The sequence below is a fragment of the Dysgonomonas hofstadii genome (assembly GCF_014196915.1).
GTDB classification, from domain to species: domain Bacteria; phylum Bacteroidota; class Bacteroidia; order Bacteroidales; family Dysgonomonadaceae; genus Dysgonomonas; species Dysgonomonas hofstadii.
Map to the genome: position 1 here is coordinate 57,672 of NZ_JACIEP010000004.1, position 115,343 is coordinate 173,014.

75 protein-coding genes, 1 other RNA gene and 2 pseudogenes (2 of these 78 cut by a window edge) are annotated in these 115,343 nt (G+C 38.1%); 65 read left to right on the forward strand and 13 right to left on the reverse strand.

Going from position 1 to position 115,343, the window contains the following annotated elements; genetic code table 11:
* The 5 genes from GGR21_RS06340 to GGR21_RS06360 all read left to right on the forward strand — a co-directional run.
* Positions 1-1,863, forward strand: partial view of a glycoside hydrolase family 2 protein gene (locus tag GGR21_RS06340; protein WP_183306361.1) — the 3' portion only. It extends 1,257 nt beyond the left edge of the window; 1,863 of the gene's 3,120 nt are visible here — the last part of the coding sequence; the start codon falls outside the window, past its left edge; it ends in the stop codon at positions 1,861-1,863.
* A 3-nt stretch (positions 1,864-1,866) separates the two neighbouring features.
* Positions 1,867-3,381, forward strand: a complete 1,515-nt coding sequence (locus GGR21_RS06345) for a sulfatase family protein (protein ID WP_183306362.1) — start codon at positions 1,867-1,869, stop codon at positions 3,379-3,381.
* A gap of 6 nt (positions 3,382-3,387) precedes the next feature.
* Positions 3,388-4,950, forward strand: a complete 1,563-nt coding sequence (locus GGR21_RS06350; protein WP_183306363.1) for an arylsulfatase — start codon at positions 3,388-3,390, stop codon at positions 4,948-4,950.
* A gap of 22 nt (positions 4,951-4,972) precedes the next feature.
* On the forward strand, positions 4,973-8,803 hold the full coding sequence (locus tag GGR21_RS06355; RefSeq protein ID WP_221232949.1) for a glycosyl hydrolase family 28 protein: 3,831 nt from the start codon (positions 4,973-4,975) through the stop codon (positions 8,801-8,803).
* A gap of 82 nt (positions 8,804-8,885) precedes the next feature.
* On the forward strand, positions 8,886-11,885 hold the full coding sequence (locus GGR21_RS06360) for a TonB-dependent receptor (protein WP_183306364.1): 3,000 nt from the start codon (positions 8,886-8,888) through the stop codon (positions 11,883-11,885).
* Positions 11,886-12,103: 218 nt separating this feature from the next.
* Here GGR21_RS06360 and GGR21_RS06365 read toward each other — a convergent pair whose 3' ends face one another.
* Entirely contained in the window at positions 12,104-13,192 is a 1,089-nt protein-coding gene (locus GGR21_RS06365) for a glycoside hydrolase family 88/105 protein (RefSeq protein WP_183306365.1), read from the reverse strand.
* Positions 13,193-13,437: 245 nt separating this feature from the next.
* On the reverse strand, positions 13,438-13,635 hold the full coding sequence (locus GGR21_RS06370) for a hypothetical protein (RefSeq protein ID WP_183306366.1): 198 nt from the start codon (positions 13,633-13,635) through the stop codon (positions 13,438-13,440).
* 403 nt (positions 13,636-14,038) lie between these two features.
* Here GGR21_RS06370 and GGR21_RS06375 point away from each other — a divergent pair, with 403 nt between their 5' ends.
* The 23 genes from GGR21_RS06375 (at position 14,039) to GGR21_RS06485 (ending at position 40,901) form a co-directional block, all read left to right on the forward strand.
* A complete protein-coding gene (locus tag GGR21_RS06375) occupies positions 14,039-14,368 on the forward strand; it encodes a hypothetical protein (RefSeq protein ID WP_183306367.1) in 330 nt (109 codons plus the stop codon).
* A 20-nt stretch (positions 14,369-14,388) separates the two neighbouring features.
* A complete protein-coding gene (locus tag GGR21_RS06380) occupies positions 14,389-14,568 on the forward strand; it encodes a hypothetical protein (protein WP_183306368.1) in 180 nt (59 codons plus the stop codon).
* 49 nt (positions 14,569-14,617) lie between these two features.
* The gene (locus GGR21_RS06385) at positions 14,618-15,139 is read left to right on the forward strand and encodes a fimbrillin family protein (RefSeq protein ID WP_183306369.1); all 522 of its coding nucleotides are present in this window, start codon (positions 14,618-14,620) and stop codon (positions 15,137-15,139) included.
* A 69-nt stretch (positions 15,140-15,208) separates the two neighbouring features.
* Complete coding sequence (locus GGR21_RS06390) at positions 15,209-16,147, forward strand: fimbrillin family protein (RefSeq protein WP_183306370.1); 939 nt, start codon at positions 15,209-15,211, stop codon at positions 16,145-16,147.
* An 82-nt stretch (positions 16,148-16,229) separates the two neighbouring features.
* Positions 16,230-17,942 carry a fimbrillin family protein gene (locus GGR21_RS06395; RefSeq protein ID WP_183306371.1) on the forward strand — a complete coding sequence of 571 codons (1,713 nt, stop codon included), beginning with the start codon at positions 16,230-16,232 and terminating at the stop codon, positions 17,940-17,942.
* A gap of 40 nt (positions 17,943-17,982) precedes the next feature.
* A complete protein-coding gene (locus GGR21_RS06400) occupies positions 17,983-18,612 on the forward strand; it encodes a DUF4141 domain-containing protein (RefSeq protein WP_183306372.1) in 630 nt (209 codons plus the stop codon).
* 118 nt (positions 18,613-18,730) lie between these two features.
* Positions 18,731-19,723: a conjugative transposon protein TraJ gene (gene traJ / locus GGR21_RS06405; RefSeq protein WP_183306373.1), complete on the forward strand. Its 993-nt coding sequence runs from the start codon at positions 18,731-18,733 to the stop codon at positions 19,721-19,723.
* A gap of 132 nt (positions 19,724-19,855) precedes the next feature.
* Positions 19,856-20,479 carry a conjugative transposon protein TraK gene (gene traK, locus GGR21_RS06410; RefSeq protein WP_183306374.1) on the forward strand — a complete coding sequence of 208 codons (624 nt, stop codon included), beginning with the start codon at positions 19,856-19,858 and terminating at the stop codon, positions 20,477-20,479.
* An 11-nt stretch (positions 20,480-20,490) separates the two neighbouring features.
* Positions 20,491-20,775 carry a TraL conjugative transposon family protein gene (locus GGR21_RS06415; protein WP_183306375.1) on the forward strand — a complete coding sequence of 95 codons (285 nt, stop codon included), beginning with the start codon at positions 20,491-20,493 and terminating at the stop codon, positions 20,773-20,775.
* Positions 20,756-21,010 carry a hypothetical protein gene (locus GGR21_RS06420; protein ID WP_183306376.1) on the forward strand — a complete coding sequence of 85 codons (255 nt, stop codon included), beginning with the start codon at positions 20,756-20,758 and terminating at the stop codon, positions 21,008-21,010. Before GGR21_RS06415 ends, GGR21_RS06420 begins: the two co-directional genes overlap by 20 nt.
* Complete coding sequence (gene traM, locus GGR21_RS06425; protein ID WP_246348012.1) at positions 20,994-22,289, forward strand: conjugative transposon protein TraM; 1,296 nt, start codon at positions 20,994-20,996, stop codon at positions 22,287-22,289. Before GGR21_RS06420 ends, traM begins: the two co-directional genes overlap by 17 nt.
* 27 nt (positions 22,290-22,316) lie before the next feature.
* A complete protein-coding gene (traN, locus tag GGR21_RS06430; protein ID WP_183306378.1) occupies positions 22,317-23,285 on the forward strand; it encodes a conjugative transposon protein TraN in 969 nt (322 codons plus the stop codon).
* Positions 23,286-23,327: 42 nt separating this feature from the next.
* The gene (locus tag GGR21_RS06435) at positions 23,328-23,915 is read left to right on the forward strand and encodes a conjugal transfer protein TraO (RefSeq protein WP_183306379.1); all 588 of its coding nucleotides are present in this window, start codon (positions 23,328-23,330) and stop codon (positions 23,913-23,915) included.
* A gap of 19 nt (positions 23,916-23,934) precedes the next feature.
* Positions 23,935-24,345: a DUF3872 domain-containing protein gene (locus tag GGR21_RS06440; protein WP_183306380.1), complete on the forward strand. Its 411-nt coding sequence runs from the start codon at positions 23,935-23,937 to the stop codon at positions 24,343-24,345.
* Between the two features lie 483 nt (positions 24,346-24,828).
* Positions 24,829-26,346, forward strand: a complete 1,518-nt coding sequence (locus GGR21_RS21030; RefSeq protein WP_183306381.1) for a DUF6377 domain-containing protein — start codon at positions 24,829-24,831, stop codon at positions 26,344-26,346.
* A 267-nt stretch (positions 26,347-26,613) separates the two neighbouring features.
* A complete protein-coding gene (locus tag GGR21_RS06450; protein ID WP_183306382.1) occupies positions 26,614-28,719 on the forward strand; it encodes an alpha-amylase family glycosyl hydrolase in 2,106 nt (701 codons plus the stop codon).
* Positions 28,720-28,733: 14 nt separating this feature from the next.
* The gene (locus tag GGR21_RS06455; RefSeq protein ID WP_183306383.1) at positions 28,734-30,257 is read left to right on the forward strand and encodes a sulfatase family protein; all 1,524 of its coding nucleotides are present in this window, start codon (positions 28,734-28,736) and stop codon (positions 30,255-30,257) included.
* An 18-nt stretch (positions 30,258-30,275) separates the two neighbouring features.
* Positions 30,276-31,643 (forward strand): sulfatase family protein, encoded by a 1,368-nt coding sequence (locus GGR21_RS06460; RefSeq protein WP_183306384.1) that lies wholly within the window; start codon positions 30,276-30,278, stop codon positions 31,641-31,643.
* A gap of 38 nt (positions 31,644-31,681) precedes the next feature.
* Positions 31,682-32,659, forward strand: coding sequence for an Ig-like domain-containing protein (locus tag GGR21_RS06465; RefSeq protein WP_183306385.1), 978 nt, complete (start codon positions 31,682-31,684; stop codon positions 32,657-32,659).
* 12 nt (positions 32,660-32,671) lie between these two features.
* Positions 32,672-34,522, forward strand: a complete 1,851-nt coding sequence (locus GGR21_RS06470; protein ID WP_183306386.1) for a glycoside hydrolase family 13 protein — start codon at positions 32,672-32,674, stop codon at positions 34,520-34,522.
* A 22-nt stretch (positions 34,523-34,544) separates the two neighbouring features.
* Positions 34,545-37,715, forward strand: a complete 3,171-nt coding sequence (locus tag GGR21_RS06475) for a SusC/RagA family TonB-linked outer membrane protein (protein ID WP_183306387.1) — start codon at positions 34,545-34,547, stop codon at positions 37,713-37,715.
* Between the two features lie 10 nt (positions 37,716-37,725).
* Positions 37,726-39,279, forward strand: coding sequence for a RagB/SusD family nutrient uptake outer membrane protein (locus GGR21_RS06480; RefSeq protein WP_183306388.1), 1,554 nt, complete (start codon positions 37,726-37,728; stop codon positions 39,277-39,279).
* Positions 39,280-39,290: 11 nt separating this feature from the next.
* Positions 39,291-40,901, forward strand: coding sequence for a sulfatase family protein (locus GGR21_RS06485; RefSeq protein ID WP_183306389.1), 1,611 nt, complete (start codon positions 39,291-39,293; stop codon positions 40,899-40,901).
* 95 nt (positions 40,902-40,996) lie between these two features.
* On the opposite strand, the gene GGR21_RS06490 is transcribed toward GGR21_RS06485, so the two are convergent.
* Positions 40,997-41,368, reverse strand: coding sequence for a GTP pyrophosphokinase (locus GGR21_RS06490; RefSeq protein WP_183306390.1), 372 nt, complete (start codon positions 41,366-41,368; stop codon positions 40,997-40,999).
* Between the two features lie 341 nt (positions 41,369-41,709).
* Here GGR21_RS06490 and GGR21_RS06495 point away from each other — a divergent pair, with 341 nt between their 5' ends.
* The 8 genes from GGR21_RS06495 to GGR21_RS06530 all read left to right on the forward strand — a co-directional run bounded on the left by GGR21_RS06495 (position 41,710) and on the right by GGR21_RS06530 (position 57,790).
* Positions 41,710-43,416 (forward strand): BACON domain-containing protein, encoded by a 1,707-nt coding sequence (locus tag GGR21_RS06495; protein WP_183306391.1) that lies wholly within the window; start codon positions 41,710-41,712, stop codon positions 43,414-43,416.
* Positions 43,417-43,472: 56 nt separating this feature from the next.
* Positions 43,473-44,501: a FecR family protein gene (locus GGR21_RS06500; protein ID WP_183306392.1), complete on the forward strand. Its 1,029-nt coding sequence runs from the start codon at positions 43,473-43,475 to the stop codon at positions 44,499-44,501.
* A 28-nt stretch (positions 44,502-44,529) separates the two neighbouring features.
* Positions 44,530-47,877, forward strand: a complete 3,348-nt coding sequence (locus tag GGR21_RS06505; protein WP_183306393.1) for a SusC/RagA family TonB-linked outer membrane protein — start codon at positions 44,530-44,532, stop codon at positions 47,875-47,877.
* Positions 47,878-47,891: 14 nt separating this feature from the next.
* On the forward strand, positions 47,892-49,715 hold the full coding sequence (locus tag GGR21_RS06510) for a RagB/SusD family nutrient uptake outer membrane protein (protein WP_183306394.1): 1,824 nt from the start codon (positions 47,892-47,894) through the stop codon (positions 49,713-49,715).
* A 114-nt stretch (positions 49,716-49,829) separates the two neighbouring features.
* On the forward strand, positions 49,830-51,194 hold the full coding sequence (locus tag GGR21_RS06515) for a glucoamylase family protein (RefSeq protein WP_183306395.1): 1,365 nt from the start codon (positions 49,830-49,832) through the stop codon (positions 51,192-51,194).
* Between the two features lie 5 nt (positions 51,195-51,199).
* Positions 51,200-53,443 (forward strand): glycoside hydrolase family 3 N-terminal domain-containing protein, encoded by a 2,244-nt coding sequence (locus GGR21_RS06520; protein ID WP_183306396.1) that lies wholly within the window; start codon positions 51,200-51,202, stop codon positions 53,441-53,443.
* Positions 53,444-53,460: 17 nt separating this feature from the next.
* Complete coding sequence (locus GGR21_RS06525) at positions 53,461-55,113, forward strand: DNRLRE domain-containing protein (RefSeq protein ID WP_183306397.1); 1,653 nt, start codon at positions 53,461-53,463, stop codon at positions 55,111-55,113.
* 10 nt (positions 55,114-55,123) lie between these two features.
* The gene (locus GGR21_RS06530) at positions 55,124-57,790 is read left to right on the forward strand and encodes a glycoside hydrolase family 2 TIM barrel-domain containing protein (RefSeq protein ID WP_183306398.1); all 2,667 of its coding nucleotides are present in this window, start codon (positions 55,124-55,126) and stop codon (positions 57,788-57,790) included.
* 34 nt (positions 57,791-57,824) lie between these two features.
* On the opposite strand, the gene GGR21_RS06535 is transcribed toward GGR21_RS06530, so the two are convergent.
* The 5 genes from GGR21_RS06535 to GGR21_RS06555 all read right to left on the reverse strand — a co-directional run bounded on the left by GGR21_RS06535 (position 57,825) and on the right by GGR21_RS06555 (position 61,727).
* Positions 57,825-58,421: an RNA polymerase sigma-70 factor gene (locus GGR21_RS06535; RefSeq protein WP_183306399.1), complete on the reverse strand. Its 597-nt coding sequence runs from the start codon at positions 58,419-58,421 to the stop codon at positions 57,825-57,827.
* Between the two features lie 373 nt (positions 58,422-58,794).
* Positions 58,795-59,220 carry a hypothetical protein gene (locus GGR21_RS06540; protein WP_183306400.1) on the reverse strand — a complete coding sequence of 142 codons (426 nt, stop codon included), beginning with the start codon at positions 59,218-59,220 and terminating at the stop codon, positions 58,795-58,797.
* Positions 59,221-59,230: 10 nt separating this feature from the next.
* Positions 59,231-59,920, reverse strand: a complete 690-nt coding sequence (locus GGR21_RS06545; RefSeq protein ID WP_183306401.1) for a phosphatase PAP2 family protein — start codon at positions 59,918-59,920, stop codon at positions 59,231-59,233.
* Between the two features lie 83 nt (positions 59,921-60,003).
* Positions 60,004-60,810 carry a DUF3108 domain-containing protein gene (locus GGR21_RS06550; RefSeq protein WP_183306402.1) on the reverse strand — a complete coding sequence of 269 codons (807 nt, stop codon included), beginning with the start codon at positions 60,808-60,810 and terminating at the stop codon, positions 60,004-60,006.
* Positions 60,811-60,815: 5 nt separating this feature from the next.
* Positions 60,816-61,727 carry a phosphatase PAP2 family protein gene (locus tag GGR21_RS06555; protein WP_183306403.1) on the reverse strand — a complete coding sequence of 304 codons (912 nt, stop codon included), beginning with the start codon at positions 61,725-61,727 and terminating at the stop codon, positions 60,816-60,818.
* 151 nt (positions 61,728-61,878) lie between these two features.
* Here GGR21_RS06555 and GGR21_RS06560 point away from each other — a divergent pair, with 151 nt between their 5' ends.
* The 3 genes from GGR21_RS06560 to GGR21_RS06570 are packed head-to-tail and all read left to right on the forward strand — an operon-like array spanning position 61,879 to position 64,253.
* Positions 61,879-62,301, forward strand: a complete 423-nt coding sequence (locus tag GGR21_RS06560; RefSeq protein ID WP_183306404.1) for an EamA family transporter — start codon at positions 61,879-61,881, stop codon at positions 62,299-62,301.
* Positions 62,302-62,313: 12 nt separating this feature from the next.
* Positions 62,314-62,988: a response regulator transcription factor gene (locus GGR21_RS06565; RefSeq protein ID WP_183306405.1), complete on the forward strand. Its 675-nt coding sequence runs from the start codon at positions 62,314-62,316 to the stop codon at positions 62,986-62,988.
* Positions 62,985-64,253, forward strand: coding sequence for a sensor histidine kinase (locus tag GGR21_RS06570; RefSeq protein ID WP_221232950.1), 1,269 nt, complete (start codon positions 62,985-62,987; stop codon positions 64,251-64,253). Before GGR21_RS06565 ends, GGR21_RS06570 begins: the two co-directional genes overlap by 4 nt.
* Positions 64,254-64,388: 135 nt before the next feature.
* Here the strand turns inward: GGR21_RS06570 and GGR21_RS20895 are convergent.
* Positions 64,389-64,681: pseudogene (locus GGR21_RS20895) on the reverse strand (integrase); the annotation flags it as partial.
* 58 nt (positions 64,682-64,739) lie between these two features.
* Entirely contained in the window at positions 64,740-65,648 is a 909-nt protein-coding gene (locus tag GGR21_RS06575) for a DUF3078 domain-containing protein (RefSeq protein ID WP_183306406.1), read from the reverse strand.
* A gap of 529 nt (positions 65,649-66,177) precedes the next feature.
* On the opposite strand from GGR21_RS06575, the gene GGR21_RS06580 reads away from it, so the two are divergent.
* The 4 genes and pseudogenes from GGR21_RS06580 (at position 66,178) to GGR21_RS06595 (ending at position 74,442) form a co-directional block, all read left to right on the forward strand.
* Complete coding sequence (locus GGR21_RS06580) at positions 66,178-67,710, forward strand: hypothetical protein (protein ID WP_183306407.1); 1,533 nt, start codon at positions 66,178-66,180, stop codon at positions 67,708-67,710.
* Between the two features lie 2 nt (positions 67,711-67,712).
* A complete protein-coding gene (locus GGR21_RS06585) occupies positions 67,713-73,265 on the forward strand; it encodes a tetratricopeptide repeat protein (RefSeq protein WP_183306408.1) in 5,553 nt (1,850 codons plus the stop codon).
* Positions 73,266-73,408: 143 nt separating this feature from the next.
* Positions 73,409-73,795, forward strand: a pseudogene (locus GGR21_RS21125) (GNAT family N-acetyltransferase); the annotation flags it as partial.
* A 341-nt stretch (positions 73,796-74,136) separates the two neighbouring features.
* Positions 74,137-74,442: a helix-turn-helix domain-containing protein gene (locus GGR21_RS06595; RefSeq protein WP_183306410.1), complete on the forward strand. Its 306-nt coding sequence runs from the start codon at positions 74,137-74,139 to the stop codon at positions 74,440-74,442.
* Positions 74,443-74,667: 225 nt separating this feature from the next.
* Here the strand turns inward: GGR21_RS06595 and GGR21_RS06600 are convergent, their stop codons facing one another.
* Positions 74,668-74,958: a helix-turn-helix transcriptional regulator gene (locus GGR21_RS06600; RefSeq protein ID WP_183306411.1), complete on the reverse strand. Its 291-nt coding sequence runs from the start codon at positions 74,956-74,958 to the stop codon at positions 74,668-74,670.
* Between the two features lie 325 nt (positions 74,959-75,283).
* Positions 75,284-75,556, reverse strand: a complete 273-nt coding sequence (locus GGR21_RS06605; RefSeq protein ID WP_183306412.1) for an HU family DNA-binding protein — start codon at positions 75,554-75,556, stop codon at positions 75,284-75,286.
* A 628-nt stretch (positions 75,557-76,184) separates the two neighbouring features.
* Here GGR21_RS06605 and ssrA point away from each other — a divergent pair.
* The 21 genes from ssrA to GGR21_RS06710 all read left to right on the forward strand — a co-directional run bounded on the left by ssrA (position 76,185) and on the right by GGR21_RS06710 (position 112,240).
* Positions 76,185-76,582: a transfer-messenger RNA gene (gene ssrA / locus GGR21_RS06610) on the forward strand.
* 646 nt (positions 76,583-77,228) lie between these two features.
* The gene (locus GGR21_RS06615; protein ID WP_183306413.1) at positions 77,229-78,227 is read left to right on the forward strand and encodes an alpha/beta fold hydrolase; all 999 of its coding nucleotides are present in this window, start codon (positions 77,229-77,231) and stop codon (positions 78,225-78,227) included.
* 625 nt (positions 78,228-78,852) lie between these two features.
* Entirely contained in the window at positions 78,853-79,716 is an 864-nt protein-coding gene (locus GGR21_RS06620) for a nitroreductase family protein (protein ID WP_183306579.1), read from the forward strand.
* 5 nt (positions 79,717-79,721) lie between these two features.
* Entirely contained in the window at positions 79,722-80,117 is a 396-nt protein-coding gene (locus GGR21_RS06625) for a DUF6713 family protein (RefSeq protein WP_183306414.1), read from the forward strand.
* Between the two features lie 2 nt (positions 80,118-80,119).
* A complete protein-coding gene (locus GGR21_RS06630) occupies positions 80,120-81,139 on the forward strand; it encodes a helix-turn-helix transcriptional regulator (RefSeq protein WP_183306415.1) in 1,020 nt (339 codons plus the stop codon).
* 310 nt (positions 81,140-81,449) lie between these two features.
* Complete coding sequence (locus GGR21_RS06635) at positions 81,450-82,025, forward strand: RNA polymerase sigma factor (RefSeq protein WP_317169865.1); 576 nt, start codon at positions 81,450-81,452, stop codon at positions 82,023-82,025.
* Positions 82,026-82,106: 81 nt separating this feature from the next.
* Positions 82,107-83,312 (forward strand): FecR domain-containing protein, encoded by a 1,206-nt coding sequence (locus GGR21_RS06640; protein ID WP_183306417.1) that lies wholly within the window; start codon positions 82,107-82,109, stop codon positions 83,310-83,312.
* Between the two features lie 183 nt (positions 83,313-83,495).
* Positions 83,496-86,831 carry a TonB-dependent receptor gene (locus GGR21_RS06645; RefSeq protein WP_183306418.1) on the forward strand — a complete coding sequence of 1,112 codons (3,336 nt, stop codon included), beginning with the start codon at positions 83,496-83,498 and terminating at the stop codon, positions 86,829-86,831.
* A 15-nt stretch (positions 86,832-86,846) separates the two neighbouring features.
* Positions 86,847-88,667, forward strand: coding sequence for a RagB/SusD family nutrient uptake outer membrane protein (locus GGR21_RS06650; protein ID WP_183306419.1), 1,821 nt, complete (start codon positions 86,847-86,849; stop codon positions 88,665-88,667).
* Between the two features lie 15 nt (positions 88,668-88,682).
* Positions 88,683-90,344 (forward strand): DUF3472 domain-containing protein, encoded by a 1,662-nt coding sequence (locus GGR21_RS06655; protein WP_183306420.1) that lies wholly within the window; start codon positions 88,683-88,685, stop codon positions 90,342-90,344.
* 40 nt (positions 90,345-90,384) lie between these two features.
* Positions 90,385-91,845, forward strand: a complete 1,461-nt coding sequence (locus GGR21_RS06660; protein ID WP_183306421.1) for an FISUMP domain-containing protein — start codon at positions 90,385-90,387, stop codon at positions 91,843-91,845.
* Between the two features lie 385 nt (positions 91,846-92,230).
* Positions 92,231-94,504: a GH92 family glycosyl hydrolase gene (locus tag GGR21_RS06665; RefSeq protein ID WP_183306422.1), complete on the forward strand. Its 2,274-nt coding sequence runs from the start codon at positions 92,231-92,233 to the stop codon at positions 94,502-94,504.
* A gap of 61 nt (positions 94,505-94,565) precedes the next feature.
* Entirely contained in the window at positions 94,566-96,641 is a 2,076-nt protein-coding gene (locus tag GGR21_RS06670) for an MSCRAMM family protein (protein ID WP_183306423.1), read from the forward strand.
* Between the two features lie 84 nt (positions 96,642-96,725).
* Positions 96,726-98,216 carry a glycoside hydrolase family 76 protein gene (locus GGR21_RS06675; protein WP_183306424.1) on the forward strand — a complete coding sequence of 497 codons (1,491 nt, stop codon included), beginning with the start codon at positions 96,726-96,728 and terminating at the stop codon, positions 98,214-98,216.
* A 360-nt stretch (positions 98,217-98,576) separates the two neighbouring features.
* Positions 98,577-99,977, forward strand: a complete 1,401-nt coding sequence (locus tag GGR21_RS06680; protein WP_183306425.1) for an IPT/TIG domain-containing protein — start codon at positions 98,577-98,579, stop codon at positions 99,975-99,977.
* 29 nt (positions 99,978-100,006) lie between these two features.
* Positions 100,007-103,120 carry a SusC/RagA family TonB-linked outer membrane protein gene (locus tag GGR21_RS06685; RefSeq protein ID WP_183306426.1) on the forward strand — a complete coding sequence of 1,038 codons (3,114 nt, stop codon included), beginning with the start codon at positions 100,007-100,009 and terminating at the stop codon, positions 103,118-103,120.
* Between the two features lie 7 nt (positions 103,121-103,127).
* Complete coding sequence (locus GGR21_RS06690) at positions 103,128-105,200, forward strand: RagB/SusD family nutrient uptake outer membrane protein (protein ID WP_183306427.1); 2,073 nt, start codon at positions 103,128-103,130, stop codon at positions 105,198-105,200.
* A gap of 17 nt (positions 105,201-105,217) precedes the next feature.
* Positions 105,218-106,204: a DUF4973 domain-containing protein gene (locus tag GGR21_RS06695; protein WP_183306428.1), complete on the forward strand. Its 987-nt coding sequence runs from the start codon at positions 105,218-105,220 to the stop codon at positions 106,202-106,204.
* 128 nt (positions 106,205-106,332) lie between these two features.
* Positions 106,333-108,519, forward strand: a complete 2,187-nt coding sequence (locus GGR21_RS06700) for a hypothetical protein (RefSeq protein ID WP_183306429.1) — start codon at positions 106,333-106,335, stop codon at positions 108,517-108,519.
* Positions 108,520-108,528: 9 nt separating this feature from the next.
* Entirely contained in the window at positions 108,529-109,671 is a 1,143-nt protein-coding gene (locus GGR21_RS06705; RefSeq protein WP_183306430.1) for a glycoside hydrolase family 76 protein, read from the forward strand.
* Between the two features lie 46 nt (positions 109,672-109,717).
* A complete protein-coding gene (locus tag GGR21_RS06710; protein WP_183306431.1) occupies positions 109,718-112,240 on the forward strand; it encodes a glutaminase family protein in 2,523 nt (840 codons plus the stop codon).
* 205 nt (positions 112,241-112,445) lie between these two features.
* Here GGR21_RS06710 and GGR21_RS06715 read toward each other — a convergent pair whose 3' ends face one another.
* Complete coding sequence (locus GGR21_RS06715; RefSeq protein WP_183306432.1) at positions 112,446-114,974, reverse strand: Kelch repeat-containing protein; 2,529 nt, start codon at positions 114,972-114,974, stop codon at positions 112,446-112,448.
* Positions 114,975-115,330: 356 nt separating this feature from the next.
* Between GGR21_RS06715 and GGR21_RS06720 the strand changes: the two genes are divergently transcribed.
* A protein-coding gene (locus GGR21_RS06720) for a glycoside hydrolase family 125 protein (RefSeq protein ID WP_183306433.1) crosses the window boundary here: on the forward strand, positions 115,331-115,343 show its 5' portion. The gene runs 1,469 nt beyond the window's last position; only the first 13 of its 1,482 coding nucleotides appear in the window; it begins with the start codon at positions 115,331-115,333; its stop codon lies off the right edge, out of view.

Sequence of the window (115,343 nt, forward strand, 5' to 3'; positions counted from 1 at the left end):
CAGGAGAAAAATATGCGGGAGATGGTGCGCAGTTTCCGCAATCATCCATCCGTCTTTTTCTGGAGTGTGGGTAATGAAACCAGTAATGCCGGTGATTCAAAATGGGTACACGAGGAAGATACAACACGAATTATACACGAACGTAAAACGGAGAATTATGGCGATTACGTAACTCATCACGCGTCTAATCTCGATATGGAAAATTTGCTTAGGGTTACTATCCGGGGCTGGTATAATAAAGATGTCAAAGACCTGGAGCCGTCTAACAGTCACGGAGTTGACAAAAGTGGGCAGCATGCGGGAACTGAAGAATGGCAACATAAAATGGCAAGGGTTGATAATGGGAATATTAGAGGACGCATCGACTGGGATGTCATAGGCTGGCTTTATGAAGACCATGGTTGTGACAGGCTATATAAAGATTCGCCGCTTCAGAATATAAATTATAAAGGCTGGGTAGACCTGTACCGGATACCTAAATATATGTATTATTTGTGGCAGGCAAATTACTTGCCGGAAGCAATGGTACACATCCAGCCTCACTATTGGAGGGAAAATTATCTGGGACAGAAAAAAAATATTCAGGTTGACAGCAATTGTGATAAGGTAGAATTGTTTGTGAATGGGAAAAAATTAGGAGAACAATATCCATCCAAAGAAAATTTCTTTACAGTGGAATTTAAAGATGTGCCGATTATCAGTGGATCTTTGAAAGCTGTAGCTATACGGGGTAAAGAGAAGGTTGAAAACACTCTGAATCTGGCAGGAAAGCCTGCTCAAATAGTATTGACAGCCGAACAAGGTACCATTCCGGCAGACAGAAGTGGTATAGATATAATTACAGCAGATGTAGTCGATGCAAAGGGTAACCGTGTAATAGGCTTCAGTGAACCACTCACATGGGAAGTATTTGGAGAAGGTAAACTGGTAGGACATAATGTGTACTATTCAGACATTGATAAAACCCTTTCGACAGAAGGGAGTGGCTATGTAGTAACCCCTATACCGAATGTTATACGTTCGACCAACAGGCCCGGTACAATAACCGTACGGGTATCTTCTCCGGGATTAAAAAGCGGTGAAATTGAAATAAAGAGTATTGCCGTTGACAGAAGGCAAACCGGCGGAATAAAAGAGCCGGTTTTGACGGATACCGGACGTATGACCTCTATCCCGAAAAATGAAGAATTCAGGGAGACTGTCGAATATATCCAGGAAATGAAGTACATATTCAACCCTACACGTATCGACGGATCATCGTTGGAAGAATACGAAAACATTATGGGACGGTATGTTATAGAAAGAAACCCGCAGATCGATACATTGTCTACCGAATTCAATGTTTTGGTTAAAAGGCTTGGCTCGTACCTACTGGGGACATACGGCGAATTGACAGAAGACGATTATAATTTTATTGCTCAGTCGTATAATGACCTTAGATTAATTTCGAGGACAATAGAAGGCCGGAATTTTCATCCCAATTATACAGATGAACTTATCAGGGATTATTCGCACAGGCTTCTGACCGATAATAAGATTATTGACGTAACAACAGAGCAAAATATGATTAATGCTATTCCGCGCGAGATAGATATCTTATTTATACGGAATCCACAGAAATCCAAACAGATACTACCAATCCAATACGGAAACACTACCTATCGTTATTCGGCAGTAGCAGGCTCGATAGAAGAAGCAATGGATTTACTACATCCCGATGAGTACAAAAAACTATCGGCAGAAGAAAAGACCCGGATCCTTGACTATCTGGCTAAAATAAATCCGGCAATAACAAAGACTAAAGACGGATATAAAATTAAATTCGATAAACCGGTTGCTATACCCAGAGACATTAAAATGTAACATATGAAAACCATGATTAAACATGCTGTTTTATTATTGCCGCTGGTAGCCGTCAGTGCATGTGCTAAGCAGGATCAGAGACGTCCTAACATACTTTTTGTCATAGCCGACGATCAGTCTTATCCTGATGCATCTATATACGGCAGCAGTATGGTAAGTACACCGGGATTCGACTTGGTAGCGTCACGGGGAGCACTTTTCAACAATGCTTATGTTACTTCACCAGGAAGCAGTCCCTCAAGGGCAAGTATGCTGACGGGAATGTATCCGTGGCAGATAGAAGAAGCAGGAACCCATGCCAGCTCGTTTCCTGCAAAATTTGTTAGCTATCCGGACATGTTAGCAGAATCGGGCTATCATATAGGATTTACTGGTAAAGGATGGGGACCCGGCGACTGGGCGGCATCCGGAAGACAGCATAATCCTGCCGGTCCAGATTACAATTCGCATAAACTGGATCCTCCATATAGCGGAATATCGAAAGTTGATTATACAGCAAACTTTAAGCAGTTTCTGTCCGAGAGGGATAAAGATCAGCCATTTTGCTTTTGGATCGGCACACACGAACCACACCGCCCATACGAGAACATGTCGTGGTTAAAAGAGGGGGATAGCCTTTCAATGGCTGTGGTACCTGATTTCTTACCATCTTCGGACGAAATTAAAGGCGATCTTCTTGATTATACCATAGAGATAGAATGGTTCGATAAACATCTGATGAATTGTATCGAAGAACTAAAGCGAATAGGCGAATTTGATAATACAATTATAATTGTTACCGCAGATAACGGGATGTCATTTCCACATGCAAAAGCGAATTGTTATGATGCGGGATTACATGTACCATTGGCTATTTGCTGGGGCAACAAGGTAAAACCTTCCCAGGTAGTAGATAATCTGGTTAGCCTTGTGGATCTGGCTCCGACTATATTGCAGGTTGCAGGTCTCGAACCCTATACAATGCATGCCGGTGAAAGTCTGTTGCCACTCATTACCGGAAACGGACAGGCGTATTCGAGAAATACAGTTTTTGCCGGGCGTGAGCGTCACTCAAGCTCAAGATTCGATAATCTGGGGTATCCTATGCGCAGCGTGCGTTGGAAAGATTATCTGTTGGTACATAATTTCCATCCGGAACGATGGCCTGCAGGCGATCCACAGGAGTTAGGAAAAAATGGCGGACCGAAAGAAATGCATAAGGCTTACTTTGATATCGATGCTGCACCTTCAAAGGATTATCTGGTCTCTCACCGCAGCGATTCGTCCGTTACCCCGTTTTTTAATGCATCGGTTGCCAAACGTCCCGAATATGAGCTATACAACCTGAAAGATGACGCGGCTTGTATGAAAAATATAGTTTCAGATGCTGAGTTCAAAGATATTATTGCAGAAATGAAACAAATACTCCGGTCAAAACTGGAAGAAACAAATGATTCACGTATAGGCAACAATCCCGAAATATGGGAAAGCTACCCGCGTATTGAAGGTAAAATGAGAAGGTTTCCAGATAAAAAATGAAATGGTATGAAAAAATATTACAATTTGATAACACTGACATTAGCTCCCATATGCGGGATTATAGCGCAGAATGAAAAAATATCAGAACGCCCGAATGTTTTGTTGATTTTGGCCGATGATCTGGGTTGGTCGGATGTAGGATGCTATGGTAGCGAAGTACGTACTCCGAATATTGATGCGTTGGCTGAATCCGGCGTAAGGTTTACTCAATTTCATAATACGTCCAAAAGTTATCCTTCCCGTGCGTGCTTGCTGACCGGACTTTATGCCCAGCAGAATGGATATTTTAAATACTTCGGTGGTCCTCTCGAAAATAGTATTACCCTGGGTGAATATATGAAAAGTGCAGGATACCGGACTTTGTGGTCAGGAAAGCATCATGGCGAAGAAAATCCGCGAACCCGTGGTTTCGATCATTATATCGGTCTGAAAGATGGTGCTTGCAATTATTTTAATCCTGGCCTTCAGCGTTATGGAGAAGAACGTCCTGCCCAAAAATCACATCGGAGAAAATGGTGTATCGAGAATAAAGAATATGCTCCCTATACACCAACAGACAAGGACTTTTATACGACAGACCACTTCACCGATAATGCATTGATGTGGCTCGACCAGTATAAAGGGGATGACCGTCCGTTTTTTCTCTATTTGGCCTATAACGCGCCGCATGATCCATTGATGGCATGGCCCGAAGATATCGCTAAATACAAGGGAAAATATGACACAGGCTATGAATCAATCCGTAAAGCCAGATATGAAAAACAGCGCAGGCTGGGGATAACAGATAAACAATATGAACTTTCGGCACCTATATATGAAGCATGGGAAAGCCTGACTCCGGAACGGCAGGCAGAAGAAGCTGAAAAAATGGAAGTGTATGCGGCAATGATCGACCGTATGGACCAGAATATAGGCCGTGTGATATCTAAACTGAAAGAATTAGGTAAATATGAGAATACAATTATAATATTTATGTCCGATAACGGAGCATCGGCTGAAGTTATAGAACTAACTGACAGCTATGGGTCTATCGGGTCGCTATCGAACTGGAAATCGCTGGGAGAAAATTGGGCAAATGTTGCCAATACGCCTTTACGCTATTATAAGAATATTAGTTATCAGGGCGGGATTAGTTCTCCGCTTATTGTTACGTGGCTTAAAGGAGGCGTCAGCGCAGGGACTAAGTCCGGATTTGTAGGGCACATGATTGATATAATGCCAACCTTTGTCGAAATTGCCGCAACGGACTACCCGTCTCAATATCGTGGACGTACAGTTCTTCCTTACGAGGGTGTTTCATTATTACCTGCCATATTAGGAGAAAAAGAAGAAAGAGAGAAACCCATATTCTGGGAGTGGCAGCACGGACGGGCTGTGCGTGATGGAAAGTGGAAACTGGTAAAACAAGGGCTAGACTCTCCTTGGTCATTATTTGACATGGAAAAAGACCCTTGCGAAACTGCCGATCTCGCTGCTAAGAATCCTGAAATAGTAGGAGGTATGAATAAAATGTTCGAAGATTGGAAGAAAAGAGTCTCGATAACAAAAGGTGTAAAAGCGATCAAATAAAAAATAAAAAAATAAATATACTATGATGAAAACTGGAAATTACATTTTGTGTCTTTTGTTAGCGTTGGCAATTCCCGGCCTTTCATTTTCCCAAAAAGGATGGGACTATGTTAAGGAAATAGAGAAAAACATTAAACCTCCGGTATTTGCAGACAAAAATTATAATATCGTTCATTTTGGAGCTGAAAAAGGTGGTGTAAAGGATGCCCGTACAGCTATAAATGCAGCTATAACTCAATGTAGCAACGATGGAGGTGGACGGGTTACTGTACCTGCAGGCAAATATTATATAAAAGGTCCGGTAATATTAAAGAGCAATGTCAATTTACATTTATCGGAAGGTGCGGAATTGGTATTCAGTAGCGATGAAAAAGATTATCTTCCGGCGGTGCTTACCAGATGGGAAGGTACCGAGGTATTTAATTATTCACCTCTTATATATGCCTATCAGGTTGAAAATATTGCCATAACCGGAAAAGGACTGTTAAACGGACAGGGCTCTAAAAATATTGCCACATGGAAACCTAATCAGAAAGAAGACCAGAAGCTTATACGCAAGATGGGGCGTGATGGTGTGCCTGTATACGAACGTTTGTTCGGGGAAGGTCATTGGCTTCGTCAGGCATTTGTGGAGCCCGTAGGATGCCGGAATATACTTATAGAAGGGGTTAAAATAACGGATGCTACTTTTTGGGTAATACATCCTGTTGCTTGTGACAATGTAACTGTGCGCGATGTGGTTATAGACAGTTTTAATCCTAACAGCGATGGTTTCGACCCCGAATCAACAACAAATGCATTGATCGAAAAATGCCATTTCCGGACTGGAGATGACGGTGTGGCTATTAAATCGGGACGCGATCAGGATGGTTGGAGAATAGGACAACCGACCGAAAACATAATTGTACGTGATTGTACCTTCGAAAGCCATGCAAACGGAGTATGTATCGGCAGCGAAATTTCGGGAGGAGTCCGCAATGTTTTTATTGAAAATGTTACCATTCCTAAAGCCAGCAATGGTATATATTTTAAATCGAATCTTGACCGTGGCGGATATATTGAAAATGTTTGGGCACGTAACATTAAAATAGATTCTGTTAAAACGGCGGTGAAATTCGATCCTGATTATAAATCGGAAAGTAAAGAAAACTATCCTACTCGTTATAGAGGCTTTGTCATCGAAAATGTAGACTGCCACTATGCTTCACATAATGCACTTGAAATTAATGGTTTCGAGAATATGCCGGTGACTGATGTAACACTGAAAAATGTCAGGGTCAAAAACACACGGGCTGCCTATGAGATACAGAACGCACGTAAAGTTTCGTTACAGAATGTTGTTGTTAACGGAAAGCCGGTGACACATATAGAACCGGAGAAAACAATATCCCTGAATGGCCTATGGGATGTCCGTCTGACAGACGAAAAGCCGGACAGTTATGCTTCCAAAGTTCCTGTTCCCGGAATACTTACAATGTCCAGCCCCCTAGTGGCAGAAGGATTACACGGTAATGATCTGAAAGATGATGTGGGTTATAATTATGTATGGTATCATTTAGATTTTGATGTGAACGAAGAACATTACAAGTCGGCGATCCTGAAAATCAGGGCAAAATATAACGCATTAGTATTCCTTAATGGAAAAGAAATAGGGTATGATCATCATTGTACGTACTCTCATGCTGAATTTGATATCAGTAATGCAATTAATTACCAGGGGAGTAACGAGTTGGTTGTCCGTGTGGGCAGCTGGAATACAGCGTCCTCCCCATCGAAGGAGAATAGCTCGGAATGGTGGCGTAATTCAAGAGCTCCGGGTCTGTGGGATGATGTATCTATCGAACTGGGAAATTCAGTTGGGATTAAGCATATTAAGGTTTTACCCGAAATTAATAACAGGCTGACTCTCTGTGATGTGGAAATAGCAAACAAAGATAACACTAATGCGGACCTGACTGTAACGGCATCGATCTTTGACGGTGATTTCCTTGTCAGCAATGTGACAAGCAAGGTTAAGATTGGAAAAAACAACAACCAGGTCGTTTCAATGAAAGTACCTTCAGAGATGCTGCAATATTGGACTGCCGGAAAGGAAGGAACCCCGAAGCAATATTGTATGAATGTCTGTGTAGCTGATGCTCAGGGGAATATTGTCTCCGACAAAAGTACAATGTTTGGATACCGCAACATCGAAGTTCAGGGTAAAGATGTGTTATTGAACGGAGAAAAAATAATGTTCCGGGCCGAAAATATAGCATTTGTGAGGGCTCTGAACCGTTGGCAGAATGTAATGTTCGATGAAACCTGGATACGCAATTTTTTACGTACGGCTGTTCAGGATTATAATTTTAATTATCTGCGCATTCATCTGGGACATGCTTACAGCAAGTGGTATGAAATTGCCGATCAGGAAGGTATAATGCTTCAGGACGAATGGCGGTATATGCATGATGACGAACCTGTCGGGAAGGATCTTGAAGAAGTGGGAATAGAATTTCGCCGTTGGATAAAACAAAACGTAAATCATCCGTCGATTGTTACATGGGATCAGGAAAATGAAGGGCATGTAAGGCTCGAAGACCTGAAAGCCGAACTTAGAAAATACGACCCTACCCGCCTGTGGGGAGAAGATGACTTCTACGCTAAACATGTGTATGACTATTCGGAACAAGTTATATCTGCTCCTTTTTTCCAACAGGCAACGGATTGCCCTTCGACAATACTGGAATCATGCCGCTTATGGACCAATGAGTTTGGATTGCTGGAACCACGTGAAGATTATAAAACAAGCCGGACATCAACAGGTTGGGGAGTATTTTATTACGATAGCAATATAATAGGCCAGTTACTAGCCGATTTACACGCAGATATAGGCACCTATTACCGTAAAACCCGGCTTCAGGCTTGGGCTCCGTTTGCATTACTCAGTGGGTGGGTTAACGGACAGAATTTCCTGCTGGGAAATATTGCGGATTCTTTGACAGTGCAGCAAAATCTGCAACTATCATTAACCAGGTTGAATGAACCGGTAGGAGTATCGGTAGATATGCTTCAGTGCCAGGAATGGTATAACCAAAAAACAATCTATAAGCCGGGAGCCAGCTATACGAAAGATGTGGTAGCATGGAACGATTTTGGAACAGATGCAAAAGTTAATGTTGTATTAAAGATTAAATCTATTGACGGAGAAGAGGTTAGTAGTCAGCAGTCGGCATTATTAATACCAAAATATGAATCTTCCGGTGTTCAGATGAAGTTTATAGCACCTAACGGTAACGGCTGTTACATATTAGAGCCAACACTCATTCTTGAAGATGGTTCGGTCATAACAGGGCCTCAGCGTAGAATACTCGTTGCTAAAAACATGGATAAAGAACTGGAAGGTTATATGGCATTTGGAGGCAGACGTACTCCGATAGAGGGAGGTGAGTCATGTATCAGGAATTTCCTCAAGTTCGACCCTCCGGCTAAAGTAGTTGAGACAATCATAAAAGTTGCCGAAGGTAATTTACTCGACAGATTATCATTAACTGATAATATATATACTATGCAATCGACTTCTTATAAAAATATAAATGAATTCACAATAACAACAACTAAAATTGACAACACTGGCAAAATACTTTTTACAGAAAAAGCGAATGCTATGAATTATGTCGATTTGCCAAAGGGAACCCGCGATATTATCGCAGAACTGATAGGGGCAGTACCTGTAGACGAATCCAGAATAATTGTAAGGAAAAATGAAGGCTACACAAACTATGATGTACGCTTAAATGAAAGCGCAATACGTTGCAAACTCTCTATAAATGATGACGGAACTGTCAGGGATAAAAAAGTAATCAAACAATAGTTCTTGAACAGGGCAAAAATTAATGATCATTTTTATTAAAAAAAGTATCAACGAAACCTATATTAATCTAATTTTAAAGCACATGAAAATTCTATTAAAAACTAGTGTAATTATTGTAATATTATTACTTTGCACAACAACTTTCGGATATTCACAGGGTAAAGGCATCCTTACTGGGAAAGTTATTGATAATAACGGCGAAGCACTTCCCGGAGCCAGCGTGGTGGTTAAAGGAACTACCATCGGAACAGCATCTGACCTTAACGGCCACTATATGCTCAATGGGCTTGAAAGCGGAAAAATTACGATTGTTGTAAAATATCTGGGCTTTGACAATGTTGAGGAAGCAATCGATGTAAAAGCAGGAGGAACCTTAACTAAAGACTTTGTAATGATGGAAAATGCAAAGGCTTTAGGAGAAGTTGTCGTTTCGGGAATGGTGGCAGGCCAGCAACGGGCACTCAATCAGCAAAAAGCAGCAGACAATATGATGCAGGTAGTGTCAGCAGACGAAATGGGTCGTTTCCCCGATCTGAATGTTGCGGAAGCCCTGCAACGCCTGAGCGGGGTAACTATCAGCCGTTCAAGAGGGGAAGGATCGGCCGTACAGTTACGAGGAACACCAGCCAACTTTGTTAATATTCAGGTAAATGGTGAACAGATGATGGGATCTACGGAAGATGGCAGCAGGAATACAACTCTCGATGTTATTCCATCCGATATTTTATCTTCTATGGAAGTCCAAAAAACTTTGCTGCCTTCAAATGACGGGGATGCTATTGCCGGAGTTATCAATATGCGTACGGGAACAGCCCGTAGCCTGAAACCAAGGATATCCATCGATATTAGTTCCGGTTTTAATGTTTTGCGCGAAAAGTTGCCAGTAAATGTAAAGGCAGGTTTTCAGAAAAGATTCTTTCCTTCGGATAAAAATCCGGACGGTCTTTTTGGTATCGCAGCTAATGCAAGTTATTACAAAACGAATAACGGATATGACCGCTTAGAGGCTGATCGCTGGAGAGCCAATACTCTGCTGGATGCAAAAGGCAATAAGATTGAGGGTACAGAAGGAACATATGTGCCTACCGATTTTCGCTACCGTTATCAGGAAGGATCAAGAACCCGTACAGGCGGTACCATTACTTTAGACTATGCTCCGGATGTGAAATCCAAAATTGTATTGAGTTTTATGTATAACAGGCGTGATGACGATGATACACGTTATCGCCGCCGTATACGTTATCGTGGTGGCTTTTTCGATATGGGAGATGGAAAGATCGGTACAGACCGTGTAACTACTGTAATGCAGGTGACTGATCAGCGAATCAAGCTTGACAACTATAATTTTAACCTTGATGGAGAAACAACTCAGGGAAATTGGAAATTAGACGCAGGTGCATTCCTGAATATATCCAGAAGAAAAGGAATAAATCCTCAATTCAATTTCGAAACACCGGATTGGCGAGCAAATGGAAAAGATATAAAAGGAACGGATGACGGGAATGGTAAGCCTATACAGATCAAGAAAAATACAGTATTGGCACAACTGCCTTCTTTTGCAACAAAATATTTAGCTTCCGAAAACTTATATACTCCGGCTGTTGGCGGAGCTATGGACGATCCGTCACGTTTTTCACTGAAGAATATTGAAAATAATGATAATCAGTTGAACGGACGTAATATAACAGTACGTGGAAACGCCGCTTTAAATTATCTTATTAATGATGAATTTGCTTCAAATTTTTCTTTTGGGGTAAAAGGTAAATTCATGTTTAATGAGAGGTACAGGTTAACTTCATCTACCGAGTTGATACCTAATGGAGACCCATTATACTTTAGTGACTTTTTATACAGAGATGAAGTTAGTTCAAACTTCCTGAATGGCAATTTGAATTTTGGACCGGCGCCAAGCCTGAGCAAGGTAAAAGATTTTCTGAATCAAAATCCTGATAGATTTGATCTGAATGAACATAAGACCAATTACAGAAGGGATGCCCATTTTTATGAAGGAATCGAAAATGTTGTAGCCGGTTATATAATGAATAAGAGCCAGTTTAACAAGCTTATGGTTATTGTTGGTGTCCGTCTCGAAAACACAAATGTGGACTATAAAGCAAACAGGGTGTTTCAGTATGATGCGAATGCAGATCCAAACGTGAACGGAGGACAGCTGCCGGGAGCTAATCCGGAAGATTACAAATACACTGCGTATACCTCCACTCCGGCCGATTCATCTATGAATTATACAATGATTTTACCAAATCTCCAATTCAAGTATGACGTGGCTAAGAATACAATCTTACGTTTGGCATGGACAACGGGATATTCTCGTCCCAATCTTCCGGACATTGTTCCTTCTATAGATATCAATGATGAAACAAGAAAATTGTTAATGGGTAATCCTTCTTTAAAGCCCGCATATGCTCACAATTTAGATTTGCTATTTGAACATTACTTGCAAAAAGTAGGCTTATTGTCGGGAGGTGTGTTTTATAAACATATAGATAAATTCCTGTATCGTAGTGAAGGTCTATTGACTGATACGTCCAATCCGTATTACAAACACGGAGCTGAAGCTGATGACCAATATATCCTGACTCAACCTCAAAACGGGAAAAATGCTTACGTATATGGAGCGGAATTAACCTTCAATTCAACGCTTTATTTCTTACCGGGCTTCCTTAAGAATCTAGTTTTCACAAGTAACTATACATTTACGAACTCGAAAGCTACAACAGATGCCAGCCGTGGAAAACTAAGACTTCCCGGACAGGCAAAACATACAGGAAACATTGCATTAAGTTATTCTACTGAAAAACTGACACTGCAAGCATCCGCAAACTACAATGGCGAGTTTACATATGCTTTGGGAAGCAATAACGAAGAAGATCTTTGGGTTGACAAGCGCTGGCAATTAGACCTTAATGGTTCGTACAGGATTACAAAAGGTTTGACAGTATATGCAGAAGCAACAAATGTGCTGAATGCTCCCGCATTCATATATATGGGCAACAAGTCGCGTGTATACGATCTGGAGTATACCGGTGTATTCCTGAGAACAGGATTTTCATATAGATTCTAAGATTTGTATAATATAGGGTACGCTATTTAGTGCCATTTTAAAAGGACGGGGTTATTCGTGAAAGAATAGTCCCGTTTTTGTATCTTATTCCCGTTAAATGTCTGATTTGGCTCATGTAAGGTGCACAGTATTTAGTCATTTTGTGAAGGCAGATATAAAAACTCCCGGTAATCTCAGGAATGAAGAATACCGGGAGTAGAAGTATTAATTAAACACGACTATCGGTTAAGTTTCATAACTTCAGTTGCTGCCAGCAGGAATGCACCTACTCCATAAGGAGCAGTCATTTCTCCATCTACCGTTCGGGGAGCATGCCCGATAGGTTGCACATAGCCCAGTTTACCATCTTCATTGACATAGCTTTTTAATGCACTCCATCCTTTTTCTACGACAGGCATATATTTATCCTTGTCCAATATGCCTTTATTAATTCCCCATGCAAGGCCATGTACAAAAAAGCCGGATGCACTGTTTTCGGGATGCGGATATGCTTCCAAATCAGACATGCTGGTGTGCCATGAACCATTCTTATCCTGACATGCAATAATTGCATCTGTCATTTCCTTATAAAGATTAAGGTAATAATTATAACTTACATGCCATACAGGTACATCGTTCAGCATAAATGTCAGACCCGAATAAACCCATCCGTTTCCTCTACTCCAAAATACTTTTTCACCATTAGTTTCTTTTGCATCCGTAAAACGCAGGTCCCGTATAAATAAACGTTTCTGCTTATCGTACAATGAATCACATGTCACCTGAAATTCGGAAAAACAAAAATCCAGATATTTTTCATTTGTCTTCAGTTTATATAACTGGGCATAAACCGGCGGCGCCATAAATAAGGCATCACACCATCCCCATCGGTCCCGGTTCGGCTTATTTTTAACAGTTCTGAGTGATCCATCCATCGGATTGTCTATTATGTAGTTAACCCTTTCAACTACTTTATTTATCATTTCCGGCCTGTTATATCTTTTATATAGCCTGATATATGTTTGCCCTATACACAGATCATCGGCATCATATACACGATCCAGCATTCCCCAGTCGAGGTCTTCACCTACCTGAATTAAAAAATTGTCTATTTTCTTGGACTCCTGATATTCACCCCATTCGATAAGTCCCCGGTATAAGGCAGCATGTACCCATCCGGCTTCAGGTGCCATCGTGTCGGGAAAATTGATCATCTGCCATTCAGCTACCTTATTAATTAAATCAATTTCCTTACTTCTTGCAGTATCTTCACTGCATGAGACGATTACAATAAGGCAAAAAACCGCCCAGATAATATGTTTTTTCATTACTTAAATAATTAAAGTTTAGTTCTATCCCGAAGTTACTTTTCTTTGTGAAATGATATATAACTTAAATCTTTACTATATGTATAATCGTTAATATGTTTCCTTGCTTGGATGTTTGAAAATGATGCAACAATGTTTGTATTTCATTATTAATTCACAATAATGTATTAATAGTCAGTATATAAAATGTTTTATAACTATATTAATAACCTTGATATAAATATATGATAGGTAAATCAACATTCCTATTTTACAAATTGCACTTTATCTACCCAATAGATATTTCCATCAGAATCAACATCCTCTTCATTGTGAAAATTTTCTTTTTTATATATTGACATAGATGCTAAGCTATAGCTTCTATTATCAAAATGCACATATATCATATTATCATCTGCATTTCCAAAAGAAAAGACAGGGAACTTCAATTCAAATTTCGCCATAAAGTAATTTTGCTATGCCTTCAAAGGAATTTGCTTTTTCGATTAATATGATTAACTCTTCTACTGTTCCAAAAGATTCCTCCCAAATATTAGGCATCTGTTTTACGTCCGGATTATCGATTCTCTGAAGTCAGATAGGCTTATTTCTTCAACTTTATCTGTATATTCAATATCTACTAAAACATGCTGTTTTCAGCTATTAAAAGGTAGATATTTAGTTAATAAAATATGCATCTTTAGCTAAATAAATATTTCCATTTGAGTCGATTATTTTTTTATTGTTATAATAGCCTTCTAAAAAAAAGATCTAGAACATATTGGTACTAATAACTATAAATCACATAAAAAATTATATAGATCAGGTAATGATTTAATGGTACGTTCTCTCCAAGAAGTGCACTTTATGAATCGTTTACTATCTCAAAAATATTTTGAAGTATGCTACGTAAAGATTTTTATTGTTCGAGAAAAAATGCTTTATCCCGATTTTACGGTTCATAATACAAAAACTAACATTATTTTTTATTGGGAGCATTTTGGGCTTTCAGAAGATGCACGTTATATGGAGAAAATGGCAGAAAAAATTAAATTATATAAAGAATTTGGATTAACGAATATCGAAGAGGGCGGGTGTTTCATTGGTACAATTTTTAAAGAAGAGTCTCATTTTACTAAACTCGTAGATGACTTTATTGAAAAAATCAAAGCAATAGTTCCTGCAGGAGTAGTATAGCATTATTTTAATAACTGGAAGTGCATTTACAACTTTCCAATGGCAGTTCATATTCTTCGCAAATTGACCTTACCGGCCAGTTTGATAGTTTTCTTTCCCCTGTCATATACATCGCTATGGAGATACGTCTGGGATTAATGGGTATGGAAACAATTGTGACTGGCTGGGAAACCGGAGAGGAAGGTGATATTGAAATCTAAACCAAGGGGAGGCTGCTCCCATAATAATTATCATAATAATTTAATCAATATGAAAAAGTATTTTTCATTGACAGCATTGGCTGTACTTGTATTATTAACTGTATCATGTAATAATGAGGATTCTAAAGATCCGGATATCAATGATGACAAATTGAAAATCCAAACTGTAATTCAGGAACAGCTGACCTATGCACCCGTATCGGATTTCAGTGAAGGATCGGCTCTGAGCCTGTTTGTTACGACCGGTGAATTGGGAGCCAATTACCCTACGGACCCTTTCAATAATTTAAAAACGGTATTAAATACTACGGGATGGCAAATTCAGACATCTGTCCGTCTATCCGGTACTGAGGCTACTGTCTTTGCATTTTACCCTTATACCACAACCCTCGGTAATGGAACTTCCATTGAATTGGACCATACCAAACAGATAGGCTATATGTTTGGATCAAACAGTGAAGGAGAAGATCCGGTAACAGCTATAAATCCGAAAGTCAGGCTTACGATGAGGCATGCCCAGGCTATGATACAGTTTATACTCAATAAAAAATTACACAGGGTGACTGGATAGAGGGACCGAACAATCCTGTCGATATATTCTAAGTAAACATTTTTTTATAAACAATTAAATTTTATTCAAATGAAAAAGATTCTTTTTATGGCGGTTATGTCCGCAATGTTATTCTCATTTCCCAGCTGTAACAATGATGATTCCCAGGAAAATATTTCAAAGACAGCAGATCTGCGTGTTGAAACGGAAATCGCCGGTATGGCATCGACTTATGCTCCTGTTTTTGCTTTTGTTGAAAATTCAAAGTTAAGCCTGTGGGTTACGCCCGGCACATTGGGAACAAATTATAATCTTGGGCCATATAACAACGTTTTGGCAGAATTTAAAAGTGGAAAATGGCAACTGACACCACAGGTAAAACTCAGTGATACCCCAGCTACGATCTATGCTTTCTATCCATATGGGACCAGCTATACCAATGGTAAGGATAATATGGCTATATATCATACGAATCAGATAGATTATATGTTTGGCTCCAATGCAGAGGGGCAAGAGCCTGTGAACCGCAATAATCCGCATGTCAAATTACGGATGAAACATGCCCTGTCATTACATCAGTTTAAAATCAATAAAATGAATTATCCGGGTGAAGCCAAGTTGACGCGAGTTGAAGCGTATAATTCTTCGGGCAAGAATGATATGTGGAGTGCTGCTTATCTTAATATTGCTACCGGGGAACTCACACAGAACAATAATAACTATAATCCTGCATTTGTAGAGAACCCAAATGGCCTGATCACGATTCCTGATCAAAAACCGACCGAAGAGAAAGATTATGTGAACCTACTCGTTATGCCGGTAAATAAAACTACTGCACAGAGCAGTATCGTATTTAAGTTTATAGTCGACGGAACTTCATATACCTATGGAGTACCAGTTAATACAACATGGAAACAAGGCACAAAGTATACATATAATGTAACCCTGAACGGCACCGAATTGACAATCGATGATATAGTTATTACCGATTGGCTGACAGGTCCGGAAAACTCTCTGAATCTTTATTAATTGTATTTGAACATATTGAGTGCGGGAAGTAAAGTCTTTATTATCTTCCCGTACTTACTAAACCAATAAAAATCCAATCATTATGAGATTTTATATTTTGGGCATTCTATCAATTTTAACCATGCTGTATGGTTGCGACAGGGATGAGGAGCACCAGGAGTCCGGTACAAAAGGTATTCAGCAGGTAAGATTTGTGGTAAATCCTGAAACGTATGCTACCGATACCCGTTTTGAGGAGGGTGACCTGATTGGTATTTATGCAGTAAAACAAGGAACGGACCTGAAAGCTACTGGAAATTTTGCTGATAACAAACAATACCGTTTTGACGGAAAGTCTCTATTACCGTTTTCGGAAAATGATAAGATATTATATATGCATGCCGATAAGCTGGAGTTTTATGCCTATTATCCGTATCAGGAAAATGTGGAGGATGCTACACAACTACATTTGAATGCTGCAGAAGGGCAAGCGGATAATCCTTCACAAAGTGACCTGCTATGGGCCAGTAATATTACCGGGATAATGAACAACGCCATCTCCCTTAATTTTACCCATATGTTGGCACTGGTGGAGGTGAAATTTAACTCAGTATCAGGTAAGAAACCTGCATTTGCCCAACTATACAGCAAGTCACCATCGGTTTTGTTGAACCTTAAGACTGGTAATATTACAGAAAAGAGTGCTGAAAAGCAGCTCAATAATATGAATTTATATCATTCTAGTGGTAATTTTTATACATACCGTTATATTGTACCCCATCAGGATATCATTAAAGGAGATACATTATTTATTTTTAATGTTGAGGGTTGTAAACGGATTTTCAAGGCTGTTGAAGACCTTAGCTTGAAATCATCGGTAAAAAATCAATTTGAATGTGCCCTGCAATACCGGATTGATACGAATACTGAAGGCGAAGGCAATGTATTTGGCAATGGAATTTATAATTATGGCGAACCAGTGAAGGTTCTTGGCATAGCAAATTCGGGATATAAATTCGTAGGATGGTACGAAAACGGAGAACTTGTATGCGATCAACTTGTATTCGAATTTACCGCAGAAAAAGATAGAAGCTTGATTTGTAAATTTGAGTTTGATAATATCAGGGAAATAATAGTAAGCAGTTCAGGGGGAGGTTCTACTGATGGCGGTGGTGTATATATCATAGACGAAGAATGTACTGTTAAGGCAACAGCTTATCCTTCCTATTATTTCCAGGGGTGGTATGAAAAAGGGAGCCTGGTATCCCAAGAAAAAGAATATAGCTTCGGTGTTTTAAGTAACAGGGTGCTGGAAGCGCTTTTCTTACCCTATAATGTATTTGTTGAAGTCAAATTTTACGGTTTGGGATTTGGAGTTAATGGTAGCGGCCCTATTGCCTATGGCTCAGCCAAAGTAGATGCCTATTATATACAGGATGGGGTGAAGAAGTCGTATTCTCCCGGTAATGAATTCAGTCTATATATTTCGTTCGGGTATACGGCTGCTCATGCAACTACTGGAAGCGATATGGGATATATGATCTGTTCAAATCTACAATTAAAAGTCAATGCTTTCAGTGAGGATAATATCTTTCGGTTATTTTATTGGGATAAGGCACTTGTATCTCCCCACAAGATGTCTGACCTGAATACAATCCTGAATATGCGCCTTGATAGATCTTCTGATCAGAGTACCAGAGTATATACCTTTATCGATACTACCGTTGGTTTCTATAGGGAGGATCCATGGTCAGGCCTAGAAGAAAACTATTCGTTAATCAAATTACTGGCTAATCAACGCGACAGTAATTACTAACGCTAATTCAATCTTTTATTTTAATTAAACCAATTACAATATGAAAACGAGATTATTCATGTTGTGGGGGCTCTTTGTCCTCTTCACAACACATGTTAATGCACAATGGACAGTTTGGGATCCGAGTAATTTTACCCAGAGTATAGTAAATACTACCAAACAGATTGTACAGACATCCACAACTGCACAAAATATGATCCGGAATTTCGAGGAAACCGTAAAAATATATAATCAGGGCAAGGAATATTATGATAAGTTAAGATCGGTGAATAACCTGGTAAAAGATGCGCGGAAAGTTCAGAAGACCATCCTGATGGTAGGTGATATTTCGGATATCTATGTGGTCAACTTCCAGAAGATGATGACAGATGAGAATTTCAGTGTCGAGGAACTGAATGCTATCGCTACAGGTTATGCTAAGTTGTTGGAGGAAAGTAGCGGGGTTCTCAATGACCTGAAAGATGTCGTTAATGTCACTACTCTGTCGATGACTGACAAGGAACGTATTGATGTCGTTGACAGGGCATATAATTCTATGCTGAACTACCGGAATCTGGTACAGTATTTCACCAATAAGAATATCGGGGTATCCTATCTCAGGGCTAAGAAAAAAGGCGAGACAGCAAGGACTAATGCCTTGTATGGTAATCCTTCAGACAGATACTGGTGATTTCAGTTAACAGTTATCAGTCAACAGTTAACAACGCAAAAGTCAATAGGTATGAATAGATATACTCTGCTATTTCATTGGCATATTGGCACATTGTCTAATTTTCAAATTGGTATTTATGGATTTCGATCAATTTCACCAAACTCTCCGCCTGCTATACGACCAGATGATACCTCTGTGCAGTAATATGATAGGTATTGCCAAGGGTATAGCCGGTCTGGGTGCTTTGTTCTATATCGCTTACCGGGTCTGGCAAAGCCTTGCCCGTGCAGAGCCCATTGATGTATATCCTCTGTTACGTCCCTTTGCGATTGGGATTTGTATTATGTTCTTTCCATCTATTGTATTAGGTACACTCAATAGTGTTATGAGTCCTGTGGTTAAGGGAACAAACCAGATGATGCAGTCTGAAACATTCGATATGAAAAAATTTGCCGAACAAAAGGATAAACTGGAGTACGAGATTAAAAGAAAGAATCCGGAGACAGCTTATTTGGTCGATGACGAAATTTTTGAGACTGAGCTTAAAAAACTGGGAATTACAGATGTCGGCGAAAAGGCAGGAATGTATATTGACCGTGCGGCTTATAAATTTAAAAAATGGTTTCGGGAGTTATTCCGTAATTTCCTGGAGCTGGTCTTTCAGTCCGCGGCATTGGTCATTGATGTGATACGTACCTTTTTCCTGATCGTACTGGCAATTCTCGGTCCGCTGGCGTTTGCCATATCTGTCTGGGATGGGTTCGGCTCAACACTTACCCAATGGATATCCAGGTATCTGACCGTATACCTGTGGCTTCCCGTTTCCGACCTTTTTAGTTCTATTCTTGCTCGGCTTCAGTCTCTGATGCTGCAGGCTGATATCGAACGCATGACTGCCGATTCTAATTATTCATTGGATTCATCCGATGCTATTTATGTGATTTTTCTGATAATCGGCATAGTCGGGTATTTTACTATACCAACGGTTGCAGGGTGGATCATACAGGCCGGAGGAATGGGTAATTACGGTAAGAGTGTTAATGCGACTGCCGTCAAAGCCGGTTCTATAGCGGCCGGAGCAGCTGGAGCAACATCAGGTAATATCGGAGGCAGGCTGATGGGGCGGTGAGCCGAAGGCTCAATAAGCTAATTAATTTATAAGCCAATTTGCCAATGAAAATCAATTATAAACCAACAATAATCAAGCATCAACAAGATACATTGGTATATTGGCACATTGTCAAATTTTCAAATTGATTTTATGGAATTCAAATCATTAACAAATATAGAAACAAGTTTCAAGCAGTTGAGGATATTCAGTATTGCTTTTCTGGTTCTGTGTGCGGTCATTACTTCCATATCGGTTTATTGGGCGTATGATTTCGCAGAAAAGCAACGCCAAAGAATCTATGTACTCGATGGCGGTAAATCGTTGATGCTTGCCCTATCACAGGACTTGTCACAGAATCGGCCTGTTGAAGCGCGCGAACATGTCAGGCGTTTCCACGAACTGTTCTTTACCCTGTCTCCTGATAAAAGTGCTATCGAGAGTAATATACAGCGTGCGTTGATGCTATCCGACAAAAGTACTTTCAATTATTATAAAGATCTGTCCGAGAAAGGATACTATAACCGGGTTATTTCAGGGAATATCAACCAAAACCTTGTTGTAGACAGCATTTCCTGCAATTTTGACATGTACCCTTACCGTATAGCCACCTATGCAAGGCAGATGATTATCCGTGAAAGTAATATTACAGAACGTAGCCTTATTACTTCCTGCCGTCTGTTGAACTCGGTACGCTCCGATAATAATCCCCACGGATTTATCATTGAAGCTTTTGATATACGAGAGAACAAGGATTTAAGGGTATTGGACAGATAAAACAATAAATTATGAAAAAGAAAATAAACACCCTTTGTATGTCCCTGAAAGACAATATAGATGATAAACTCCGCTATTTGTGCGGTCTTATTTCGCCAGACATCAGACTGGCAATCATTATTCTGCTTTTACTGGCAGGCCTGGTATTGAATTTCTATTTTATGTTTTCAACCATTAACAACTGGTCGAATAGAAAAAATAAAATGAAAATAGAACATATGAATAAGTCTGAAATAAGAAAGCAGGGAGAGGTTGAACAGATAAAAAACGATGGATATGATAAAGATGAAGAATAAGATATTATCGGAGTTAATCGCCTTATCAGTACTTCTTTGTCTGCTGGGTACTTCTTGTAAAAAACAGCAGCCAGAGCCATTACCTGAAATAAAGGAGTATTACGATCCCTATGCACCTGTTCCTAAAAGTAAGTTTGACAGCGTAAAAGTAGCACAGGCACTATCCGGTGCTACAGATAATGACAGTCTGCTATTATTAACTGAAAAAATGAATGATAATGAGCGCGACTACTAAAAATGATAAAAAGCAACAGCTGAAGAAATATGTTGTTTTCGCTTTGATGTTCATCGCCTTTGCCGGCTGTATGTGGTTGATCTTCGCTCCATCCGAAGCTGAAAAGGAAAAACAAAAAGAAGGAACGGGTTTCAATGCCGATATTCCCGATCCTAAAAAGGATGAGATCATTGCCGACAAACGGGATGCTTATGAACAGGAACAACTCAAGCAGAAACAAAAAGACAGGATGCGTTCTTTAGATACTTTTATGATGGATACCGCAGGCGATACATCCAAGATAACAGATGAAGAACCTGAGGTTCATACTGCTGTTCAACCTTCTTTGCGACAAACCAACCGCAATGCGATCCAGACTTCCCATGCCGTTTACAATGATATCAACAGGACATTGGGTAATTTCTACGAACAGCCAAAAGAAGATCCCGAAAAGGAGGTGATGAAAAAGAGGCTGGAAGACCTCGAAGCAAAGCTGGAAGAAAAGGAAACCCGTAAATCACAGATGGATGAACAGTTGGTATTGATGGAAAAATCGTACCAGCTTGCGGCCAAATATATGCCGCAGAGCCAGAGTGAAGGTTCTCCATATTCACAGGAATATGGAATGTCTGCCGAACAGATGAAAAATAAAATAGTCAAATCATCATCCAAAAAGCCGAAAGCTGTGCCTGTCCATCAACTCATGAAAACGGTTGTCTCTTCATTGTCCCAGCGGCTGAGTGACGAAGAGCTGATGGAACGTTATGATAGGGAACGCAATTACGGTTTTAACTCGATGGATAAACTACAGGTGAACAGTCAGAAAAATACAATCTCAGCCTGTATACATGACGAGCAGAAAGTAACCGACGGACAATCACTGCGTATGCGCCTGACTGAGCCGCTCATTGCCGGAAATACATATATTCCTGTAAATACCATGCTGACCGGGCATGCCAAAATGCAGGGTGAAAGACTTGAAGTATCGGTCTCTACAATTGAACATGAAGGTAAGATCATTCATGTGGAGATGACAGTCTACGATTCGGACGGACAGAAAGGGATCAATATTCCTGGCTCGATGGAACTTAATGCGGCTAAAGAGATTGCCGCCAATATGGGCAGCAACCTAGGCTCTACCATCAATATCTCACAACAAAGTGCAGGACAGCAACTCATAAGCGATGCCGGAAGAGGACTTATCCAGGGAACATCGCAATATCTGGGTAAGAAATTCAGGACAGTTACCGTAACCCTGAAAGCGGGATATAAAATCATGCTATTACCTAAAGAAGATTAAATATAAATCACTAAAAATAAAGAAACAATGAAACAATTTATAGTATTGATATCACTACTGATTTCTTTTTCTGCCGTATATGCACAACAGGAAACAGAACAGTCTGATAATAGACCTGTTATAGGACGGTTACAGGAGCAGCCATCCGAGGGGGACCTGTACCAGGGCTTAACCCGTAAAATCATGTTCGACCGCATGATACCTCCTTACGGAGTAGAGGTTACATTTGATAAAACGACTACTCTAATTTTCCCTTCTTCTATCAAGGACGTTGATCTGGGTTCTTCCAATATTGTGGCAGCAAGGGCGCAAAGTTCGGATAATGTCCTGCGGGTAAAGGCAGCCATAAGGGGATTTGAAAAGGAAACCAATATGTCGGTCATTACCGAAGAAGGAAGTTTTTACACCTTCAATATCCGTTACGCGGATGAACCTGTCAAGCTTAATATCGAGATGAAGGATTTTATGCATGACGGTGAAGCAGTCAACCATCCCAATAATTCGATGGAGATTTATCTGAAAGACCTTGGTAGCGAATCCCCAAAGGTGGTGCATCTGATCATGCGCTCTATCTATCATGGGGATAAACGCATTATCAAACATATCGGCAGTAAACGTTTCGGTTTGCAATACTTACTGAAAGGTATTTATACGCACAATAATTTACTGTACCTGCATACCCAGATAAAGAATGAATCCAATGTTACTTTCGATATTGACTTTATCCGTATTAAGATTGTCGATAAAAAACTGACGAAGCGTACGGCTATTCAGGAAATGATTATCATACCCCTGCGTGCATTTAACTATGTAACGGAAATACCCGGTAATTCTACCCGGCAAACAGTCTTTACCATTGAGAAGATCACCATACCGGACAATAAGAAACTGATAGTTGAACTTTACGAAAAGCAGGGAGGACGTAACCAGAGCTTTACCATTGAGAATGCCGACCTGGTAAGGGCGGAAAAGATCAATGAACTCAAAGTAAAATAAGGGCTCAGACTCTTTTGTCAAATCTAAAATAGAACATATAATATGTATAGAATCACATTGATTATAACATTGGTATTCTCCCTGAGCCTGTTTATTACCGAAAAAGCGTTTGCACAACGTTACCTGCCCGGACAAAAAGGCATTCAGATAACTGCTTCGGCGGTGGATGGATTTAAGCTGTCCAAGGGAGACGGACAGGCATTCGCACTAGGTATCGGCACGGCTACCTATAACAAAAGCGGCAGCAGGTGGATATTCGCAGCTGAATACCTGCAAAAACAGTATGATTACAGCAGTCGGTATGTTCCCCTGTCACAGTTTACAGGTGAAATAGGTTATTATAAGAAATTCCTCTCCGATTACTCAAAGACCTTTTTCTTTTCTATTGGGGCTTCTGCTATGAGCGGGTATGAAACGGTCAACTGGGGCAAAAAAGAGCTAAAGGACGGAGCCACCCTGACCAATAAAGACAAATTCCTTTACGGCGGGGCTATCGGTCTGGAGATTGAAATTTTCTTTACCGACAGGATGATACTGCTAATTTATGCCAGGGAAAGGTTTTTACCTTCTTCCACGATAGGTAAATTCCATTTTCAGGCTGGTGTAGGAATAAAATTCATTATTAATTAATCGGTAAAAAAACAATATAATGAGAAAATTTGCATCATATCTTATATATACGCTATTGCTTGCTGCAATAGCATGTGCCTGTAGTGACGATATTGACGTTAAGCAGGATTATGAATTCAAGGTTATTAACCTACCCGTGCCCAAAAAACTAAAGAACGGGCAGACAGCCGAAATACGCTGCCAGCTTGTAAAAAGCGGAGACTATCAAAAGGTAAAGTTCTATCTGCGTTATTTCCAGCCCGATGGTAAAGGTATGCTTGCGATGGATGACGGAACCATCTTTGAACCCAATGACAGTTATGAGTTATCAAATGAGACTTTTCGCCTGTATTATACCTCTATGTCTGAGGAACGCCAGACGATTGATATTGTCTTTTTCGACAGTTTTGGAAAAGAGTTCCCGCTTTCATTCGATTTTTATGGAGAGTAGATCGTTATATAAAGTAATAACATAATGATTGAACTAAATTCCTTATAACAATATAATTATTCATTTTTTCTTTTTACAATCTCTTTCCATAAGTATAAGGTCTTAATGCTAAGTTAAATTGTTAGGCTTTAATAAATATGCTTATGGGAAGAGAAATAAACCGACTTAATAAAAACTATGTGCAGTTTTTATCACTTAGATGGAAGTTAAAAGCATCTGATGTTGATAATTTATCCTATTGATCTAACATTCTGAAAACCTATCCGAAACAGTTAAATTTGTTAATCTCTTTGCGTCTGAGTAATTTTTTTACTAAAATTATTCTATAATTGTATTTAAGCTAAAAATCCCAGTGGAATTACTCTCACAATCTATCTCCTTAATACTATTGAAATGAAGACTTATATTATATGTATTTTTTTAATCATTATACCGCTAAATTTATTATTTGCGCAAAAAAATGAAATTGATTCTCTTCTGAAAGTGCTTGATAGAACAATTGAGCAGCGGGAGTCTTATGTCGAGACTAGAAGGAATAAAATTGACAGCCTTACCAAAATCATTAGTAAAAAGAATCTTACTGAATCCGAAAAATATAATATAACACGGGCTTTAACCAAAGAATACCAGCCATATATCTATGATTCGGCTATGATGTATGTAAACCGTAACATCGAATTTGCTCAAAAATGTAATAATAAAGAATGGGTTAATGATTCTAAGATAATACTCTCTCATATTTTAATATCCGGAGGACTTTACAGGGAAGCTATAGATAACCTGATATCGATGAATCGGAAAACATTATCGGGAAATATGCTTAAACGGTATTTTTATTCAATGGAACAGGTTTATCATCATATGAGTATGTATTCGAATGATAATATATATGCTCCTAAGTATGAAAAAATGAGTGGCCAATATCTCGACTCCGCAAAAGTTTTTGTCGATCCCAATTCAAATGAATATAAGCGGCTAACAGCCAGGATACATATAAGAGACGGTCAGATTGATTCTGCAAAATATATACTGAAAGATATGTTGCCTAATTATAAATTTGGGACGCACGATTATGCAATGATATCTTCTACGTTAGCAAATGCTTATGCTATTGAACCGGAAAGCAATGAAAGGAAGAAATACCTTATATTATCTGCAACATCGGATATCATGTCTGCAGTGAAAGAGAACGAATCACTCCGAAATCTTTCTGTTATCTTATTTGAAGAAGGAGTCTTGGATATGGCTTATAATTATTGTACGGTATCAATGGAAGATGCTAATGTTTATAATGCACGATTAAGACGTATAGAAATTGCTAAAACGCAGCCTATCATTGACAAAGCATATACAAGTAAAATAAATGCACAACATAAAGAATTACGTGTTTATTTTATTCTGATTAGTATAATGTGCTGCTTAATGATAGCTTTTCTCGCCGCTCTGTACAAACAAAATAAGACAATCAGAAAATCACGGCGAGCCCTGATCGAAATTAATAAAGAACTGAAAAACCTAAATAACTCATTGTTGGACTCTAATCATATCAAGGAAGAATATATAGGCCATTTCCTCTCTATGTGCTCTGCATATATCGAAAAGATGGAACGATTCCGTTCTACTATCTTTTCAAGAATTACAGCCAATAAGTTTGACGAGTTGAGGGCAATGACCCGTTCCACCGATATGATAGACTATGACATAAAAGAATTGTACAGCAATTTTGACCAGTCATTTATAAAGCTTTATCCCGATTTTATAGAAAAGTTTAATGAACTATTACGTGACGATGAAAAAATATATCCCGATAAAGACGAATTGCTCACGCCCGAGCACCGTATTTTTGCCCTGATCAGATTAGGCATTCAGGATAGTTCCAAGATTGCAAAATTTTTAAGGTACTCTGCAAACACAGTCTATACGTATAAAACAAAAGTGAAGAACAAAGCGAAAGACAGGGCTAATTTTGATGACAAAATAATGAAAATAGGCCTGTATTAATCCATATAATGTCCATATATTTCACAAAACAAACTATATATAATGCATTCATTATAAATAATATAGAATAAAAACAAGAAAAATAAATCCATATTTCATCCTTAGCCCCAAAATCTGAGATTACTTTTTATATACTTTTGATCATAACCGGAAAGATAGTAGCCATTTAAAATCTTTTAGGAGGAAGAACACATTTCAATATCTATCTTTTCTACATCGAACTACAGGTTAAAAAAACGAAGATCACTGATCGAAATACATCAATACATGAAAAAGATTTCCGTCATATTATTATTTATCTTATTATATGGTTGTTCCAATAATAGAATAATATCTACCTTTGATATTCTTACAGAATTTAATCAGGAGGTAGCATCTGTTCTTTATCTGAAGAGTGATTGTGATACAATATACCTGACAGATCATTTCCCTTTATTGGATTCTCCAGACTCTATCACTTCTCCCAATGTAAAGACAACATTGATAGATAAGGATAAATTCGTAATATTCTCAAACCGTGAAGATGTTTTGAGCTATATAAATATATGGAAAGATAAAAAGAAAGTTTCACTATTTACAATCAGGGATACGGATCAAAAATGGGACACTATACGGCCCTGGATTATTACACAAGGACATCTGGATTATAAAATTGAACTCCTGTTTTCGGAGATACCCGGGAAAGTTATAGTTATGTGGCAAAACACTATTCTGCCTGATAATTTCTACTCGTTTTCCGAAACTAAAATGTCTGTAACTATACCTGCTTTAGCTGACTCAATGTTTCGCTCTTCTATACGTATAATAGCTGTTACCCCTGACGGAAGAACTACGAACGATGTATTAGTAAAACTGCAATATGGAAAAGTATTAGATAATACAGCAAATTTAACCCGGAAAGATAAACAAGGATTTATTCTTTACTCACTGATGATCGACCGTTTCAATAACGGAAATAAAACGAACGATAAACCATTAAACGAGTCGGATGTACTGCCTACAGTTGATTATCATGGGGGTGATATCAAAGGAATAACAGAAAAGATAAAGAGTGGTTTTTTCAATAATCTGGGAATAAATACAATCTGGATTTCGCCCATCGCTCAAAATGTAGAAGGTGCATGGGGACTCGATAAAGATCCGTTTACACGTTTCTCGGCTTATCATGGATACTGGCCGGTTAATCCCACAGTTATCGATTATCACTTCGGAACGGATGCTGAATTACGGGGAATGCTTGACGAAGCGCATAAGAATAATCTAAACGTCATATTAGATTATGTTGCCAATCATTTACATCAGGAGAGTCATGTATTGAAAAATAATCCGGATTGGAATACTCCGATGTCTCTACCCGACGGGCGCCCAAATATACGATTATTTGACGAACAAAGGCTTACAACATGGTTCGACACGTTTTTGCCTACTCTTGATCTGGAAAGGAACGATGTTTGTGAAGCCATGACCGATTCTGCTCTATATTGGCTACAGACATACGATTTTGACGGATTCCGTCACGATGCGGCAAAGCATATTCCTGAGAAATACTGGAGAATGCTGACAAAAAAAATCAAACAACGGATTGACAATCCTGATATATTCCAAATTGGAGAAACTTATGGGAAACCTCAGCTGTTAAGAAGTTATGTAAAAAGCGGAATGCTTGACAGTCAGTTCGATTTTGGGATCTACCACAGTGCGGTAAATACATTTGGTACACCTGATAATACTATGAAAGACTTATTTAAAGACCTGACACGAAGTCTTAACTGCTATGGTTACCATAACCTGATGGGGAACATATCAGGCAATCATGACAAACCCCGTTTTATATCTGTTGCCGGAGGTACTGTGAGCCTGAAAGAGAATACTAAAGCGGCAGGACGAAAACGGAAAATAGAAGTGGGAGATACTGTCGCATACCGGAAGCTGGCTCTTCTCGAATCATTTATGTTTACCATTCCGGGTATACCTTGCATTTATCAGGGTGATGAATACGGTGTGCCGGGAGCAAATGATCCGGACAACAGGCGAATGATGCAATTTGACGAGTATGATCACAATGAATCGAAGCTTTTGGAAACAGTAAAAAAACTGACAAAAATACGTTCGTCCAGTCTTCCTCTTATATATGGAGATCTTATACCATTGTATTGTGATGATGATCTATTTGCATTTGTAAGGGTGTACATGGGAAAGAAAGTGATAGCTGCGTTCAACCGTAGCGGAGAATCGAAAGAACTGAATATACAGCTACCTTTCAATGCGTCTTTTACTAATCTCAAAACGAACTTTGGTCAGATAATTGAAAATAACAATGATACCCTGACCATACTATTAGAACCTTATGCTTTTGAAATATTAACCGAATAAAATAATACCATACTATGTCTAAAATCATAAAAATAGGAGGTGTTGTATTAGCCTCAGGCTTGTCCTTAAGTGTCGCAGCACAACACAAACAGGTAAAAGAGGAAAACACAAAACGACCGAATTTGTTGTTGTTCATCGCCGACGACTGGTCATATCCGCATGCCGGTGTATATGGAGATAAGACTGTGAAAACTCCAGCGTTCGACTTTGTCGCAAATAACGGGATGCTTTTCTCTACGGCTTTGTGTGCAGCTCCTACATCCACAGCATCGAGAGCCGCAATTCTTACAGGAAAATATTCGCATGCTTTGGGGGGAACAGGTAATCTGTGGAGCCTTTTTCCTAAAGATATGCCAACTTATGCAAAAACACTGGATCAGAATGGATACAGTGTAGGATACACCAAAAAAGGATGGGGACCCGGTAAATTTGAAGACGGGGCATGGGCAGATAATCCGGCCGGGCATTATAGCGATAACCTGAAGAAATTCATACAGGATGCCCAATCTGAGAATAAACCGTTTTGCTTCTGGTATGGAAGTAAATATCCGCATCGCCCTTATGAAAAAGGCAAAGGACGCGATAATGGCATTGATCCCGACAAGCTTATAATGCCTGAATATTTACCGGATACACCTCAGGCACGCATCGATATGGCCGACTATTACTACTATGTGGAGAGGCTGGATTATGAACTTGAAGAAACGATTCGCATACTTAGAGAAACAGGAGAATTTGACAATACACTGATCATAGTTACAGGGGATAACGGGATGCCATTCCCAAGAGCCAAGGCATCACTATACGATGCTGGAACTTTAGAGCCTTTTGCTGTTATGTGGGGGAATAAAATCGGACCAGGTATAGTATGTAATCAGGCTGTCAGCTTAACCGATATATGCCCGACCTTCCTTACGGCAGCAGGACTTCCTGTTCCGAAAGATGTTCAGGGAACGGATCTTCTCCCGTTATTACTTGAAAATAAGCCTTTAAAAAGAGAATTTGTAAATAGTGGCAGAGAACGCCATGGTTATAATGCAAGGGTAAATCATGTAGGCTACCCGAGCCGTTCGTTACGTAGTGATGACTTCCTTTTGATACACAATTACTACCCTGAAAGATATCCGGGAGGTGATCCGAAAAATGAGTTTAACGAACTCGGTGGACATAGCGATGTGGATAGCTCCCCGACTAAAACAGAGATTATTGCCCGGAAAGATGAAAGCTACTTCACTCCGTATTATGACCGTGCTTTCACATTCCGTCCGGAATGGGAGTTATATGACGTGAAGAAAGATCCGAGCCAGTTCTTTAATCTTGCTAATGATCCTCAATATACCAAAAAGCTTAATGACCTGAAAGCGAAAATGAAGAAATGGCAGGAACAAACGGTCGATCCTCGTGTAAAAGGCCCTACTGACTTATGGGATCATACGCCATATTTTGGAAAAGCCAATACCGATGCTGCTGGCGGTGGTCAGAAAGGCAAAGGAAAGGGTAAAGGAAAAAGACATCAGGTGGAACAAACAGAAGAATAAAACTAAAACGATTATATCATGAAAAAACATTCAATATTGGCCTTAAGTTTGGCGGTTCCGACAGCCTTTGCTGCTCAGGAAAACCGGCAACAAGAAGCTAAACCTAATGTGCTGTTCGTTGTTTTCGACGACATTGGCTGGGGCGATATGGGTTATAATGGAAGTACCCTTGTTCCTACTCCCAACTTTGATCGCCTGGCATCTATGGGGGTATCCTTTTCGGACGGATATGTCACAGCTCCGATAAGCGGCCCAAGCCGGAGTGGAATGGTATCGGGCATGTATCAGCAGCGGTTTGGTATGCAGATCAATGCCGATTATCGTACCTCACAAATACCCGAAGAGCAAAAAACGCTACCAGAAACAATGAAAACAGCTGGATATAATACAGCTTTGGTTGGTAAATGGCATGTATGCCGTAAACCCGAAATAGTATTCGACGAAGTATATGAGCCGATAGAAATAAGCAGTAATTATTTTCCGAATTCAGAAGGACAGTATGATAAGGCACGTTTGCCTATACTCTGTGAAAAGCCTGTAACGGGTGATGATGAATATATGACAGACAGGTTAACCAACCGTGCTATAAGCTTCATCGACAAGAATAAGAACACACCATTCTTTCTCTATCTGGGATATAATGCTGCACATAACCCATGGCAAGCGGCACAGAAATATTATGATAAACTTTCTGATATCAAAGAAGAATATATGAGAGTATATGCGGCTATACTCGCTTCAGCCGATGATAATCTGGGGCGTTTGCTTGATTACCTTGACGAGAATAAGCTCACAGATAACACAATAATTGTAATGGTTTGTGATAACGGCCCGGCAAAAGGTGGTCCCGAACTGAAAACATGGGATGGTTACGACCCTTTACGAACATATATCTTCGGACAGACAGGCGGGCTTCGCGGACATAAAGTAGATTTATATGAGGGAGGTATCCGTACGCCGATGGTAATGGCATACAAACCTCGCCTCAGAGAAGGAAAAATATTTAAAGACATGATTTCAAGCCTTGATTTTTACCCTACAATATGTGAACTTGCGAATATCGATGTACCTGAAAAAACTCATCTGGATGGGGTTAGTCTTGTAAAATATCTTAGAGAAGAGACTAAGCAGCAACCACATGATATCCTTTTCTGGAAACGTGCGAAAAATGGCGCTGCACGGATGGGAACATGGAAACTTTGTATTGATGGCGATAAATCGGAACTGTATAGCCTAAGGGATGATATCGGGGAAACTAAAGACCTCTCCGAAGAATATGCTAATATCAAAAAACGAATGCTCAGGGCATGGGAGAAATGGAAAGACGAAATGCCGGAAAACACTTCGAAATTACAAACCCGGGATAATGACGGGCAAGGTGAATAAAATTGAGTTATAGAATTGTAACCTAACTAAATATACTTATGAAAACAAATGGCATAATTTTCTTTATGTTGGCACTCCTATTGTGTCTGGTTTCCTGCGATGACGACGAAAAAAGTTATCAGGGAGAGGTGAAAGTAAATAAGATACTGTTTCAGGACGGAGATAATCTGACTATACCTTTCAACGAGGAATTTATCTTACAATGCGAAGTCGATATAACTCCCAAGAATGGAATTACTCCCGACCTGGAATGGACTAGCAGTAACAACGAAATTGAAATACTGGATACTAAAGGTGGAGCGTGTAAACTTATGGGAGCAGTAGAAGAAGCGGTTTCCACTATTACAGCTAAAAGTCCTGATGGAACTATTGTCGCAGAGTGTAAAGTGACTGTGGCTAAGATTTATATCAGGCTGAAAAGCGAAGAAGGCTACATGATAGTAAAACCGGGCGAAACTCTGAATATGTTGTATGATATCCTGGATAATAATTTAACGGTAACTGCTGTGGAATGGGCTTCCGCGAACAGTAACGTTATCACAGTAGATGCAACTTCCGGATTGGTTACAGCTAAAGCTGTCGGCAACACCGAGATCATCCTCACGGCACAGACATCTATGGGAGAGATGATTATTAAAGAAGTAGTGACCGTAGCAAATGATATACCTCTTACAGGCGTTTATTTGCGGATTATATCAGGTAGTAATCAGACAGAATATACTTCGGATAATTCTGATAATTGTACGACAATAGATGCCAAACTCAATGGAAATAAATATGTCTACATAGAAGTAATGTATCTGCCTGCCAATACTACATATGCTTTACCTACTGATGGGTCACTAAATCCATGGAGCGATGACGGACAAGGCAAGTACAATACAAATTCTGCTTCTGGAGGCACAGGCCGTAGCGACAGAAAAGTTGTCCGTGTGCTACCGAAAGTTGTAGGAACAGGTGTGTTGACTGCAAATATCAATGGTAATTCGGCATCTGTAGCTATTACTGTCTACTAATATCTGATACTGATGAAAAAACTGATAATAATAACCCTCTTGTTTTATGTCGTTACTGTTGGCGTTTTTGCTCAGATGGTTAATAAAGTTGAGCCTCAATGCTGGTGGACGGGAATGCGGACAAATACAATAGAGCTACTGGTCTATGGTAACGACATCAAAGGGATGCATGTAGCTGTTTCTCCCGGACAAACTAAAATTGTCCGGGTAGAAAATGGTGACAGCCCCAATTACTTGTTTGTAACCATCGAGATAGGAGAACGGCAAAAGCCGGGTGATATCGACCTGATATTTACAAAGGGAGATAATAAAGAGATTATAAAATATCCGTTATTAGCCCGCGAAAAAAGTGACGAATTACATAACGGCTTTGACGGATCGGATGTTATCTATCTTCTTATGCCGGATCGTTTCGCCAACGGAGATGTGTCCAATGATGCCATATCTAAAATGAAAGAAAAAGCTGACCGGAAAAACCCGAACGGACGTCATGGCGGCGATATTGCCGGAATAATAAGCAAACTGGACTATCTCTCAGAACTGGGAATAACAGCTATCTGGCCTACTCCCTTATGGGAATCCAATCATGAGAAAAACAGCTATCATGGTTATGCCTGTACCGATTTCTATAATATAGATCCTCGGTATGGTAATAATGGGATGTATAAACAACTGGTAGAAGAATGTCACAGACGAGGCTTGAAAATGATTATGGATATGGTTCCCAATCATTGTAGCATATCCCATCCGTGGATGTCTGATCTTCCGGTCAATGACTGGATTCATCCGATGCCTGACAATTATGTGCGGTCACTCGCCATATCGTCATGGACAGACCCTTATGTTTCCGGGATCGATTATAAATGGAACAAGGATGGATGGTTTTCTCCGCTCATGCCTGACTTGAACCAGAATAACGACAAACTTCTCCGTTACTTGACTCAGAACGCTATCTGGTGGATCGAATATGCCGGGCTTGACGGTGTAAGGGTAGATACATATCCATATTGTGAAAAAGATAAAATAGCACTTTGGACAAAGGCTATTATGGATGAATATCCTCATCTCAATATTGTTGGCGAAGTATGGCAATCACAACCTTCAGCTGTTGCATACTGGCAAAAAGATGCCTATAACAAAGACGGATATAATTCAAATTTACCTTGCGTAATGGATTTTCCTCTCATGGATGCAATAAAAGAAGCTTTCAATTCGGGGAATAACAATGTTCGTAGAAGCACAAATAAATTGTTTGGAATTTTGGCGCAGGATTATCTCTATACCGACAGGAATAATATCATGACCTTTGCCGATAATCACGATACCGAACGTATTGCGACACTGATAGGCGGAGATAAGGATTTATATAAAGCCGTATTTGCTTTCCTGCTTACTACAAGGGGAATACCACAATTCTATTACGGTTCGGAAATAATGATGAACAGTGAGATTGAAGGTATTTATACCTCAAATGCTAATCGTAAAGAGATGGAAGGCGGATGGCTTGGTGATAACCGCAATGTTTTCACGCAGGCAGGAAGGTCTCCGGTCGAAAATGAAGTATTCAACTATATAAGCAAATTACTGAATTGGAGAAAAAGTAAACCTGTGATTCATTCAGGTAATCTCAAACATTTCAAACCGAATAACGGTACATATATCTATTTCAGATATGATAATTCCGATTGTATAATGGTAATTTTAAATATTACTGATGAAGCTGAAGCTATTGATACGGCACGCTATGCGGAAATGCTCCAATATTACAAAACAGGGGTAGATGTAATGACGGGAGAAAATATTAATGACCTTAGAACTATAAATATAGCACCTAAAAGTGCAAAAATCATAGAATTAAAATAATAACCTCTTAAACCTAATTAATATGAAACATATTTGGCAATATAAGATGTGTACAGCGAAGACTATTTGTCTGGCAATCTGTTGCTTCGTCTTCTTCCTGATTGGAGGTGAGGCATATGCACAAACCAATACGGTTATTCAGGGAAAAGTTATAGATGAAACCGGTTCTCCGATGATAGGGGTTACTGTTGCGGTGGAAGGTACTACAACAGGTACAATGACTGATGATAATGGTAATTACTCGTTACAATCGGCTCAAGGTTTTACACCTGCCCAGATAATAACCTTTTCATTCATCGGATACGAAAAAGTAACTGAAAAAACAAACGGGCGTCAACATATTAACATAACTATGAACCCGGTTTCTGTAGAATTTGACGATGTAGTTGTCATCGGATATGGAACTGTGAAGAGAGGCGCCGTTACCAGTGCCGTATCTGCTCTCAAAACCAGCGAAATGCCTAAATCATCGACGGCCTCACTTGGTAGTATGCTGGCAGGACGTGCTTCGGGTTTGATCGTGCAACAAACATCCGCAGCTCCCGGTGGCGCTTTGAATTTCAGTATTCGAGGAGGAGGTACTCCACTCATCGTTATAGACGGTGTGCCGATGTCCCCATTGGGCGATCAGTACTTATCGGAAAATAAGAAAGAGACCGGAAATAAACTGGCTTCTGTACCAACGGATAATAACTTTATCAATCTCAACCCGGAAGATATAAAATCGATAGATATCCTAAAAGATGCCAGTGCGACAGCCATTTATGGTTCTAGGGCTGCGAATGGGGTTGTGTTGATAACCACAAAACGGGGAACCGAGTCGAAGGTGCAGGTATCTTTCTCTGCATCAGCATCGTTACAGAAGATGTATGGTATGCCCGAAATGTTGCAGGGACAAGACTATATGAGGGAGAGAAATAAAATCGCACGTGAAATATGGATGAATAATAATAATGTTTATCCTTACGGAACACGTCAGTGGACTGATTTTATGAATAATGATGTGGCATATCCATATACGGAGGCAGAAATAGCTGCATTCACAGGAGGTACAAACTGGATAGATGAGGTAACCAGAGACGGATTCTTACACAATGAATCGCTGAATGTTACAGGAGGAAGTGAGAAGACACAATATTTATTCTCTATGAGCAATCTGGATAACAAAGCGGTGATAAAAGGGAATGATTTCAACCGTTTCACCATGCGTCTGAATCTCGATCAGAAATTCAACAACTGGATTAAGGGTAATGTCAGCCTCTCCTTCAGCCGCAATAAGCTGGATAACATTTATGGAGAAGGCGGCAGAAGCGGGGGCGCGCAATTTGCAGGCGTCATTGCCAGTTCATTGGAGTTTAACCCGGTATTGCCTATCAGGGATGAAGATGGCAAATATGTATTGAATCCAGATCGTACAAACCGTCCTAATCCGGTTTCTTTCCTTGATGCGCAGGACAAAAGTAAACGAGACGACATATTTGGTACGGCTTCAATCGAGCTTACCCCAATTAAGAATTTGATGATAAAAGGTACAGTGGGAGCAAATCTGAGAAATAATGAACGTAAGTCATATCTTCCTTCTACAATATCGATAGGGAATCAGGCTTCAATGTATGCCTATATCGGAGAGAATAAGAACGAAAATTATCTTGTTAACCTGCTTGCCGACTATAAATTCAATCTGGGAGAGAAGCACAGCTTCGGTATAATGGGAGCTTTCGAATATGAAAATAAAGAACAATTCGGGAAAACAATGGTAAACTCCGATTTCCCTTCTGATGATTTCTTATGGAATAATATGGGAGCAGGAGCAATGACACGTCCGGAAGTGACCTCATATCTGATAGGAGAAGAAAGAGCATCATATATAGCCCGTTTCAATTATGCCTTTAATAATAAGTATCTCTTAACGGCTAATCTACGTGTAGACGGTTCATCTAACTTTGCCGAAAATAAACAATGGGGCGTATTCCCCGGAGTGTCTGCCGCATGGAGAATAACAGAGGAGCCATTTTTACAAAACAATAAAGTAATCAACGATCTGAAGCTAAGAGCCGGATACGGTAGAGTCGGTAACGATGGAAACCTTACCGGAACCTACTCCTACCTCGGAACGAAATACTATGCTTTCAATAAGATACCAACAGCCGGATTGGGAATGGAAAAGATAGGAAATCCGGATTTAAGCTGGGAAACAAAAGACAATTACAATGTTGGGTTAGACTGGGGGTTATTTAAAGGACGGCTTTCGGGATCGGTAGATTTCTACTATTCACGCATAACAAACCTTATCGGACAACGGCAATTACCGATCAATATGGAAGTGAATACAATGGATTATAATCTGAGCCAGGTGGATGGAAACAAAGGGGTTGATTTGAATATCAGTTCTGTAAATTTTCATAATAAAGACTTCAAATGGTCTACCGATATTGTATTTTCATATTACCGGAATTTCTATATCCGCAGAGATGCCAATTATGTACTTGGGATAAACGAGAAACAACGTCAGGACAAAGGAGAAATATGGCAATATGAGATAGACGGTCTGGTACCTGCCGGAGAAACGAATGCCGGAGCTATCAAGGTAAAAGATGTAAATGGTTACCTGCGCGATGAAAACGGGAATATAGTAATGGTAAATGGAAAACCTGCATATTCGGGTTCACCGGATGGAAAAATAGATGAGGCCGATTTGCAGCATTTTGGCAACAGTACCCCGATCCCTTTCAGTATCAACAATAGTTTCGAGTATAAAAACTTTGACCTGAATATCTATCTGTACGGTATGTTGAACAATTGGCAGAGCAATGCTACCTACCGTCTATTTAGCGGGAATATGGAGAATGTATATACTTACGGTGAAAATACACTGGCAAAATTAAAAAACAGATGGTCTTATGATAATATGAATTCAACGACTCCGTCTATATTTGCCACAGCAGTATCTTCCGGACAGGTGCAGCGTTTTTATTACGAGAAGGCATCGTTCCTGCGCTGTGAGAACATAACATTAGGCTATACGCTACCTAAAAAATTAACAAGTAAAGTATTCTCCAGTGTGAGGTTATATGCCACAGCCAGAAACCTTTTCGTTATTACTCCTTATTCCGGATCTGATCCTGAAACTGATTCACAGGCAGCTTATCCCAATCAAAGGACATATACATTTGGAATCGATATTAAATTTTAAACCGATAGCCATGAAAAAATATATTATATCACTTATAGCCGTATTATCCGTACTGTCATTCAACTCATGTATGGATTTAGAAAGAACGGATTCGTCAACCATTCAACTTGAGAATTTTCTCAAAAACGAAAATGACCTTAAACTGTACGTATATTCTCTTTATAAACCCTTCGGCTCTTCTAATGGGGATGCTAATGTTTGGGGATTTTATGCAACCCTGGACGCAGGATACTACTCTATAACGGAAAATACAACAGACATTTTAACCACCGATAAGTCTAATACAAATGCAACTTCTACGTTGTGCAACAGGCATAGCTGGCAGCTAAACAGCAATAATATTATGAATCCGCTCACCAGTAAATATTTTCCTAAGGTTAATCATCTGTCACAGGCACGAATGGCTTACATAAGGATTATGGAAACGGATTTGCCGAACAAAGAAAAGTATGCGGCAGAAGCACAGGCTGTTATTGGGTGGACAGGAATGATACTATATGATATGTTTGGTCCGGTACCGTTTGCCAGTGATGAACAACTTATAAAATGGGATGCTGATCCCCAGAGCGGCGAATGGTTGCCAAAACCAACCGGCGAAGTATTCTTAAATTACCTGATCTCCAATCTGGAAGAAGCGATACCGTTATTGCCTGAGACGCAGAGTGACTGGGGACGGATTACTAAAGGTGCGGCCAGAATGATGCTTCTTCGCATATATCTTATGAAAGGGGATTACCAAAGTGCTAAACCTATTGCTAAGGATTTGTACGAAATGGGAATTGAATCGGGTGTCGGAAACATCTATCGTCTTGAACCGTCCTATCAGAATGTTTTTAGTATAAGCAATGAAAAGAATAAGGAACTGATATTAGCCATCCCTTGCGACGGTACAAAAGATTATAGCCCGAACCAATGGTATTGCGCCGCTATGCCTTCCGATTATGTGCATATTTCACCCTATGCAACAGGTAGCAGTACGCACCGTATGAGATGGGATTTTTATGATACTTATGAACCGCATGACGAAAGGTTGAATACGATTGTCGCATCCTATGTCAACAACAAAGGCGTAACAAAAGACCGTAATAATGGTCTTGCAAGTGGAGCCATCCCTTTCAAATATGACCAAGACCCAAGCGCAAACGGAAACTTTTCCCGTAACGATATTCCTGTATTCCGCTATGCAGAAGCCATATTGATTTATGCCGAAACGATATTCGAAACAGAAGGCGTTACACCGCAGGCTATCAAGTTGGTCAATCAGGTTCGTTCCCGAGCAGGTGTGTCCGGTATAGAAACGATAGATGGCGGAATCCATGTGGCATCGCCGGATGCTTTTCGCGAAGCCATTCTGTTAGAAAGAGGGCATGAACTTTATTGTGAGGGTGTAAGGCATATGGATCTTATCCGTCATGGTAAATGGGCTGAATATGGCAAAAGAGGGCTTTCAACAGCCGATGCCAGCGCTTATAATAATGACCCTAACCGTTATGTATTCCCTATTGATCCACAAGTGGTTATCGATTCGAAAGGCATTATCGAACAAAATGTTGCATATAGATAATTCTGAAAACTATGAAAAGATATAACAGCTACATAATGGCGGCAACTGCCGGAGTTGCCACTATTGTATCTCTGAATTCGTGTAAAACGGAAAAAGAAACGGAAAAACAGTACAACATTATCCATATAATGACTGACGATCATTCGTGGCAAACAATAAGTGCATACCCGCATCCGGTTTCCAAGATGGTACCAACTCCCAATATTGATCGTATTGCCCAGAAGGGGATGCTGTTTACACAGGGTTGTGTAGAGAATTCAATTTCAGCTCCCAGCAGGGCAACGCTTCTCACAGGTTTATACAGTCATAAACATGGTCAGAAAACACTGACTAAAGGATTTAAAGAAGATAACACTGTTTTTCCTGAATTATTACAGCAAGCCGGCTATCAAACTGCTATTGTCGGCAAATGGCATCTGAAAACCGAGCCGAAAGGTTTTGATTATTATAAAATACTTGAAGATCAGGGCGAATACTACAATCCGGAGTTCAGGACGAAGGAAACAAACGGAGAGTATATCAGGGAAGAAGGGTACGCGACAACTCTTATTACGAATCATGCTATCGAGTGGCTCGATCACAGGGACTCAACGAAGCCTTTCTGCCTGTTGGTTCATCACAAAGCGCCACACCGTAACTGGATGCCGGAAGAAAAATATCTGAAACTGTATGAAGATATGGAATTCCCTTATCCCGAAACGTTCTTTGATGATTATTCCACTCGCGGCGAAGCGGCAAAATCCCAGGAAATGAAGATTGCCGACTTTATGACTTTACGTTATGATCTCAAAGTGAATGAAATTGTAAAAGAACCTAATAGCGAGCAGGAAAAATGGTCATTGAATGGTTGGGAAAAGTCTCGATCGAGAATGACGCCCTCGCAAGTTGCCGCATGGGATGCTGCTTATAAGCCGAAGAATGAAGCATTCCTGAAAGCAAACCTGAAAGGAGAAGAACTGGCTAAGTGGAAATACCAGCGTTATATGAAAGATTATATGCGTACCATAAAGTCGGTTGATGAACAAATAGGAAGACTACTTGATTATCTGGAAGCAAACGGAATGATGGAAAATACACTTATTGTCTACACGTCCGATCAGGGATTCTATATGGGGGAACATGGATGGTTTGACAAACGTTTCATGTATTCCGAGTCGATGCGGACGCCTATCCTGGCTATGTGTCCGGGTAAGATACCGGCAGGAGTTGTTTGTGACGCATTGGTGCAGAATATTGATTTCGCTCCTACTTACCTTGACTTTGCCGGTATTACTCCTCCGGCTGAAATGGATGGCTTATCCATAAAGGAGATTATGGCGAACAATAAGACACCACAGGACTGGCGAACATCTTTATACTATCATTATTATGATTATCCCGCAATTCACTCGGTAAGGCGCCACGATGGAGTATATGACGGAAGATATAAATTGATTCATTTCTACGGAAAAGGCGAAGGTAAAGATGCAGGGCATGATTTGGATTACTACGAATTCTTTGATCTGAAAACTGATCCGAATGAAGTTAAAAATATATATGGTAAGCCGGAATATGAAGCTGAAATAAAAAGGCTTACTAATGAATTAAATTCCTATCGAAAAGATCTCGATGTCCCAGAATAGCGATTCGGGACTGTGATTAACATTAATATTGATTGATTTCGAACCTGTGAGGCTCATGTTTCTTTTTTTCCGGGAGCCTTGCAGGTTTGATTTCTTTATGTGGTTATTTGAAATTTATTTCCTGAAGCTGATTTTAGGAATTTAAGACTTACTGAATATTTCTGCAGTCTTGCCAAATCTTCTTCAGTTATATTCGGCAGGCGCGAAATATCCATATCTTTTGTCCGTGTGAGGACTCTTAAAATAAGTATAAGATGTTTGGGTATTCCTGCGTCAATAAGATTTTCAAAAGTAACGTCGGTGTCTTCTACAACATCATGCAAAACGGCTACAATCCATTCTTCGCTAGTTGATACGTAACTCATCCCCCTTAAAGGATGAAAGATGTAAGGTGCCCCGGCTTTATCGGTTTGACCGAAATGGGCGTTCACTGCTATTTGTATGGCTTTTTCTAATATTTTGCTCATAGGCGTAAAGGTAATAAATAAAAAACTACAAGTTATATTGCTTGTCGTTTCTATAGAACGTTTTTTTATATCAGATCTAAATGTATGTTTCCAGTTTTTTCACTTCTTCCAGTGACAGATGACCTTTTATATCTCTAAAATAGTATCTACAACATTTTGTAAACGAATAGGATAATTTTTATTTCTTTTCCTTTATCCCAACTTGTCTCATTTGGAGTTGATTACAATGAAACTTATATCAATTTGAAATATTTTTTTTGCAGGAGTACGTAGTTTTTATTTTCAATACGTATTTATTAATAGCGGAATTAATTTATTGTTAACCTGTAAATTTATAGTATATGAATGAACTTTCCTGTAAATGCAACCTTAAAGCGAATAAGCCCCTTATTCTGAATTACATGAATTTGCTGTTTTTTTTAGCCCTGATTGTTTTTTGTGTGAGTTGTAGTGACGAAGATTCCGATCCAGCCTTACACTACAATATTGAAACTAGTGTCGACACTCTTGTCTTTGACCCAGAAGGCGGAGAAATGTCTTTTACATTAAATACGAATGCAAAATGGCAAATTCATACAAATGCGAATTGGCTTACATACACCCCAACAGCTGATTCGAAGAATGCTTCGGAACAGAAAATTACTGTTTCTGTTCCTGAATTTGTAGATTATACAACTCGGACAGCCATTATATCTATCAAGTCGGGCGATATTGATAATGATGTAGTAAAACGGAAATTTATCTTGATTACGCAAGTCGGTCCCGAAAAGCCTGAACGAGGTCCGGGTATTTGGTCCAAACAAGACCTTGTCGAGTTTGGCGAAGCAATATCCGGTAATCAGGATTATAGTCAATGGTCAGACGAGAATGGTATTGTTAACCTGATGGATAATATTGATTTCGGCGCAGATAAGATACCATGTATGGGTGGTATGAGTACCAATAACAACCTTATGGAAGGTAGCGATGCTGCTTTCAACGGAACATTCAATGGCAATGGACATACAATAAAAGGACAGCTGGATGGCGGTGATAAAATGATTGTGGCTCTCTTTACCCGTATCGGCCCTAAAGCCATCATAGAAAACTTGATTGTAGATATAACAGGTATATCATCATTCAATCAATCTAATGGGCATTTAGCTACTATTGTCGGGTTCTCGCTTTCGGCTGATGATGGATACATAAAAAACTGTATTGCAAAAGGTAGTCTAACCCAAACAGGCACTAACTCTACACGCGTAGGAGGAATAGTGGCATACGGAAGAACAAAAATAGTTGATTGCCAAAGCAATGTGGATATTCAGGCCGTGTCTAATCGCGTAGGCGGTATAGCCGGTGCAGGTGGAGGCTCATATACTTTTGAGAACTGTATCAACAACGGGAATATATCAGTCACTTGTGATGTAACACAGACAGGAGGCATTGTCGGCCAGCTAAATGGTCAGACACTTCTTGGCTGTATCAATAACGGCAAAATCAGCGTGACCGCAATTGGAGCCGTAGCTGTGGGTGGAATTGCCGGACAGGCTCAGGGTACAAGTAATATCGGAAATGACGGTGATGGATATGGTTGTGAAAATAATGGTGAAATAACCTTAGTTGCTACCGACCTTTCCTCCTCAGATAATGCAACTGTAGGCGGCATTGCCGGAAATGTTACAACTGCCACCGCAGTAATCAAAAATAGTTTAAATAACGCATTAGTCAAAAGTAACTGCAATAAAGAACTTGTAAGTGCAGGCGGCATTGCCGGAAAAGTCACGGCAGCGACATCTATCACTTTAAGTACAAATAGTATAAACGGGACGGTAATTGCTGCTCAGAATGCAGGAGGAATAGTCGGGAAAGCAACAGCGGCGCTATCTATTTCAGCTTGTACAAATCTTGGAAACATTGATGTACTCACCAATGCGACACTTCCTACTGCCGGAAGGTATATCGGTGGTATTATAGGACAGAAGGGTAGCGCAACATATACCGACTGCAACTATGGTGGTTTTGTCATGAGTATAGCGGGAACAAGTGCAAACGCAGAGGGTCATTAAGTTGTAAATCCCAATAGATAAAGAAACAGAGGATACAAGTCAATAAATATATGAATATGCAAAAAATGAATAATGAGCAATTGAAAAACTATTTTCTAGGAAACTGTACCGAAGAAGAGGAAGGAAAAGTGAAACAGTGGATTATTCAAAATAGTGATAGTCCTGCATTTTTGGATGCGATGACCCTACTGTGGGACGAAGTGCCGGAAATAAGAGATATTGAAAAAGCTCAGGATGCATACGCCAGGTTCGTATATAGTTTAGATAATAAATATGAATCTCTTGTTGTATCCTCTGAAATGAAATCGAACAAACAGAAATTAAAAAGAAGCATTCTATGGCTTCAGAGAATAGCAGCTGTTGCAGTTATTCCGTTGATAATGTTTGCCGCATATTATTACAACGAAAGTCGTCAGCCTAAAAACTGGGTTGAAGAATATGTTCACTATGCTGATAAAAAGCATATCAGACTATCTGATAATTCTTCAGTATGGCTTAACGCCGGCAGTAAGATTATATATCCGGAAAAATTTGATAGTAAGAAAAGGCAAATATTCGTCTCAGGAGAAGTGTATGTTGACATTGCTAAAGACCCTTCCAAACCATTTTATTTATCGGTTAAAGATATTGATATAAAAGTATTGGGTACGAAATTTAACGTAAAGTCATATCCCGAAGAAACCAGAACCGAAGTATCGTTGGTAGAAGGTAGTATTGATTTGGACTTTAAGTATAATGGAGCCAATCATAGCTATTCTTTAACTCCCGGAACCAGTTTGATATTCAATCATGCATCAGGAAAAGTAGAGTCATACAGTTTTTCTTCCGACGATTATATTTCGTGGAGTGATGAGAATGCAGGTATCTACTTCCGAAATATAACACTCGAAGAGATAGCATTAGAATTGCAGCGAAAATTCGATGTATTAATTGTAATACGAGATGAAAACCTGAAAAAGGAACTCTACTACGCTTCATTTGTAAATAACGAATCACTCAACGAAATACTGGAAATGCTAAATATTAACAAAACCTTGAAATTTATCCGAAAAAATAATGTAATCGACATTTTTCCTTCAAAATAATGAAAAACAATATTAACTGATTATTAATATGAAACAACTTATTAACCTTAAATACTGTTGTGTAATCTTTATTACACTGGGTCTCAGCCTTGTTTCTTTGTCTATGCAAGCTCAAAACATAACATTGAAACTGAATCAGGTAACGGTGCAGCAAGCTATTGAGATGCTGCAAAAAAATTATAATTATTCGGTAGTTATAAAAACAAAAGATATTGACTTGAAACAAAAGATATCCATCAATGCCGAAAATAAAGATATATCCAATATAGTAAACGAAATATTTACAGGGCAAAACATTGCAGTTAATATTATCGGGCGTAATATTTCGATTTCTAAAAAAGAGATAAGTCCAGTATCTCTTTCACAACAACCCGGTTCGGGAAATAAAATAGAGATACAAGGTCGTGTTGTAGACCGCACTGGAGAACCGGTAATCGGAGCTGTGGTAAGAGAGAAAAATACTCAAAATGCTCAAATGACCGATGAGAATGGATATTATAAGATACAGGTAGCTGATGATTCACTTCTTGAGTTCTCTTTTTTAGGATTTCAACCGGAAACTGTATCTTCTAAAAATCGCTCTACAATAAACGTTGAATTGTCCGAAGCCGTATCTGAATTAAATGAAGTGGTGGTCGTTGGATACGGGGTGCAGAAGAAAAGCGATTTGACAGGGTCTGTAACTCAAATCAAAATGTCTGACTACGAATCGAAACAAGCCTTATCTTTAGGGGATTATTTGAGAGGTGCAGTTGCCGGACTGAACATTGCCCGTAGCTCTTCGGTAAAAGGACAACAGACTTTATCCGTAAGAGACCAGACTTCCCTTAGCGGGAAAGGTTCGCCTTTAGTTGTCATAGATGGAATGATATATCCGGGAGACCTGAATGACATCAACCCAAATGATATAGAATCAGTCTCAGTAATGAAGGATGCCAGTTCTACTGCTGTTTACGGGGCAAATGGTGCTAATGGAGTTGTTCTGATAACCACTAAGAATGGGAATAATGAAAAACCTACCATCCGTTTTGATTTGAAAACAAGTTTTGCTAAACAATTTAATCTGCAAGAAACTTATGGTGTAAACGAATATCTGAAAATGCGGGGAAATAAACTGTTAACAGATAAAGCTCCTAATTCAGATAAAGAAGAATTCTTCTCTAGTCCATATGAACTAAAAAACGTTGATTTGGCTACATGGATGGGCTACGACGGAGTGAATCCTAATAGTGACCCAACTGAAGTCTGGTTAAACCGTTTAAAGTTATATCCGGGGGAAATAACAAATTATTATAACCGTAATTCAGTAGATTGGCTCGATGAAGTATTGCAAACGGGATATTCAATAGACTATAACGTCAGTGTTTCGGGAAAATCTAAAAACTTAAGTTATTATTGGTCTTTGGGAATGCTTGATAACACAGGTGTCGTTGTAGGCAGTAAATATAAAAACATCAGATCGCATGTTAATATAGTAAACGATATCACTAACTTCCTGCAAGTAGGAATAAGAGCAAATCTTTCTTCATCCGATTCGGGCGGACAACAGGCCGATTTAGCATACGCATTCGACAATAGTCCTTTAGGCGATATTAAAAACGAAGACGGAACATATATGCGCTATCCGAATACGGACAATATGGCGAAAAATCCGCTTGATAAAACTCAATGGGATAATTACGATAAAGGGCTGAATATACTGGGTATCGTTTTTGCAAAGTTGACACTTCCATACGGATTTCAATTCGAAACGAACTTCAACAATATGTGGAAAAGTAGGCGTAACTACCTATACAAGCCATCATGGACTATCGACGGAATGAGAGATTTGGGTATGGCGGAAAGGAATGAATATAACGAACATGTCTGGTCGATAGACAATATACTACGTTGGAATAAAACATTTAATACCATACATAAGTTCGATGTGACTTTATTGCAGAGTGCAAACCAATATAAGAGCAATGAAACCATAGCCGGATCAACAGGATTTACAACCACTGAGCAGCTTGGACACCATAATATCGGATTAGGTGATATCAAATCGTCTGCATCTAATGATGAAGAGGATAGAAAAGCCTCATATATGGGCCGACTTAATTACTCCTTAATGGATCGTTATCTTTTGACTTTATCGATACGAAGAGATGGGGACAGTCGATTTGGTCAGGACAAGCCTTGGGCAAATTTTCCGGGATTGGCATTAGCATGGAGATTAAGTGAAGAATCGTTTATGCAGAAAGCAGATTTCATAAGTAATCTGAAACTTCGCTTCTCGTATGGAAAAAATGGGAACAGCAATATTGGCCGTTATGATGCTATCTCCCAATTAGATAACGGATATACTATAATCGACGGGCAAAGTGTAGTAACTATGTATCCGATAAAAATGGGGAACAGGCTACTACAATGGGAAAGCACCTTGTCTACGAATGTTGGATTTGATCTGGGTTTGTTCAATAATCGCATCAATATAACCACAGACCTATATCAAAGAACAACTACAAATATGCTGACCAGTAGAGCATTACCTACAATTACAGGTTATACTACAGTAAGATCTAATCTTGGTGAAGTTGAGGGGAAAGGATTGGAGTTAACTGTCAATTCTCTGAATATCAATACCTCAGCTTTCAGGTGGACATCTGATTTTACTATGTCGATGAACCGTAATAAAATTAAGCACCTATATGGGAAGACGGTAGATGTATTAGACGAAAACGGAAACGTAGTGGGACAGCGTGAAGCTGATGATCCTACAAATGGCTATTACATAGGACATGCCATCGATGAAATATATGGCTATCAAATTATAGGAGTATGGCAAAAGGGCGAAGAGGAAGAAGCTGCTAAACAGGGCCGTATTCCTGGGGATTATAAGACATACATGAATAGTGAAAGTACAAGCCTGTCCAGTGCTGATTATCGTTGGCAGGGATATACAACGCCACGAAGCCGTATATCGTTACGAAATACAATGACATTCTTTCGCTCCTTAACCCTTTCATTCATGCTTCGTGCAGAGTTAGGACATAAAAAAGCAAGTAATGAGATTGCTGTAGGAGGTTATGCCGATCGTATTTCACAAATAAAATACCCGTATTGGACTGAAGAAAATCCTTCCACTTACTGGGGACGACTCGGTGCACAAAAGACTGGAACACTTTACAGAAATGCATCTTTCCTACGCATTGAAGATGTATCATTGTCATACGAGCTTCCTAAAAAACTTGTAAATAAACTTTCCATTCAAAATACACGATTGTTTTTCAATGTTGATAACGTTTATTGTTTTGACTCATGGAAGTATTGGGATGTGGAAACAAAAGCCCCGATCCCTACTACGTTTACATTTGGAATTAGTTTAACATTATAATATGATTATTTAATATGAAAACACTATATAAGATCAGTATTCTACTATTAATTACATTTTTAGTAACAAATTGTACATCAGATTGGCTTGAACCTAAGATGCCTTCCAAATCTGTACCGGAAAATATATATACAACAGTTTCTGGTATGCAGTCGCTCATTAATAAACTATGTGAAGGACTTCGTCCCGAAGTAATGGGTAGGGGAACGAATATGCGCCGTGCATATGAAGGTTCCGATTTAGCTGTATTAGTAAATGGATCGCCCCGGGATTACGACTCAGAAATGAATCCTACATATTCTGTCCCAAAAGACTTCTGGGATCAGGCGTATAAACAAATTAGCTATGCTAATGTTATTATTTCCCGTATAGAAGATGTACAAGCGTCTGAAAGTCAGAAAAATGAATTGCTTGCAAATGGATATTTTTTCTTAGGTTATTGGTATTACAGGCTTATAACTACTTATGGAGATGTACCGTTGGTTACGGAAGAAGTTTTATATCCCAAGCTGGACTTCAAGACTGCAACCCAGCGGAAAATCATATCTACTATAATACCATACCTTGAATTCGCCACTAAAAACCTTCCTGTTTCAGTGTCGCCCGGACAAGTTAACCGAGCAGCCGGAAATATGTTGCTTACGAAATATTATCTGATGGACGGACAGTTCGATAAGGCTGTATCGTCGTCGAGCGAAGTAATAAACACACCTTCCCTCAAGCTTATGAGTGCGCGTTTTGGAGCATTGCTTACAAATCCGAGCGTAAAAATACCAAACCCCAATATTATGACTGATTTATTTTATAAATACAACGCCTCAGATGTAGCGAACACCGAAAAAATATTGGTTGTTCAGGATCGGCCAGGCATATTAGGGGGAACAACGGGTAGCGAACGTATGCGTGAACATCTGGTAGAATGGTATAGAGGTAATATGGATAATGATAAAGGCACTTCTTCTTTAGGAACAGGTAGTGGGAATGTAAGTTGTGTAGACGGAAACACCGGAGGGCCAGGGCCATTGGGTGAAAGTGCTGGCCCTCAGATTTTATGGACAGGACGTGGTATAGGTACTCAGAAAAAAACATGGTACTTTCATCATACAATATGGGCAGATAAGGCATTTGCTAACGATATGCGCCATAGTGCACCTAATTGGTATCCAATGGAAGCTCTGGTATATAACCGTCCCGGATCGAATGTGTATGGCCAACATTTGAAAATAGAGTTCTGTCAGGATACATTACGTAATTGGGATTGTATTGTATACAATAAGGTTGTAGTAGATGATGAAACCCGTTTATCTGATAATTTCAATTTGATGGGAGGTTGTATGGACTGGTACATATATCGTTTGGCAGAAGCTTATCTGATGCGTGCCGAAGCTTTGGTTTGGCTGAATAGAGGAGGCGATGCTGTTGCCGACATAAACGAAGTGCGTACCCGTGCAGGTGCTTTACCTATGAGTGGGACAGCCACATTAGACGATGTCTTAGATGAAAGAGCTCGTGAATTGTTTTTAGAAGAAATGCGAAGACAAGAATTGGTAAGGATAGCTTACACCATGGCTAAACTGAACAAAAATGGATATACTCAGGAAAACATCGGTATCAAGAATTGGTTTTATGATAGGCTGACTTCTAAAAACAATATTTACTTTGATACAACAACCGGTACTCCCCGCGACTTCGAATACAATGGAAGAAAGTACAAAATAAGTCCTTATCACATCTATTGGCCTATACCAGAAAGTGCTATTAATGACAATACAATGGCACGTATAAACCAAAATTTCGGGTATGTAGGGTACGAAAATAATGTGGAACCAGAAGATTAATAATCGATAAAAATTCATGTTGTAACAAGTTTATTTATCAACGAGCCAAATTATATCAATAAATTACTGTTATACATAATCTCAAATTTTTGTAAAATAAATTATATATTGAATATGAAAAAAACGATTTTAATTATGTTCCTGTTTCTATATTCTGTTTCATCGGTTTTAGCTGATAATATAGGAAAGAATCGAAAAATGGACTTTAAAAACGATGATGAATTCTTAACATATATCCAAAAGCAATATTTTAAATATATCTGGGATGCTGCCTTGCCTAACTCAGGATTATCCCGTGTAAGGATCATAACAAATAATCCGGAAAGAGACAAAAATACTATCACGGTAGGTAGCTCGGGTTTTGCTTTGGCTGGTATTTTGGTAGGAATAGAGCGTGGGTTCATATCAAGAACAAAAGGACTCGAAAGAATAGAGCGCATAGCGGATTTTCTAGAACGTTCTGACCGATATCATGGTATGTGGTCACACTGGATTGACGATACTAATGCAAAAACGATACCTTTTGCTAATCCCGCAAGTAAAGATAATGGCGGGGACATTGCTGAGAGTGCTTTTATGGCAGAAGGAATTTTATGTGCCCGTCAGTATTTTGCAAAAGGTAATAAAAGGGAGAAAGCCTTAGCCGCAAAATTGGACAAACTGTGGAAGGAAATGGAGTGGAGCTGGTACCTGAATGACGAGAACGCGTTGATGTGGCATTGGTCTCCAAATTATGGATGGGAAAAGAATTTCCCACTTAAAGGGTATAACGAATGCCTTGCTCCTTATATACTCGGAGTATCCTCACCTACACATCCGCTACCGGTGGCAGCATACTATGAAGGATGGGCTCGAAAAGGAGCCATCCTGAGCGATACCACACTGTATGGAATACCCACTATTGTGATGCACAACACGGGAAAGCAGTATGTAGGCCCTCTGTTTTGGACAGCATTTTCTTATGTGGGCTTCGATCCGTATGGAATAAAAGATAAGTTGGGCATCAATTATTGGGATGTGAATGTGAATCAGGTGAAAATCCAACGCGCATATTGTATCGAAAATCCGAAAGGTTTTCCCGGCTATGGGGCAGACTGTTGGGGTTTCTCTGCCGGTTACTCGGTGAAAGGGTATAAGGCGCATAACACTAAGACAGACTATGGCGCGATAACTCCATCCGGGACGATTGCTGCAATGCCATATGCACCGAAGGAAATAATGGTGGCACTGAAACATTTTTATTTCGACCTCGGTGATAACCTATGGGGCCCTTATGGATTTTACGATGCATATATTCCGGCTTCCAATTCTGTAGTAAACGATTATTTGGGCAACAATCAATGTGCGGTGGTACCGATGATTGAAAACCATCGTTCAGGAATGCTCTGGAAATTGTTTATGAGCGCACCGGAAATAAAGAACGGTTTGGAGAAATTGGGATTTACAAAAGATATTAGTAAAGATAATTTGCCAGATTAAAAGAAATGAAGAAACAATTATATTTTTTGATTTGTGCTTTCTTGATACCTGTCCTCTTGACGGCATCTAAACCTAAGCTACCACCAAGAGGAGCAGCTGCAAAGTATTACACTGACAAAGAAACAGAGCTAAAAGTGAAAAATCTGATGAAAAAGATGACGCTGGAAGAAAAAATCGGTCAGACAGTTCTGTTTGCGGCACGTGGAATGGTGACAGGACCAAGGTCATCAGAAAAGATGGACGATTATGTAAAATCCGGAGCCTGCGGTAATGTGTTTGGCGTCAAAACTTCTGAAGAAACGCGCAGGATACAGAAGATGGCAATAGAAAACACACGCCTCAAGATACCTATGCTTTTCGGGATGGATGTAATACATGGTTATAAAACTATATTCCCTGTTAATATAGGTATCTCTGCAAGTTGGGATATTGATGAAATAGAACGTTTTGCCCGTGTTTCGGCCGAAGAAGCTTCTGCAGCCGGTATTACATGGACTTATTCCCCAATGTGCGATATTAGTGTCGATCCTCGTTGGGGCAGGGTTTCGGAAGGTTCTGGAGAAGATCCTTATCTGGGTAGTCATATTTCGGCTGCTATGGTCAGAGGATATCAGGGCGACGATTTGTCGAGGGCAAACACTATTATGGCATGTGTAAAACATTTTGCTGCATATGGTGCGGCACAGGCAGGCCGTGACTATCATACTGTGGATATGTCTGAACGGATGCTTCGCGAAATCTATTTACCTCCTTATCAGGCTGCATTAGATGCGGGTGCTGCCACGGTTATGACTTCTTTTAACGAATATGACGGAATACCGGCATCAGGAAATAAATTCCTTATTACTGATCTATTACGGAATGAGCTAGGATTTAATGGATTTGTTGTGAGTGATTACAGCTCTATTAACGAAATGGTAAATCATGGAGTGGCGGAGAATTTTAAAGAAGCTTCTCTACTAGCGGCAAAAGCCGGAGTTAATATGGATATGGTTGGCAATGGATATCTTAAATATATGAAAGAACTGGTATTAGAAGGGAAACTGGATGTAAAAAATATAGACTATCTATGCTCACAAGTTTTAGCTATGAAGTTCAGACTAGGATTGTTTGACGATCCATACAGGTATTGTACAAAAAATGAAACGGCATACTACTCTCCCGAAGCATTAGATGCATCCTGTGCACTGGCCTGTAAGTCTATGGTATTATTGCAAAACAAGAGAAACGTGTTGCCTGTGAGCGATGGAACTAAAATAGCATTGGTAGGCCCGTTTGCCAACGATAAGCGGGAGATGCTCGGATCGTGGGTCGTAGCAGCCGATGGAAACAGGGCTGTTACTTTCGAAGAAGGCCTGAAAGAAAGATTTGGAGATAAGAATATAAAAGTTGTTGCAGGAAATGTAATGACAGATTATCAGGATGCAATAGATGCAGCAAATAGATCGGATGTTGTATTCGTAACTTTAGGACTATCGCAGACATGGAGCGGTGAAGCTACAAGCTTAACATCTATACGTCTGCCTGAGACCCAAACAATATTACTGGAGAAACTTAAAGCTACAGGTAAACCAATAGTCGCTCTACTAGTGACAGCCAGACCTCTTGATCTTACCTACGAAACACAACTTGTGGATGCTATACTTCTAACATGGCATCCAGGCACTATGGCAGGGAAAGCTTTAGCAGAAGTCGTTTCCGGAGATTATAATCCTTCCGGAAAAATAACAATGACATTCCCAAGAACACTAGGCCAGGTACCAATTCATTATAACATGAAGAATACAGGACGTCCGGTTGACGCACTTACATCTCAGTCGAGTGATAAATATACTTCCAGGTATATGTTTACTTCGAATGAACCTTTATTCCCGTTTGGTTATGGACTAAGCTATACAACATTTGAATATTCAAATTTGAGTGTAGAGAACGTAAACATAAAAATGGGCGATTCGGTAAATATAAGTGTAACTATAAAAAATACAGGACCCTGTGATGGCGAAGAAGTTGCTCAACTCTATATACGCGATTTGATAGGAAGTGTTACACGTCCCATAAAGGAGTTGAAAGGCTTTGAAAAAGTAATGCTAAAAGCTGACGAAAGTAAAACAGTAACATTTACTCTGTCTGCGGAAGATTTATCTTTCTGGCGGGCTAATATGACTTTCGGACAAGAAAAAGGAAAATATAATGTCTGGATAGGTGGAAGCTCAGATGCAACATTGATGTCTGAGTTTATAATAAATTAGAATGTTAAATAGATAGGATGAGAAAAATAAAGCTGTTTTTATTGCTGAATTTAATTGCATTAAATATTTCTGCTGTAGAATTCAAGATTTCATCGCCCTCACAGGTCGAAGATGTTATTCTTAGACAGAGCGATCTTGTTTATGAAGATGATAATTATTGGACTGGATGGAACTTTGGGGCTTCCCAGGTATTAGATATTGGTTATGCTATTGCCATGTGGAATCAATGGCGGGGGAATGTCCTCATCCGTTTCGATCTGAGGGGCGTAGATTGTGGAACAGTAGATAAGGCAATTTTAAGAATTTATAAACCACGGAATATAACTCAAATGTCAGCTACCGTGCCTGTCGGGTTATTTAAGGTCAAGGAAGCCAATAAGGAATGGCAGCAAGGTAATATGGAATCATTGCCACAATACACAGCAGCCAGTTGGCAAAGTAAGGGCAATGGTGAGCAATGGGCTGGTGGAGAAAGTGGATGTGGTATTCCCGGTATAGATTACTATCAGACTCCATTAGGTACAGCGCTGGCATCAAAATATGATGGTGAATGGCTTGAGTTTGCATTACCAGCCGAACTGGTTCAGGACTGGTTGGATAAGCCTGGAGATAACGCAGGACTGTTGTTGAAAGTAATTTCCGATAAAGAGATTCTGGGAGATCATGTTTTGTTTTATTCTACGGAACACGCTTCGGGGAAAGGGCCGCAATTGATTATCGAAGGTAGTAAGTTGAAGTCAAAAACCAATGCCGATAAGAATAAAAACTATAATAACCGTTATGTTATGCCTCCACAGGGAAAAGCCTTTAAGCAATATCTGGAACAAAAAGATTTCCGTTATACCTATTGGACGACCGATTCTGTTGTGAATTTAAAAGGTGACCAAAAAATATACCCTTATTATTGGGATATTGTTGTTGACGGAGAATATGTTTTACCATATGCTTACTACCCGTTTTCTCAGTCTATTTTAGAGATTGACAATCTTATAGATCGGAAAGATATTGCCGGATTGAAGAAATTTCAAAAAGACAGGTTGAAATATTTACATCTGTGGGAATATGTGAGAGAACAGCGGTGGTATGACTGTGGAGACATTATTGAGGTAATGTCTCCTTTGCAGGCAGCTTACATTTGGCTGGGATCTAAAAAATACAATAGATTGAGCTTCGACGGAATATTGTACAAAATACATCCCAGAGGAAACAAAAATCTGACACAGGAGGAGATACAGCTCAGGCGGGTAAAAGAAATAATGGAATGTATCGACAACCTCAATCTGTCGGAGGAACAGTACAATGATGTTGAAACATTTATTAGTATGCAGGAAAATCTTAGATGCATATATTACAATAAATGTAACGATGCTGCACAGCTTGTTCATCGGCTAATAGATGAAAAAAATGATAAAAAAGAAATGATTGATGCACTTGGTGCTTTCATGAATTATCATGACATATATCTTTTTTACGATTCATATTGGCAAATGTTGAGGTGGAGTTTTCTTATGGATCATACAAATCAGGTCGATTTCAATAAATTTTGGAAGAAACAGAAATATAATGAATATGCCCCTGCCCGTATTCAGAAACGATTTGATGAATGTGCAAAATACTGGCCCGAATCGGGGCAACGCTTGGAAGTAAAAAATAAAAACACATTTTGGTAAAATATAAAATATGAATAAGTTATTGCTATTATTATTTGCTTTTATGCTATTATTTGGAAGTGTAAAAGCAACAAAAAGAGTCAATATGACGATAAACAGCGGATGGTATTTTCACAAGGGAGATATAGCTGTTAGCGACAACAATTTCGATTCGAAAGAATGGAAAAGTTTGAATTTGCCTCATACCTGGAATCAATATGATGCATTTGATGAAGAACCCGGTTATTGGAGAGGAACTTGTTGGTATGCGTATCAGTTGAGACTTCCTAATGATTGGGAAGGAAAGAATATTATAATTCATTTCGAAGGAGCTAATCAGGTTGCCGAAGTCTTTGTCAACGAGGAATCTGTCGGTAAGCATATCGGAGGATATACAGCTTTCAATTTTGATATTACCAGATATTTAATTTCCGGGGGAAAAAATATAATTAAAGTAAAACTAGATAATAGCCACAATAAAGATATACCGCCACTGAATGCTGACTTTACATTCTATGGAGGAATATATCGTAATGTGAGATTAATAGTTGTAGATCCGGTACATTTTAATCTGACAGACTATGCATCAGAGGGAGTTTTTGTTTCCACACCTGATGTGAATGAGAAGAATGCGAAATTGAAAGTAGATGGAAATATAGTAAATAATACAGGACAGAATAAAAATGTTTTGGTTGAAAATACCCTTTTTGACAAAAATGGCAACAAGATTCTTACTAAGACGATAAATCTAAAGCTTGGACCGAATGCCATAACTTCGTTTTCGATTGAAGGTATGAATATTGCAGTGCCGGATCTTTGGAGTCCGGAATCACCTGCTTTGTACAAAAACGTGATAAGAATTATAGACCAAAGTAAAAATACATGGTTGGATGTAGTTGAGGTTCCTGTTGGTTTCAAGTGGTTTAGTTTTAACGGTGAAGGATTCTTCCTGAATGGGAAAAAATATAAACTTAAGGGGGCAAACAGGCATCAGGATTTTTCTGGCAAAGGAAATGCTTTGACTGACGATTATCATATAAATGATTATATGCATATAAAGTCGCTCGGATTTAACTTTGTCCGATTGGCACATTACCCACAGTCTCCGGAAGTATATAGGATATGCAATGAATTAGGGCTTTTGGTTTGGACCGAAATTCCGATTGTGAATGAAGTTACGCCAACACAAGATTTTACAGATAATTCTCTGAATATGATGAGAGAGCAAATACGCCAGACGAAAAATCATCCATCTGTGATATTATACGGATATATGAATGAAATTCTTATTCGTATGTTATCAAATAGTAAAATGCCTGAAGAAAAAAGAGCACAAATAGCTCAGGACACAAGAGACTTAGCCCACAAACTTGAAAAATTGACAAAAGAAGAAGTGCCTGACCGGAATACAGTTATGGCTATCCATTACCATGAGGGGTATAACCATTATGATGTATCCACGATTACTGATGTTCTGGGATATAATTTATATTTCGGCTGGTATTATGAAGAGCTGGAAGATTTAACCCGCTTTTTGAATAGCGAGCATCAAAGATTTCCTAATCGTTCGATCATTGTTTCGGAATACGGAGCTGATGGAGATATTCATAATCATTCATTAAATCCTCGTCCTTGGGATTTTTCAGAGGAATATGAGGCCGTTCTGCATTCTTCTTATATCAGGCAGATGGCTGCTTTGCCTTATCTGGCAGGGTATGCTCTTTGGAATTTTGCTGATTTCGGAGCCGAAAACCGTGCTGATGCGATTCCATTTATAAATCAGAAAGGATTGGTAAATTACGATCGTACTGAAAAAGATGTTGCATCATTGTACAGAGCTGCCCAACTGCAAATACCAATCTTATATATTGCATCGCGAAACTATACTTTGCGTAAAGGAATTGAAACTGTCGCAGAATCCGCAATATGTTCCTATCCGGTAAAAGTATTTTCAAATAGCAAGTATGTGGAGTTATTTCAGAATAATAAATCTCTTGGACGCAAATCTGTCAGTGATTATACTTCCGAGTTTGATGTACCGTTTACTGATGGTGAAAATGTTATTGAAGCCAGGGATGACCAAGGTTCCTATGATCGCTTATCTATAGACTTTTCTATTATTCCTCAGGATATAAGTAAGTGGAATGAAAATTTAGACATTGCGGTAAACGTAGGGGCTGACTACTATTATGTTGATGCCGAGACAAAAACAGTATGGTTACCTGATCAGGTATATAAGCCACTTGCATTTGGCCGTATCGGAGGTACAATTTTTGAGAAAAGAGATAGACAGCATAAGGTGGGGATTGCAAATAATATTTTAGGAACAAGCACTAACCCTCTGTTCCAGACTTTTGTTGAAGGTCTGGACGGCTTCAAATTTGATGTTCCGGACGGCAAATATAGCGTCACACTTTACTTTGTGGAAAATAATCCAAAAAGTCCGACAAAAGATATTATTTACAACCTATCAGGATCGGATAATGATGCAATTCCGGCCGGAGTAAGAGAATTCTCTATTTCTGTAAATAGTATTCCTGTAATAAACAATTTGAATTTGGCTCGTGATTATGGGAATCTGCGTGCTGTACAATTCGATATAGTTACAAAAGCTACTAATGGAGGCGGAGTATCTGTCAATTTTAAGTCATTGATCGGTAAATCTACTCTGAGTGGAATACGTGTAAGAAAGTTGTAATATTAAATTGTTGAAAAATATAGGGCATCGTTTACTACATCGATGCCCTTATTGCTTCAAGGAGTATTATTAAGCCAATACTCATTTTGGAAATATGTTTGCGTATTTGCTTCGATGCAATTTCCAGATGCTTCTCTACAGTACGGACGGATATACCTAGTTTCTCAGCTATTTCTTTGTTCGATAATTCATCTATCTTGCTGAGTTTAAATACTTCCCTTCTCTTTTCACTAAGCTTCTCCATAGCCTGGCTAATCATATAATTTATATCATCATTCTCTATGTTTTCGAGAAGTGGATTTTCGGATATTTCAATATTCATGTCCCTTACAGTCTGAAGTTTATACTTTTCAGTATAAGATAATACGCGGAAATAATCTTTTATTTCGTTTCGGGTGACAGTAAATATAAAGTTATTCAGATTGTCACCATATAGGTTATTGCGGTGTATCCAGAGTTTCATGAAAACATTTTGAGCAATATCTTCAGATACAAATTTATCTTTGGTAGTCATTGAGATAAATGTCAGTACCTTCATATAATATTTGATAAATAGCAGCTTGAAGCCGACCTGCTCCTCCTCCTGTATTTTCTGGATTATTTCTTTATCGGAGTATAAATAGAAATTCATTTTCGAATGTTTAAAATAAGCAGGTTTAACATGTTCATTTAAAATGTCATTATCAACAAACTTACATAAAAATATTATCTTTATAAATATCTAAACAACATACTTTTTCATAAGTTCATTCTTTGATTTTCTATATGCAGAAAATGTATAATTATTCTGCTTTATTATATAGAATAGTGTGAAGATGAACACAAGAAAGTTGCGTATAACAACCATTACGGTGAGCTATAATAATTGAATTCTGTAGAATTCCTGATATTGAGCTATGGGGTGAGGAAGTGGAATGATATAGTGACAGAGGAGTAATTAATTCCAGGAGAAGTTATATTCTTATCTGATATTAAAGTAAAACCTTTGTAATAAATCGAAAACATTATTCGAATTTGAATGTCTTATGAAATCCTGCTCCGTTTTTAGTCGAAGAAAAGCAAGTCGAGGCAATTTGCCCTTCATAATATTTACTTTCTATCACAATTGTCGCGCTGCCATTCATATATTCCGGAATAAAAGAAACACTCCCGTTTTCTCCAATCCGATATTCTTCATCTGGTTTAATATCAGGAAGATTATCTTTTATAAATACTCCATCCTTTTCATAGATATACCCGGAAAAATCGTCCGGATATATTTTGTAATAGTAAAAAACTTTTGCGTCTATGTCAGGCTTTTTAATGCCGGGATTATCTGTTGTTTCATAAAATGCAAAGGCCTTAATATCCGCTACAGGCTTGTCACCATCATCATAACAACTTGTACATATTAATAAAGAGAGGATTAAGGCTGATATTAACTTTTTCATAAGGTATGCGTTATTTTAAATATATAATCAGATATTCACTTAGTAAACAGAATGATAGTATATATAAAACTATAACTAAAGACATGATATTAATCTGTCTGGCAGGATATGCTGTGTTAAATTGAGTCTTAGATTTTTGCTGGATCTCTTGTATAACATAACTATATATTTTATAGATACAGAAACCTATTATTAAGCCAACTATTATTCCACCAACGATATCAGATATAAAATGTACTCCAAGGTAGACTCGGGAATAAGCCATAATTGTAGCCCAGGAGAAAATAACAAAACTGAAAAATCTGTTCTTGAATAACAGAGCCATAAATACTGCAAATCCAAAACAATTAGTCGCATGACCGGAGATAAAGCCATACTTTCCGCCTGTGTAATTATACAAAATCTTTACATGCTCCATGACACCCGGGAAATGGGTTGGGCGAGAGCGTGCAACAAGAGGCTTGATGATATGGGAAGATATCTGATCGCAAAGGATAAACAGTAATATAATAGCCAGTAATACTATAAGCCATTGCCTCCAGTTTCTCTTGTAAATAATATTTATAATTACCAGCACTGCTAAAGGCATCCATATTTTGAGACCTGAATACAGCCACATCACATTATCCAGGAAGTGTGTATGCGCACCGTTTATCAGGAAAAACAGATTTTCTTCGTATGGTATTGTCTGATCAAACATTACTTATTCCGATTATATAATCAAGTCAAAACTAAGTAGAGATTTTGCAGAAATTTTGAATTTCTGTTTTTACCGCTAAAATTTCAGGATGCCTTTACAGAATGTTTGTTCCCTTTTATACTTTTTAAAATAACCCGGGTAGAACCGATTTTAAGCTTCGAGTCGATACGAACAGGAATGCGGTTATTATCATTTGTTATGTATACCTTCATCGCTTCCTTTTTGTCTTCGAACGCCTTATCATTTATTACTAAGACCAGTTTGATACAATTATATTTATTTCCATCATTGGCTTCTATATTCTCTGTTCCATGATATTCTATATCCATATTCACCTTATTCTTTCCTGATAAAAATAAGGTCGTGGTTTTATCACCTTTTTTCATAGATGAATAATCAAGGGTTCGGGCATAATAGACAATGCTCATCATATCATAGATACAACTTTCAGATGTTATCGCTTCATCGAAACGAAGCTTGCCATTCCGTATTAACTTTGCTTTAATATTTACTGGAAAGGAAGAGTAATCATATGATACATTTTCTATTGAATGCTCATCGCCTTCATGAGCATTCTTTATATATGCCAAAGGGATTAAATCATTTGTCATATAACAGATAAGTGTATCCGATAGAGTAAATACTTTGTTAGCCATACCGACAGATTTAGCGGTCATCGTCATTTTTAAGGCAGCTTTATTATTGTATTTTTCTGATTGCGTTTTCAGCGTAGATACCCCTGCCTTCATATTAATAAGTCCGTATTTAAAATAGAGGTCATATGTCAATTCCTCTCCGGATTGAAAGAAGCTGTTCTCTATAGGACATTGAGCATTTATCCATACGGTGGGCATTACAAAAAATATGAAAATAATCATTCGGTTTTTCATGGTAATTAAAATGTATATGCCATCCCAAGTCCATAATTATCAATACCTATTGTTGGTACAACAACCAGATTCTTATTCTCCCCTTTTATCCCCAACACCTTATGGAATACAGGCAATAACATATATCCGGCTTCAGCACTTAATATACCGATTCCTGCACCGGTAACGACATCGCTTACCCAGTGTTTTTTATTCAGTACCCTTAATGTTCCAGTACCTGCCGCTACTGTATAGCCGGCAATCCCTATCCAAGGCGAAGTATCTTTATACTCTTTGAACAATATATGAGCCCCGACAAAAGCCGTAGCGGTATGTCCCGAAGGAAACGATTTATTATTCGAACCATCGGGACGCCATACATTTATAGAACTTTTCATTGTTTGTACTGTCGCACCCATGATAAGATATGATGTTGCCATTACAATAGTACGATCCCTAAAATTATGTTTTGCCTCTATTCCTGCAAAATCAAGCGCATAAACGGTTAGAGCCGGAGCAAATTGAGAGTAATCATCTATGGGAATTGGAACTGTCAAATGTTCACTTATTTCATTATGGGTACTCTGATCAAGTTGCTGTAAGGATTTATTCCCTCTGGTTATAACTCCATAAGAAATTAAAGCAGTAGGTATTATAAACTTGGAATAAGAGGCATTGAAGATGTTTGGCTTCCTATTGGTTTTACCAAAGTCAAATGTTATCCTGCTTTCATCAAAAACCGGGTACAGTTTATCCATATTGTTATAATCCGGATGTAAGGGATTTAGTTTCAAGCTGGCTTTATCCCGTAGAAGGGAATCTTTGAACTGTAATGTAGTTTTGGGTAATATCTTAACCTTTATGGTATCTTCCTGTTGTGCATATATACTTAAACTACTGACTATAAATAAAAAAATAACCGCAAATAAATGTTTCATTTGTAAGTATGAATAATTATCGCAAAACTAAGGAGTGATTTTGCAGAAATTTTGAATTTTTCAGGTAACGGAAAAATAAATTATTATTGTATTCAAATTTTCTACAAAGTTGATTTACTACATTTGGAATATAATTGACAACCGGATTGTTATGTGGAAATATTATGCTATACTCTCTGCTGTTTTTGCAGCCTTGACTGCAATCTTTGCCAAAATAGGGATCAAGAATGTAGATTCTAATCTGGCCACCGCAATCAGAACCTGTGTTATTCTTTTTATTACATGGGGAATTGTATTTGCAAGCAATAGCATCAATGGGATAAAAGAGCTGACTAAAATGAATTGGGTATTCCTGATATTATCAGGAGTAGCGACAGGTTTATCATGGTTGTTCTATTTTAAGGCTTTGCAATTGGGAGATGCCTCAAAAGTTGCCCCAATAGATAAACTAAGTGTTGTTTTCACAATATTCCTTTCATTTATCATTTTAAAGGAAACAGTCAGTTGGAAGGTTATATTGGGAGGTTTACTTATTGCCGGAGGTTCTTTGGTAATACTGATGGATAAACAATAATGCTCTGAAAAAATGAAAATACTTATAATAGAAGATGAGAGGGAACTATCACAGAATATAGTAACCTATCTGTCTTCAGATAATTACTTATGCGAACAAGCATATAATTTCGATAGTGCTATTGATAAAATTTCATTATACAGTTATGATTGTATTTTGCTTGACTTGAACCTGCCCGGAGGAGATGGATTAAAGATATTGGAAGAAATAAAGCAACGGAATATAGATAGCGGAATTATTATTATTTCAGCGCGGGATTCTTTGGATGATAAAATAACAGGTCTTAAAATCGGTGCAGATGACTATCTGGCAAAGCCGTTTCCTCTTTCCGAGTTGAGCATCCGTATTTACGCATTATTGAGAAGGCAACAATTTTCGCATAACAATGTCCTCAAATCACATAACATAGAAATCAATCTATTATCAAAAACTGTTGCTGTAAATAATAATCCTGTTATCTTAACCAAGTCTGAATATGATTTGTTACTATTCCTGATAGGAAATAAAAACAGGGTGGTATCCAAGAATGCAATCGCAGAACACTTGTCGGGAGATATGGCAGATATGCTCGATAGCCATAATTTTGTATATGCCCATATCAAGAACCTGAAATCAAAACTGGGAGATGCAGATTGTGACAACTGTATTAGAACGATTTATGGAACAGGATATCAATGGACGGAATGAAAAGTTTATTAAGTAAAAACCTGAGACAATTCCTGATTTACACTACTGTTATACTGTTGTGTTGCGCCCCCATATTCTTTTTTATAATGAAGTTTTTTTATACAAAAGATTTAGATGAGTTGATTGTATACCGCAGTAATGAATTTGTTGAAGAGAAAATGTCTGCCTTTACAATATCAGAAATTGACATATGGAATAAATACAATGAGGATATACAGATTTTACTATATAATGAAACATATTCGTTAGACAAACCTGTTGAAGAGTACCTGTACAACAAGGCCGAAGGACATCATATCGATTATCGTATAGTTTATAAAAAAGTTCAGGTTGAAAATAAGCCATATATATTGATGTGCCGTATTCCTATGATAGAAAACCATGATTTGTTCTGGAATCTGTTTACCCAATACGGATTGATATTTATAATCCTGCTTATTTCCCTGGGTATTGTCCAACGGATTATTTCGAAAAAGTCATGGAAGCCATTCTACAAGAGTCTGGAACAGATAGAGAATTATAGTCTTGAACAAGGAATTATTCCTGAATTCGAGAAAACAAATATCAAGGAATTTTTTCGCTTGAATGAAATACTTACTAACCTTATATCCAATAACCTGAAAGCGTATAAACAGCAAAAAGAGTTCATTGAAAATGCCTCACATGAACTACAAACCCCACTGGCTGTATTTCAGTCTCAACTGGATATACTGATGCAGGAACCCGACCTGACAGAAAAACAAGTGGGTATAATACAATCATTATACTCAGTATCATCGAGGTTGACACGTTTGAATAAGAATCTATTGTTATTAGCTAAAATAGACAATGCCCAATTTAAGGATATGCAGGAAATCGATTTTGCAGAATTTCTTGACAAGCCTTTACAATATTTTCAATATCTGGCAGAAGACAACGGGATTACAATGACTATTAATATCCAGAAATCGCTTGTAATAACAGCAAACCAAACCCTTTTGGAAAGCTTGATAAACAACCTTATAGTAAATGCTATACGGCATAATATTGATAAAGAAGGGATAGTCAATATGACAGTACAAGACAATACATTAACAATATCTAATACAGGCGAAGCTAAAGCTCTTGACCCTGAAAAAGTTTTCAAGCGATTTAATCGAATTTCTGAAGAAAAAAAGGGAAACGGGTTAGGCCTTTCAATTATCTATCAGATTTGTAAATTCCATAAATGGGAACTGGAATATCAATACAGGGAGAATTTGCATATATTCATTGTTAGATTTTAAGAGATAATATCTATGACCATATTTGCTCATTATAACATATAAATCATACGATTGTATAATGTATGAATATTTTTAAGAGTTGTAGAATCACAGTATAATAAACGAGATATTTATACTGTAATTCTACAAAAATTATCACATATTGAAGCTCTTTAACCACTCCAACAGATTATGATTTTTTTCCCATAGGCATTCTTTATTAGATTTAGGGGTTAAGTCAATATAACTTTTTTCTAAAGCTTCTCTTTTTTGCTTAGAATCTGCTCTGGCATAGACATCTGTCGTTTGAATACAACAGTGTCCTAATTAACACCTGCTTGAAGCAGATGCATGGCTTTTGAATGTCGCAGAGAATGACAACTCACTATTTCTGGTATTAAATTAGGATCAACTGCTCTTGCCATTTTTATGTATGTTTTGAGTATGTACAAGGGCAGTAATCGTATTAACCGTATTAACAGATTACTGTCCTTTGCATATATATTATTAAAAATTGTATGAGATACCTAAACCAAGTGTTTCTTTAAATTGGACTTTTGCCCCTTTTGAATCCCCATTTTTATCTATATATTTCACATTATCATCATATTTGAGTGTTGTATTTAAATTAGCAGACAGGAGTTTGTTTATCTTCATATTGATTGTTAGGTTCCAGTCTATATCAAAATTTCCGAAAGATTTATCGTAAGGAGTGAAGATGTCTATCTTAGTAATGAGTTTAACATTTTCCATCAGTTCCTTTTCAGCTCTTGATTTTATATAAATCCCGGTTTCCACCCTTAATTTATCACCATTTCTTACTCCGTAATAGCCGTGATTTGATAGATAATCATCTAAGACAAATGTCATCTTCTCAGCTATAGGTGAAAGGTATATTGAATAGTTCTTATTTGGACGGTATTCAATACCTATTGAGGTATTAACATAACCGGGGGACATAAATTTAGAAGTGTATTTCCCCTCTTTTGGATGGAGTTTTCCTTTATAGAACTGAGATTTAAAATCTATTGTTCCGGTATAATACCACTTGTTATTGGATGAATATCCCAGTTTTGAAGAAAAGTCGATGTTATCACCTGATTTTTGAGAAGTAGAAGTACCATTTTTTGTCAGTCCGTATTCGAGGGCCAGATCATTTTGCCACAACCATCCTTTTGACTTATGAATTAATGAAGCATTGAGATGTGCAGTTCCAGATAATGAACTGTTTCCTCCCATTTGCCAACTGGAAAGAGATGTTTGAGAGACGTTTAATCCACTAATGCCCCTTAGCTCCCAGGCTTTTTCTTCATTTTCACCGGTCTTATCTTTTTCTTTAATTTTCTGTGCAAACAGGCCGGTTGGAATAAGTAATAAAATATAAATCAAAATAAGATTATGATGTTTTGTTTTCATATATAAAGAATAATTTAATGTATAAAATATTTTTGTTTACCTTTTTACCTACTCAAATCGTAATTAAAGTTGAAATAAGTACATATCAATTCTGTGGCAAAAGTATATGGAGTAAGCATAAAATACCTTAAGTGTCTTATTATAAAAAAATTAGAAATTAATTATCTTCTTTAATGATTTTCTAATGACTTATTCAAGGTATAGGATTTTGTTGCTTTTGATTTAGACTATTTTGTAATAGTACATATGAAGTTAATTTACCATTTCAGATAGGGGCTGGCGGAATATATAGATGTTAAGGACAATAGTTATACTGGAGAGACAAAACATCAAATCTTCAGTCTTAATTATAATACATTTGTATGTGTGTGAAAAATATCCGGTACGTTATTTATATATTCGGATTTAAAGTTTAGATAGATATTTAACAAATAGTTATCTTTGATTAATTCAATACAAGTCATTCTAATTATAGTTAACCTATTGAAAATGTAGTATATTTACTAATCAATCCACTATACCTATACACATGAAGAATACAAGGTCAATTCTCCCTACTGCGGTAGGTTTGTTAACAGCAACAGCTGTCGCCGTTGTTACATCGGATTATGCAACAGCATCCCTTGCAAGTATTGCTGGTAATATAGGTACCGGTGTTGCCGGAAATTTATTATCAGGCCTGATACCGATTAGATTAAAGAATATTGAGAACGATTCGGATAAGCTGAATCACACGATAAAGAAATTATTCATAAACTCTATTTCTCAGGCTTTGTCATCGGTTTATATCACTTATTCGAAAGAAGATAGTGTGACAAAAAAGGAGAAGAAGGAAGCCAGAAGAGTAGTTGAGTTTTTACAAAAAGGATTAACTGATGAATTATCCAACAATTCGATACTGGATATAAATGAAAATCTGGTTACAGATTTTTTATATCAGAAAGAGTTATCAAATAATCAAGATATTGTATCATATATATTCAAAAAATTAGCCATATCGGAATTTCAAATAAGTGAATCTTTCAAGCGATGCTTATCCGAAAAGTATAACGCATATATTGAACTTACTTTTGGAGAGGGGTTAAAAGATGATGTTAACAGAGATGCATGGATAGCATTTCAGAGGTTGCTTCTGGAGGACTTAAGGGCGCGGCTGGTCAGGATAGAAGAAGGTCAGGAAAGGATAGAGAAAAGTATATTAGACCTTAAGGATGTAAAAGGGGGAATTTCAGATGCTGATATGAAAGATATTCGTGAACTGAAAGATATTCTTCAAAATAAAGAGTTAATTAAAACGCACGTTAATAAAGCAACTACCAGCAGGCTGAAAGCAATTGACGCTAATGGAGCGAGGGTACTTTCTATTGTAACAAAAACAAATGTTCAAGTAGATAATACATATATGATTATCAAATCGTTTGTTGATGAATATAATAGAAAAATACAGACAGAAAAAAGGAATCATTTATTAGTGTTTTGCTTCGTAACTATCTGTTTAACAGCAATGATTTATCTGGCTTATAATATTTTTACACAACCATTTACATTATCGATTCAGACATATGGCTGGAAAGGTAAAGATCACAAACCATTAGAAGGGGTTGGGACACTTGAAATAGTACTGGGTGATAAATCGGAGAAAGTTGAGATAAATAAAAACGGAGAGGCTATATTTAAGAATGTTGAGTATAAATACAATAATACATCTGTTTTAGTTAGATTGCTGGATACTAAAGGAGAACTGTATTATACACCTGATAGTGTCGTACTTATAAATAAAGATGAATTAAATTATGTACAGGTATACCTGAAAGGCATTGATAAACTTCGGGGTCTTGTAATTGATAATGTCTCCGGGAACGGATTAAGCCAGGCAACAGTCGAAGTAGCCGGAATTGCAACAACAACAGACGAAAGGGGGCGCTTTAAACTTTCCATTCCTATCGCAAAACAGGAGAAAAAACAGGAAATCAACGTATACAAGGAAGGATACACCGGCTATCGAGCTATGGTGCCCATGGGTAATGAAAATGAATGCAGAATCGTACTGAAACGGAAATAATTATGAGAAAACAACTGTGGCTGGTTCTTCTATTTCTAATAGTACCTATTGTTTGCAAAGGGCAAATGATAAAACTTGACGGAGTCGTTTCCGTACAAAATAGTAAAATAAATACCGGACAAATTATATACGTAGAAGGTGTCCAGATTAAGCATGAAGAAGCAAAATCCGATATTACGGATAGTGACGGCTATTTTTCATTGCAAATAGTCGGAGTTGAGCCTAACACGCAAACTAAAATCGAAGTAACACCGACCGGCAAATACAATGAATATATTGTGGTTAATAGGCGGGATATTGATAATATAACACTTGGCAGAAAGGAAAGAATCAATATTTATATTTGTGAAAAGAATCAATATTTCAAAAGGGTAGATGAACTTTATAATATAAATCGCATTAAAAACGATGAAAAATTTGAAAGAGAGATCAAAGCGTTAAAGTTACAACTGGCACAAGCCAGAGAAATAATAGATTATGAAAAAGCAGGCCGTATTGCAGATAGTATAAATAATATAGAAAAGATAAAAGTCAATATGGTTGACTTTATCCGGGATATCTCGGAGAAAATGGCTCAGATCAACCTGGATAGTTCAGATTCTATTATGCAAAATGCTTTTACAAAAATCTCTGTGGGAGACTTGGACAGTGCATTGTTATACATACCAATAGAATTAATAAGAGAAAAATATTTGCGAGGTGAGATACTCTCCAATGCCGGTCAAAAGATTAAAGAAGATGCTATCCAGTTAGTGTTAATGAAAGCTCGTCTGTCTGTTCTGAAAAGTTTTGATGAGGCATGCAGTAACTATGAAGAAGCTATAAGGCTTGCCCCTTTAGATTTTGAAATTATTCTGGAATATATGAGTTATCTCAAAAGATACAATAAGTATAATTCAGCCAAAAGGATTGCATTTGATGTAATAGAAAGATGTCATGATAATGAAGAGCAAACTGGGATAATAAGGGCTGAATCATTAGGTAAAGTTTATTTCCAATTAGGTAACCTTATGTCGGAAGAGGGTGACTTTAATAATTCAGATGATCATTTTAAAAAAGCGGCATATTATTTTCAGATTTTAAATCGTAATAAAATTGATACTGTACATATACAAAAGAAAATGGAAATATCCACTATGTTGGGACAAAATGCCATGCAGCAAAAAAACTGGAACAAAGCTGAGACATATATGCATGAAGCATTAAGCAATATTAGTGAAAATGATTATAAATACTATGCGGAGCATACAATTCTTACTTATTTTTTATTAGGTGAATTAAAGCGCAATCAATCTAATTTTAAAGACGCCTCTTTTTATTATGAAAAGGCTCTGTCAATATATAAATTACTGGACCAGAAAGATGTCAATACATATCAATATGCACTTTTATTAAGTATGCTCTCTTTAGCAAAAGTGGAAAATTTCGAATATAATGCAGCCAGGAATTATATAAATGAAGCTCTTGAAATTATAGAAAATAAAAATATTGAATCTTCATCCCTTAAAGAAAAAGAGGATTGTGCCGGATGTTATATGCTGGCAACCCAATGTTTCGAACGATTAAATGAGATATCAAAAGCGAAACACTATTGGGATAAAGGAATGCAAATTGTAACCAAATTAGCAGAAAGTCACCCTCAAATATATGCTGACACCTATTTCTCTAATATAATTGACAATTTGGAAACCGATCATAAAGAAGGGGAGGAGATTTTATTTTCGTTAATAAATAAGTATACGACTTTGGCTAAAGAAGACTATGCGCTTTTTGAAGAATATAGGATCATCCTTTTATTTAAACTGGCAACATATTATGAAACACATAATAATACAAAAAGAGCAGACGAATATTTCCGAGAAGCATTAAAAGGCACAGAGTTATTAATAGGTACCAATCCGGTAAAATATTATATAACCTTTGCTGACCTTTTTTATCATTTAGGTAATTTTTATCTTGAGAATAAAGATCTTCCGGCAGCTAATTTGTATTTCGAAAAAGGGATAAGTTATTACAATGTGTATGCAGAAATGAATCCTATGGGTGAAGTTGCCGCATTTGGTAATTTCTTAAGTAAGATAGGCGAAGCCTATACTACATATCATGAATATGTAATAGCTGATAAATATCTTAAGCAAAGTGCTGAAATTCTTTCAAAACTGGTAAATGCTGACCACACATCCTATGCAATTGCACTGACAGACTGTTATCACCAGATTGCAACTAATTACGTACGGATAGCATTATCCGACTCTGCCCTTGTATATAGAAACAAAGCCTTGGATATCCAGTCGGACCTTTATAAAAAGTATCCGTCAGTATTTGATCAATCATATATTAAATCGCTAGTCTCTAGTGCTTCTGCCTATCGTCAGAATGGCAATATAGAAATATCTGAGAGCCTTCTTCAAAAATCATTGGATATTCTACAGGCAATGGATAGTATAAAAATAAAAGATTATAATAATGCTTTATACATTACTTTATTAGAGTTGGCTGAATGTAAAAAATGGGTGGGTAATTACAAAAAAGCTGAACACTACTTTGAGCGGCTGTATCCTCTAGCTAAAGAAATATACGCGGAAGGAGAAAATCTAGATGCTTATAATTATATGGTTGTATTAAATGACATGGGGCAACTCTATAATTCGATGGATGAATATAAGGCTGCCCAAAAATACTTATTGGAGGGTATTGATGTTTATAATAAATCTGATTCAAACGAACGGATTCAATACCAACATGGTTATATTGCTTTAAAGTTAAATTTAGGAGTTACTTATCTTAAACAAAAAAAACTGGACACCGGTAAAAATCTACTAAATGAAGTTATAAGGGAATATGAAGAACTATACAAGGAGGATAAAAGAGTTGCTGATTCAAATACCGCCTATATAAGCAATGAATTAGGGCTGGCCTATTTGGAGGTTAAAGATTTTGAACAAGCCTATGAACTATTGACCAAGTCGTTAAATATAAAGGAATTGTTGTTAAAGGAATATGATAATAATAGAAATAAATATGAACTTTTTACCACCTATAAAGATCTTGCTCTATATTACCAACAAGTAAACAATCTTGAAAAATCGATAGACTATCTACAGAAAAGTCATGATTTATTATCTGTGCTTATGAAGGATGTTCCATCCCAATATATCGGGCATTATTTAAAAAACGGTTATTATCTGGGCAAAGCCCTACTTGATTCGGACTCCATCAATCAATTTTATAACTACAACAACATAATGTGGTCAGAAATAGAGGAAGTAGCAGATAGATCATCTGATTTAAAATATGCTATCGTCAATGCTCTGATGGCAGAATCTAATCTATTCAGGACCAGGTTGGATAATATTGAAAAGGCTATCGAATATTTAGAGAAGGGCATGCTTTTATATAAAGGTTTAGAGGAGAAGGATGAGGTGAATAATAAAAATATTATAGATGTATTTCATCATATTGGTGTATATCTTAGTGATAATCATAATTCAGAATTAGCTGAAACCTATTTTAACCGCGGCCTGGAATTTATTGAACAACTTGACAGTAAAAAACAAAATGAAGTTGATGTAGAAAAATATCTATTATACAGTGATTTATCAATATTATACTTTTCAAAAAATTATAATATAGAAAAAGCAATAAGTTTACAACAAGGGGTTATTGATTATTATGAATCAAAGGAGAATTTATCAGATGATGATATAATGTCTTTAGTTAAAACATATTCAAATTTTAGTTATTGGTTTATTCAACAGAAAGCATATGACAAAGCAGAATCTTTATTTTCCAGGGCACTTCTACTTTTTAATGAAGATACAAATCATACTTTATATTATTCGGGGCAAACTGCAAAAATTTATGTTTTTATGGGATATATTAGAGTATTACAAAACGATACCAAATCGGAAGATTATTTTAGAAAAGCCATAAATATATTTGAATATAACTATAAGATTGATCCATTACACTCTTTAAATGAGTTCACGCCTATTCTAATGAATATACCTAATATTTATTTAGAAGTTCAAAATGATGCAAGATTTGAAGAATATGTTAATTATATTTTAAAAAAATCTGAGCCTGTACTGGAAATTTCAGAATATTCAGGGTGGGTTATAAAAATCGTTGATGAATTAAAAAAACTGGGGAAATTAGATCTTTGCGAAAAATATACTGATTTATTATTAACTAAATTGTCAGCTATAGATGAAAATACATTTATACATAACTACTTTTTAATGTACCTTAATTCGACGAAGGCACAAATACTTGTTCAAAATAATAAACCTATGGGAGAATATCTGGTGAAGGCAATGAAATCATATTCTATAATTGACTATAAGGATATAGAAATTAGTAGTTTAACTCTTGTGGGTCTTATATTCCACTTAATCTCCATGGATAAAGCTATTAATGAAGACGTTTTGATCGAAATAGATTCACTATCCAATAATTATAAGGATCAGGTATTAAATAATTTTGTGAATGAAGAGGAAGAGCAAAGAGTAAATTCCGTCCAGCTATTACATCCGCTTGCTGATTTTTATTTATACACCTTTAAAGATCCTGTAAAAGCAAAAGATGTTTATATAACTATTATTTCGGAGATTGAAAAACTGAAAGAGGGAAAAACTCCGAATGACATATATAATATCCTAATGAAATCATGCGAAAGTTTAGGAGCCATTTATTATTCTCAAGATGATTATGAAAAGGCAGAGATCTTCTTGAAACGTGCACTTAAGCTATTGGAAGATATTTCTTTAGAAATTGATAACCTTTCATTTAAAACTGAGATAAAGAATAGAATAATAGGAGTGTATGTTAATACTAAAAGATATGATGAGGCATTAATATTGAGTAATGATATATTATCTTTTTTAGAAGCAGAATCTCAAAAGTCAGCACAGCATAAAATATTATTTTCATGGTCATTAGCCAATCATGCTAATATTTATTTTCAAAAAGGAGACCATTCATCAGCTATTGAATATTATACCAAGGCTGTAAACTTACATAACGAAGTCTTAGCTGTTAATCCTGATGAACAATATTTGATAAGTGATTTATGTGCATATTATCAACAACTGTATATAAATAGCTATATACTTTCTGATTATCAGACGGCACTTGTATATGTGGATAAGCATCTGGAATACTTAACCAAACATTCAGAAATGACTACTCAGGAATATATAAATATGAAAAAATGTGACAGGGTATTCCTGCTCCTAGTATTAAATCAAATTGATAATGCTAAGTCTACGCTAGAACCAGTATCAGATTCTGGTATAAATACGATTCGTGTACGCTTTTATCATTCACTGCTCTACTTAATAAGTGATGAAAAAGAAAAGGCTATTAATATCTTGAATGAGGTAATTAATTATATTAGATCAAATTATGATAATAGCAAAGACATTTATAATATGATTGTTGAGCAAGTTCAGATTCTACATCGTAATAATAGTGACATACATGATAAATTAATAGATGACTATTTTTCTATATTGAAAAATGAATTAGACATTGTTTTCGAACCCGTTGATTGAAGGACAAATGTTTTTCTTAATAAGCCGATAAAAGGAAAATGATTATATTTTGCATTTTCAATAGTGTTATAAACCATTAAATATGCTACTAGAACGAATTACAGATAGTAAACATACAGCTGTAAAAGGCCCTTGTTGAGTTACACAATCAAGAATTTTCAGAATATGAACGTTTTCGGGGTACTCGCCTCTTGTATAACCTCATTGACGGAGCACACGATATGTTTTTTCATTCAGTTCATGAAAATGAGAAATTAGCAGGATTCTTTATTTACTGGGATCTTAAAACTTCATACTACATACATTTTATTGCTATTTTTCCTGAAATGAGAAATCACAAGATAGGGCAAAAAGTATTTGACTGGGTCGTGAAAAATCTTCAAAAGCCCGTCTTTTTGGAAGTTGATATCCCATTTAATGAGATTACGCAAAGAAGGCTCAATTTTTTTAACGGAACGGATTTACTGAAATTGCCAATGACCCACACACATTATCCAGTGTCCGCTTGGGCGAACATCCCCTATGGTTAATGGGAAATAAAGTTGTTGATAACCTGGAAAGTTATCTGATTAAAATTAGGGATGTCGTATATTATGGTACGGGAGAGTAAACTATAAAATTAACAAGCTTGGATTTATACGAAATTAGAGATAAGTATCTTCTTTTATGATAAATAAATCTCTGTTTATATTAGAATTTTTTAGGGTCATTTTGATAATAACTGGATAATTAGCTTTGATAATTAGACTTTAATATATTTTTTTTAATTTTTATCTCCAATGTTGCATTTTGTCCGATAACGACTCTTGAAATTTGTAACACAAAGACAATCAATATGTTCGCATAATTCGAAAACCTAAATTAATTTATCATGAAAGAGGTAATCGCTGCCCTGAATGAGTTAAGAGATTATATGACAGGGCGTTTTGACAAAATTGATGACAGATTATACCGGATGGTACATATCAAATCATTTCTTGATAATGATGACCTGATCGATAATCAGGACTTATGCACATTGTTGGGTGTTACTAAGAGAACGGTTCAACGCTACAGGAATCTCAAGTTAATACCATATTATAAAATCGATAAAAAGGTATATTACAAAAAATCGGATGTGTTGAAATTCTTTCAGTCACACAATACACGTAAACAGGAAGGAACTGATGAAATTTGATAATTAACTAACAAACAGAGGTAAAGTGTTTTTTATATTAACGTGGACCAATATCATTATAGGTCCACGTTAATATTTATAATCTGGTTATTGCCAGTCTGGATTGATGTTCTGGAATTATGAACGAACGAATACCAATGTAGTTTTTCCATTTTGCGAAAAGGTGAGTTCTCCGCCTATCAAAGATATTTTTGATTTACAGTCAAGTAGCTGAAATAATGACTATTAAAACTTCCTTTTATATATATTTGAAACAAGCCTGTTGGCTTCCTCTTCAATCTGCTCTACAGTCTTAATAGGATTTTTAAGTAGCCATTTATCAATTTCCTCTTTGCTGAAATAAATATTTTTTCCTTGGGGTTTATAATAAGGAATTTTGTTTAAGCAGGTCAACTTATACATATAGGAAGTTGATAAACCTGTGTATTGACAGCATTCAATAAACGTAAAAACGTTTTTTTGCCCTAACAATAGGTTTTCGATTCTCTCTAAACGTTTTTCTAATTCATTATCCATAATAAATAACTAAAAAGATTCTTAGTAATCGGTAAAGTTTACCATTACGTGCATAACAAATTAAAATTATCTCCGAATGACTATTTTCATCCTATCGGTCTATTTCATCTAATGTCATTATATTTCACCTATTTAAATATGATGATATAATAAAGAATGTTATTCGTATAAGATATGGTCTAATAAGCATACTTGCTTGTATTTTAAAATTAATAATCAAGTTAGAAAGGTTCTAAAGTAAATAATAATGATATATTTCTTTTAAATAAGAAACAGCTCAAAGAAATAATTGATCTTTGAGCTGTTATTTTAAGGTTATAGTAATTTATTTCTTCTTGAGAGTGAAAGCTTTTGATGGTTTAAAAACCGGAATCGAATGAGCTGGTATAATTATAGTCGTATTCTTAGAGATATTACGTGCTGTTTTTTCAGCTCTTTGCTTAACATTAAAACTACCAAATCCACGAAGGTATACATTATCTCCTTTTACTAATGATAATTTTACTTCATCCATAAACGATTCTACTATTTTTAAAGCCGTTTGTTTATCTACTCCTGTATTTTGGGCTATATGAGCCACTAATTCTGCTTTAGTCATAAATTTAATTTTAAAACTTTTATTTAAAAATACAAAGATATCACTAATTAAATAATTTGTTTATAATCAGAAGGCTATTATTGAAAGTCAAGACACAGAGCATTGTTAAGTATAATTCATAAAATACCAGCTTGATTTTTATTTTAATTTTTTAAAGGGATTTAAAATAATCTAGACATAAGCCCAATAAATCAAGTGAAAACACACTCTTATAACCAAATGATCGTATTTTTCAGGTTGTCAGTTGGTTGTGTGTTTTAATTTTGTCAATAATAATATTTAATTAAAGTATTATTATATGTAAATAGCATATTATCAGTTCAATAATTGCGTTTTTGTTACTCGTTTGTTACTTTACTTTATTTATTGCATTTTTATATCGAAGTTGAATGATCATCATAACTCCAAAAAATGATTTCATCATTACGAAAAATCTTATGTTTTTATACATATTACCGTGGTTGCAAGAAAACAAATTATCACAATAATGAGGTATGACAAGGAAATTCACTATCTTTGCATATGGATAATGGTTTGACATTCATTGACGAATTTTTGTTACCAGTTTGTTACCCGTTATCCAAAACACACTGATATGACATTGAAAATCAGTAAGTAATAAACAAACGGGGCTGACTGGCTTTGACAGCGAGATGAAGTGGTTTGTAAGCATGCAGTGCGTAGTCGGCTGGCACTATAATCTCAGACGTCAAACAATTAACTGGCAATAACAATTACGCTCTTGCTGCTTAATCGAAGTATAGTAGATTCAAGCTTAATCCTTGCACAGGTGTAGGGACAAGACATCACCCGGAAGCTGTGGCTTCGAAGCGTGCCGATAAGGTGGTGCAGGTAAATCGGAGACAGGATAGGGGATGCTTCGGCTCTTATCTGAAATTAAGAAGCTAAGGTTTGGGTTGGTGGCTTCGGTCTTGCCCATTCTCGAAAATAGAAGCGGAGATAAGCATGTAGAAAGCAAATTAGTTCCTTGTTTGGACCGGGGTTCAAGTCCCCGCAGCTCCACAGATAGAAGAAGAAAAATGTATCTTATCCCTGTAAATTAGATATTTACAGGGGTTTTTGTTTTCTGTAGTCTGCAAAAAATAACTGTTAAATGCATATCTGGCATGACCTTGATTATGGGGTGTCTGCATCCAACCTTCAATAAATATTGCCAAAAATAATTTTTCATTCTCGGCATATGGAAGAACCAGATTCGATGAGGATGATACAAAAACAATCAGATTAAGTTTGGAGTATCAAATAAGGAGCTTATAGTGATGCTTAACGGCTTTTGTATATTGATTTATCTTTATGCCTGAAAGGAAATTTTCAAGTAAATATTTTGGATATAGTGCTCATACTAACAGTTACTTCTTTATTTTTTTATGTGGAAGTTTCGGCACAACAGGTTGCAAATTTTTATACGGAAAAAGTATATATGGTTGCCGGTGTCGGCTTTTCTTTTTAATGAAATAAGCAGGGATTCGGTATTGCTGTCCAAATTGTTGAATATAGCTCTTGAAAAATATTGATATGGAGAGGAAATAAACCAATGAAACAAAAAAACTTAAAAAACAGAAGTCTCTTTCAAATAAATATATATAACAAAAAAGCCTGACTCTTTGTTATAAATCTAATATCACTGTTTAAATCAAAAATATAACAAGCGATGAATAAATATCTATCTGTTTTCTTTCTACTACTTTTTGTATCCACAAGAATATTCGCACAAGATAATAAACCTGTATTGGATATTACCCTTTCCAATTATCAATACCCTTATGAAGTGCATTACCTTGATTTCGAAAGTCAGGGAAAACAATTAAAAATGGCATATATGGATGTTCAACCTTCAATGCCAAACGGGAAAATAGTTATGTTATTACATGGGAAAAACTTTAATGGAGCTTATTGGAAAACAACAATAGAAGCGCTCACAAAAGAAGGATATCGTGTAATAGTGCCTGATCAGATTGGTTTTGGGAAATCATCAAAACCGATAGGATATCAATTTACATTCCAACAACTTGCACAGAATACTAAAATGATTCTGGATAAGATTCAGATAAACAAGCTAAACCTGCTCGGGCATTCAATGGGAGGAATGCTTGCTACAAGGTTTGCCTTGATGTATCCTGAAATGGTAGAAAGGTTAATCCTTGAAAATCCAATAGGATTAGAAGACTGGAAACTAGTTGTACCTTATTCAACTATTGATGAGAATTATATAAGTGAATTGAAAGCCGGTTATGAATCAACAAAGCAATATCAAACTCGATTTTATTACGATAATCAGTGGAAACCAGAATATGATGAATGGGTATATTTGCTGACAGGCTGGGTAAAACACCCCGATTATCCTATTGTGGCAATGAATAACGCCCAAACTTCAGATATGGTCTTTACTCAGCCGGTTATCTATGAATTTCGATACATCAAAGCACCAACATTATTGATTATAGGTACCCGTGACCGTACTGCAATTGGTAAGGATAAGGTTAAGGACGAGTCGGTCAGGGAGAAAATGGGATTGTACCAAAATTTAGGCAAACAAACTAGAGATAAAATATCCAACTCGAAGTTAGTAGAACTGGATAATGTAGGACATCTACCACATATAGAAGCTTTTGACAGGTTTATAAAACCTTTGATGGATTTTATAGAGTAATATACGTTCCAACTATAAGTAATTCGCAGAATTACAGCATGTGCATGAATGCTGACGGTTCTAATTTATGATATATAAGATGTTGAAATCCGATGGATGTTTGGAAGTGTAATGTTTCCTCCAGCTTCACATATTGTAAAATATATATTATCCCTGTAAATTGGATGTTTACAGGTTTTTTTTATGAAATAGGTAAAAATAGTTGTAGTAAGTCTCTTTTGACCATTGTCTAAGTGAAGCAGGCCGGATTTGAGCCGGCGTCCCAGGGACTAGAAATCCATGAAGTAAATCTGAATTGACCATTTGCCGGTAATTTTAAAGCTGCGATAGGGGCTCACGCCAAGTTTGGAGTACGCCTTAATTGACCTGTGCATTAAAGGTAATTTCACGGATTACCATACTCTGCCAACTGAGCTACTGCTTCATATAAATACAGATAATTGTATAGGTTTTCTACCTTAAAGAGTTATGACGTAACCCGTACTTAACCTGTCTTTTTTATTGTTTCAAATATCACTTTTCTTACTTTGATGCTACAAAGAAAGATTATCGTTACGCAGTTTTTTCGCGTAATTGAAATTATTTTTCATATTTTTGAAAAATAATATAAGATCGACTGAGAATGATAACAATAGATATTGACAAAGAGACCTGTATAAAATGTGGTAAGTGCGTAAAAGTGTGTCCTGCATACATTTTGACACAGGAAGATCCGGAAACCGAAATTGGCTTGAGAAATATCCAGACTTGTATAGCTTGTGGACATTGTGTTGCCGTGTGCCCTACCGATTCGGTTATCCATTCCGAGTTTCCTGAACAGAAGATACATCCTTTGAATAGAGATATACTTCCAACTTCCGAACAAGTCATGGAACTATGTAAAGCAAGACGTTCCAACAGGGCTTTCCTTTCATCGTCGGTTCCCGAAGAATATCTCCGTCAAATTGTCGAAGCCGCACATCTTGCGCCTACAGCCAGTAACGGCCAGGAAGTGAGCTTTACGCTTGTAACAAATCCTGATTTATTAAAACAAATAGCAGAGATAACAATAAATACGTTCGAGACTGCAGTAAAAAAAATAACGAACCCATTTGTCAATCCTTTCATTAACTTGATAGTTCCGGGGGCAAAAGAAGCTGTTCCAACATTAAGTGCCGTAATAGCAAAACATAGAAGCGGAACCGATGCTATACTGCGAGGAGCAAAAGCTGTTTTACTTATTCATACACCAGCCTCCAGTAACTTTGGCAGGCAGGATGCAAACCTCGCTTATCAGAATGCATCACTTATGGCAGAAAGCTTAGGGGTGTCACAGTTTTATATCGGGTACGTTTGTATTGCAATCGATCTGGATAAGAAACGTAAACTAGCAAAACTGTTAAATATTGAAGGCACTATACATGCAGGTATGGCTTTGTCGATGCCGGCTTTTAAATTCCCTAAATATATAAACCGTAAGGAGTTAAACCTTACAGTATTTAAAAGCTAAGAAAAATGACGGCTAGCCTGGAAGCACATAACCTGATAATACTGTTTACCTTTTTGAATGTAATATTTCTTTGGATACACGAACTGGATGCATCCCGTAAAGGTGAGTGGCGTATGTTTGGTTTTCTATCGGGCTTGAAAGAAAATATGCAGCGAAATTTTTATCTGTTTGCTCATATTCCCTTACTTCTTTTCACAATTTATTACTTATGGACAGTAATTAATTTTCATAATTTTACATTATGGATAATATGGAATGGATTAATGTTTATACACCTGCTTATCCATCTGTATGCTAAACGATGGAAGTCAAATGTATTTAAATCTTCATCTTCTTTTATATTTATCTACCTGACTGCAATCACAGCTTTTATTAATCTTTTATTATCAAATTATTACTGATTATGCCTGTTAACCGCAATGCTTTAATACGCTATAAGACAATAGATACCTGTCTACGAAATAAATACAGACAGTGGACACTCGAAGGCTTGATAGATGCCTGTTCCGATGCTCTCTATGAATATGAAGGAATAGACAAAGGTATCAGTAAACGCACTGTACAAATGGATATCCAGATGATGCGCAGCGAAAGATTAGGTTATAATGCTCCTATTGTAGTATATGATAATAAATACTACAAGTATGAAGATGAAGATTACAGCATAACAAATACTCCTTTATCAGAACAAGATTTGAAAACCATGTCAGAGGCTGTTGAGGTGCTACGCCAGTTTAAAGGATTTTCTTACTTTTCAGGTATGGGTAATATTGTCAGTCGACTGGAAGATCATGTAACTTCGGCAAAACAGAAAACTATACCCGTTATAGACTTTGAGAAAAACGAAAGCCTGAAAGGATTGGATTATCTTGATATTATTTATCATGCTATTGTGAACAAGCAGGTTCTAAACTTAAAATACCGTTCATTCAAGGCCCGCTCGGCAAATACATTCTTATTCTATCCTTATTTACTAAAAGAATATCGCAACAGATGGTTTGTATTTGGCCGACGAAAGGGAAATCTAATCAATCTGGCATTAGACAGGATACACAATATAGAAATAGCTGAAAAAGAAAAGTTTGTAGAAAATAATTTATTCGACCCTCAGACTTTCTTTGACGACTTGGTTGGTGTCACTAAGAATGTAGGAATGAAAGCCGAGACTATACGTTTCTGGGTAGATAGGCAAAATGCTCCTTATGTACAGACTAAGCCTATTCATAAAAGCCAGAAAATAGTTGAAGAGCACGAAGACGGTTCCAAAATATTCGAAATTAATGTAGTTGTCAATCAGGAGCTACAAAGGGAGTTCTTTGGATATGCGGATACTGTAAAGATCCTTTCACCGCAGTCATTGGTTAACTTTATGGGTTGGAAATTCCGGTTAGCAAAAGATATATATAACGATATTGAAGAATAATTATTCCGAGTTTTATTTTCTAATTTTAAATATTCAACAGTAAAAAGGAAAAACGGACGAAGTACTGGCTAAGGGGAAAATCAATTATAGTGCTCTGATTAATATTTGTTATAATGTTCTTTTCTTAGTTGCTCATAAGTCGTATATCATAACAAAGATTGATAAGTATACATTATTACATGAACTTTATGGAATTTATACCTCAAAGTATTAATTAACATAACAAAATAGGAAATTTGGAATTAAATAATGTTCTTTAATGAAACTCTTCTTTATTTTTGTAATTGTAAATAGCTGTTAAAGTTTGGAAGTGACCCGGGAATCTGATAAAACACTGTGGAATAAAGTCCGCTCCGGAGATAAGGATGCGTATGCTTTTGTATATGAACGATATGGACGTCAATTATTTTCTTACGGCTCATACTTCAGTATGGACGAAGAGTTAATAAAAGATTGCATCCAGGAAATATTTGTGCGTATATATCAAAATCACAGCAAGCTGGGAGAAACTGATAATATTCGGTTTTATTTATATTATGCCTTGAAGAATGAGTTATTACAAGAACTTCGCAAAAAATCCCGGTTATCCGAACTCAATCCCGAATTACTTGTATTCTCTACCAACAGTACTGTCGAAAAGCAGTTCATTGAAAAAGAATCCTCAAAATTAAATAAACAAAAAGTGACACAAATGCTAAATGAACTTCCTGCAAGGCAAAGGGAAATAGTTTATTATCGCTATATTGAAGAATTATCTTTTGATGAAATATGTAAGTTGATGAACCTTAATTATCAGTCGGCACAAAATCTTATACACAGGTCTATTAAAAAGCTACGGACTATTATTCAGATATTTATTATTGTATACATAATTTCTGTTATTTAGTTTTTTTAACAAAATAATTTTTATTAAGTGAGTAGAAAAAATGTAAAAACTCATTGTAATAGTAGAATTATTTTGGACAGAATGGCTAAACAATATTCAAACTATAAAATTGAAGACTTTCTTCAGGATGATTACTTTATACAATCGATGAAACATCCAACAGAGGAAAGTAAATTATTTTGGAATAAAGAAAAATCATCTTCTGATATTCTTTTCAAGGAGAATTATGAAGCTGCAAAATCCTTTATTGAAGAGATAAATGTGGAAAGAAAAGAAATATCAGAAGATGATTTTGTTGAATTATGGAATAAAATAAACCATAGAAATGAGACGAAAACGCATAAGTTGAGGCTTAGCAAACCGATTATCTATACTATCGCTTCCTGTGCAGCCTGCATAGCTGCAATAATTGGGCTGTCTATATTCTTTAACAGCAAAAACGACTCCGGAAATCAGGATATTGTTGCAATAGCCAATCTCCTGTCCTTGGGAGAAGACAATAATTCAGATAAGGTAACTCTAACCTTAACAGATGATGAGAAAATTGAGATTCCGGATAATAATGTGGAGATTGAATATTCCTCGGAAGGAGATATCGCGGTCAATACAAACAAGGTGTCTAATATCAGTTCGGCAAAGGATACCAAATACAACCAACTTACAGTCCCTTTGGGCAAACGCTCTGTCCTAACCCTTGCCGACGGCACTAAATTATGGGTAAACGCTGGTACCAAAGTTGTTTATCCTACAACTTTCGATGATAAGAAAAGAGAAATCTATGTTGATGGCGAAGTATTCATGGATGTAGCCCACAACAAAGAAAAACCCTTTTATGTGAAAAGCGAAAAGCTGAACGTTATTGTTTTAGGAACATCATTCAATGTACAAGCATATAAAAACGATGATATGAGTTCTGTCGTATTAGTAAGAGGATCTGTAAAAGTTGAGACTCAGGACAGGAACATTTTGCTCAAACCCAATGAGAAGCTTACGATGACACCCGATGACTTAAGTATAGCGACTGTAAATGTAGAAGATTATATATTATGGAAAGAAGGTCTCTATAAATTCCAAAGTGAAAAATTCGGCATAATACTCAAAAAACTATCAAAATACTATGGTGTAGAATTAAAATGTGATGCACAGTCTGCTCACCTTATCTGCAATGGTAAAATCGATCTGAAAGAAGATATAAACAGGGTTTTAAAAGGATTGATGAAGACTGTTCCTGTAGAATTGACAATAAATGATAAAAGATATGAATTCAAGTATAAGTATAACCAATAAAATACCACCTGCCTATGGAAAAAGTATAATAATATAAAGAACAACCGGATAATACTCCACATATTATCCGGCCACTGATTTTAAATCTAAAATACTGATGTTAAACTTAAAAATCAATACAAAGATATGGCTTATATAGAAAATATAGGCATTCTGAATCTTAATAATATAAAATTATTCAGAATGATAAGACTTATTGTATGCTTTCTATTGTTGAGTATAAATATTTGTACAGCCTCTAATTCTTATTCGCAGAACACACTCATTTCGTTAAATATAAAAGATCAGACGATAAAAGAAGTTTTCAGTGAAATAGAGAAGAGGAGTGAGTACGTATTTTTTTACTATGAAAACATCCTTGACCTCAATCGTAAGGTCAGCCTGAGTGTGAAAAACCAACCCCTGACGGATATATTGAATATTATATTTGAACATACAAATAATAAGTTCAGTATAGATGACAGGCAGGTTTTTATTACGCAAGAAAAGAAACAAGCTGTCAAACAGGAAAAAGTGACATTAAAGGTTGAAGGTACGATCCGCGATGCTAGTGGAGACCCTCTAATCGGGGTTACTGTACAAGAACTGGGGACTAATAATATAACCGTCACCGATGCTGATGGAAAATACAGCCTTTATAATATAAAATCGGAAGCTTCTATCATAAAGTTTTCATATATCGGATTCAATCCGCAGGAAGTGGAAATAAAGAAGCAAAGAGTTATTGATGTTGTAATGTACGAAGATACCCAGGGGCTGGAAGAAATCGTTGTTGTCGGTTATGGAACCCAAAAAAGAGAAAGTGTGATAGGAGCCATTACCACTGTAAAACCTTCCGATCTTCAATCAAATCAAAGCAGGTCAATTACAAATGCCCTGGCTGGACAGGTTACAGGAGTTATTGCAGTACAACGCAGCGGGGAACCTGGAGACGATGCCTCTGATTTTTGGATAAGGGGAATTTCTTCTTTTGGTTCGGCAGGTACATCGCCATTGGTATTGGTCGATGGTATTGAACGCAGCCTGAATAATATATCTCCTGAAGAAATAGAATCATTTTCTTTATTGAAAGACGCAACAGCAACTGCGGTCTATGGCGTACGTGGTGCAAACGGAGTGATCCTCATTCAAACTAAAAAAGGACAACTCGGGAAACCCCGCATCACCATAAAGGCTGATTATGGTATATCCCGTCCTACTCAATTACCTTCTTTCGTTGATGGTGCAACCTATATGGAAGTAATGAACGAAGCCCATAAACTATCCGGCTATTCAGGGCAAATGTATTCGGATGACGCAATCAGGGCGACCCGTGAACAAAGCGATCCGGATCTGTTTCCTAGTGTGAACTGGCTGGATGAAGTAACCAGAACAAATGTACCCAATGGAAGAGTAACACTGGATATTAATGGAGGAAGTGAAAGACTCAGATATAGTATGGTAGTATCGGCATTCACAGAAAAAGGTATTACTGTTGTCGATAAGAACGTCGATTATGATGCAGCAAATAAATTAAGCCGATATAATGTGCGGTCTAATGTAGATATAGACCTTACACCGTCTACAAATGTAAGTGTAAGTATCGGAGGATATATTCTGAATAAGAATACTCCCGGGAAATCTCCTACAACCATAATTTACGAAGCATTCAAAAATACACCGATTGTACACCCTGTTATTTATTCGAATGGTCAGATTCCAGCCAATACATCTCAAACCAATCCATGGGCAGCATCCACTCAGACAGGTTATATTTCTACATATAACAACAGTTTACAATCAGTATTCTCTGTGACCCAAGACGTGGGAGCCTTGTACGAACCATTGAAGGGATTGACGGCCAAAGCTATATTTTCATTCGATGCATATAGTTGGAACGAGTTGCAAAGAACGAAAGTCACTACAACATATTTTGCATCAGGAAGGGATGACGATGGTAACCTTATAACTTCTATGACCAACGAAGGAAGTAATTTCCTGGGTTACGCTAAATCGGCAGGAGGTAATCGCGCCATGTATTTTGAAGGACAATTATCTTACAACAGGCTTATTGCCGAAAAGCACAGGATAGATGGTCTCTTTCTGTATAATATGAGAGATTATGTAAACGCAGATGCTGTAAATGCCATAATGTCTTTGCCTTACAGAACGCAAGGCATCGCTGGCAGATTTTCTTATAGTTTTAAAGATACTTACTTTGTTGAAGGAAATTTTGGGTATAACGGATCTGAGAATTTCAACAGAGGTCATCGCTGGGGATTTTTTCCTTCAATAGCCGGAGGGTGGATGATTTCTAATGAGCCGTTTATGACCGGTCTGAATAAAATAATTCCAAAGCTTAAATTAAGAGCTTCTTACGGACTTGTCGGAAACGATCAGTTGAGCGGACGGCGGTTTGCTTATATTTCATCTGTTAATTCAATTACCGGATACACTTTCGGTATATCCGGAAGCCAGACTGTCAATGGTTTGGTTGAAGGAGACTTCGGTATAGAAGACTTATCGTGGGAAACGGTAAAAAAATTCAATCTGGGACTGGAAATAGGGATATTGGATGCAATAAATATTCAGGCAGATATCTTCCATGAAAGACGTGAAGACATATTTATGCAACGCAAAACTGTTCCCGAAACTGCCGGATTTAACGTTAATCCGTGGGCAAATTTCGGAATAGTGGAAAACCGCGGTTTCGAGGTTAATATTGATGCGAATAAAAGACTATCGAAAGACTGGCATATTTCAGCCAGGGGCAGTTTCACTTTTGCCAGAAATAAAATTATCGAATACGACGAAAGCGAATCTCTGAAAAACACGACTCGTTCGCGCACAAATCAGTCCATGAATCAATATTTCGGGTTAAAAGCAATTGGCCTGTTTCAGGAAGAAGACTTCAAAGCGGATGGAAGCCTCGTAAACGGAATTCCAAATCATACCTTCGGACAGGTGAAGCCCGGAGATATACGATACGAAGACACCAATCTGGATGGGAAAGTCGACGCCTATGATTACCAACCGATAGGGAAACCAAGTGTCCCGGAAATTATATATGGATTTGGTGTAAGTACAAAATATAAAAATCTGGATTTGAGTATGTTTTTCCAAGGTGCAGCAAATTTCTCTAATATGATACAGGGCGATCTGCTAATACCCGGAAGTGGTGGCGGAGGTCTTGGTAATATATATTCTAATTATGCAGACCGCTGGATTCCCGAAGATCCATACCGCCAGGTATTTTGGCCACGCCTTTCGGTAAATGTGAGTAGTAATAATATGCTCTATTCTACCTGGTGGCTGAAGGATGCTTCTTATCTGCGGCTAAAGAATCTGGAGCTGGGATACACTCTCCCTAAACAATGGCAAAAATCGGCACATATGCGGGATGCCAGAATATTCTTCCGTGGCACAAACCTGTTCACATGGAGTGTGTTTGATATGTGGGATCCGGAAATAGGATCGAGCAATGGATTAAAATATCCTCCGATGAAAGTGTATTCTGTTGGTTTTCAAGTATCGTTTTAACAAAAAGGAAAGAATATGAAAAAATATATAGTTATTCTGTTAGCCAGCCTTATCTCTTATAGTTCATGTGACTATCTCGACAAACGGCCTGATGATATGCTGACAATGGATATGGTTTTTGAAAATGCTGACAACACAGAAGAATGGCTTGCCGGATTGTACGGCCTTGTACCTGATCCACTTAAAGAATTTATATACACTGAATATGGCTTTTATATGATGACAGATGAAGTACATATGGCGTCATCATTAGGTCAATTCGGATGGAGTGGACTGATGGGTATACAACAGGGCGACTGGAATCCGACAACACTCGTACCCGCAAAAGATGTATGGGGCGAAACTTATAAGAAAGTACGTGCTGCCCTCATATTTATTGAAAATGTAAAAGAATTGCCCGAGCAAAGGCAGACTGCAGAAATAGTAGAACGGTATAAGAACGAAGCCCGGTTTCTCATAGCTTATTACTATTCACGTATGCTCGAATTATATGGGCCGTTTCCGTTGGTAACGAACCTGACAGATGTAAATACTTCTGCCGAAGATATAATAATGGAACGTACTCCTTACGATGAGATTGTCAATTATCTTGATAATGAATTGTTAGAGTTATCTAAAGTATTACCTGAAAGTTATGATGATGTCAATATAGGACGCCCTACTTCCGGTATTTGCCTCGCCGTACGTGCACGGATGTTGCTGTTTGCAGCCAGTCCTTTGTTTAATGGTAATGCTGAATATGCCGGAATGAAAACGGAAGATGGACGGGATTTATTTAATCAGACATATGATGCAAGTAAATGGAAACGGGCTGCGGATGCGGCTAAACTGGTAATCGATATGCCTCAGTATGATTTATATAAAGAATACAATTCGGATGGCAGTATTGATGCTCTTTTATCTTGTATAAACACTCATCTGACAAATGTGAAAGAGAACAAGGAAATAATCTTTCCATATCCTAAGAAAACACACAGTTATTACGAATATCATCTCTTGCCCAGGGGGTCAGGTTGGGCCGGTTGTATAAGTATTACACAAAATGTAGTGGATGCCTTCTTTATGAAAAACGGAATGTCCATTAAAGATGCAGGATCGGGCTATAGTGAATCGGGCTATACGGCAGATGATATTTATTATGATTCAGCCTACCGTTGGGGCAATGCTCAGGGTACTAAAGGGTTGGTCGTAAAAAAAGGAACTTTTAATATGTATGCTAACCGGGAACCCCGTTTCTATGCAAATGTCCGGTATCATACACAATATTGTCCGTTCGACAATCTTCAAAGGGATCATAATTTCCTAAATGGAGGAACCGATGGCAGACCTTCGCACGATAGTCCCATCGCAGGTTACCAAATCAACAAGGCTTTGAATCCGGCTTCCCGTTCTGGCGTCGCTTACCCATATAAACCGGGTATTATTATTCGCCTGGCCGAAATGTATCTCAACTATGCAGAAGCACTAAATGAATACGATCCGGGTAATGCCGATATCCTGAAATATGTCAATCTGATAAGGGAAAGAGCCGGCATACCAGGTTTAAGTTCAGGTCTTTCACAAGCCGCAGTACGTGAAGCCATACAAAAAGAAAGACGTGTGGAATTTGCGCTTGAAAGCGGCATGCGCTATATGGATTTAAGGAGATGGAAAAAAATGGAAGAGACTTTTGTTACTCCTATTTCGGGTATGGATACCAACGCGAATACAAACACTAACTATTTCAAACGAGTAGATATCCAGACCCGCGTCTTCTTGAAGAAAATGTATTTGTGGCCTATCAGGCAAACATATATTGATAATAACCACAAATTGATTCAGAATAAAGGGTACTAATCTAATGCCGTAAAAATGATAAAGAAAGTGATTATATTAATAATAACGAGTATCTGCTTTTTCCTTTTCCCTCAATGCAAGGATTCGGATGACGATGGTGGTAAATCAATATCATCCGTTAAAATAACGATCTTGCCGGATAAAGAATTGATAGTGGAAGCAATAGGTGGTGAAAAGGAGTTTACCATCACCTCCGAGCCATCGACTTCATTAAAATTCGCATACAGTACGAGTTGGATAAAACCGGTCACTGGAAAAGAAACTGCATGGATGATTGAAGAAAACAAATCGGAATTAAGCCGTAATGGACGGATATATATTCTGGATGCTTCTTCATTAAAAGGCCTGGATACGATTTATATCACGCAGAAGTCCGTCAGTGGAGAAATAAACGACAATGAAGTGGTATTTATTGAAACGGAAGTTCCGGTAAGTATTCCTTTTGCAGGGAATTCATATATTTCTTATCCTAAAAACTCGAATCTGATAGATAATTATACAGGAAAGCTGGTATCGGGTTGGGTAGATAAGGATATTATTATCAGTACATATTTCCGGGTAGGGGCTTCCGGCAAACTCAATATCGGATTCTTAGGAAGTAATAATACCGGAACCAGTAAAATCCGTTTTACAATTGAAGGAGAAAGCTATGATGTAACTGTAAGCGGGCCAACTTCTAAAATATATGGAATTACCACTTTGCAACGCTCAGCCCCGGGATATGTGAAAGTTGATATGCAGGGGCTATCCAAATCTGGAAATACTTTCGGCGATATCTCTCATTTCCGTATAGGTGAATCGGCGGCAAGCTCGACCAATAACTTTGTAACAGAAGAAAAAATGGCCGAAGATGCGATGAACTGCTACTTTTTCCGAAGAGGAGCCTCAACTCATTTTTTCTATACACTGCCAACATCGGATGTCGAATATTTCTATAATGAAATTCTCGTTACAGAAGAAAATGCTGTAAATGCGACATATTATATGATGAACGGTTTTTCTCAGGGATATATGGGTATTCAGCAGGTCACCTCTGGTGAACGAAAAGTACTTTTCTCGGTATGGAGTCCATATCAGACAGACGATCCGAATGATATACCTGAAGAAATGAGAGTAAAATTGTTGCGCAAGGGAGCAAATGTTACAATAGGAGAGTTCGGAAATGAAGGAAGCGGGGGACAAAGCTGGTTAAATTATTCATGGGAACCTGGTACTACATACAAAGCTTTGGTGGGAATTCGTCCCGATGGAAATGGAAACTCTATATATACTGCTTATTTCTATGCAGATAACGAGTGGAAACTAATAGCTTCCTTCAGCCGTCCTCAGACAACCACTTATTACAAAGGTGCTTATTCATTTCTCGAGAATTTTGTTCCTACCCAATCTATTTACACTCGTTCTGTGGCATTTAAAAATCAATGGGTAAGACTTGTGTCGGGTGAATGGAAAGAAATTACCGAAGCAAAATTCTCTATGGATGACACCGGACGGAATGGTATCCGGTACGATGTCTATGGAAATGTTGATCAGAATACAAATAGCTTTGTGTTGAAAGGATTCGGTTTCTTTGATGAACACACCGCCTACGGAACCATCTTGACAAGGAACAGCAACTCCTCCGGACCTCCAAACATTGATTTTGAGGCATTAAAGAATATTCCTTCTATAGACTGATTTTTATTGTTAATTTATTTATGATAATAAAGAATTAAATATGAATACAAAAATATCATTTTGGCTTTTACTCTTCACATTGCTCTTTACATTAGGTGCTTGTGAAGATTATGGAGTAGATGTTGCGCCTGCGCCTGAGGGTGAGGTAAACGTGAGCCTCTCCCCCGACGAAACCCTTACATTCAAAGCTAAAGAAAGCGAGTCTGAAATTGCCATACTTTCCAATATGCCTCAAGAGGCTATGTCCATAGCAGTAAAGGATACGACTTGGTGCAAGGCCGAATTAGCCGGTAGCACAGTAAAGGTAAAAGTTACCGAAAACCTGAAATATATAGCACGTTCTACGAGTATAACAATAAAAGTGTTTTCTCAAACCAGATCAATAGATATACAACAAGAGGCTAAAGAATTCAATACAGAGCCTGAATATCCGATCGATAAGGTTTATAGGATAGGCATACCGACAGTTGCCGATTTTGCTACATCTAAGATATACAGAGTAATGGACGGAGATCAGAAAATTGCGGAAATTTGCCTCGAATATCTCAACAATGATATAATTTCATCCCGTGCTGTAGTCGCTTATGTTGGTAAAGGTGGTGCCGCAAGCTATAATGATGGTTTCGTGGCATATCTTGTCGATGCAAGTGGAAATATTTCTACTCAAAACGAGAATGGAGGCAAAGCGATTTTTGATACAGACGGTAATACTCTGGATTATATACCTGGAAGTAGCGAACCTGTTAACACTATATATCTATCGGCTTACGGTATCACAAAAGAGGAACAGGACGATGCTGTCGATATATCTGCAGAACCTTATTTAATAAATGATATATGCGGTAATTCCTATCCTGTGGTCAAGATTGGAGTAGAAGTATGGCAAGGATCAAATCTTCGTACTACAAAATTTGGTAATGGTACCGATATCGATATTATAACTAGTGATAAATTCGCTGATTATAAAAACGCGATACCATTTGTCACCTATCCAATGGCTAATCCGGCTATCGATACAGAGACATACGGTTATTTATATAATGCCATAACTGTAACAGGTGATAACGAAGTTCTGATTGGAGAATCTATCCTCGATGGAAACTGGCGTGTTGCTACAGGCGGTGGTTCTACAGCAGCTGGCGTTATGGGCTCCGGCACCGACTGGCAGCGTCTCTTTAAATATGTGGGTAAGGATCAGCTAGGAACACTGTTGGCTACAGGTTATGGTTGGAATAACGGTGGTAACGGTGGATTTGATATATCTACAGTATCTGATATTACCGGCTTAACGGTAGTCCCTGCCGGAGAAATGTATAATATCACCGGATCGTCTTTCGCTATTGGTGCTAATACACAAGCATTTTTCTTCTATGGCAATGGTGCAGGACGTGGATATAGTCTGGCAGAAAAAGACGGAAAGGCTGTTGATCAGGCGGGTGTCAGAGAATGGCCTCATGCTTCTGACGCTTGTAGTATCCGTTTAGTAAGAATTGACAGATAAGAGATTTTTTGTTCTACTTCAAATTCCTGATTCCGGTTTATCTGTAAACCGGAATCAGGAATTTTTGTTTTTAAACTAGTGTTTAATTATAGTATAGACATTAGTCTTTTGTGAAAGAACCAGAGTAGATAACATGTGATGATTTATATAATATAAAAAGTGATTATAATTTTCTTCATAAAGAGGGTTGTGGTAAATTTTATTCACAACCATGTATGATTAATGTATATTTTCGATTAATAACCCATTTTTAACCTTTAAATAATCTTAAAAATAATTTGTATCGCCTTTATTTGCATAAAAAAGTACACTGTGTGCATTCTTTTCTTTTAACTATTATTTCAGAACTAAAGTTAATCTAAAATTATATTATAAATCTATTTTCATGAAAAAAGAGGGGTTATTAGTCTTTATCTTTTATTTTATTTTTCTTTGCGCAAAGGCGGATAGCTATCCGGTGGATTATGTAAATCCACTGATGGGTACATTGTCAAAGCATTCACTGTCGACAGGAAACACATACCCGGCTATAGCTCTTCCATGGGGAATGAATTTCTGGGTTCCACAAACAGGAAAGATGGGAGATGGATGGGCTTATACTTATGATGCGGATAAAATAAGAGGATTTAAGCAAACCCATCAACCAAGTCCCTGGATGAATGATTACGGGCAATTTTCTATTATGCCGATTACACAAGATCTGGTATTTGATGAAGACGCAAGGGCCAGCTGGTTTTCCCATAAGGCGGAGATAGCAAAACCTTATTATTATAAAGTCTATTTAGCCGACCATGATGTTGTAACAGAGATAACACCTACATCAAGAGCGGCAATGTTTCGTTTCACTTTTCCCGAAAAAGATAAATCTTATGTCGTTATTGATGCCTATGATAACGGTTCGTATGTAAGAATTATACCCGAAGATAATAAGATTATCGGTTATACTACCCGGAATAGTGGCGGAGTTCCACAAAATTTCAAAAATTATTTTGTTATAGAATTTGACAAACCATTTACATATACAGCTTCTGTATCGAAGGATAATATTGACAATTCTGTCAAAGAAGTGACAAGCGACCATGCGGGAGCTATCATTGGATTCTCTACTAAGAGGGGAGAAATTGTGCATGCAAAGGTTGCCTCTTCATTCATTGGTTTCGAACAGGCGGAACTGAATTTAAAAGAACTGGGAGATAATACTTTTGAAGAGATCAAACAGGAAGGCAGGGATAGCTGGAATGAGGTGTTGGGAAAGATTGTAGTTGAAGATAATAATATTGATAACCTGAGAACTTTCTATTCCTGCCTTTATCGTTCAGTGCTTTTCCCTCGCAGCTTTTATGAGATTGATACTCAGGGTAAAGTGATGCATTATAGTCCGTACAATGGAAAAGTGTTACCGGGATATATGTTTGCCGATACAGGATTCTGGGATACATTCCGTTGTCTTTTCCCCTTCCTGAATATGATGTATCCATCGATGAATGCAAAAATGCAGGAATGGTTGGTAAACAGCTATAAGGAAAGTGGATTTCTGCCCGAGTGGTCAAGCCCCGGACACAGAGATTGCATGGTTGGGAATAACTCTGCGTCTGTTGTAGCCGATGCCTATCTTAAAGGACTTCGCGATTATGATATTGAAACATTGTGGGAAGCGGTAAAACATGGTGCAAATGATTATCTGGAACGCACTGCTTCCGGACGTAAAGGTTATCAATATTACAATAAACTGGGATATGTTCCGTATAATGTAGGCGTGAATGAAAATGCAGCACGTACTCTCGAATATGCATACAATGATTGGTGTATATATCAATTAGGGAAAAAACTGGGTAAACCTGAAAAAGAAATAGAGATCTATGCTAAGCGTGCGATGAACTATAAAAAACTGTTCGATCCGGGTCATAAACTAATGCGTGGTAAAAATGAAGACGGCACATTCCAGTCTCCGTTCAATCCGCTGAAATGGGGTGATGCCTTTACAGAAGGTAACAGTTGGCACTACACATGGTCGGTATTCCACGATCCGCAAGGATTGATAGACCTGATGGGAGGAAAGGATGGTTTTAACCAAATGATGGATTCAGTGTTCAATGTTCCGCCATTGTTCGACGAAAGCTATTATGGTGCAGTGATCCACGAAATACGCGAAATGCAAATAATGAATATGGGGAATTATGCTCATGGTAATCAGCCTATTCAGCACATGATATATCTTTATAATTATTCGGGACAGCCATGGAAAGCTCAATATTGGACAAGGGAAGTATTGGACAAACTTTATAATCCGAATCCAGATGGTTACTGTGGAGATGAGGACAACGGGCAAACGTCTGCATGGTATGTTTTTTCAGCACTAGGGTTTTACACCGTTTGTCCTGGAACGGATCAGTATGTAGTCGGCTCTCCTCTTTTCAAAAAAGTAACATTGAATCTGGAAAACGGGAAAAAAGTTGTTATTAATGCACCGGATAATAATAAAGAAAAGCGCTATGTGGAATCACTCAACGTTAATGGAAAACCACATTCAAAAAATTATTTGACTCATGAATTATTAATGAATGGCGCAGTTATTGATTTTAAAATGTCTGCAGAACCAAACAAAAAGAGAGGTGTTGGTGCGTCCGATTTGCCCTATTCATTCTCTGAAAAAAAATGAACTGTTAAAAAATATAATAAAAATCTTATCTTAAAAACCTTATCTAATAATCGAATATTATATGAAACAAATCAGACTTTTAAAAACACTAATGTTAGTGGTCTTGTTAGGTGCGATAGTATCCATGACAAGTTCTTGTGATGATGATGATAACACCACAACAGGAAAAGGAACACTTCACGGCGTTGTTACAGATGAGCAGGGAATTTCTCTTTCCGATGTTGTTGTGTCTGTAGCTGGTATGGACAGAACTGCGGTGTCAAAAGAGAACGGGCAATACAGCCTTGACAATATTTCTGTGGGCGAACATACCATAACATTTAAGAAGGTTGGATATATTTCTGTAACGAAAGTAGCTGAAACAAGTGATTTCGATATAAGGAATAATCTTGAGTTGGATGTATCGATGGTACAAGACGTTGGCGCAATAACAGGTACGATAACAGATGCTGAAACAGGCCTGCCTATTGCCGGAGCCACCGTTGTTTCGAATGGAGAAACTGTGACCAGTGATGCAAACGGTGTATATGCCTTTGAAAGCTTTGAAAAAGGCAGCTATACAGTCGAATTCAGTGCTGATGGCTATTTCCCTGCGACAGGATCTGTTGGAACTGACGATTTTGTAGACCGTATTGCCACTCTTGATATGCAATTGGAACCTAAATCGGTGATTGAAGGTATAGTAACGGATTCCGAAAGCGGACTGGCTTTAGCTGGTGTAACAGTTAAGATGGGAGATGAAGAAGTTGCCACTGATGTTGATGGGAAATATGCCTTTAAAGGCCTTGATGAGACAGATTATACACTTGTATTCTCAAAAGAAGGTTATTATGACGAAACAAAAACTGTTGTAGCGGGTGACTTTGCAAACAAATTAGTTACGTTGAATCTGGCAATGGATGCTAATAATCTGACAATTTTGGGCAATATGACTGCTGAAGATCTTGCTTCGACCCGCAAATGGCGTTACAATGTGCTTCAAGGTGGAAAAAACTCAGAAGATAGTTATCACTGGTATCAGTCGGTTAACTATTTGCTGTTATCTGACTATTACGGCAGTTGGGAAGAGCAAAATGAAGGTACTACTGTACGGATACGTAATACAGCATCCGATCAGACTAACCCGGCCAATCTTAATAAATTCGATTCATTTATATACGGAAGCAAGGCTATTACAGCCGATAACAAGATACTTTCATTGAGAATGCACACTAAAGATGCTGATGCAGCATCTCCGGCGCATTTTGGTGTGCAAGTTGTAGATCTTTCAGCCATGAAACCGACTGCTGTAAAAATTGGTGAAACCAAGACCTATGGTTCGTCTACCTATACTGACTTTTCTTTTGATTTAAGTGATTATGTAGGTAAAGAAGTTATTATTGCAGTGGGTATTTACCGTGCTCAAACAGGAGACTATTATAAGCAGTTCGTAATTCGTTCTTTGCGCTTTGCTCAGACAGAAGTGATAGGAACAGCCTGGATGCCAGGTACAGAAGTTGTGACAGGATGGAAGTTGACTCAGGAAATGGTTCGTTCCACTATGCTAAATACAAGCACAATATTTACCGGGATGAGTACCAGTAGTGATTATCGCACATGGCTGACTCTGAATTCTCATGTCGGAAGCGAATGGAGTGCTGTGTCATTGTATAAAGAGCCGGATGTAACCAATGGTAGCGGCTATTCTATAAAGACGAATACAGGCAATGGATCCAGTATTATACCTCATGCATATATTTATTCTAAGTTTGCTATCACGACATCTAATGATCAAATGACGTTAAAGGCCCGTACCGACAATAGTGGTAGTAGACCCGATCGTGAAACATATTTTAAACTGTCGGTTGTAAAGGAAGACGGAACGGTTACTCATGTTATACCAACAACTGCCACAATCAATGCGACTGATGCTGCTGCTGTTTATGCTACAACAGACAGGAGTGGGGGCAATATTAATGGCTGCGTAAGGTTCAGTAATAAGGACGGAAGCAGTTCTGCACCTGAGAAATATGCGGTATTTGAATATGATCTCTCTCAATTTAATAACAGCAATGTTGTGCTTGTACTTGGCGTATATAATGTCGTTGAAGATACTAGTGAGAACAAGGTTCAAATTTATAGCATCGACTTCAAATAATTGAAAATATTTTATACTCCTGGCGAATCATTTGCAGTATAGCCTGCAAAGATTCGCAGGAAGTGTAAGAAATTAGGCTTAAAGATGAAAAAAATAATTATTGCGATTGCTACCATACTTTGTTTCATTCCTGTTATGGCTGCGTGCAGCCATACTGATAATGTAATTATTGCCGAACCGGAAGATAAACCAACGCCTACTCCCGACCCCGATCCTGACCCGATCCAGGTTAAATTGCCAGTAATTGCTGAACAAAACCTTATTCGATCTATCGAATTGGTGGATAATGCTATCTCTTACTTTTTTACCGGGGATGGGATGATAATGTCGAAAAACTACAATCCATATACTGAAACCCGTACCGAAACGGAAAGTATATGGGGTTATACCACTGCTATTGAAGCTGTCAACACTGTTATGGAAGGGCTTAAAGCTTTTAAAGAGTATGGCAATTCGGAATTATATGATGAACACTTCAGTCGTTATTCCAAGTTACTTTCTAAACTGTACGACAATGCAGCCTACTATAAAGGATCATTTACTCTGACATCATACACACAAACAAAAAATTGGGTTGTGTATGCTGTTCCCAGAGGAAGTGTAAAAGGCCAGGCAAATGTTACGGGGACTGATAATAAGAATAATGTGTATGACGATCAGCAATGGCTGGTACGGGAATTATTAAAGGCTTACAAGCTCACAAACGATCCTGTATATTTGTATGAAGCCGAATACCTTACAAATTATGTTCTTGATGGTTGGGATTGTACTTTAGATGGTAATGGCAAAGAGTATGGCGGCATCACATGGGGGCCTGGTTATACATCGAAGCATGCATGTAGCAATGGACCATTTATTAGTCCTTTGGTATGGCTATCTGAGCTGTATAAGGATACAAATGATGAGATAGAATACCTGTATATTGCCGCAGATAAAAGTCGTGTAAGCACTACCATGAAAAAAAGTGATTATTACCTGACCTTCGCAAAGAAAGTATATGACTGGCAGAAGAATAACCTGTTGTTGTCTAGTGGCGTATACAACGATATGTTGGGCGGGGGCGGAAATGTTTCTTACGAAACTATCGATGGAGTGAAATACCGTAAGCATGCAAATCTGACTGACAATGCAGGCCCGCCTATTACCTACAATAGTGGTACAATGTTATCGGGAGCAGTTGATCTCTATCGTGTAACGGGAGACAATGTTTATCTCGATGATGCAAAAAAACTCTCGGATGCAAGCTTCAGCTATTTCGCCTCACTTGGCACCAAGGTAGCCGGATATTATACCTACGATCTCAGCGGCCATCGCAACTGGTTTAACGGAGTTTTGATGCGTGGCTATCTCGATGTATATCCTTCTTACAGCGGAGTTGATGCCTATATTGACAGTTTCCAGAAGAACCTCGATTATGGCTACGGAAAATTTCTCTATAAAAGCTTTTTACCATCCGATTTACTAGCAGGCTGGAGTAATACCGAAAATGAAAATAATGTAAGAGGAATGTTTGCGCTTGCATTTGCCTCGGAGTATGCATTACTTGCGAAATACGAGTTGGGTAGGGGAAATTGATGCCGGTCTGTTAATTTTGGAGCCTAAAATCTGAAGATTATTATAAAAATCTGTTTATTAATTCATTTTTAACCCTTAATTAATCTGAAAAATAATTTAAATGTGTTATCCTTGTTTATATGAAAAGCATATATAGATAACCATTTCGCAACGAGAAATTGTATTTGATTAAGTAATTATCATTTGAAGTTATACATATTACAGAGTAATATATAATGTAGAGGCCGTATTTCATTACAACCTCCAGGCACTTTTTTACTCTGTAAAAGGCAGAATAATGACTCTCTGTGTACCAAATGATACTATGACAAATAATATAAAACATATTAATATCATTAAATCTTTAAAAACTTGTGCACTATGAAAACGAAAAGTACCATGAAAAAAAGGAACTGGTATGTCCATTGGATTTTACTGGCTCTGATAGTTCTTTCTTTCGGAAGTTGCAAGGATGACAACGATGGACAGGAATTCAATCCTGACAAGCCGGTTGCTATCGCTTCATTTTCTCCCGAAACCGGAGGCGCAAATACACGCTTATTGTTGACAGGCGATAATTTTGGGACAAACGCTGCCAATATAGTAGTAACCATAGGAGGCGCCAGAGCTACTGTTGTAGGGGCGAATGGCAACTACCTGTATGTTGTAGTGCCAAAGAAAGCCAGCGAAGGAACTATCGAAATTATTATTTATGATGACGACGGTATGGAAAAGGCGAGGACTACAGCAGCCTCTAAATTTGACTATGTAATGAAAAGATTGGTTTCTACGGTTGTAGGAGATGTCGATGATAAGGGCGAATATGAAATCAAAGACGGGCCTTTTGGTAATTGCGGAGGGATAGCCAAAATTGGCTGGTTGTCGTTCGATCCTAAAAATGCAAATCACCTCTATTTGGTGGGAGACCAGACAGCATGTCGTCTGATCGATCTTAAAAATAAATACCTGAGCACAATGTATGTCGACGGGGGACTCGGAGGTGTGATGTACCGCATGCGTTCTATCTCATGGACACTGACGGCCGACTCTATGGTAGTTTCCACCTGGCGAAGTAGTACAGCTCAGAGTAACGGAATACTTACCCGGGCAAATGCATTCAAGTCTTCTCCATCACTTATAACCGGGACAAGAAGATGTTGCGGATCGGCCGTTCATCCTGTCAATGGAGAATTGTATATAGCTGATCAGGAAAGCGGGAGCCTCTTTCAGTACGACTTGGAAACGAAAATAACAAGCAGTGCATTATTCCAGGTGCAATCCACAGATACGGATTATAAAATATTGATACATCCTACAGGCAACTACGCATATCTGTGCCTTGCTGGTAAAGGTACTATTATGAAGTCTGAGTATAATTGGACAACCAAAGCTTTCACAACCCCTTCTGTGTTTTGTGGAGACCCTAGTAACAAAGGCTGGGCAGATGGAGTGGGCAAGAGGGCTCGCTTGCAGGGGCCTTTTCAGGGTGTCTTTGTGAAAAATCCTGAGTATGCAGGAAAAGCCGATGAGTATGATTTCTATTTCTGCGACCGTGAAAACCATTGCGTCAGAAAGGTAACTCCCGAAGGAATCGTTTCCACATTTGCCGGACGAGGTAGTGTGAGTGCTGATAATACAGTAAACGGATATGTAGACGGTGACCTGCGCGAAGAGGCGCGTTTCAACAATCCTGAAGGTATTGCTTATGATGAGGTGAATGACATTTTCTATGTTGGGGACACGGATAATCATCGCGTTCGTAAAATAGCTTGGGAAGATTAACTAACGATAAACAAACATACACTAATATTATGAAGAAATATTTAATCGCTTGTTTGTTGCTTCTGGGATTCTCCATGAACATATTGGCGCAAGAAACCATTGAAGTGACAGGTACAGTAGTCGATAATAACAAAGAGCCTCTGATTGGTGTTAGCATTTCAATCAAAGATTCTCCGGGTTTGGGAACGGTTACCGATATTGACGGAAAATACAATATCAAGGTAAAAACCTATCAGCAATTGGTCTTTTCGTATGTAGGTTTCGAAAAACAGGAAGTGGTAGTCAAAGATCGTATTATAAATATTACCCTGACCGAAGCTGAAAGCAGTAAGTTAACCGAAGTGGTGATAACAGGTACCGGAGTACAGCAGAAACTGACCGTAACCGGAGCTATTACCAATGTCGATGCTGAAACCTTAAAAACGAATCCTACAGGTAATATAGCAAATTCCCTGGCCGGAAATGTGCCGGGTATTATCGCCATGCAGACCTCGGGAAAGCCCGGTAGTACTGCTGAATTCTGGATACGCGGGATGTCTACTTTCGGGGCAAACTCTTCGGCTCTTGTTCTGGTCGACGGATTCGAACGCGACCTGAATGAAATCAATGTAGAAGATGTGGAATCATTCTCTGTACTGAAAGATGCATCGGCCACTGCTATCTATGGGTCGAAAGGGGCAAACGGTGTAATTCTGGTAAATACCAAACGTGGTAAATCAGGTAAGATAAATATAAATGCGAAGGTGGAAACCATGTATAGTCAACTGACAAAAGTACCGGATTTTGTAGATGGGGTACAGTACGCAACAATGGTAAATGAAGCCCGTACCACCCGTAATCAGAGTGTGATGTACCAACCTGACGAAATAGAACTTATGCGTATGGGACTTGACCCTGACTTGTATCCGAATGTAGACTGGATAGATCAATTGCTGAAAGACGGAGCCATGACCTACCGCGCGTCATTGAACATGAGCGGGGGAGGAAATACGGCGCGATATTATGTATCGGGGAGCTATATCGACCAGGGAGGTATGTATAAAGTAGATGATACCTTGAAAGATTACGATACCAATGCCAACTATAAGAAATGGAACTACAGGATGAATACCGATATCGATATCACGAAGACAACTATACTGAAAGTAGGCGTATCAGGTTCCTTAGAGAAATACAACGATGCAGGACTGGGCAGCGACGATATATGGAATTCACTTATGGGATATAACCCTGTGTCTACTCCGGTCCTTTACTCGAACGGATATGTGCCGACTTTCGGCACAGGCGATCGCACGAACCCATGGGTAATGGCTACTATGACTGGTTATCGGGAAAACTGGAAAAACAACATACAGACAAATCTGAGCCTCGAACAAGATCTGGCTTTCATTACTCAAGGAATGCGCTTTTCTGCGAAATTGGGATACGATACTCAAAACTCGAGTAGAATAGACCGTAAAAAATGGCCTGAACAGTGGAAAGCCGAACGTTTCCGCAACAACGGGGAGATTATATACAACCGCGTATCTACAGCAAGCGAGCTGTATCAGGAATCTTCTTCAACCGGGAAACGCAACGAGTTTCTCGAGGCCAATCTATACTACGATCGTGGATTTGGAGATCACAATGTGGGTGCAACAGCAAGATATAGCCAGGGATCAAAGATACAGACTGTAAACATTTCGTCTGAGATTAAAAACGGGATTGCGCTCCGCAACCAAAGTCTGGCCGGACGCCTCACTTACCGGTACAAATATCGTTATTTCCTCGAATTCAACTTCGGATATACCGGTTCGGAAAACTTTTCTGAAGGGCACCGGTTCGGGTTCTTCCCAGCTTATTCGGGAGGATGGAATATTGCAGAAGAATCTTTTGTGAAAAATAATGTGAAATGGCTTGATATGTTTAAGATTCGCTATTCTTACGGAAAAGTAGGTAATGACGGGCTTATATATTCAAGCAGCGATGACAGATATAATGATACAAGTGATCATGCTTACCGTTTTCCGTTTTTGTACACGATTGGTAGTGCAAGCGGATATGAATACGCCGATGTAAACGGAGGGTTAAATACATATAGCGGTAAAACAATCACTTATGTGGCTTCACCATATATCACATGGGAGATCACTACTAAGAAAGACCTCGGGATCGACATATCTCTATTCAACGATAAATTTTCCCTTACAGCCGACTATTTTGATGACCGTGTGGAAGGAATCTTTATGATGCGTCGTTATCTTCCATCTATGTTGGGGTTGGGCACCAATCCTTATGCAAACGTAGGGAAAACCAGAAACCGGGGGTTTGATGGAAATTTCAAATTCCAACATAAAATAGGAAAAGTAGACCTTACGGTACGCGGTAATATAACCTATGCCAAAAATGAAGTATTAGAAAAAGATGAGGAAAACAGCTACTACAGCTACCTGATGGAAAAAGGCTATATGATGAATCAGGCCAAGGGGTTGATTTCTTTGGGCTTATTCAAAGATTATGAAGATATCCGCAACAGCCCTGTTCAGAACTTCGGCTCAGACGTAATGCCCGGCGATATCAAATACAAGGATGTGAACGGAGACGGGGTAATAGACAGTAACGATGTCGTAGCTATCGGAGCCACAACAGTGCCTAACCTTATCTATGGAGCTGGATTCTCGGCGCAATGGAATGGCTTCGATGCCAGTGTACTCTTCCAGGGAGCTGGAAAATCTTCATTCTTTATCAATGGTTCTAATGTGTATATGTTCAGGTCGACTACAGGATGGGGTAATATATTCACTGAAATGGCAAACTCCAACCGCTGGATTTCTGCCGATATTTCAGGCGATCCGTCTACCGAAAACCCTAACGCCGAATACCCTCGCCTGAGTTACGGAGGAAACGCCAATAACTACCAGGCATCTACATATTGGTTGCGTAATGGAGCATACCTGCGCCTGAAAACGGTAGAAGTAGGCTATACTGTTCCGAAACAGCTGACCAATAAGATCAGGATGAATAACGTAAGAATATTTTTTATAGGTACCAACCTGCTCACATTCTCTAGTTTCAAAATGTGGGATCCTGAAATGGGAAGCTCTGATGGTATAAAATATCCATTATCTAAAACCCTTACATTAGGTTTAACCATTAACATGTAAAATAATTATGAAGAAAATATATTATATAATATCAATGGCAATAGGGACTGTGATCTCATTCGGATCCTGTTCTGACTATCTGGACTCCGATTACCTGTTCCAGGATCGCCTGACGGTTGAAGATGTGTTTAAAAACGAGGATTATTCAAGGGAATGGCTTGCCAATACATATTATTACCTCGGACATGGATACCTCTCTGATGTATGTAGCAAAGAATGGATTCCATTTAATTTTGCCGATGATATGTATTTCGGAGACCGTACAGATGCCTATAAGATGTGGAAGAATGGTGAGTACTCAGAAGAAGGTACCTTAGGTACATCGAGTGATTCTGGTAGCAATATAAGCAATGTAACCAGTAATGTATGGACTGATGCATACAAGGGAATCAGACAGGCTTCTATTTTTATACAGAATATATACATGAATGAGGAAATGTCGTTGCAAGAAATAGCAACTACGAAAGCTGAAGCACGCTTTCTCAGAGCTTATTTTTATTGGCATCTGCTCCGCCTGTTTGGTCCGGTTCCTATTTTGCCGGAGGAAGGTATCGATTATACATTGGAATACGACGAAGTAGCCATGCCCCGTAATACATACGAAGAATGTGCCGATTTCATAGCCAGTGAATTGGTGTTGGCAGCTAAAGACCTGCCTTTGAAACAGGATCAGTTAGGCTCAGCCCGTCCTTCCCGCGGAGCGGCATTGGCCCTGCGTGCCAAGGTATTATTGTTTGCTGCCAGTCCATTAGCAAACGGAAAAGCAGGAAGCCTTGTTTCGGAATTGGTTGATGACCAGGGACGCCAATTATTATCGGGCACATACGATGAATCGAAATGGGCCAGAGCAGCTGCGGCAGCTCGTGATGTGATGGAAATGGGCGTATATGATTTGTATACTGCCGGGGTAAGAACTGATAGCGTTTCGGGTTACCCTCCTACAATCACACCTCCTGTCACTTCAGAAAATCAGGAGTTTGCTAATAAGAACTGGCCGAATGGCTGGAAAGATATCGATCCGGTCGAATCATACCGTACTATATTCAATGGTTCAATTTCGCTTTATGGTAATATCGAACTTATTTTTACACGAGGTCAGAATGTCGATCTGGGTATGGACCGTATGGTGATACATCAGTTACCGGTACAGGGTTCAGGTAATAATACGCACGGGCTGACAATGAAGCAATGCGATGCTTATTATATGAGTGATGGTACTGATGTTCCGGGCAAGGACAGGGAAATTGGCCGTGGAGACGGGAGTGCGCGTCTAACAGGATATGTAGGTAGTGATGCAGCCAGCCTTGAGCAATATAAGCCATTGAGAGCAAATGTTTCCTTGCAATTTGCCAACCGTGAGCCACGTTTCTACGCATCGGTAGCTTACAACGGAGCATGGTGGTACTTGCTGAACGAAACTCTGGAAAGTAAGAGAAACCAACAGGTATTTTATTACCGCGGTGCTGCCAGCGGATATTCCAATGGTACAGCATGGTTACGTACTGGTATTGGTATCATGAAATATATACATCCTGAAGATACATATCTGAACCAGACTACCGGCAACATTATACCTAAAACAGAACCGGCTATACGATATGCAGAAATGTTGCTTACTTACGCCGAAGCGTTGAATGAATTGACCGGTAACCATAGCGTAGCGTCGTGGGATGGAAGCAAAACCTACACCCTTAGCCGCAATGTGGACGAAATGAAAAAAGGTATCCACCCGGTACGCATCAGAGCCGGATTACCTGATTATACAGCAGCCGTATATAGTAGCCAGGATGATCTTCGCGCCAAGCTAAAACGCGAACGTCAGGTCGAGTTCATGGGAGAAGGACATCGCTATTTCGACTTGCGCCGCTGGATGGATGCTCAGGTAGAAGAGTCGTTGCCTATTTACGGATACAATGTATATGCTACGGTTGAACAGAGAGATATATTCCATACGCCGATAGTAGTGACTTCATTACCGACTACATTCTCCAAAAAAATGTGGTTCTGGCCTCTCAGCCAAACAGAATTAAAAAGAAATAAACGCCTGACCCAGAATCCGGGTTGGACTTATGGTGACTAATCCAGATATTCAACGATATGAAAAAGATAAACGCTATATTATCAATTCTGACAGCACTCGTATTGTGCGTGTCTTGTAACAGCGATTGGGAAGATGAACAGTTCACGCATCTGGTCTCTTTCAAGGCTCCTATCAACTCGCAAGGGGTAACCTCTATCTATTTACGCTACAAGGATGATGGAAAGGTAACTTACCAGCTTCCGTTGGTTGTCAGCGGAACAACAACGAATGACAACAATATGACCGTACGTGTAGCAATAGACCCTGATACATTGGTCGATTTGAATGAAGCACGGTTTAGTACCCGTACCGAATTGTATTATCAAGAGTTGACCTCGGAATACTTTTCAATACCTGAAACAGCAAGTATTACGGCCGGGCAAAATACAGGATTGTTGCCAATTTCATTTTCCCTGACTAATTTGGATCTGGTGCATAAGTGGGTTTTGCCCCTTACTATACTGGAGTCACAAGATGGCAGTTATCAGGTGAATGAGCGGAAAGACTACCGGAAAGCTTTACTGCGTATCGTTCCATTCAACGATTATTCGGGAAGTTACAGTTCTACTACATTTATGACATATTTCAAAGGAAGTACGACCGGAGGTATTTCAATTGACACGAAGGTCGCTTATGTCGTAGACTCGAAAACGATATTCTTCTATGCCGGACTAGTTGATGAAGACAGGACAGATCGTGAGTATTATAAGATATTTGTCAGGTTTAATGATGATGATGGTCAAACATTGACAATATATACTGATAATCCTGCAATCAATCTGAATGTGATAGGTACACCTGTATATTCGATTAGCGAAGAAATGGATGCAACTTTGCCTTATCTGAAAAACAGGAATATTATACTCGATATAGAATATGAATATACTGATTATACGACGGTTACAGGACTTTCTATCGATTATTATGTAGTAGGTTCACTTGCATTACAACGGAAAATCAATATCCAGATACCTGATGAAGATCAGGCCATAGTATGGGATTAAGTAAGTAGTTATATAATAAATATTTGTAAATAAGGGTATTGCCATTCATGGTGGCAGTATCCTTATTTAAACTAAATTTCCTCGTAGATATTAATCTTTATTTGCGATGGATAATATACCTGATACCTATGATGAAGAAAACATTCATTATATGCCTATTGGCAATAGGACTTCCACTCGGGGCTCAAATTCCCGATAAGGTTAAAACAACATTTCAAACTTCACGGGAATGGAGGCCTACGATCGACAACAGGGCTGATGCCGTGATGATATATGGCGTGGGCGGAAACCCCTCCGATAAATCGAAAAGAATTCCTTTCGAAGAACGTGTGAAATCCTGGCGCGACAGAGGATATATAACCCATTTCATGACTGGTATAGCATGGGGGGAATATCAGGATTATTTTACGGGTGAATGGGATGGCAAATGGCATCTCGATGAAGGGCAGGTTACACAAGCAGGCGATACATTGTGGCACGGCCGCCTTGTACCCTATCTGGTACCTTCGAAAAACTTTCTGAATTATCTAAAAGAAAAACATATAAAGCGTGTTATAGATGCCGGAATTGGCGCTATCTTTATGGAAGAACCCGAATTCTGGGCTCGTGCCGGATATAGCGACGCTTTCAAAAAAGAATGGCAGGAATATTATGGTTTTCCCTGGCGTGCACAACACGAAAGTCCAGAAAATACATGGCTTGCCAATAAATTGAAATACGAACTTTATTACCGGGCACTTGATGATGTTTTCACCTATGCTAAAGAATATGGAAAATCTAAAGGAATGGATGTAAAATGTTATGTACCTACTCACTCCCTTGTCAACTATTCTCAATGGCAAATAGTCAGTCCGGAAGCCAGTCTTGCATCTTTGCCTTGTGTAGACGGATACATTGCTCAGGTATGGACAGGTACATCGCGTGAGCCAAACTATTATAACGGAATAAAAAAAGAACGTGTATTTGAAACAGCTTTCCTCGAATACGGAAGTATGGAGTCGATGACAGCTCCCACAGGCCGTAAAATGTTCTTTCTTACCGATCCGATTGAGGATTGGCCTCGTGATTGGGAAGATTACCGGCGTAATTATCAGGCTACATTTACAGCTCAGTTGCTTTATCCCAATATGGCTAACTATGAGATAATGCCCTGGCCTGAACGGATATACGAAGGATTATACAGCGTGTCGAAAGGTAGCAAGGAGAAAGCCCGTATTCCAAAGGATTACTCTACCCAGATGCAGGTAATGATTAATACCCTCAACGACATGCCTGTCTCAAACAATAAGGTCAGTGGCTCAGCCGGAATAAGTGTCCTGATGGGTAATTCACTTATGTTTCAGCGTTTTCCTACCCACGACGGTTATGATGACCCGCAGCTTGCCAATTTCTATGGATTGGTTTTGCCCTTTCTTAAAAAGGGAATACCTGTAAATATTGCTCATATAGAGAATCTGGAATATACCGGAACACTGAAAGATACGAAGATATTATTGATGACCTATTCCAATATGAAGCCATTAGGCAAAAATGCTCATGATCACTTGGCTAAATGGATTAAAGAAGGTGGACTTTTAATATACAATGGGAGAGACAACGATCCTTTTCAGACAGTAAGAGAATGGTGGAATCTGGATGGTATGGATTATCCTACAGCATCGGCTCACCTGTTCGAAAAACTGGGACTTGGAGCTTCTCCTGCAGAAGGGAAATATAAAGTGGGAAAAGGGACTGTGCATATTATCCGTCAAGATCCGAAGGAATATGTCCTGAGTGCAGGGGGAGATGCCAAACTGATTGAAGTTACAAAAAAACTGTATGAGAATGTGGCTAAAGCTGGTACACTTCATTTCAAGAATAATTTTCACCTTACACGGGGTAATTATGAATTGATATCAGTAGTGGATGAAAGCGTGAGTGATGGGATATTCACTATAAAAGGGTTGTTTATTGACTTATTCGATCCTTTATTGCCAATCCTTACCGAAAAGACAGTACAACCCGGTAATCAGTCTATGTTGTTTAATATTAAAAGTGTAAAAGATAAAAAAAATCCTCAGGTACTGGCTACAGCTGCTAGGATAAGTGAAGAGAAACGAGCAAAAAACTTGTATTCGTTTATTGCAAAAAGTCCTGTGGAAACTACTAATATCATGCGGATTTTATTGCCAAATCGCCCTCAAAAATGTATTATAACCAACCCTGATGGCAGCCTGTTGGCTACTGCTACATGGGAATGGGACAAAAACAGCAATACAACATTAATTAAATTTGAAAATAATCCGGACGGAATTTCAGTTGAGATCATTTATTAAGTACTTATAATGAAAAGATTTATACCTTGTTTTATTTTGGTCATATTTGTATTTTTATCGTGTAATTCTTCTAAAACAGGAAAGACAGTGATAACATATACCAATGCGGATGCTACTCTTGCTATTGACGCTTTTCACGAAACCTTTTTCGATAAATCGAAAGGAATATATGCCGGTAAATCGGATAAAAGAGGTGTAGCCGCCATCTGGACTCAGGCAATATACTGGGATATGGCCGTGAATGCTTACAAACGAACAAAGAGCACCAAGCATAAACAAATGGTAGATGATATATATGCAGGAAATAAATCGCATTATGCGACTTTCGATTGGGACAATGGAAAAGTATGGTTCATTTATGATGATATTATGTGGTGGATTATCTCCCTTGCCCGGGGATATGAAGAATTTGGAAACAAGGAATATCTCGATTATGCTGAATCCGGATTTAAAAGAGTATGGGAAGGTTCTCCTGTTGTGAAAGATCCGGGTTCGTACGATCCTAAAAATGGAGGTATGTTTTGGCGGTGGATAGAAAATGATCCGTCGCGCCGTTCTGCTAATGACGGGAAGATGGCTTGTATAAACTATCCTACGGTTATTGCCGCGATGGCATTATACAATGCTACAGAAAAGGGAGATTATCTGAACAAGGCTAAAGAAATCTATAAATGGTCATCAGCCAATTTGTTCGATCAAGAAACAGGGTTAGTCGCAGATTCAAAGCATGGGAATAGCACTCCTCATTGGAAAGCACAGTTATATAATCAGGGAACCTGCATAGGTGCTGCTATGATGTTGTATAAGGAAACAGGTGAACAACGTTACCTGGATGATGCTGTACTCGCTGCTGATTATGTGAAAAACACAATGTGTACTGCAGAGGGAATGCTTCCGTTCAAAACAGGGGTAGAACAGGGAATATATGGTGCTATATTTGCACAGTATATTATTCTCCTTATCGAGGATGGTAACAAGCCTGAATATGCCGATTGGATGCAGGCTAATATCGATGCAGCCTGGAGCAGGAGAGATGTGGTTAGAAATATTACATACAAGGATGTATCCGTATTCTGCCCAACAGGTGCTGTTGAGGTATATGACGCCAGTACATGTCCCGCATTGATGCAAGTGATCAGGCCTGTTCGATGATTTATATGAAATTAACTATCTTATTATAAACCATTAATTTAAAAAGATGAAACTTAAAAACATTTTTGCCTTGGCATTATCTGGGATTACTCTTATAGGGTGTGCCCAACAAGCTAAAGTTTATCAGCCAACGACAAAGATAGACCTGCGGCCTCCGGCTTATCCGCTCATAATGGTTGATCCTTATACCAGCGGCTGGTCTTTCAGCGATAATTTATATGATGGACCTATTCATCACTGGACAGGGGAAAGTCAGCATCTGATTGGCGTAATACAAGTGGATGGAAAAAATTATCGTTTTATGGGAGAGGAAAAGGTGCCTATGCGGATGATTGTCCCAACATTCGAAAAGGAACAATGGGCTGCCCGTTATACTACGGATGAACCTAAAGGTGAATGGACTAATGAGGAATATAACGATGCTTCGTGGAAAGAAGGAAAAGGTTCTTTCGGCTCTCCTGGCCGGTTAAAAGCTATTACAAGCTGGAGAACTCCGGATATCTGGGTTCGCCGCGAAGTAAATATTGATGCTGAGATGATAGACCGCGATCTTTTCATCGAATATTCACACGATGATGGACTGGAGCTTTATATCAATGGTCATCAGGTAGTAAATACCGGGAACTCGGCGCGGGCAGGCGTGATGTACCGGATATCCGATGATGATAAGAAGTTTTTGAAACCGGGAAAAAACGTTATTGCGGCTCATTGTCACGATGGTGGTGGCGAAAGTTTTCTTGATTTTGGTATTTGGATGCGTAAAGATAATGAACAGAAATTTGCTCAAACAGCTCAGCAAAAAAGTGTAGACGTGCTACCTACACGTACATTCTATACTTTTGATGCTGGAGGAGTGCAATTGGATCTTATATTTACTACCCCTTTGTTGATGGATAATCTCGACCTGATGTCACGTCCTGTGAGCTATATGACATATCAGGTTAAATCTATTGATGGAGCTAACCATGATGTTTCCGTATATTTTGAAGGAAGTCCGCAATGGGCACAGGATAAGATCCATCAGCCAGTAGTAAGTGAACTTGTAGACAATGGTAGTCTGCATCTGTTGAAATCGGGAACCAAATCGCAGGATATATTAGGTAAAAGCGGTGATAATGTTCGCATCGATTGGGGATATGTTTACTTTGCCGCGCCTAAACAAAATAATGTGACTTCGGCCATTGGTGTTTCAACAGCTGTACAGGAACAATTTGTGAAAAACGGGGCTCTGAGCAATACATATGAACCAAGTGTTAGCGGCGATCTCACCGAAAGTATGGAAGCCTTGTCTATAGCTCATAAACTGGGTACAGTTGGTGCGGATTATTCCACAGGATATATGATGCTGGCTTATGACGACCTTTATTCGATCCAGTATTTCGGAGAAAACCTGCGACCTTACTGGAACCGTAGTGGAAACCTAACTATTCTGGATCAGATACAGGCTGCCGTGAGTGAATATTCATATATAATGGCTAAATGTGCTGATTTCGACGCACAACTGATGAAAGAAGCGACAGCGTCGGGCGGTAAAGAGTATGCCGAGCTGTGTGCTTTAGCTTACCGTCAGGCCATTTCTGCCCACAAACTGGTAGAGGCTCCTAATAAAGATCTGTTGTGGTTATCGAAAGAGAACAATAGTAACGGATCGATAGGGACGGTGGATATAACTTATCCTTCAGCTCCATTATTCCTGTATTATAATCCTGAACTGGCGAAAGGTTTAATGAATCATATCTTCTTCTATAGTGAGAGTGGCAAATGGACAAAACCGTTTCCTGCACACGATGTCGGTACTTATCCATTGGCTAACGGACAAACTTACGGCGGTGATATGCCGGTAGAGGAAGGTGGAAATATGCTTGCCATTACTGCTGCCATTGCTGCCGTAGAAGGTAATGCTAAATATGCGGAAAAACACTGGGAGATACTTACCATATGGACTGACTATCTGGTGGAAAAAGGACTTGATCCGGAGAATCAGTTGTGTACGGATGATTTTGCCGGACATTTTGCCCACAATGTAAACCTTTCGGTTAAAGCGATTATGGGTATTGCATCTTATGGTTATCTGGCCGATATGCTAGGTAAAAAAGATGTTGCAGAAAAGTATACGAATAAGGCGAAAGAGATGGCTCAGGAATGGATGAAAATGGCTGATGATGGAGATCACTATCGCCTCACATTCGACAAACCGGGAACATGGAGTCAAAAGTATAATATGGTGTGGGATAAATTGCTAAAATACAATGTTTTCCCTGAATCAGTAATTCAAACAGAAATAGCTTATTATCTGACTAAGCAGAATATATACGGGCTTCCGTTGGATAGCCGTCGCGAATATACAAAGTCTGACTGGATTATATGGACTGCGACTTTGGCTGATGATAACGTGACATTTAATAAGTTCATTTCTCCGTTATACAAGTTCTATAACGAGACAACAGATCGTATACCAATGTCTGACTGGATATGGACGGACAAGCCTCAGCATCGCGGCTTCCGGGCCCGTTCGGTAGTTGGCGGATATTATATCAAAATGCTGGCTGATAAACTGAATAATAAATAAAAACTATTTATATTCTATGAAACGGTAAGCTTGGTTATTCGCTGTTGCTATTTAAAAGCTTTGGCATATTGGTTAATCCAGGAAAAAACTTTAGTTGAAAATATATAACTAAAGTTTCTTCCTGGATTATTTATTATCCTGTACGTATAGGGATGGATATAAAATACAAATGATAAATAAGTATATTTAAATATATCGCAGGCTACTACCTCAAAAGATCGGCAAAAGGTTTGTCATATTCTTCTCCCATTGTTTTTTTATACTCTGTAGTAAAAAGATAATACCTGCGTTTAGCCTCATCTTTCAGATCAAGCCTGGATAAAGATTTAATTAAATATTGCAAAGAAGTCCCATCCAGGGGATCAATATTGAAGAAGCTTTCGCAAAGAGAAACTGTTGCAGTATAATTTCCCGATGTATAGGCTTTCTCCATATAGTAATACATTGTAGATTCTATTTTACTCTCAATATATCCCTTGAATGGATCGAGTATAGGAGAGTCTTCAGATTCTAAAAATTTGCCTCTCGATATGATTGATATGAATTTATCCATATGTTCTTCAGGATTATTTCCTGAAACGATATTCAAACAATCAAGGTAATCGCAATAGCACTCATCAGAGAACGTTATTTTATACGATCTTTTATCGTGTACAAGATTCGTACCATCCAGATCGCCGAGTATTTTTCTTAAATTGTTTAATGTCACCCCTCTTGAGTTTTTAGACATCTCATAAGACTTGTTAGGCCATAGTATCTTGCTAAAGTCCTGAGAGGTTATTCCTTTGTCCAGGCTATGATAAAGAATGAGGAAGAAGGCCTGCCGTAACTTTGAACTAAGCATGTAATTTATCTCCCGGTTGTGTTTGTCAATCAAGGAAAATTCACCAAACAGGTAAATTGAATTAGGTTCTGTTCTCTTCGTCTGAACATTGGCTGTTGTATCGTGTTCTGGTATATTTTTTCGTTGTAGTACAGCATTGATATCTTGTCCATGCTTTCTTTTTTTCTTATGCATAAAAACTGAAGACAGTAATATTATTAATCCGATGATAAGAATCATTATCCAGACTTTACTGCTTTTTTCCTTCTCACTATAAAATGTCAGTTCTTCCTCTGTTACGGGAGGAAAAGAAATAGAATATACTTTCGCTGTAGAGGCTCTATCATCACGCTCAAACTCTTGAACTATGGATAATAGCTCGTTTGATTGCATATTATAATATATGTTGGCATTTGTGGTAATCTTTTCTGATAAAATTGGTATAGAGTCACCAAGTATTTTATATGCCCCGTCTGCGGTTGAGAATCTGTATAATTTGAGGAACGAATGGGATACATGTTCAGGGTAACATAATATATAGAACTGATCTTTATTAGGGAAAAACATATTTCTCACAGGAACTGCGTTTTCTTTGTTCCACGGGATCTCCCATATCTTTTCTATTTTTCCGATGTTTGTATCTATTTTATATAATTCATAATAATATACACGGCCTACAGTCTGGTCTCCGGCTTTATTACCCATCCCTCCAAAGAGATAAAGGCATTTGTCGGCTTCGTTATATCCCATTGAAGTAAAATAACGCGGAGTGATTGTATCTCCTCCAAACTCCAGTTTTTCCCAATGATTTAGATGCAGGTTAAATGAATAAAAATTGTTGAAATATGATGTTCTCCCAAATCCTCCAAAAATTATATAACGACCGTTTTCTGCGTCCATGTAATTACTGTGGTGATGTAATTGCATAGGTAAAACCTCGGAAGAAACAGTTGTCCATTCATAATTATGCAGGTCCAGATAAGCTATTGTAATGTTACCGGAAACAGGGTCTGCTACCTCATAAATATATAATCTATTGTTTTTCTGATCCATAAAATTTGTTCCCAGACGCATTTCCATCGGACATCTATTATGGTATTTATGGGCTCTTCTCCTGTTTGTACGTACATTATAAACAGTTATGGAATCTTCATTGAAATAATAAATATCCTGGGTGGTGGGATTGAAATTGGAGCCGGCTACTCTCCTGGAAGAGAATGATGGTCCTAACTTCCAGTGATAAGCGTCGTTGATAAGCCATACTGGGTTTGTTACATGTCCTGTAATCTTCCTGTTAGAATCGTGAACCGATTCACCTTCACTTTCGTTTAAAGGGAAAAAATAAGTTTTATCGTTATCTCTGACAATCAGATTGCGCAGTTTAAAATCCGGTACATCAATGACATGTTCACTCCGTCCAAAGTAGATGTGAGGATTCCACGTATTTTGGGATTGTTTCAGACTTATCGAAACTTCTTTTTCGTTTATACGTAGTTTTACGGAGTCTTTTATCATATCAAATTCGGCATATGCCTTAATCCATTGATTGCCTTTCAGTATGTCTTTTTTTAATGATATGGATATTAGATTATCCCGGCCTTCGTGGTTCAGTTTGAAAGTTGATATATCCCCCTCTTCATTGTATGAAATATTATATACAGAACCGGCCTCGTCATCCTTTATGCGTACGATACTACCTCTGGATCGTGCCGGAATAATTTCAAAATCTAAAATCAGAATGTTGTTGAATGTAGGCGAAATCTTCTCAAATACATTATAGGACGATCTTTCATCAATAAGGGCATCATTCCCTTTAATATGTAATCCTTGAGGAAAAGAAGGTGAAGCATATATCAGGAATAAAAGAAGTACAGCAATTGTCCGAAAACTCATATGGCTAAGCTTATTCATTAATTTCAGGCTTTACACAAAGATAAACAACTAGAACTTATTAATGAAATTTCAGAAGCAAAATATCTAAAATCAGAAAAAGCCGCCCTATCTTTACTTTATGGAAGGTGGTATGATATATTATTTTCTTTTTGAGAAGATATACAGTTTCTAAAAAGAAAATACGTTATGTCTGAGGTTAATGTAATGAAAGTCTCAATAACCCTTTTTTAATCCTTAGATAACCATAAAAATAAGATTAACGTTTTATATTTGTCAGCATAGTTTTCATATATTACAGAAATCGTGCATTTTTGCAAATGGAAGCTTTTCGAAATAATTGCATTATTATTTAACACTTAATATCTGATATTTTTATGAAAAAAAAGA

What these genes read in the sequence shown, in the direction of transcription:
- GGR21_RS06360 (WP_183306364.1), top strand. Translation starts at nt 8,886, where the DNA reads ATGAAAATTCTATTAAAAACTAGTGTAATTATTGTAATATTATTACTT.
- GGR21_RS06500 (WP_183306392.1), top strand. Translation starts at nt 43,473, where the DNA reads ATGCAAAAAATGAATAATGAGCAATTGAAAAACTATTTTCTAGGAAAC.
- GGR21_RS06365 (WP_183306365.1), bottom strand. Translation starts at nt 13,192, where the DNA reads ATGAAAAAACATATTATCTGGGCGGTTTTTTGCCTTATTGTAATCGTC.
- GGR21_RS06625 (WP_183306414.1), top strand. Translation starts at nt 79,722, where the DNA reads ATGACGGCTAGCCTGGAAGCACATAACCTGATAATACTGTTTACCTTT.
- GGR21_RS06540 (WP_183306400.1), bottom strand. Translation starts at nt 59,220, where the DNA reads ATGAAAAAGTTAATATCAGCCTTAATCCTCTCTTTATTAATATGTACA.
- GGR21_RS06505 (WP_183306393.1), top strand. Translation starts at nt 44,530, where the DNA reads ATGAAACAACTTATTAACCTTAAATACTGTTGTGTAATCTTTATTACA.
- GGR21_RS06475 (WP_183306387.1), top strand. Translation starts at nt 34,545, where the DNA reads ATGAAACATATTTGGCAATATAAGATGTGTACAGCGAAGACTATTTGT.
- GGR21_RS06390 (WP_183306370.1), top strand. Translation starts at nt 15,209, where the DNA reads ATGAAAAAGATTCTTTTTATGGCGGTTATGTCCGCAATGTTATTCTCA.
- GGR21_RS06650 (WP_183306419.1), top strand. Translation starts at nt 86,847, where the DNA reads ATGAAAAAATATATAGTTATTCTGTTAGCCAGCCTTATCTCTTATAGT.
- GGR21_RS06545 (WP_183306401.1), bottom strand. Translation starts at nt 59,920, where the DNA reads ATGTTTGATCAGACAATACCATACGAAGAAAATCTGTTTTTCCTGATA.
- GGR21_RS06700 (WP_183306429.1), top strand. Translation starts at nt 106,333, where the DNA reads ATGATGAAGAAAACATTCATTATATGCCTATTGGCAATAGGACTTCCA.
- GGR21_RS06670 (WP_183306423.1), top strand. Translation starts at nt 94,566, where the DNA reads ATGAAACAAATCAGACTTTTAAAAACACTAATGTTAGTGGTCTTGTTA.
- GGR21_RS06450 (WP_183306382.1), top strand. Translation starts at nt 26,614, where the DNA reads ATGAAAAAGATTTCCGTCATATTATTATTTATCTTATTATATGGTTGT.
- traM (WP_246348012.1), top strand. Translation starts at nt 20,994, where the DNA reads ATGAGCGCGACTACTAAAAATGATAAAAAGCAACAGCTGAAGAAATAT.
- GGR21_RS06595 (WP_183306410.1), top strand. Translation starts at nt 74,137, where the DNA reads ATGAAAGAGGTAATCGCTGCCCTGAATGAGTTAAGAGATTATATGACA.
- GGR21_RS06490 (WP_183306390.1), bottom strand. Translation starts at nt 41,368, where the DNA reads ATGAGCAAAATATTAGAAAAAGCCATACAAATAGCAGTGAACGCCCAT.
- GGR21_RS06705 (WP_183306430.1), top strand. Translation starts at nt 108,529, where the DNA reads ATGAAAAGATTTATACCTTGTTTTATTTTGGTCATATTTGTATTTTTA.
- GGR21_RS06630 (WP_183306415.1), top strand. Translation starts at nt 80,120, where the DNA reads ATGCCTGTTAACCGCAATGCTTTAATACGCTATAAGACAATAGATACC.
- GGR21_RS06560 (WP_183306404.1), top strand. Translation starts at nt 61,879, where the DNA reads ATGTGGAAATATTATGCTATACTCTCTGCTGTTTTTGCAGCCTTGACT.
- traJ (WP_183306373.1), top strand. Translation starts at nt 18,731, where the DNA reads ATGGATTTCGATCAATTTCACCAAACTCTCCGCCTGCTATACGACCAG.
- GGR21_RS06615 (WP_183306413.1), top strand. Translation starts at nt 77,229, where the DNA reads ATGAATAAATATCTATCTGTTTTCTTTCTACTACTTTTTGTATCCACA.
- GGR21_RS06415 (WP_183306375.1), top strand. Translation starts at nt 20,491, where the DNA reads ATGAAAAAGAAAATAAACACCCTTTGTATGTCCCTGAAAGACAATATA.
- GGR21_RS06395 (WP_183306371.1), top strand. Translation starts at nt 16,230, where the DNA reads ATGAGATTTTATATTTTGGGCATTCTATCAATTTTAACCATGCTGTAT.
- GGR21_RS06525 (WP_183306397.1), top strand. Translation starts at nt 53,461, where the DNA reads ATGAGAAAAATAAAGCTGTTTTTATTGCTGAATTTAATTGCATTAAAT.
- GGR21_RS06355 (WP_221232949.1), top strand. Translation starts at nt 4,973, where the DNA reads ATGATGAAAACTGGAAATTACATTTTGTGTCTTTTGTTAGCGTTGGCA.
- GGR21_RS06435 (WP_183306379.1), top strand. Translation starts at nt 23,328, where the DNA reads ATGTATAGAATCACATTGATTATAACATTGGTATTCTCCCTGAGCCTG.
- GGR21_RS06530 (WP_183306398.1), top strand. Translation starts at nt 55,124, where the DNA reads ATGAATAAGTTATTGCTATTATTATTTGCTTTTATGCTATTATTTGGA.
- GGR21_RS06710 (WP_183306431.1), top strand. Translation starts at nt 109,718, where the DNA reads ATGAAACTTAAAAACATTTTTGCCTTGGCATTATCTGGGATTACTCTT.
- GGR21_RS06510 (WP_183306394.1), top strand. Translation starts at nt 47,892, where the DNA reads ATGAAAACACTATATAAGATCAGTATTCTACTATTAATTACATTTTTA.
- GGR21_RS06420 (WP_183306376.1), top strand. Translation starts at nt 20,756, where the DNA reads ATGATAAAGATGAAGAATAAGATATTATCGGAGTTAATCGCCTTATCA.
- GGR21_RS06375 (WP_183306367.1), top strand. Translation starts at nt 14,039, where the DNA reads ATGAATCGTTTACTATCTCAAAAATATTTTGAAGTATGCTACGTAAAG.
- GGR21_RS06370 (WP_183306366.1), bottom strand. Translation starts at nt 13,635, where the DNA reads ATGGCGAAATTTGAATTGAAGTTCCCTGTCTTTTCTTTTGGAAATGCA.
- GGR21_RS06675 (WP_183306424.1), top strand. Translation starts at nt 96,726, where the DNA reads ATGAAAAAAATAATTATTGCGATTGCTACCATACTTTGTTTCATTCCT.
- GGR21_RS06660 (WP_183306421.1), top strand. Translation starts at nt 90,385, where the DNA reads ATGAATACAAAAATATCATTTTGGCTTTTACTCTTCACATTGCTCTTT.
- GGR21_RS06600 (WP_183306411.1), bottom strand. Translation starts at nt 74,958, where the DNA reads ATGGATAATGAATTAGAAAAACGTTTAGAGAGAATCGAAAACCTATTG.
- GGR21_RS06440 (WP_183306380.1), top strand. Translation starts at nt 23,935, where the DNA reads ATGAGAAAATTTGCATCATATCTTATATATACGCTATTGCTTGCTGCA.
- GGR21_RS06345 (WP_183306362.1), top strand. Translation starts at nt 1,867, where the DNA reads ATGAAAACCATGATTAAACATGCTGTTTTATTATTGCCGCTGGTAGCC.
- GGR21_RS06680 (WP_183306425.1), top strand. Translation starts at nt 98,577, where the DNA reads ATGAAAACGAAAAGTACCATGAAAAAAAGGAACTGGTATGTCCATTGG.
- GGR21_RS06485 (WP_183306389.1), top strand. Translation starts at nt 39,291, where the DNA reads ATGAAAAGATATAACAGCTACATAATGGCGGCAACTGCCGGAGTTGCC.
- GGR21_RS06570 (WP_221232950.1), top strand. Translation starts at nt 62,985, where the DNA reads ATGAAAAGTTTATTAAGTAAAAACCTGAGACAATTCCTGATTTACACT.
- GGR21_RS06455 (WP_183306383.1), top strand. Translation starts at nt 28,734, where the DNA reads ATGTCTAAAATCATAAAAATAGGAGGTGTTGTATTAGCCTCAGGCTTG.
- GGR21_RS06655 (WP_183306420.1), top strand. Translation starts at nt 88,683, where the DNA reads ATGATAAAGAAAGTGATTATATTAATAATAACGAGTATCTGCTTTTTC.
- GGR21_RS06695 (WP_183306428.1), top strand. Translation starts at nt 105,218, where the DNA reads ATGAAAAAGATAAACGCTATATTATCAATTCTGACAGCACTCGTATTG.
- GGR21_RS06575 (WP_183306406.1), bottom strand. Translation starts at nt 65,648, where the DNA reads ATGAAAACAAAACATCATAATCTTATTTTGATTTATATTTTATTACTT.
- GGR21_RS06555 (WP_183306403.1), bottom strand. Translation starts at nt 61,727, where the DNA reads ATGAAACATTTATTTGCGGTTATTTTTTTATTTATAGTCAGTAGTTTA.
- GGR21_RS06645 (WP_183306418.1), top strand. Translation starts at nt 83,496, where the DNA reads ATGATAAGACTTATTGTATGCTTTCTATTGTTGAGTATAAATATTTGT.
- GGR21_RS06605 (WP_183306412.1), bottom strand. Translation starts at nt 75,556, where the DNA reads ATGACTAAAGCAGAATTAGTGGCTCATATAGCCCAAAATACAGGAGTA.
- GGR21_RS06550 (WP_183306402.1), bottom strand. Translation starts at nt 60,810, where the DNA reads ATGAAAAACCGAATGATTATTTTCATATTTTTTGTAATGCCCACCGTA.
- GGR21_RS06585 (WP_183306408.1), top strand. Translation starts at nt 67,713, where the DNA reads ATGAGAAAACAACTGTGGCTGGTTCTTCTATTTCTAATAGTACCTATT.
- GGR21_RS06520 (WP_183306396.1), top strand. Translation starts at nt 51,200, where the DNA reads ATGAAGAAACAATTATATTTTTTGATTTGTGCTTTCTTGATACCTGTC.
- GGR21_RS06640 (WP_183306417.1), top strand. Translation starts at nt 82,107, where the DNA reads ATGGCTAAACAATATTCAAACTATAAAATTGAAGACTTTCTTCAGGAT.
- GGR21_RS06460 (WP_183306384.1), top strand. Translation starts at nt 30,276, where the DNA reads ATGAAAAAACATTCAATATTGGCCTTAAGTTTGGCGGTTCCGACAGCC.
- GGR21_RS06580 (WP_183306407.1), top strand. Translation starts at nt 66,178, where the DNA reads ATGAAGAATACAAGGTCAATTCTCCCTACTGCGGTAGGTTTGTTAACA.
- GGR21_RS06465 (WP_183306385.1), top strand. Translation starts at nt 31,682, where the DNA reads ATGAAAACAAATGGCATAATTTTCTTTATGTTGGCACTCCTATTGTGT.
- GGR21_RS06535 (WP_183306399.1), bottom strand. Translation starts at nt 58,421, where the DNA reads ATGAATTTCTATTTATACTCCGATAAAGAAATAATCCAGAAAATACAG.
- traK (WP_183306374.1), top strand. Translation starts at nt 19,856, where the DNA reads ATGGAATTCAAATCATTAACAAATATAGAAACAAGTTTCAAGCAGTTG.
- GGR21_RS06565 (WP_183306405.1), top strand. Translation starts at nt 62,314, where the DNA reads ATGAAAATACTTATAATAGAAGATGAGAGGGAACTATCACAGAATATA.
- GGR21_RS06385 (WP_183306369.1), top strand. Translation starts at nt 14,618, where the DNA reads ATGAAAAAGTATTTTTCATTGACAGCATTGGCTGTACTTGTATTATTA.
- GGR21_RS06495 (WP_183306391.1), top strand. Translation starts at nt 41,710, where the DNA reads ATGAATGAACTTTCCTGTAAATGCAACCTTAAAGCGAATAAGCCCCTT.
- GGR21_RS06665 (WP_183306422.1), top strand. Translation starts at nt 92,231, where the DNA reads ATGAAAAAAGAGGGGTTATTAGTCTTTATCTTTTATTTTATTTTTCTT.
- traN (WP_183306378.1), top strand. Translation starts at nt 22,317, where the DNA reads ATGAAACAATTTATAGTATTGATATCACTACTGATTTCTTTTTCTGCC.
- GGR21_RS06715 (WP_183306432.1), bottom strand. Translation starts at nt 114,974, where the DNA reads ATGAATAAGCTTAGCCATATGAGTTTTCGGACAATTGCTGTACTTCTT.
- GGR21_RS06470 (WP_183306386.1), top strand. Translation starts at nt 32,672, where the DNA reads ATGAAAAAACTGATAATAATAACCCTCTTGTTTTATGTCGTTACTGTT.
- GGR21_RS06400 (WP_183306372.1), top strand. Translation starts at nt 17,983, where the DNA reads ATGAAAACGAGATTATTCATGTTGTGGGGGCTCTTTGTCCTCTTCACA.
- GGR21_RS06515 (WP_183306395.1), top strand. Translation starts at nt 49,830, where the DNA reads ATGAAAAAAACGATTTTAATTATGTTCCTGTTTCTATATTCTGTTTCA.
- GGR21_RS06690 (WP_183306427.1), top strand. Translation starts at nt 103,128, where the DNA reads ATGAAGAAAATATATTATATAATATCAATGGCAATAGGGACTGTGATC.
- GGR21_RS06685 (WP_183306426.1), top strand. Translation starts at nt 100,007, where the DNA reads ATGAAGAAATATTTAATCGCTTGTTTGTTGCTTCTGGGATTCTCCATG.
- GGR21_RS06350 (WP_183306363.1), top strand. Translation starts at nt 3,388, where the DNA reads ATGAAAAAATATTACAATTTGATAACACTGACATTAGCTCCCATATGC.
- GGR21_RS06480 (WP_183306388.1), top strand. Translation starts at nt 37,726, where the DNA reads ATGAAAAAATATATTATATCACTTATAGCCGTATTATCCGTACTGTCA.